Annotated in this window: 87 protein-coding genes and 2 tRNA genes (2 of these 89 cut by a window edge); 31 read left to right on the top strand and 58 right to left on the bottom strand. The window is 36.5% G+C overall.

Going from position 1 to position 115,343, the window contains the following annotated elements; translation table 11 throughout:
* The 4 genes from LPC23_RS03275 to LPC23_RS03260 all read right to left on the bottom strand — a co-directional run.
* Positions 1-600, bottom strand: partial view of a TonB-dependent receptor plug domain-containing protein gene (locus tag LPC23_RS03275; protein WP_229331051.1) — the 5' portion only. 18 nt of this gene lie to the left of the window's left edge; 600 of the gene's 618 nt are visible here — the first part of the coding sequence; the start codon lies at positions 598-600; its stop codon lies beyond the left edge, outside the window.
* A 97-nt stretch (positions 601-697) separates the two neighbouring features.
* Positions 698-3,028 carry a glycoside hydrolase family 3 protein gene (locus tag LPC23_RS03270; RefSeq protein WP_229331050.1) on the bottom strand — a complete coding sequence of 777 codons (2,331 nt, stop codon included), beginning with the start codon at positions 3,026-3,028 and terminating at the stop codon, positions 698-700.
* A 38-nt stretch (positions 3,029-3,066) separates the two neighbouring features.
* Positions 3,067-3,699 carry a hypothetical protein gene (locus LPC23_RS03265; protein WP_229331049.1) on the bottom strand — a complete coding sequence of 211 codons (633 nt, stop codon included), beginning with the start codon at positions 3,697-3,699 and terminating at the stop codon, positions 3,067-3,069.
* Positions 3,700-3,811: 112 nt separating this feature from the next.
* A complete protein-coding gene (locus LPC23_RS03260) occupies positions 3,812-4,219 on the bottom strand; it encodes a GNAT family N-acetyltransferase (RefSeq protein WP_229331048.1) in 408 nt (135 codons plus the stop codon).
* Between the two features lie 100 nt (positions 4,220-4,319).
* Between LPC23_RS03260 and LPC23_RS03255 the strand changes: the two genes are divergently transcribed.
* Positions 4,320-5,741 carry an amidohydrolase gene (locus LPC23_RS03255; protein ID WP_229331047.1) on the top strand — a complete coding sequence of 474 codons (1,422 nt, stop codon included), beginning with the start codon at positions 4,320-4,322 and terminating at the stop codon, positions 5,739-5,741.
* 7 nt (positions 5,742-5,748) lie between these two features.
* Here the strand turns inward: LPC23_RS03255 and LPC23_RS03250 are convergent, their stop codons facing one another.
* From LPC23_RS03250 to LPC23_RS03220, 7 genes are all read right to left on the bottom strand, one after another.
* A complete protein-coding gene (locus LPC23_RS03250; RefSeq protein WP_229331046.1) occupies positions 5,749-6,489 on the bottom strand; it encodes a 3-keto-disaccharide hydrolase in 741 nt (246 codons plus the stop codon).
* Between the two features lie 12 nt (positions 6,490-6,501).
* Positions 6,502-7,215: a hypothetical protein gene (locus LPC23_RS03245; RefSeq protein ID WP_229331045.1), complete on the bottom strand. Its 714-nt coding sequence runs from the start codon at positions 7,213-7,215 to the stop codon at positions 6,502-6,504.
* Between the two features lie 6 nt (positions 7,216-7,221).
* The gene (locus LPC23_RS03240; protein ID WP_229331044.1) at positions 7,222-11,274 is read right to left on the bottom strand and encodes a S8 family serine peptidase; all 4,053 of its coding nucleotides are present in this window, start codon (positions 11,272-11,274) and stop codon (positions 7,222-7,224) included.
* A gap of 134 nt (positions 11,275-11,408) precedes the next feature.
* Positions 11,409-11,777, bottom strand: coding sequence for a hypothetical protein (locus LPC23_RS03235; protein WP_229331043.1), 369 nt, complete (start codon positions 11,775-11,777; stop codon positions 11,409-11,411).
* 346 nt (positions 11,778-12,123) lie between these two features.
* Complete coding sequence (locus tag LPC23_RS03230; protein WP_229331042.1) at positions 12,124-14,049, bottom strand: OmpA family protein; 1,926 nt, start codon at positions 14,047-14,049, stop codon at positions 12,124-12,126.
* Positions 14,050-14,084: 35 nt separating this feature from the next.
* Positions 14,085-14,993, bottom strand: a complete 909-nt coding sequence (locus LPC23_RS03225) for a PorP/SprF family type IX secretion system membrane protein (RefSeq protein ID WP_229331041.1) — start codon at positions 14,991-14,993, stop codon at positions 14,085-14,087.
* 9 nt (positions 14,994-15,002) lie between these two features.
* The gene (locus LPC23_RS03220) at positions 15,003-36,761 is read right to left on the bottom strand and encodes a cadherin-like domain-containing protein (protein WP_229331040.1); all 21,759 of its coding nucleotides are present in this window, start codon (positions 36,759-36,761) and stop codon (positions 15,003-15,005) included.
* A gap of 935 nt (positions 36,762-37,696) precedes the next feature.
* Between LPC23_RS03220 and LPC23_RS03215 the strand changes: the two genes are divergently transcribed.
* Both LPC23_RS03215 and LPC23_RS03210 read left to right on the top strand, forming a co-directional pair.
* Positions 37,697-40,534 carry a ligand-binding sensor domain-containing protein gene (locus LPC23_RS03215; protein ID WP_229331039.1) on the top strand — a complete coding sequence of 946 codons (2,838 nt, stop codon included), beginning with the start codon at positions 37,697-37,699 and terminating at the stop codon, positions 40,532-40,534.
* A gap of 19 nt (positions 40,535-40,553) precedes the next feature.
* Positions 40,554-41,159: a response regulator gene (locus LPC23_RS03210; RefSeq protein ID WP_229331038.1), complete on the top strand. Its 606-nt coding sequence runs from the start codon at positions 40,554-40,556 to the stop codon at positions 41,157-41,159.
* 52 nt (positions 41,160-41,211) lie between these two features.
* Here the strand turns inward: LPC23_RS03210 and LPC23_RS03205 are convergent, their stop codons facing one another.
* From LPC23_RS03205 to LPC23_RS03185, 5 genes are all read right to left on the bottom strand, one after another.
* Positions 41,212-41,775 carry a type 1 periplasmic binding fold superfamily protein gene (locus LPC23_RS03205; RefSeq protein WP_229331037.1) on the bottom strand — a complete coding sequence of 188 codons (564 nt, stop codon included), beginning with the start codon at positions 41,773-41,775 and terminating at the stop codon, positions 41,212-41,214.
* Positions 41,776-41,788: 13 nt separating this feature from the next.
* Positions 41,789-44,170 carry a TonB-dependent receptor gene (locus tag LPC23_RS03200; protein WP_229331036.1) on the bottom strand — a complete coding sequence of 794 codons (2,382 nt, stop codon included), beginning with the start codon at positions 44,168-44,170 and terminating at the stop codon, positions 41,789-41,791.
* Positions 44,171-44,244: 74 nt separating this feature from the next.
* Complete coding sequence (locus tag LPC23_RS03195; RefSeq protein WP_229331035.1) at positions 44,245-44,589, bottom strand: hypothetical protein; 345 nt, start codon at positions 44,587-44,589, stop codon at positions 44,245-44,247.
* A 117-nt stretch (positions 44,590-44,706) separates the two neighbouring features.
* Entirely contained in the window at positions 44,707-44,988 is a 282-nt protein-coding gene (locus LPC23_RS03190; RefSeq protein ID WP_229331034.1) for a hypothetical protein, read from the bottom strand.
* Between the two features lies 1 nt (position 44,989).
* Positions 44,990-45,556 carry a DapH/DapD/GlmU-related protein gene (locus LPC23_RS03185; protein ID WP_229331033.1) on the bottom strand — a complete coding sequence of 189 codons (567 nt, stop codon included), beginning with the start codon at positions 45,554-45,556 and terminating at the stop codon, positions 44,990-44,992.
* 55 nt (positions 45,557-45,611) lie between these two features.
* On the opposite strand from LPC23_RS03185, the gene LPC23_RS03180 reads away from it, so the two are divergent.
* On the top strand, positions 45,612-46,130 hold the full coding sequence (locus LPC23_RS03180) for a GNAT family N-acetyltransferase (RefSeq protein ID WP_229331032.1): 519 nt from the start codon (positions 45,612-45,614) through the stop codon (positions 46,128-46,130).
* Between the two features lie 8 nt (positions 46,131-46,138).
* On the opposite strand, the gene LPC23_RS03175 is transcribed toward LPC23_RS03180, so the two are convergent.
* The 3 genes from LPC23_RS03175 to LPC23_RS03165 form a co-directional block, all read right to left on the bottom strand.
* Positions 46,139-46,381: a hypothetical protein gene (locus LPC23_RS03175; RefSeq protein WP_229326478.1), complete on the bottom strand. Its 243-nt coding sequence runs from the start codon at positions 46,379-46,381 to the stop codon at positions 46,139-46,141.
* A gap of 66 nt (positions 46,382-46,447) precedes the next feature.
* A complete protein-coding gene (locus tag LPC23_RS03170) occupies positions 46,448-47,230 on the bottom strand; it encodes a helix-turn-helix domain-containing protein (protein WP_229331031.1) in 783 nt (260 codons plus the stop codon).
* A 153-nt stretch (positions 47,231-47,383) separates the two neighbouring features.
* On the bottom strand, positions 47,384-47,764 hold the full coding sequence (locus tag LPC23_RS03165; RefSeq protein ID WP_229331030.1) for a helix-turn-helix domain-containing protein: 381 nt from the start codon (positions 47,762-47,764) through the stop codon (positions 47,384-47,386).
* Between the two features lie 309 nt (positions 47,765-48,073).
* Between LPC23_RS03165 and LPC23_RS03160 the strand changes: the two genes are divergently transcribed.
* From LPC23_RS03160 to LPC23_RS03150, 3 genes are all read left to right on the top strand, one after another.
* Entirely contained in the window at positions 48,074-48,916 is an 843-nt protein-coding gene (locus tag LPC23_RS03160) for a M50 family metallopeptidase (RefSeq protein ID WP_229331029.1), read from the top strand.
* Positions 48,917-48,928: 12 nt separating this feature from the next.
* Entirely contained in the window at positions 48,929-49,171 is a 243-nt protein-coding gene (locus LPC23_RS03155; RefSeq protein ID WP_229331028.1) for a hypothetical protein, read from the top strand.
* 166 nt (positions 49,172-49,337) lie between these two features.
* A complete protein-coding gene (locus LPC23_RS03150) occupies positions 49,338-51,425 on the top strand; it encodes a TonB-dependent receptor family protein (protein WP_229331027.1) in 2,088 nt (695 codons plus the stop codon).
* A gap of 20 nt (positions 51,426-51,445) precedes the next feature.
* Here LPC23_RS03150 and LPC23_RS03145 read toward each other — a convergent pair whose 3' ends face one another.
* From LPC23_RS03145 to LPC23_RS03115, 7 genes are all read right to left on the bottom strand, one after another.
* A complete protein-coding gene (locus LPC23_RS03145; protein ID WP_229326474.1) occupies positions 51,446-51,889 on the bottom strand; it encodes a c-type cytochrome in 444 nt (147 codons plus the stop codon).
* 1 nt (position 51,890) lies between these two features.
* Positions 51,891-53,006, bottom strand: coding sequence for a PQQ-dependent sugar dehydrogenase (locus LPC23_RS03140; protein ID WP_229331026.1), 1,116 nt, complete (start codon positions 53,004-53,006; stop codon positions 51,891-51,893).
* A 146-nt stretch (positions 53,007-53,152) separates the two neighbouring features.
* The gene (locus tag LPC23_RS03135) at positions 53,153-53,545 is read right to left on the bottom strand and encodes a putative quinol monooxygenase (protein ID WP_229326470.1); all 393 of its coding nucleotides are present in this window, start codon (positions 53,543-53,545) and stop codon (positions 53,153-53,155) included.
* A 167-nt stretch (positions 53,546-53,712) separates the two neighbouring features.
* Complete coding sequence (locus LPC23_RS03130; RefSeq protein WP_229331025.1) at positions 53,713-53,991, bottom strand: hypothetical protein; 279 nt, start codon at positions 53,989-53,991, stop codon at positions 53,713-53,715.
* Positions 53,992-54,004: 13 nt separating this feature from the next.
* The gene (locus LPC23_RS03125; protein ID WP_229326466.1) at positions 54,005-54,214 is read right to left on the bottom strand and encodes a helix-turn-helix domain-containing protein; all 210 of its coding nucleotides are present in this window, start codon (positions 54,212-54,214) and stop codon (positions 54,005-54,007) included.
* 3 nt (positions 54,215-54,217) lie between these two features.
* Entirely contained in the window at positions 54,218-54,706 is a 489-nt protein-coding gene (locus LPC23_RS03120; RefSeq protein ID WP_229331024.1) for a DUF2975 domain-containing protein, read from the bottom strand.
* 256 nt (positions 54,707-54,962) lie between these two features.
* Positions 54,963-55,778, bottom strand: coding sequence for an SDR family oxidoreductase (locus tag LPC23_RS03115; protein ID WP_229331023.1), 816 nt, complete (start codon positions 55,776-55,778; stop codon positions 54,963-54,965).
* 108 nt (positions 55,779-55,886) lie between these two features.
* On the opposite strand from LPC23_RS03115, the gene LPC23_RS03110 reads away from it, so the two are divergent.
* Entirely contained in the window at positions 55,887-56,249 is a 363-nt protein-coding gene (locus tag LPC23_RS03110) for a MerR family transcriptional regulator (protein ID WP_229331022.1), read from the top strand.
* Positions 56,250-56,375: 126 nt separating this feature from the next.
* On the opposite strand, the gene LPC23_RS03105 is transcribed toward LPC23_RS03110, so the two are convergent.
* The 4 genes from LPC23_RS03105 to rseP form a co-directional block, all read right to left on the bottom strand.
* Complete coding sequence (locus LPC23_RS03105; RefSeq protein WP_229331021.1) at positions 56,376-56,858, bottom strand: cupin domain-containing protein; 483 nt, start codon at positions 56,856-56,858, stop codon at positions 56,376-56,378.
* A 425-nt stretch (positions 56,859-57,283) separates the two neighbouring features.
* Positions 57,284-57,586 carry a GIY-YIG nuclease family protein gene (locus LPC23_RS03100; protein WP_229331020.1) on the bottom strand — a complete coding sequence of 101 codons (303 nt, stop codon included), beginning with the start codon at positions 57,584-57,586 and terminating at the stop codon, positions 57,284-57,286.
* Positions 57,587-57,629: 43 nt separating this feature from the next.
* Positions 57,630-57,703: transfer RNA gene (locus LPC23_RS03095), tRNA-Asn, on the bottom strand.
* A gap of 256 nt (positions 57,704-57,959) precedes the next feature.
* A complete protein-coding gene (gene rseP / locus LPC23_RS03090) occupies positions 57,960-59,303 on the bottom strand; it encodes an RIP metalloprotease RseP (protein ID WP_229331019.1) in 1,344 nt (447 codons plus the stop codon).
* 372 nt (positions 59,304-59,675) lie between these two features.
* Here rseP and LPC23_RS03085 point away from each other — a divergent pair, with 372 nt between their 5' ends.
* The 5 genes from LPC23_RS03085 (at position 59,676) to hflX (ending at position 68,029) form a co-directional block, all read left to right on the top strand.
* Complete coding sequence (locus tag LPC23_RS03085) at positions 59,676-60,719, top strand: Gfo/Idh/MocA family oxidoreductase (protein WP_229331018.1); 1,044 nt, start codon at positions 59,676-59,678, stop codon at positions 60,717-60,719.
* Between the two features lie 315 nt (positions 60,720-61,034).
* Positions 61,035-62,246 (top strand): MFS transporter, encoded by a 1,212-nt coding sequence (locus LPC23_RS03080; protein ID WP_229331017.1) that lies wholly within the window; start codon positions 61,035-61,037, stop codon positions 62,244-62,246.
* 314 nt (positions 62,247-62,560) lie between these two features.
* Positions 62,561-65,398, top strand: a complete 2,838-nt coding sequence (locus LPC23_RS03075) for a TonB-dependent receptor (protein WP_229331016.1) — start codon at positions 62,561-62,563, stop codon at positions 65,396-65,398.
* Between the two features lie 13 nt (positions 65,399-65,411).
* Complete coding sequence (locus LPC23_RS03070) at positions 65,412-66,767, top strand: DUF5689 domain-containing protein (protein ID WP_229331015.1); 1,356 nt, start codon at positions 65,412-65,414, stop codon at positions 66,765-66,767.
* A 35-nt stretch (positions 66,768-66,802) separates the two neighbouring features.
* The gene (hflX, locus tag LPC23_RS03065) at positions 66,803-68,029 is read left to right on the top strand and encodes a GTPase HflX (RefSeq protein WP_229331014.1); all 1,227 of its coding nucleotides are present in this window, start codon (positions 66,803-66,805) and stop codon (positions 68,027-68,029) included.
* Between the two features lie 58 nt (positions 68,030-68,087).
* On the opposite strand, the gene LPC23_RS03060 is transcribed toward hflX, so the two are convergent.
* The 5 genes from LPC23_RS03060 to LPC23_RS03040 form a co-directional block, all read right to left on the bottom strand.
* Complete coding sequence (locus LPC23_RS03060) at positions 68,088-68,594, bottom strand: DUF2480 family protein (RefSeq protein WP_229331013.1); 507 nt, start codon at positions 68,592-68,594, stop codon at positions 68,088-68,090.
* Between the two features lie 61 nt (positions 68,595-68,655).
* Positions 68,656-68,979 (bottom strand): SUF system Fe-S cluster assembly protein, encoded by a 324-nt coding sequence (locus tag LPC23_RS03055; RefSeq protein WP_229318030.1) that lies wholly within the window; start codon positions 68,977-68,979, stop codon positions 68,656-68,658.
* A 5-nt stretch (positions 68,980-68,984) separates the two neighbouring features.
* Positions 68,985-69,404: a SufE family protein gene (locus LPC23_RS03050; protein WP_229331012.1), complete on the bottom strand. Its 420-nt coding sequence runs from the start codon at positions 69,402-69,404 to the stop codon at positions 68,985-68,987.
* 15 nt (positions 69,405-69,419) lie between these two features.
* Positions 69,420-69,842: a hypothetical protein gene (locus LPC23_RS03045; protein ID WP_229331011.1), complete on the bottom strand. Its 423-nt coding sequence runs from the start codon at positions 69,840-69,842 to the stop codon at positions 69,420-69,422.
* Between the two features lies 1 nt (position 69,843).
* Positions 69,844-71,058: an aminotransferase class V-fold PLP-dependent enzyme gene (locus LPC23_RS03040; protein ID WP_229331010.1), complete on the bottom strand. Its 1,215-nt coding sequence runs from the start codon at positions 71,056-71,058 to the stop codon at positions 69,844-69,846.
* 190 nt (positions 71,059-71,248) lie between these two features.
* On the opposite strand from LPC23_RS03040, the gene LPC23_RS03035 reads away from it, so the two are divergent.
* The gene (locus LPC23_RS03035; protein WP_229331009.1) at positions 71,249-72,595 is read left to right on the top strand and encodes a serine hydrolase domain-containing protein; all 1,347 of its coding nucleotides are present in this window, start codon (positions 71,249-71,251) and stop codon (positions 72,593-72,595) included.
* 62 nt (positions 72,596-72,657) lie between these two features.
* Here the strand turns inward: LPC23_RS03035 and sufD are convergent, their stop codons facing one another.
* The 5 genes from sufD to LPC23_RS03010 all read right to left on the bottom strand — a co-directional run bounded on the left by sufD (position 72,658) and on the right by LPC23_RS03010 (position 77,057).
* The gene (sufD, locus tag LPC23_RS03030) at positions 72,658-73,974 is read right to left on the bottom strand and encodes a Fe-S cluster assembly protein SufD (RefSeq protein WP_229331008.1); all 1,317 of its coding nucleotides are present in this window, start codon (positions 73,972-73,974) and stop codon (positions 72,658-72,660) included.
* 82 nt (positions 73,975-74,056) lie between these two features.
* A complete protein-coding gene (sufC, locus tag LPC23_RS03025; protein WP_229331007.1) occupies positions 74,057-74,806 on the bottom strand; it encodes a Fe-S cluster assembly ATPase SufC in 750 nt (249 codons plus the stop codon).
* A gap of 46 nt (positions 74,807-74,852) precedes the next feature.
* Positions 74,853-75,200 carry a four helix bundle protein gene (locus LPC23_RS03020; RefSeq protein ID WP_229331006.1) on the bottom strand — a complete coding sequence of 116 codons (348 nt, stop codon included), beginning with the start codon at positions 75,198-75,200 and terminating at the stop codon, positions 74,853-74,855.
* A gap of 31 nt (positions 75,201-75,231) precedes the next feature.
* Complete coding sequence (gene sufB / locus LPC23_RS03015) at positions 75,232-76,680, bottom strand: Fe-S cluster assembly protein SufB (RefSeq protein ID WP_229326388.1); 1,449 nt, start codon at positions 76,678-76,680, stop codon at positions 75,232-75,234.
* A gap of 47 nt (positions 76,681-76,727) precedes the next feature.
* A complete protein-coding gene (locus tag LPC23_RS03010) occupies positions 76,728-77,057 on the bottom strand; it encodes a HesB/IscA family protein (protein ID WP_229326386.1) in 330 nt (109 codons plus the stop codon).
* A 173-nt stretch (positions 77,058-77,230) separates the two neighbouring features.
* On the opposite strand from LPC23_RS03010, the gene LPC23_RS03005 reads away from it, so the two are divergent.
* From LPC23_RS03005 to trpS, 4 genes are all read left to right on the top strand, one after another.
* Positions 77,231-78,091 carry an MBL fold metallo-hydrolase gene (locus LPC23_RS03005; protein ID WP_229331005.1) on the top strand — a complete coding sequence of 287 codons (861 nt, stop codon included), beginning with the start codon at positions 77,231-77,233 and terminating at the stop codon, positions 78,089-78,091.
* Positions 78,092-78,156: 65 nt separating this feature from the next.
* Positions 78,157-79,737, top strand: a complete 1,581-nt coding sequence (locus LPC23_RS03000; protein ID WP_229331004.1) for a S8 family peptidase — start codon at positions 78,157-78,159, stop codon at positions 79,735-79,737.
* 56 nt (positions 79,738-79,793) lie between these two features.
* Positions 79,794-81,665: a M1 family metallopeptidase gene (locus tag LPC23_RS02995; protein WP_229331003.1), complete on the top strand. Its 1,872-nt coding sequence runs from the start codon at positions 79,794-79,796 to the stop codon at positions 81,663-81,665.
* A 182-nt stretch (positions 81,666-81,847) separates the two neighbouring features.
* Complete coding sequence (trpS, locus tag LPC23_RS02990) at positions 81,848-82,828, top strand: tryptophan--tRNA ligase (RefSeq protein ID WP_229331002.1); 981 nt, start codon at positions 81,848-81,850, stop codon at positions 82,826-82,828.
* A gap of 287 nt (positions 82,829-83,115) precedes the next feature.
* Here trpS and dprA read toward each other — a convergent pair whose 3' ends face one another.
* The gene (gene dprA / locus LPC23_RS02985) at positions 83,116-84,216 is read right to left on the bottom strand and encodes a DNA-processing protein DprA (protein ID WP_229331001.1); all 1,101 of its coding nucleotides are present in this window, start codon (positions 84,214-84,216) and stop codon (positions 83,116-83,118) included.
* A gap of 217 nt (positions 84,217-84,433) precedes the next feature.
* Here dprA and LPC23_RS02980 point away from each other — a divergent pair, with 217 nt between their 5' ends.
* A complete protein-coding gene (locus tag LPC23_RS02980) occupies positions 84,434-85,369 on the top strand; it encodes an HU domain-containing protein (protein ID WP_229330998.1) in 936 nt (311 codons plus the stop codon).
* Between the two features lie 36 nt (positions 85,370-85,405).
* Here LPC23_RS02980 and LPC23_RS02975 read toward each other — a convergent pair whose 3' ends face one another.
* From LPC23_RS02975 to LPC23_RS02950, 6 genes are all read right to left on the bottom strand, one after another.
* Positions 85,406-87,676 (bottom strand): helix-turn-helix domain-containing protein, encoded by a 2,271-nt coding sequence (locus LPC23_RS02975; protein WP_229330996.1) that lies wholly within the window; start codon positions 87,674-87,676, stop codon positions 85,406-85,408.
* A 121-nt stretch (positions 87,677-87,797) separates the two neighbouring features.
* Complete coding sequence (locus LPC23_RS02970; protein WP_229330995.1) at positions 87,798-88,361, bottom strand: OmpH/Skp family outer membrane protein; 564 nt, start codon at positions 88,359-88,361, stop codon at positions 87,798-87,800.
* 245 nt (positions 88,362-88,606) lie between these two features.
* Positions 88,607-89,455 carry a class I SAM-dependent methyltransferase gene (locus tag LPC23_RS02965; protein ID WP_229330993.1) on the bottom strand — a complete coding sequence of 283 codons (849 nt, stop codon included), beginning with the start codon at positions 89,453-89,455 and terminating at the stop codon, positions 88,607-88,609.
* Between the two features lie 70 nt (positions 89,456-89,525).
* Positions 89,526-91,397, bottom strand: coding sequence for a tRNA uridine-5-carboxymethylaminomethyl(34) synthesis enzyme MnmG (gene mnmG / locus LPC23_RS02960; RefSeq protein WP_229330991.1), 1,872 nt, complete (start codon positions 91,395-91,397; stop codon positions 89,526-89,528).
* 96 nt (positions 91,398-91,493) lie between these two features.
* Positions 91,494-91,913, bottom strand: coding sequence for an rRNA maturation RNase YbeY (gene ybeY / locus LPC23_RS02955; protein WP_229326366.1), 420 nt, complete (start codon positions 91,911-91,913; stop codon positions 91,494-91,496).
* Entirely contained in the window at positions 91,910-95,179 is a 3,270-nt protein-coding gene (locus LPC23_RS02950) for a coiled-coil domain-containing protein (RefSeq protein WP_229330989.1), read from the bottom strand. The genes ybeY and LPC23_RS02950 overlap by 4 nt, the downstream gene beginning before the upstream one ends.
* Before the next feature lie 131 nt (positions 95,180-95,310).
* Here LPC23_RS02950 and gltX point away from each other — a divergent pair, with 131 nt between their 5' ends.
* On the top strand, positions 95,311-96,816 hold the full coding sequence (gene gltX, locus LPC23_RS02945) for a glutamate--tRNA ligase (protein WP_229330987.1): 1,506 nt from the start codon (positions 95,311-95,313) through the stop codon (positions 96,814-96,816).
* Between the two features lie 66 nt (positions 96,817-96,882).
* Positions 96,883-97,863, top strand: coding sequence for an SPFH domain-containing protein (locus tag LPC23_RS02940; RefSeq protein WP_229330985.1), 981 nt, complete (start codon positions 96,883-96,885; stop codon positions 97,861-97,863).
* 12 nt (positions 97,864-97,875) lie between these two features.
* Here the strand turns inward: LPC23_RS02940 and LPC23_RS02935 are convergent, their stop codons facing one another.
* The 4 genes from LPC23_RS02935 to LPC23_RS02920 form a co-directional block, all read right to left on the bottom strand.
* Positions 97,876-98,127: a DUF6327 family protein gene (locus tag LPC23_RS02935; RefSeq protein WP_229330983.1), complete on the bottom strand. Its 252-nt coding sequence runs from the start codon at positions 98,125-98,127 to the stop codon at positions 97,876-97,878.
* A gap of 2 nt (positions 98,128-98,129) precedes the next feature.
* Positions 98,130-98,480, bottom strand: a complete 351-nt coding sequence (locus LPC23_RS02930; RefSeq protein WP_229330980.1) for a competence protein — start codon at positions 98,478-98,480, stop codon at positions 98,130-98,132.
* Between the two features lie 21 nt (positions 98,481-98,501).
* The gene (locus LPC23_RS02925; RefSeq protein ID WP_229326354.1) at positions 98,502-98,831 is read right to left on the bottom strand and encodes a YtxH domain-containing protein; all 330 of its coding nucleotides are present in this window, start codon (positions 98,829-98,831) and stop codon (positions 98,502-98,504) included.
* Between the two features lie 304 nt (positions 98,832-99,135).
* A complete protein-coding gene (locus tag LPC23_RS02920) occupies positions 99,136-101,232 on the bottom strand; it encodes a glutamine--tRNA ligase/YqeY domain fusion protein (RefSeq protein ID WP_229330978.1) in 2,097 nt (698 codons plus the stop codon).
* Between the two features lie 149 nt (positions 101,233-101,381).
* Between LPC23_RS02920 and folB the strand changes: the two genes are divergently transcribed.
* Together folB and LPC23_RS02910 are read left to right on the top strand one after the other, a co-directional pair.
* Positions 101,382-101,741: a dihydroneopterin aldolase gene (folB, locus tag LPC23_RS02915; RefSeq protein WP_229330975.1), complete on the top strand. Its 360-nt coding sequence runs from the start codon at positions 101,382-101,384 to the stop codon at positions 101,739-101,741.
* Between the two features lie 93 nt (positions 101,742-101,834).
* Positions 101,835-101,905: transfer RNA gene (locus LPC23_RS02910), tRNA-Cys, on the top strand.
* A gap of 369 nt (positions 101,906-102,274) precedes the next feature.
* Here the strand turns inward: LPC23_RS02910 and LPC23_RS02905 are convergent.
* From LPC23_RS02905 to rnr, 3 genes are read right to left on the bottom strand one after another with little or no spacing between them, the layout of a single operon-like run.
* Positions 102,275-102,955: a LysE family translocator gene (locus LPC23_RS02905; RefSeq protein ID WP_229330974.1), complete on the bottom strand. Its 681-nt coding sequence runs from the start codon at positions 102,953-102,955 to the stop codon at positions 102,275-102,277.
* A gap of 26 nt (positions 102,956-102,981) precedes the next feature.
* The gene (locus tag LPC23_RS02900) at positions 102,982-103,647 is read right to left on the bottom strand and encodes a head GIN domain-containing protein (RefSeq protein WP_229330973.1); all 666 of its coding nucleotides are present in this window, start codon (positions 103,645-103,647) and stop codon (positions 102,982-102,984) included.
* A gap of 22 nt (positions 103,648-103,669) precedes the next feature.
* Positions 103,670-105,850: a ribonuclease R gene (rnr, locus tag LPC23_RS02895; protein WP_229330972.1), complete on the bottom strand. Its 2,181-nt coding sequence runs from the start codon at positions 105,848-105,850 to the stop codon at positions 103,670-103,672.
* An 803-nt stretch (positions 105,851-106,653) separates the two neighbouring features.
* On the opposite strand from rnr, the gene rpiB reads away from it, so the two are divergent.
* Positions 106,654-107,085, top strand: coding sequence for a ribose 5-phosphate isomerase B (rpiB, locus tag LPC23_RS02890; RefSeq protein ID WP_229330971.1), 432 nt, complete (start codon positions 106,654-106,656; stop codon positions 107,083-107,085).
* A 2-nt stretch (positions 107,086-107,087) separates the two neighbouring features.
* On the opposite strand, the gene LPC23_RS02885 is transcribed toward rpiB, so the two are convergent.
* The 3 genes from LPC23_RS02885 to LPC23_RS02875 form a co-directional block, all read right to left on the bottom strand.
* The gene (locus LPC23_RS02885) at positions 107,088-107,360 is read right to left on the bottom strand and encodes a DUF1294 domain-containing protein (RefSeq protein WP_229330970.1); all 273 of its coding nucleotides are present in this window, start codon (positions 107,358-107,360) and stop codon (positions 107,088-107,090) included.
* Positions 107,361-107,426: 66 nt separating this feature from the next.
* Entirely contained in the window at positions 107,427-107,747 is a 321-nt protein-coding gene (locus tag LPC23_RS02880; protein ID WP_229330969.1) for a hypothetical protein, read from the bottom strand.
* A gap of 2 nt (positions 107,748-107,749) precedes the next feature.
* The gene (locus LPC23_RS02875; RefSeq protein WP_229330968.1) at positions 107,750-108,922 is read right to left on the bottom strand and encodes a PDDEXK-like family protein; all 1,173 of its coding nucleotides are present in this window, start codon (positions 108,920-108,922) and stop codon (positions 107,750-107,752) included.
* A gap of 107 nt (positions 108,923-109,029) precedes the next feature.
* Between LPC23_RS02875 and LPC23_RS02870 the strand changes: the two genes are divergently transcribed.
* The 3 genes from LPC23_RS02870 to LPC23_RS02860 are packed head-to-tail and all read left to right on the top strand — an operon-like array spanning position 109,030 to position 111,750.
* Entirely contained in the window at positions 109,030-111,153 is a 2,124-nt protein-coding gene (locus LPC23_RS02870) for a Tex family protein (RefSeq protein ID WP_229330967.1), read from the top strand.
* A gap of 43 nt (positions 111,154-111,196) precedes the next feature.
* Positions 111,197-111,439: a hypothetical protein gene (locus LPC23_RS02865; RefSeq protein ID WP_229330965.1), complete on the top strand. Its 243-nt coding sequence runs from the start codon at positions 111,197-111,199 to the stop codon at positions 111,437-111,439.
* On the top strand, positions 111,427-111,750 hold the full coding sequence (locus LPC23_RS02860; RefSeq protein ID WP_229330963.1) for a hypothetical protein: 324 nt from the start codon (positions 111,427-111,429) through the stop codon (positions 111,748-111,750). The genes LPC23_RS02865 and LPC23_RS02860 overlap by 13 nt, the downstream gene beginning before the upstream one ends.
* A 78-nt stretch (positions 111,751-111,828) precedes the next feature.
* Here LPC23_RS02860 and tatA read toward each other — a convergent pair whose 3' ends face one another.
* A complete protein-coding gene (gene tatA, locus LPC23_RS02855; protein WP_229330961.1) occupies positions 111,829-112,002 on the bottom strand; it encodes a twin-arginine translocase TatA/TatE family subunit in 174 nt (57 codons plus the stop codon).
* A 213-nt stretch (positions 112,003-112,215) separates the two neighbouring features.
* Here tatA and LPC23_RS02850 point away from each other — a divergent pair, with 213 nt between their 5' ends.
* The 4 genes from LPC23_RS02850 to LPC23_RS02835 all read left to right on the top strand — a co-directional run.
* A complete protein-coding gene (locus LPC23_RS02850) occupies positions 112,216-112,704 on the top strand; it encodes a peptidase (protein WP_229330959.1) in 489 nt (162 codons plus the stop codon).
* Between the two features lie 10 nt (positions 112,705-112,714).
* The gene (locus tag LPC23_RS02845) at positions 112,715-114,223 is read left to right on the top strand and encodes a GH3 auxin-responsive promoter family protein (RefSeq protein WP_229330957.1); all 1,509 of its coding nucleotides are present in this window, start codon (positions 112,715-112,717) and stop codon (positions 114,221-114,223) included.
* Positions 114,224-114,332: 109 nt separating this feature from the next.
* Positions 114,333-115,202, top strand: coding sequence for a carboxypeptidase-like regulatory domain-containing protein (locus LPC23_RS02840; protein WP_229330954.1), 870 nt, complete (start codon positions 114,333-114,335; stop codon positions 115,200-115,202).
* 40 nt (positions 115,203-115,242) lie between these two features.
* Positions 115,243-115,343: the beginning of a DUF6909 family protein gene (locus LPC23_RS02835; RefSeq protein WP_229330953.1), read on the top strand. 1,579 nt of this gene lie beyond the right edge of the window; 101 of the gene's 1,680 nt are visible here — the first part of the coding sequence; it begins with the start codon at positions 115,243-115,245; the stop codon falls past the right edge of the window.

Below are 115,343 nucleotides of genomic sequence, written 5' to 3'. Positions count from 1 at the left end.
TACAATAACACCACTCGCTCCTCTTGAACCGTAGATGGATGCTTCTGCATCTTTCAAAACAGTAATGCTTTTTACTTCATTGGGCACAACAAAGTCAATACTTTGGACAAAATTCCCATCGACTATAAATAATGGTTCTGAATTGTTTCTGATAGAATTTATTCCTCTTACAATAATTGTATTGTCTTGTTGCACGACAACGCCGGCAATTCGCCCACGCATCATGTCGTAAATAGTTCGAAATGAAACGGTAGTTTTGTCTTTATCAGGATTTAATCCATTAGGCGGTGTTAAGGATTGGTCGGCTGGAGCCGTATCTAAATACATAAAGTCCATGGTGGATTCTTTGGCGTAAGCACTACTCAACCAACCTAATTTTTTAGAATGTACCTTTATGTTTTTTATACTATCAGGAACAATTAAGCTATATCCTCCCGACTTATTGGTAATCACATTAGTTGCCGTGGAGTCCAAATACAATACTGCGCCTGAAACAGGTTTGTTTTTATGATTCAACACCTTGCCCGAGACCGTTGTTTGTGCATGGCCAAAACTTGTAACTATCAAAAGGGCAAAAATTAAGGTGTTTACTAATCTCATAAGTATTGGTTGTTAGTTACTACTTTTAAAAGTAGTTGATTAATTGATTGAAAAAACAAAAGCCTTTTACATTGTTGTAAATGGCTTTTGAATTCGCTTATTTTTTTACACTGTATTTTTCGGTTCTAGCATCTTTGATTGTTCCTTTCCAGTTCAATCCGAAACCAAAATCATAAACATTCCCATTGGAATCGCGATATGGAATCATATCATGAGGCACGTCTTCCAACTGCTTTTCAACTGTTGTCATATCCATCGGCATTTGTAAAGGTAACAATCCTGAAGGTTCTGTTTTTCCAGAAACAATATCCAATAAAGCTTCCATTTGTACCCCAAATTCCCCTACAATAGCATCAACTTCTTTTTCAAATTCGCCAAAAACCATTGGATTAGAAACGGTAATCGCTACTACTACTGGTTTCCCATTCATCGCTTTTTTAGTATCTAAAATAGTATTCAAATCGGGATATGAATTCGATTTTGAGATCTTATTCAAGTACGAACGATTGGTAATTGTTGGATCAATAACCGGATCTCCAGCCGCTATACTTTGCGCTCTAGCCTCAGTTGCTGTATAATCTTTCAATTGTAAACTAATTGGCACATAGCCATTCCCTCCTGCTTCTCTATCGGCTCTACTATACCCATTACTAACTGGACTTTTGATAAATACCATGGCAAAATCAGCTTTTGTAGGATCGTCTGTTACATTGTAATATTTTTTAATCAATTCTAAATTGACTGGATATTCTGTTTTTTCTGGGGTTGGCATGCCAAAGAAATTCACCCCTGGCGGAGTCGTTCTTTTTGGAACATATACTGTTTTTCCATTAGCAATTGGCAAGGTCTTATTGTGATTTTTAATCAAAACAATCGATTTCAATTGGGCATCATAACCCGCCTTCATAAATTCCGGTTTTCCAACGATGGCTTTAGTTTCTTCAGGATCCAAATAAGCGTTTTCAAACAAACCTACTCTAAAAATATTCAACAACAAACGCACGGCTGATTTCTCAAAACGATTGCGCATAAAGGCTTGTCCGTGTTCTTTTACGCCCATTTGATAGGCTTCCAAAACAGGTTTGATATCGTTGTTGCCCCCAAATTGATCTACGCCCGCCATCATTACTTTATAATGTCTTTCGGCAATAGTCATTTTCTCGGTTCCCCATGATTTTCCAGCAAAAACATCCGGTGTTTTTCCTTCGTCACCGGTTATTAACCAATCCGTACATACTACTCCATCGTATCCGTATTTGTCTCTCAATAAATCAGTAATGATGTATTTGCTAAATCCATTCCCTACATTTTCACCGTACTTTTTGTCTTGGTTGTACGAAATCGTATAATACGGCATCACGGCAGATGCTTTTTTGGTACCACCGTTTAATTTAAACGCCCCATCAAGAAAAGGTTGTAAATGCGTTTCGAAATTATTTCCTGGATAAACGGCAAACTTGCCATAAGCAAAATGCCCGTCACGGCCACCTTCTTCAGGACCACCACTAGGCCAGTGTTTGATCATCGCGTTGACACTTTGGTTACCCCAACCATCATAAGCCGCAATAGCTTTTGGAGACGATTGAAAACCATCCACATAGGCTCTAGACATATCGGTTGCTAATTTTGGGTCTTCGCCAAAAGTCCCCACAAAACGGTTCCACCTTGGCTCTGTAGCCAAATCAATTTGAGGAGATAATGCTGTCGCAATACCTAAAGCACGGTATTCTTTGGCTGCTATCGTTCCAAAATGTTCTGTAATAGCAGGGTCAAAAGTGGCTGCTAAGCCTAATTCTTCAGGCCATTGCGAAATTGCACCGCCCGAACCAGCATTGTATTCAGAATCTTTATTGGCCCCATGACGTGGATCCGAACTGTTATTCGCTGGAATTCCCACACCAATACTTTCTACCAAAGCTTGTACATTGTTATTCCAAAGTGCTGAAACCGTTGGGTTCTCCACCGATGTCATCAAAACGTGACGTAAATTATCGTTGGTTAAAAACGCTTTTTGTTGATCGGATAAATCGTGAGCTTTAGCCCCACTTTCTGGAAATGATTTGCCATTATAGGTTCCGCCAAAGTAACCTCCTGCTTGCGCCGGAACCGATTGATGGCGACTGTACAACATCAATCCAGCAATTTGCTCTACAGTCATTTGACTAGCCAAATCTTTGGCACGTTCGGCAACCGGTAGTCTCCAATCTTCGTAACGGTCTAATTTCCCGTTTTTATTCAAATCCTTGAACGCTAATCCGTCAACGGTCATGATTTTTACACCTGATTTTGGCGAATAGCCTAAGATTTGGCCGCCTGTATTTTCAATGCGATTAAAACTCCCTTTAGGTGTTTCTGACCATTTTTTTTGTGCTTCCACTTGTGTTGCTAGTAGTAGCATCAAAGAAGCGAATGTGATTTGTGTTTTCATTATAGGTGGTTTATCTGGTAGTTAATTGAATTAGCAAGTTACAAATTATATCGCGCTCCTAAGGTCCAGTTAAATTTTCCGTTGGAGATCGTCTTGTTGGCAAAGCCTCTGAAATCGATTTTTTTTGTGACTTTATAGGTTATTGTTTCAGAAACTCCATAAGTACTCTCTAAGTCAAGACCGTATGCTTGGGTTAAAAAACTAAAATTTCCTTCAACCAATGTAGTGCTTAAGGCTAAGAAATTGGTCTTAAAGTCGTTGTTTCTTCCTTCGCCATGCAAATAAAACAAGCCCATAGACCATTTATTTGACAAAGGATAACTCGCAAGAACCTCTTGTGCAAAAAAGGTATCGACATTAAAATTTTGGTCAATTTGTATCGCCGGCAAGTGAATCCCGAAACTTGCTTTTAGTTTTTTATCAATGAATTTGTAACGAGACATAAAAATCACACCACGGGGATTTAAATTTTCCAACCGAATGGTAGACAACAAATGAAATGAAAGTCTTTTCGTATCAGTTGTTCCAGCATTAACAATAATATGTGGATCCTCTGAGGTAAAGGCAGGAATAAAAGAGAATCCGCCTGTACTAGCTTCAAAACTAGCGTATTGTGCTTGTGCCAATGTGATACAAAAAAAGGCTAAAACGGTTAAAAATGTAAGTTTCATGAAGAAAATAATCTTAGTTGATTAGTATACGAATGACAAATATAAATTATTGCGTCAATAATACGCAATGAATATTCAATTATTTTATACCAATCCTTTTTGAACCTCTACTTTATTCTAAGTTCACTTCCATTGTTACATACTGCAATCCATTTTTGAGATACGGATAACCATTGGGTTGCATTCCAAATTTTTGATAATAACTTTGTTTTTCAACACGAGCGCTGCAAGAAACAGTTGTAATTCCGAGTTGTTGGAGGTAGTTAAAACTGTATTGTAGCAATTGGCTACCATATCCTTTATTTTGAAAATCAGGAAGTGTGGCAAATTTTCTGAAAACCGCGTGTTGATTCTCCTCAATAAATAGAGAAATACAAGAAACCCATTGACCTTGGATACAAACCCCCAAATGAATACCGTGATCGTCGTTTGGGGTACGCACAAAGTCAAGGTCTTTATTAGGCCAAAGTACATGTTGACGTAATTGCAACAGGGCATCAATAGGAATTTCTTGAATCATAAATCAGTTTATGGATTCAAACTTAACCAAAAAAGCGGATTCGTAATGGCCGATAGTAAAAAAGTAGTACATTTATATTTCATTAAATAGCATTTCTACTATGAAAATATACTATGCCCTGCCCTTGTTTTTAGGATTTTCAAGTTTTGTTTTGGCTCAAAAAACAGATAAAATTACAGCTAATTTAGAAGCTAAAAAAGAAGTCTATAGTTCAATAGCTCAACAAATTTGGGGCTTTGCCGAAATGGGCTACCAAGAAGAAAAAAGCACCGCATTGTTACAAGAAACTTTACGAAATGAAGACTTCAAAATTACTAAAGGCGTGGCAGGAATTCCAACCGCATTTATAGCGGAATATGGCGAAGGACTGCCTGTAATTGCCATTTTAGGGGAATACGATGCTTTGCCCGGCTTGTCACAAGAAGCGGTTGCAGAGAAAAAGTCGGTTGGAAAAGCCGCAGGACACGCCTGTGGTCATCATTTATTTGGTACCGCTTCTACCGCTGCAGCCATTGAAGTAAAAAACTGGTTGAAAACCAACAAGAAAAAAGGAACCATCCGTTTTTATGGCTGCCCTGCCGAGGAAGGTGGATCGGGAAAAGTATACTTAGTACGCGAAGGATTATTTAAAGACGTTGATATAGCATTGCATTGGCATCCCTCCGACGCAAATGATGCCAACCCTGGTTCGGCTTTGGCTAATAAATCAGCAAAGTTTCGTTTTCACGGAATCGCTTCTCATGCTGGAATGGCTCCAGAAAAAGGACGTTCTGCTTTAGATGGCGTTGAAGCAATGAATATGATGGTTAATATGATGCGCGAACACATACCTTCAGACACCCGCATTCATTATGTGATTACCAATGGTGGGAAGGCGCCTAATGTAGTACCTGATTTTGCGGAAGTCTATTATTATGTGCGTCACGGCAATCGAAAAATGGTGATCGATATTTTTGATCGCATCGCTAAAGCTGCTGAAGGAGCTGCGCTAGGTACTGGAACAAAAATGGAGTACGAACTTATAGGAGGAACACACGAATTGTTGCCAAATATCACGCTCCAAAAGATGATGTATTCGAATCTAGTTAAAGTGGGAGGTGTTACATATACTGAAAAAGAAAAAGAATTTGGAAACCAAATCATTAAATCCTTGGGAATTGAAAATGGTAGTGTAGACAAAGCGGCGGTGATTCAACCTTACAAAACATTAGATCCTAGTTTTGGTTCAACAGATGTAGGCGATGTGAGTTTTGCAGTTCCAACGGCTGGTATGGGAAGTGCTACTTGGGTTCCTGGCACTCCTGCTCATAGTTGGCAAGCTGTTGCCGCTGGCGGAACTGATATAGCAAACAAAGGGATGATGGTGGCTGCCAAAACAATCGCTTTGACCGCAATTGATTTGTTTTTAAATCCGGATCAAATTGTAAAAGCAAAAACAGAATTAGAGGAAAAAAGAGGAAAAGATTTTAAATATATTCCGCTTCTAGGCGATCGTAAACCGGCTTTAGATTACAGAAAATAACTTCCAATTATTTGATTTCTTTGATTTTTATGTTGCGCAAGGCCACCCCTTTTGACCAATCTTGAAAGGCAATCTTACCTTGAATTGCCTTTCCAAAAGAAGGGAAATTACCTAGTTTGCTTCCTGCGATTAATTGTTTCCAACGCTCGGTTTTCATGTCCTCGTGTCCGGTTTCAATTCCGTTTAGCCAAAAAGTAATCACTCCATTTTGTTGCAGAATTCTTGAAGTATTCCACTCTCCAGCAGGTTTCGGCTGAACTTGATTCAATAAAGGTGACAAACTGTACACACAACCCGCCGAGTGCTTACCATCAATCAGATAATCTTTAGGCATGTTGGCATTGTCTAATAGTTGGTATTCAGGACCTGTTGTCCATGCAGTGGGGAATTCAGGAGCTTCTTGTACATTAATAAAAACCCCGCTATTGCCTGCTTCAGAAATTTTCCATTCAAAACTAAAATCATAATTGGTAAAAACCGAATCAGAAATCAAATCACCGCGTTCTACTTTCTCTATAGTTGGATCGCAAACTAATTCGCCATTACGAACTGTCCATGCGGACTTGATATTCCCTTCATTATATAAATGCCAGCCAGAAGTAGATTTCCCATCAAAAAGTAATTGCCAACCCTCGGCTTCTTCTACTGGACTCAAAACATTGTGTTGGAAATTATTTTGAGCAAATCCGTAATTGGATAGAATAAATAGAACGCATAAAAGGCAGAAGAATTGTTTTATATTCATCATGTTTATAGTAAGTTAAGGTGTTTTAAATGTATAGACGATACTAGTGGAAGTATTAAACCCATCACTTGTGATCACTCTCCAATAGTAAACCGTATTGGCATTCACAACAACCTCTTTAGTTTTGGAAGTCAAATTCTTGTTAGCGTCAATTGGCGTTTGTTTCCCGTCTACTGTGTCAAAAAATAAAGTATAGGTTAAAGGACTGGCCTCAACATCGCTAGTTTCCCAACTGAGTGTTACTTTTCCGTTAGTTGGCGTTACCACAGTACCTGACAATGGACTAACTGCTGCCGCGGGGAATGGTGCGTAATTCGTCACGCCAACCCCTGCCAAATAAAATTTCCAAGTATCACTGACTGTGGTTGTGGTCCCTTTGTTTTTTGAAGTTACAGACCAAGAATACGGAATCCCTCGGTTTAATGTTACTGTTGCACTGGCCGATGTAATCCCCGTTTGTGTTACTGTTTCTTGAGTATTCAAATTGATTACTTTTAATTCATAGCTTTCTGTATCGGTAGCAGCATTCCAACTAAACACCACTGAACTTTGTGTAGGGGTAGCATTGGCTCCCGGTTCGCAAGTAGTGCCGCTTGCTGGAGCCACTAAAGATGCTTTTCCAGGTACCTTTATATTCACTACAACGGGAGCTTCATCTTCAGAACTTCCTCCGCAACCAACCAATCCTACTATAAGAAAAAGAGCTGTTATTTTAATTACACTTTTCATCTCCCTTTATTGTTTAATTACTTTTATTGTTTCCTCAAATTGATTGCCTTTAACACGAACTAGATACATGCCTGATGCATATCCACTTAGGTTTAGTTTTGCCTTTCTTGAGGCATCAAGCTTGCACTTTACAACCTCTTTTGTTGTAGCTGATAGACTGATAGTGGTTATGGTAACTTCTTGATCTGTCCCTGGAAAAAATAGCGTAACATAATCGAGAACAGGATTTGGATAAAATACGATTTGGTCTCCTAAAAAGACTGTTTGTTCAAATTTCCCTTGACAATCCATGTCCGTTGCTATAGAAATAACATTTTGGCCTGCCTCCAGATTTAAGGTAATTTCGTTAGAAAAATACTTTTTAGTTTGTCCGTTCAATGTGACATTGTAGCTAGATGACCCACTTAGGTTATAGGTAACTTGCTTAGCTGATGCACTTACTTTATTTGTAAGGGCTAAAATACTTGGTTCTCTTACTATTAAGTTATAACACTGTAAATAGTTAGGTTTTCCTTGAACACTTATACAAATTTCATAGCTCCCAGGTGCTAAGTTTTGAAATTGATTGGTAAAACTATTGGCCGCATTCAATTGGAATCCTGTTTGTCCATTAATCGTGACATTATATATGAAGGTCGTGTTCTTAGCGCTCACACTGATCGATCCATTTTTTTGTCCCACACAAGATGTTGCAGTTACCAAAGCCGAGAAGTTATCCGAAGGTAAAAGGAATATTTCGCATCCTTTAAAATCTACTTTAACTCCAGCAATAGTATTAGGACACTGATCTTCATCATCTCGAACTCCATCGGCATCTAAGTCGGTTACAACAGTAATTGTAAACGTTTTTTCAAATGATAATCCACCGGCATCAGTCACTCTAATTCGAATGGAATGACTTACTTTAGTTTGAGTTGAAAAAACTACTGCTGCTTTTAATTGATTGTTCTCTATTCTAAAGTTACCATTGTCGGTACTTCCTGTACCACTAACTAGTGCATAAGTAAAACTATCGGAGGTGTCGGTATCGGTTGCAGACAGAATGCCAATTGTTGCGCCAACACTATTATTTTGAATTATAAAATTGGAACTTAAACTAATGTTTGTTGGAGCCTTAAATGGATAGGTAAAGGGTAAAGAACTCAGGTTACAGGAGTTGGTTACGACAATTGGGCCGCCATTGTTACTCGATGGAAGTGTTGCAATAATTGTGGTTCTAGTAACCGAACTAATTAAGGCCTGTATTCCTCCAATTGTCAGAGTTGTTCCATTAACAGAAAAATGATCTCCACTGATTGTCATTGTATTACCTGTTGCAATGGTAACGCTAGTAACTTTTGGAACACTTCCAATGGTGATTGTCCCAGTAGCTGTTGCTGTATCACAAGATGAAGCAATTCTTACGCTATAATTAAACACTCCAAAATCAGTTGGTGTACCTGAAATTGTAACCGTATTGGATTGCCAATTAGCAACAACTCCAGCTGGAAGTCCAGTCACAGTTGCGCTAGTTACACCAGTAGTAGTGAATGTAATTGGAGTAATCGCTACAGCATTGCATATCGATTGTATGTTGGAACCTGAACTTGAATTTAAAGTTAGGGTCGGAACCCCTGGAGCTAGTTTGTCATAGACCACAGCTCTAATTCTTAAATTGTTTGTGGAGGTCCAAGATGTTCCATTTGCAGATATATAAGAACGACCAGAATTTGTAGTTTCTCTTCCTAGGGATAAAGTCCCTCCTGAATTAGGAGCTAAAACAACAAAATAATCTGTGGAGGTGGTTAATTGAGCTTCTAAAGAACTCATATCGATAAAATTCCAGGCGTTTTTTGTAATAGAAGAGGGTGATTTAGCTATTGCCCCTATTAGGTTTCCAGGATTTCCATTGGAGTTAGCTCTTAATTCTGCCGAAAAGCTCGTCAAATTGATGGATGTTCCTGTTTTAAAGTAGACTCCACCTAGTATGCCAGAAGAAGTGGTTGTAAATCGAACTGCAACTTGAGCTGAGCCTACATCAACTCCTGTGTTTTGATTTCTAGAATAAGGCTGCTCGTAATTGTAGGTTGTAACTGATAACGGTTGGCAATACGAAAAACTCGAGGCGGCTTTAAAAACATTTATTTTACCATGTCCCCAGGTAGCGTTTACTGTTTGTCCAGTAAAGGAATCTTTGATTGCAGTTGTTGTTATAGCTGTTTTAATTTCTGTAAAAGTAGCGTTAGGTCTCATTTGAAGTAATAAGGCTACACATCCGGCTACAGCAGGTGCAGCCATACTAGATCCTTGTTCTACTCGATACAAGTCATTAACAACATTAAAAGGAGATGAATTGGCTAGTCCTGAGTCTGAAGATAAACAGGATACAACTGCTTGACCAGTTGCCGTAATATCAGGTTTAAGTACATTATCTCTTCTTGGCCCTATTGAACTGAATCCTGATATGTCGTCTTGAACTCCCGCATTATAGCTATATCCTCCAAAGCCAGTAGATGTACCACCATACCAATCCATTTTACCCATAAATGAACCAACTGTTACTGCTTTTGTAGCACAACCTGGAATAGCCACTAGATAATTACTATCACCTCCTACAACAGATGTGTTTGAATAATCATCTCCCTTAGTATCCAACCAGCCATCAATTGTAAGTGTGGAGTTAGTAGCATTAGTAAATCGAATATTCCAAGTACCAGCAACATTAGCCGATGTGCTCGATCTGGTTACATACACTACTATTTTCCTATCACCGCTTCCTGGATCAATAAAATTAGATAAATACACTTTGCCCAAACCGTTCATGACTAAAGTTCCATTATTTGAAAACACACTTACAGCTGTGCCATCAGGAGCGGTAACAACCGCTGCCATTTCAGAGGCATCATTGGCGTATGCCGAAAATTGAAACACATCATCGGATTCGGTTGTTGTAGTGTTTGGAACTATTATATCTACATTACCACTAGAATTAGCAGTAAGAATTAATTGCTTATGAATGTTTTCTCCATTTTCATTTCCAGCAGCAACAACTACAATTCTTCCAGCGGCGCTATTGGTAAAATTATCGATTGCTACTTCTAAAGGATCAGTACCATCATGAGCTCCAGACTGTGAACCCAAACTCATATTAACTACGATAGGTCTTGACAAACTCGTCGCTAAATTTTTTAAATAATCTAAGGCGGCAATCAAATTTGAAGTTGAAAAAGTTCCGTTCCCAGCTTTTACCACCACAATATCCGATTTTGGAGCTAATCCCGAGTAGATAGGACTCAAAGCGGCACCATTTCCCGCGGCAGTACCAGCCACATGCGTTCCATGACCATCGGTGTCTTTTTCTCTAACAAAACCTGCTGGTGATCCGTCAATTTCATTATTTATATGAGCTTGTGTGTATTCCACTCCAAATGTAAATCCTTGAGGTGCGCTTTCACCAGGGCCTGCAGTTATCGTTTGATCCCAAATTCGCAAAATTCGGCTTTTAGTTTGATCTAAAGGGTCTCTAAAATCAGGATGGTCCCAGTCTATACCAGAATCAATTATAGCTACAATAATTCCTTCTCCCTTATATTCTGTGTTATTTAATCTCCCACTATGCAATAAAAATGCTCCTGTTCCAGCCACAGCTATATCATTATTTTTTTTGAAATTTTTTGGCATATCAATAAACTGAACTTCTGGAAAAGCAGCGACTTCGTCAAGTTGTCTTAGACTTAGCCAAGCCGTTGAGAATGTTGGATGAATACTCTCTAAAGCAATTCCTTTAGCCAAAAGCAATTCTGGAGACTTAGTATAAATAATACAATTGAATCCTGTCTCGCTAATCCCAGTTCTGGTATTTCTTCGAGCAGAAAGTGTATTGGAAAAGGGACTGTTTTCAGAAAAATTAGCAGTAGTTGTGCTTTTTTGCATTTCTTTCAAATAGGCAAAAGAAGGTGCTATTTTAGAATTATTTTGAGCCAACAAAGTGGTTGCAAAAAATAGGAGAATCCAACACAACCTATAAGGTTTTCTCATAATCTTGCTTTCTAAATGGTAATTAATAGATAAGAACTTCATTTGCTTATTATTAGGTTAGTAAATGTATTTTTTTTTTGCCTTACAGACAAACAATAGCCATAAAAAAAGCAACTTATAAAAATAAGTTGCTTCTTTAAAAGGGCAATAAATGATTGCTATAGCAATTTACTATTTTAATTTTTGGCAAATACTTGATTTACTATTCTTTTCAACCTATGCCAAAAAGCATTATTCCTTACAATTTTTTCTTCTTCAATTCCAAATTCATTAAAATTAAATTTAAGGTCTACATCTTTCCAATACTCGTAAACAATGCCTGCATATTGACCATTGGAGGAAAACCTAACTAAATATTCTGTATTCTTTTCTATAAATTTAGCATAAAAAAAACGGGGGTCTTTTTTTTCAATTTCTATTGTAAGATGCGCTAATCTTGATTGCAAATAATCAAAAAAACAAGAGTCATCTTTTGTTTTAGGAAGCAAATCGATTAGTCTCGTCTGCTCTTTTGATGGCTTAAAAATAAAGTTGCCTATTTTCATTTTTTAATTTATTCCTTAAAACTAATACCTGAATTCGGATAGAGTTTTTCAAATAATCGTTTCGCATCGAAAGCAGGATGGTGTTTTTTGAATTTCAAGAGCATTTTATAAAAGCTCTTGAGCTCCTTTTCAGACAATTTCGTTTCAGCGCTTTTTATTTGATTATTTTTAAATTTTTTAATCATTTTTTGGAACTCTGTTTCAGTTATAAACTGATAAACATTTTCAAATATAGTTTCTAGTTTACTGATAAACAAAAAAATAACCCTACATGAAGATGTATATTTAATTTTCCTATAAAAAATCCCCTTTTCTTCAAAAGGGGATTTGATAATTTATTATTCTATTATTCTACAATCACAAAAGTACTTCTTCGGTTTTGTTGGTGTTCTTCTTCTGAGCATTGAACTCCGTCGGCACATTGATTCACCAATTGACTCTCGCCATAACCTTTAGCCGTTAATCGCTCTGGTGCAATACCTCGCTTGATCAAATAGGCCATGGTAGCATCGGCTCTTCTCTGTGAGAGTAGCTTGTTGTACTTTCTGTGTTGGCGACTGTCTGTATGTGACCCAATCTCGATTTTGATCTCTGGGTATTCTATCATCGCCTCTACTATTTTCTCTAGCGGTGCTATCGCATCTTTTCTAATGTTTGATTTGTCTAGATCAAAGTAGATTTGTGTGATCTCGAATACATTGGCTAAATCCAAGCCCGTTGCAATCTCATAGACATCTTTCTTCAAGCGGATGTCTTTGCTGATATTGTCTCCATACAATCTGGCTATAACTTCTACCCCTGCCGTTGAATACATTTCTTTAGATCCTTGAATGGTGTACATCGCATTGGATTTGACATTCTCAAAGGTAAAGTTTCCGTTTTCATCGGCTAGTGTTCTTGCCACTTCGTTGTTGTCCTTGTCTAACAACACAAGGGCTGCATATTCTACCGGATTCGAACCATTTAAATCCATTACGCGTCCTTTAATGGTAGTTAGGTATTCAAATACAAATGGAGCTCCTGTGTTTTTAAAGGCGTATAAATCATCGTCTCCTTTGCCTCCTGGTCGGTTACTACTGAGCACGCCTTGGTTGGTGGTGCGATCCCAATTGATTGCAAAATCATCAAAAGGGCTATTAATTGGTTCCCCTAGATGAACCGGCAAGGCATTGGGCGTGTTTAAATCGACCGCATAAATATCATATCCTCCCATTCCTAATCTTCCATCTGAAGCAAATAACAAGATGTTGTCTTGGGTAACAAATGGATAACTCTCCCTGGCTTCGGTGTTGATAGCGCTGCCTAAGTTTACCGGATTGCCAATAGTACCATCGGGATACAGGTCGATTTTATACAAATCGGATTGGCCATAGCCTCCTTTGGCATCTGAGGCAAAATACAAGGTACTTTCATCTGCTGATAAGGCCGGATGGGCCACCCGTATGCTGTCTAAAGCAAAGATGTCTAATACGCCTTGATCAATCCATTTGCCGTTTTCATTAATGGCCTTGTAGATCTTGTTCAGACCGTTGGTGAGTTTTCTTTTGTTGTTTTCTCTGAGCTCATTCTGAGTATAGTAGATCGTCTTGCCGTCCTTAGTGAAAATAGGCGTTGCCTCGTGATAGACTGAGAAGACTTTCTTTGAGAATAGTTGGGGTTCGCTATAGGTATTAGTAGTGTCGTTACTCTTTACGCTATAATACAAGTTAGTAAATACCTGTCCTGTTCTTTGGTAGATTTGATTGGCGATGATTCTGGGTCTCGCACTTGCAAAGAGTAAGGTGTCTGCTTTGAAAGTGCTGCTAAAGTCCGAGTACTTCGAGTTGATGTTCAAATTAGTAATGCTAAAAATATCAGATCCTTTCTTGATACTATTCTGTGCTCTGAGTGTTGGGGTTTGGTTTCTAACTCGTAGTTCTGTGGGTTTTTCCCTGGCATACTCTGCCATTACCTTTTGGGCTTCTTCTTGCTTTCCTGCCGACTTAAGAGATTGGCTATAGCGGTATAAAAAACCTTCTGGAAAAGGCGCATTGAATGCATAGCGTTTCTCATACCATTTTTGAGCCTCAACATAATTGGCATTGAAGTAATTGGCATCGCCTAATTTTTCATAGATCTCAGCAGTTCCTTTGCCTTTCTTGGCTAAATGCTCGTAAATCTTAATAGCTGAGATATAGGATTCTTGCTCAAATTTAGCATCGGCTCTTCGCAAGGGTTGTTGCGCCAAGGCGATTATGGGGAATAACAATACTAGGATTAGCTGCTTTTTCATAATGTTTTGTGTTTTCAGTTTCATGGCGCTACGAATTAAAAGAATCGTGTGGTTTCTACTGTTTGACCATTTCTCAACAAATCAAACTGTAAAAATAGTTCGTGAGATCCTGAATTAAAATTGGACAATCTTGTGGTTTCTCGATCGTAACCATAGCCAATCGATAATCTGTCATTTACTCTAAATCCAACTAAGGCCGATACGGCTGCACTCCATCTATAGGCTAGACCAAATGTCAAGCGCTCATTGTAGAGAAAATTAGTGGTTAAATCTACTTGCAATGGTGCTCCAGCCACTACTTTAGTAACAAAAGCCGGTTTGAATTTTAGATTGTACGTCAAGTTGTAAACTTTCCCTCCAACAAAATAGAAATGTTGCTTGCGCTTTGTGTTTGAAAAAGCGATAGCGTCTACAAACCGGGTTTCCAATAATCTTGGAACGGATAGTCCTAAATAACTATTCTCTTTATAATAATACAAGCCTACTCCAACATTAGGAGAGAATTGATTGATCATATTGAGCTGTAAAAACGGGTCTTCTGGGTTGTAATTGTTTAACTTTTGGTTGTCTATAGCAAAAAGCTCTCCTGCGGCTTTAACCCCAAAAGCCAGGCGGCTTTCATTAGCGAAAACAATCGTGTAGGAAACATCCACTGCGGCAAAAGTAGTATTAGTAGGTCCTATCTGATCATGCAGTAGGTTCACTCCTATTCCTATTCTACTATTCTCAATGGGTTGGTGATATGCTAAATTTAAAGTGCGTGGCGCTCCTTCGAGACCTAGCCATTGGGCTCGGTACATGCTGAAAATAGTTCCATAATCCATCGATCCTGCATAAGCGGGATTAATTACCGTGGGGTTGAACATGTACTGGGTGTATTGAGGCTCTTGTTGGCCCCAAACACTCAGACTCATTAGTACTACTAAACTAAATAGTTTCTTCATTTTTTACTCTTATTTTGTAATGTATAAATAACCCGAACGTTGCTTATCTACCCCTTGCTTGTTTTTATATCGTAATATAAAATAGTAAGTCCCCTTAGGTAATTCTGCGGTTTGTGAGAAGGTATTACGTCCTTGGGAAATACCCGTAAAGTACTTATTGTCCTGACCATAACCCTCTACATTGTATACCTCTACTCCCCAACGGTTATAGATGTATAAGTTATTATCTGGATAGTTCTCAATACCTCTAATTACAAATACATCATTAAGCCCATCACCGTTTGTTGTCATCGAGTTGAATATCTCCAAATCATCCTCGCTCTGACTGTGGTTGTTGAACTCCAAATAATCTGGCGTGCCATTATTATCCACATCCGTTGGTAGCATTGGATTTAATCCCAATTCCTCACCATTGGTTAATCCATCACTGTCACAATCGCCATCTAAAAATAATTGACTCAATGGTACGGTAATGCTAGATGGGACTGAATCGCATGCGTTATTTGGATCTGTACCGTCGATAACCTCCTGCGAATCAATAACTCCGTCGCCGTCGGTGTCGGGATTTAGAGATACGTTAGGTAAATCTCTGTAATCTGGAATGCCATCGCCATCAGAATCTATTGGATTAGTTCCATCGGGGCCTTTTTCGTCTGCATCAGGACTGCCATCGTTATCAGAATCTAAATCTCTATAATCTGGCGTACCATCACCATCCGTGTCAATTGGCGCAGCTCCATTTGGTCCTTTCTCTACTGCGTCAGGAATACCATCGTTATCAGAATCCAAATCTCTGTAATCTGGTGTTCCATCGTTATCAGTATCAACTGGAGTGGCTGATTGGCCTTTCTCGATGTTGTCCGAGATACCGTCGTTATCGCTGTCCAAATCTCTATAATCTGGAGTGCCGTCATTATCAGTATCAACTGGAGTGGCTGTTGGGCCTTTCTCGATGTTGTCCGAGATACCGTCGTTATCGCTGTCCAAATCTCTATAATCTGGAGTGCCGTCATTATCAGTATCAACTGGAGTGGCTGTTGGGCCTTTCTCAATCGCATCTGAAATACCGTCGTTGTCAGAATCCAAATCTCTGTAATCTGGAGTGCCGTCATTATCAGTATCAACTGGAGTGGCTGTTGGGCCTTTCTCTACTGAATCTGGAATGCCGTCGTTATCTGAATCCAAATCTCTGTAATCTGGTGTTCCGTCATTATCAGTATCAACTGGAATAGCGCCGTTTGGTCCTTTCTCTACTGAGTCTGGAATACCATCGTTATCTGAATCTAAATCTCTGTAATCTGGAGTGCCGTCATTATCAGTATCAACTGGAGTGGCTGTTGGGCCTTTCTCAATCGCATCTGAAATACCGTCATTGTCTGAATCCAAATCTCTGTAATCTGGTGTTCCATCGTTATCCGTATCCAATGGAGTACTTCCAGTTCCTTTTTCAGTAGCATCAGGAATGCCGTCGTTATCCGAATCTAAATCTCTGTAATCTAGCGTTCCGTCATTATCAGTATCAACTGGAGTGGCTGTTGGACCTTTCTCAATCGCATCAGAAATACCGTCGTTATCTGAATCTAAATCCAAGTAATCTGGCGTTCCGTCTCCGTCTGTATCTACTGGTGCGTTTGAATTCGCTCCTTTCTCTACTGAATCAGAAATGCCATCATTGTCAGAATCTACATCGTATGGATTGCGTCTTCCATCACCATCAGTATCGGGAGGAGTTGTTCCACCATTGGCAGCAACTGGAACCCCATTTGCGTTAACTGAGCCGTCTATTCTACCATCGCCATTCGCGTCTATACCATTAGATTCCCTTGCATCGGTAATACCATCGTTATCTGAATCTAAATCCAAACTATTGATGATTCCGTCGCCATCCGTATCGCAATTCGAAGCAGTTGGCGTACAAGCTGCATTTTCAACAACATCAGTGATTCCATCATTGTCGTCATCTAAATCTACGGCGTCTGGAATTCCATCATTATCTGAATCAATTCCTGGGCAACCTTTTAATACAACACTGCCAATAGTTAACGGGCAATCGTCTTCAAAATCACCTACTCCATCACCGTCTGAATCTACATCTCTATAATCCGGAGTACCATCTCCGTCAGTATCAACAGGATTATTTCCATTTGGTCCTTTCTCTACTGCATCTGGGATACCATCGTTATCTGAATCCAAATCACGGTAATCAAGTATGCCGTCTCCATCTGTGTCTACTGGAGTAGCTCCATTTGGTCCTTTCTCTACTGCATCAGGAATACCATCGTTATCCGAATCTACATCTCTATAGTCTGGAGTTCCATCACCATCAGTATCTAAAATACTGGTTCCTGTTCCTTTTTCAACTGAGTCTGAAATACCATCGTTATCCGAATCTAAATCCAAATAATCTTGCGTGCCGTCACCATCACTGTCCACCGGTGCATTGCCATTGGTTCCTTTTTCAATAGCGTCTGTAATACCATCGCCATCTGAATCTAGATCGTATGGATTTGGATTAGCATCTCCATCTGTATTTGGAGGTGTTACACCGCCATTAGATGATTGTGGAATACCATTAGCGTCTACATTGCCATCTACTTTGCCGTCGCCATTAGTATCCGTTCCATTTGATTCTCTTGCATCAGAGATACCGTCGTTGTCTGAATCTGGATCCAATCGGTTTGGAATACCATCGCCGTCAGTATCACAATCAACTGATGCTGGACTACAAATTCCATTCTCCACTGTATCTAGGATACCATCGTTATCATCATCCAAATCAATATCATCTATTATTCCGTCACTGTCTGAATCTGGCGGACAACCATTTAAAATAGCTGTTCCTGCCACATACGGACATTGGTCATTTACATCCAAAACGCCATCGTTATCAGAATCAGTATCTCTATAATTAGGAACACCATCTCCATCTGTATCTGTTAATCCTTCCTGATTATCAGGTTTGTTATCTACATCAGAATCTGCATCTCGGTAATCTGGAATATTATCCGAATCTGTATCGACAGGAGTAGCTCCATTTGGTCCTTTCTCTATTGCATCTGAAATACCGTCGTTGTCCGAATCCAAATCTCGGTAATCTGGGGTTCCATCATTATCCGTATCAATTGGATTTGCTCCGTTTGGTCCTTTCTCTACTGAGTCTGGAATACCATCATTATCCGAATCAGTATCAAGATAATCTGGAGTGCCGTCGCCATCTGTATCTACTGGTGTGCTGCCACTTCCTTTTTCTACTGCATCAGGAATCCCATCGTTATCTGAATCTACATCTCTGTAATCTGGGGTGCCATCATTATCTGAATCCAACAGAGTACTTCCGGATCCTTTTTCTACTACATCTGGAAGTCCATCGTTGTCTGAATCTAGATCTCTGTAATCTGGAGTTCCATCATTATCCGTATCCAATGGAGTACTTCCAGTTCCTTTTTCAGTAGCATCAGGAATGCCGTCGTTATCCGAATCCAAATCTCTGTAATCTGGAGTGCCGTCGCCATCAGTGTCTATTGGAGTGAGTCCGTTAGGCCCTTTTTCGATAGCGTCTGTAATACCGTCATTATCCGAATCGGTATCGCGATAATCTGGAGTGCCGTCGCCATCTGTATCTACTGGTGAAGAGCTACTTCCTTTTTCTACTGCATCTGGCATACCATCGTTATCTGAATCTAGATCACGGTAATCTGGAATATTGTCTCCATCGGTATCGATTGGAGTGGCTGTTGTTCCTTTTTCTAAACTGTCTAGAATACCGTCATTGTCTGAATCCAAATCTCTATAATCTGGTGTTCCATCGCCATCTGAATCTAAAATACTTGAGCCGGTTCCTTTTTCAATTGCATCTGGAATACCGTCATTATCCGAATCCAAATCCAAATAATCTGGTGCTCCATCACCATCTGTATCCACTGGACTGGCTCCGTTAGCTCCTTTTTCAATCGCATCCGAAATACCATCTCCGTCTGAATCTAGGTCGTATGGATTCGCTTGCCCGTCACCATCTGTGTTTGGTGGTGTTATGCCTCCATTAGTCGAGCTAGGTACTCCATTAGCATCTACTCCTCCGTCTGCTTTTCCATCGTTGTTAGCGTCTACAACTCCCGCTTCTTTGGTGTCTTTAATACCGTCATTATCTGAATCAGCATCGTATCGATTAGGGATGCCGTCTCCATCAGTATCGCAATCTGGATCAGTTGGTGAACAAGCTGCCGCTTCTACTGAATCCAAGATCCCATCGTTATCATCATCTAAATCAGCTGTATCATCAATTCCATCACCATCAAAATCAGCTGGACAGCCATTCATTTGTGCTGTTCCTACCACTAATGGGCATTGGTCGTTAGTGTCTAAAACACCATCTCCATCCGAATCCAAATCTCTATAATCTGGAATTGTATCGCCATCAGTATCGACTATTCCTTCTTGGTTGTCTGGAATGCCATCGTTATCAGTATCCAAATCTCTATAATCTGGTATGTTATCCCCATCGGTATCCACTGGAGTAGTACTTGGGCCTTTCTCCACTGCATCTGGAATACCATCGTTGTCTGAATCTAGGTCTCTATAATCCGGTAATCCATCACCATCAGTATCTACTGGTGTCGCTCCCGAACCTTTTTCATTAGCGTCAGATATCCCATCATTATCTGAATCGGTATCACGATAATCCGGAATTCCGTCACCATCTGTATCCACTGGTGTCGCTCCCGGACCTTTTTCAATCGCATCCGAAATACCATCACCGTCTGAATCTAGATCTCTATAATCTGGGATGTTATCTCCATCAGTATCAACAGGTGTTGTTCCAGGTCCTTTTTCAATCGCATCTGAAATGCCATCGTTATCAGAATCTAAATCTCGGTAATCTGGTGTTTCGTCACTATCTGTGTCCACTGGAGTTGCGGTTGGCTCTTTTTCAATAGTGTCAGACATTCCATCATTATCGGAATCCGTATCACGGTAATCTGGGGTTCCATCGCCATCGGTATCTACTGGTGTTGTTCCAGGTCCTTTTTCAATTGCATCTGAAATACCATCGTTGTCTGAATCTAGATCTTTGTAATCTGCAATACCGTCGCCATCTGTATCAATTGGGGTAGTTCCATTTGGTCCTTTTTCAATCGCGTCCGAAATGCCATCGCCATCCGAATCTAAATCAAGATAATCTGGAATGTTATCGCCATCAGTATCAACAGGTGCATTTCCATTAGCTCCTTTTTCAATCGTATCTGGAATTCCGTCACCATCAGAATCAATGTCATACGGATTAGTTCCACCGGTTCCGTCTGTATTTGGAGGTGTTAGACCTCCATTCGCAGACGTTGGAACTCCGTCAGCATCAACTCCTCCGTCAACTCTTCCATCATTATCAGAATCCGTTCCTCCTGCTTCCTTCACATCAGAAATGCCATCATTATCAGAATCGGAATCCAAACGATTCGGAATACCGTCACCATCCGTATCACAATTTGGACTGGCCGGCAAACAAGCCGCCGCTTCTACTGTATCTAAAATTCCGTCATTGTCGTCATCTAAATCAACGGTGTCTATTAAACCATCGCCGTCAAAGTCAGGTGGACATCCGTTGGATGCCGCTGTGCCTGCAACTAAAGGACATTGATCAACCGCATCTAAAACACCGTCGTCATCTGAATCCAAGTCTTGGTAGTTAGGAATAGTGTCCCCATCTGTGTCTATATTGCCTTCTTGGGCATCAGGTTTACCGTCACCGTCGGAATCCAAATCACGATAATCTGGTGTACCGTCACTATCTGTATCTACAACTGTGCTGCCACTTCCTTTCTCTACTGAATCCGGAATACCATCATTATCCGAATCCGTATCGCGGTAATCTGGTATTCCATCGGCATCGGTGTCTAATGGTGTATTCCCGCTTCCAGGTCCTTTTTCAATGGCATCTGAAATGCCATCATTATCTGAATCGGTGTCCAGAAAATCTGGAATATTGTCTCCATCGGTATCGATTGGAGTAGCTCCTGGTCCTTTTTCAATGGCATCTAAAATACCATCTGCATCTGAGTCTCTATCTAAGTAATCTGGTATATTATCTCCATCGGTATCGATTGGTGTCGATCCCGGACCTTTTTCTATCGCATCTGAAATGCCATCATTATCAGAGTCGGTATCACGGTAATCAGGAGTTCCATCACTATCTGTATCCACAGGAGTTGCTCCCGAACCTTTCTCTATTGCGTCTGAAATGCCATCTCCATCTGAATCAATTTCTTGGAAATCTGGAGTACCATCTCCATCTGTATCTAAAGGTGTGGATCCTGGTCCTTTTTCAATAGAATCAGAAATACCATCAGCATCTGAATCTAGATCTCTATAATCTGGGATGTTATCTCCATCAGTATCCGTTGGGGTACATGGTGCTGTTCCTGAACATCCTGTGTCTTCAATACTGTCAAGAATCCCATCATTATCTGAATCTAAATCTCTGTAATCTGGTGTTCCATCTCCATCGGTGTCTAATAGCGTATTTCCACTGCCTTTTTCTACTGCATCTGGTATGTTGTCATTATCAGAATCCACATCCAAATAGTTTGGTGTGCCATCCCCATCCGTATCTATAAGACCTTCTGTTCCATTTGGAATTCCGTCACTATCACAATCTGCTGCTTGCCAAACGGCATTTGAAGTATTTGGTATGGCTGCACCTCCCACACATGGGTTTAATGGTTGATTATCTGTTCCATTTGGCGTTCCGTCACCATCACAATCTGCCGCTCTCCAAGCTAGACTTGTATTAGCGCTAATTTGACTAGATGGTAAATAATTACATCCGTCATTTGGATTGGTGTTATCCGATGCTTCGATATTATCTGACACACCGTCTCCATCAGCATCGTTGATGGCAACCGTAATTGTTACCGTAGCTGTAGCGCAAACACTGCCTTGACATACTTCATATATAATTGTTACGGCAGTACCCCCTTCAGCATTGGTTGGCGTATAGGTCATTTGACCGGTAACTGGATTGAAGCTTACGATACCTGTTGCGGTACCACCCACTCTGGTTATTGTGTTTCCGTCATTAGGTAAATAATCGTCATTCGCTAATACATTTACTACAGAAGCAACTCCAACTGAACCATTCGCAGTATCGTTAATCGCTGTTGGGGTCGTTTTACGGGTATCTGTATTGTCAGGGTTTCCATCACCATCGGTATCCGAATTCAATGGATTCGTTCCTCCTGTAATTTCTGAAGCATTCGTAAGACCATCGTTATCACAATCCAATAGAGACCAAGTAGAGTATACTGTACTAGAAGCTGTAGGTGCTGTAGTGAAAGAACAAGCATTGTTATAATTTGTTCCATTGGCATCTTCAAATCCATTGGTTTCACCATCTTGATCACAATCAGCAGCTTGCCATAAAGCATTTGTTCTGTCGGGTTGTGCATTGACTGCGTGAATACAAGGGTCTAATGGCGCGGTGTCTGTTCCATTTCGGGTTCCATCACCATCACAATCAGCTAAATTCCACGCTCCAGTTCGGGTTCCCATTACCGAAGTTAGTTTATAATCACAGAAGTTATTTGGATCTGTACCGTCAGCCGTTTCCTTAAAATCATATACCCCATCACCATCGGTATCTGGAGCAGTAATACTTAATGTTAAGGCAGCTGTTGCTGTTGCTGTTCCATCGCTGACCGTATAGGTCGCTGCTGGTACAGGGCCTAAATAATCTGTCGCCGGTGTAAAGATATAGGTGCCATCAGCATTAATGACCAAGGTTCCAACGCCTGGAATGGTTGCAGTGTCACCTGCGTTAAAAGTCGTAACGACGTTATTTATTGTAAGAACAAATTGTGTTACTGTAAGAGCGCTGCCTTCAATATCTGAGTCATTGTCTACTACATTTCCAGTTGCTGCAGTATTTATAGTAGCTGAAGCCGTATCAGGACGTGCGATTGGTGCATCGTTTACAGGATTTACATTAATTGAAAGAGAACCGTCAGTAGTAAGTGCAGGACTTTGTCCGTCAGATACTGTATATCCAATAACCGGCACTGAACCATTATAATTGGCTACTGGTGTAAATGTGAAGGTTCCATCGGTATTAACTCGGATTGTTCCCACACCATCAATAGTAGCGGTTAGACCTGCGGTATAGGATTGCCCTGCTACTGTAAATCGAGTTATTGTTAATGTATTATTTTCAGGATCGGTATCATTAGCTAAAACATTACCTGTAAGTGGTGAGTCTTCATTAGTACTTAACGATTCATTCACCACAACTGGTGCATCATTTACAGCTGCAACTGTAATATTTAAATCCGCAGTATCTGTTCCTCCATTGTCATCTGATAGAGTATAGGTTATGACTGGAACTGCTCCACTAGTATTAGGAGCTGGTGTAAACGTATAAGTTCCATCAGCATTGAGTATTAATGTCCCTTTGTTCGGAATGGTTACGATCGTTCCTACTTGATAGGTTATTCCGTTAACAGTAAAACTAGTTACCGATTTGGTGTTGCCTTCAACATCAGTATCGTTAGTCACTACATTACCTGTAGCCGCAGTGTTTTCTGGTGTACTTACCGTATCATCAACTGCAACTGGGGCATCATTCACAGGGGTTACTGCTAATTTTAAAGTCGCGGTTCCCGTTCCTCCATCAGCATCTCTAGCAGTATAGGTAACAGTAGGTACTGCACCCGAATAATTGGCTGCCGGTGTAAACGTAAAACTACCGTCTGTATTTACAATTAAAGTTCCTACGCCTGTAATTGTAGCTGATGTTCCAGCAGGATAGTTCGTGCCGTTTATAGTAAATTGCGTAACTGTAATAGCGTTACCTTCTGGATCACTATCATTGGTCAATACATTTCCAGAAATAGGCATGTCTTCTAGGGTAACTTTATTGTCGTCATTGACTGTAATTGGATTGTCGTTGACTGGTGTAATGGTAATGGTTAAGGTACTCGAAACTGTTGCTCCGGTGGCTGCACCACTATTATCATCTGTAATGGTATAGGTAATTACGGGCACTACTCCATTGTAATTGGAGTTTGGTGTAAAAGTGTAAGTACCATCTGCATTAACTACTATCACACCCACTCCAGGTATTGAAGTTGTGGTTCCTGCTGGATAGGTATATACCGTACTGCCAATAGTAAATGAATATTGCGTTACCTTTAATACCGTATTGGCATCCGGATCTGAGTCAGGAGTGCCGTCTGAAAGTACATTTCCTGTAGCTGTTGTATCTTCATTAATTGTTTTGGCATCAGGCCTTGCTATTGGAGCCTGATTGACCGGTGCTACATAAATATCTAAAACAGCCGAATCTGTGCTATTGCCATCAGAAAGTGTATAGGTAATCAATGGCGCCTGTCCTGTAAAAGTGCTTAATGGAACAAAAGTATAGGTTCCATCAGGATTAATAGTAAGGCTACCAACTCCCGGAATCGAAAACGGTGTGCCTATTACTGGTGTACCAGCAACTCCCACAACAGTAAATCCAGTTACTGTTAAGTTATTTCCTTCTAAATCCGAATCATTAGTTCGCACTGAACCGGTTAAAGTAGTTCCTTGTGATCCCGTTACAATATCATCAGCCGCCAAAGGAGCGTCATTAACTGGGGTGATAACAATTGATAATTTAGCGGTATCTGAGCCGCCATTTCCATCAGAAATAGTATAATTTACATCCGGAATAATTCCAATATAATTCAATGCTGGTGTAAAAGTAAACGATCCGTTGGCGTTGACTACAATCGTTCCTACCCCTGGAATTGCAGCCGTATCTCCTGCATTAAAAGTTACTATAACGTTGTTAATTGTGGTGCTAAATGTACTTACCACTAAACTATTCCCTTCAGCGTCGGTATCGTTTGACAATACATCTCCTGTAAACGGAATGTCTTCAGTAACATTTACAAGCTCATCCGTAGCTCCCGGAGGATCATTGGTTGGTGTAATTACAATAGACAGGGTTCCCGAATCGGAGGCCCCAACGGTGTCTGTCGCGGTATATTCGATTGCAGGTACTGTTCCTATATAGTTTAACTGAGGTGTAAATGTAAATGTTCCGTCTGAATTCACTCGAATTGTTCCAACTCCTGCAATTGTTGCAGTATCTCCTGCATTGTAGGTTGTCGCTCCAATTTTAAATCTGTTTACGGTAAGGGCAGTATTTCCTGACCCCTTATCATTGGTCAAAATATTTCCGCTAACTACTGTGTCTTCGGCAGCCGTAACTGCATCGTCAACTATAGAAACAAAGGGAACAATTTCAATTTTAGCAGGGTTGGATACAACAGTACCACACACATAATTGGCTTGGGTAATTACTAATTTATAGCTGTACCCTTTCATGCTCATAGTAATATTTGATACTGTTAAGGTAGTAGTAGTTGCCCCTGAATAAGGCGCTGTATTGGTCACATTGGCCCAAGTTGTTCCCCCATCTGTGCTTAATTGCCATTGGTAAGCTACAGGAGCTGATCCAGCAGTTACTGTAGCGGTAAAGCTTACTGTTGCCCCTGGACTCACACCCGCATCTGCAGGTTGAGCAGTGATTACGCTAGCCGAACCTGCAACTGCTGCATTAGTGTATGTACCACTATAACTGGCCGCTATAACTGAACCATTCGCATTGATTGCTGGTGGATTACCTGTTCCGAAATAACTATTCCCGTCTGTGCCTTGAGCAGTAGCCGAATTGTAATATTCGTTAGCATCAGAACAACCATCGCCGTCAGAATCTAAATCCAAGTGATTTGGAATACCATCTAAATCTGAATCCGGACATCCAATTGCGCTGATTGAAATATCATCAATTGAGAAGTCATTTCCATTTGAATTAATGGATATGTTTTTAAGGTTGAAGGTTACCGTTTGGTTGCTTGCTGATGTAAAATCAATAGAAGCTAATTTCCAACCCAATGAATTTTGCGGGCCGGAATTAGCCGTTGCTATAACCGCATTGCTTGCCGAAAGTACTTCAGCTGCTAATTGGTAATCGTTATTAGCTGAAGCGGCTTGGTGCCAAAACGAAATTCGGTATCTTGCACCTGCCTGCAAGCTGATACTTTCTCTGTAAAATGTACCCACAGTTGTACTACCGTTTACAGCTAAATAAGCGTCTGTAGCAGTTCCTGTGGTACGGCCTGGGTACCTCCAAAATTCAGCAGCTGGGTGGTACGGAGTCCCCTGATTGATTACAGCATATTGAGCAGCCCCACTATTTGTCCCTGAATACACATATCCTCCAGTAACATTAGTATTTGAAGTATTACGCGGGGTTGCTTCAGTACCAAAAGTTCCATTACTTTCGTTAGTATTTAATTGGGTTAACGGACATTCAATACTGTCTAAAATCCCATCATTATCATCATCTAAATCTCTAACATCTGTAATTCCATCACCATCGGTATCGGTACATGCATTGATTGTATTAGACAAGGCAAAACTGGTATAGGTAGAGGTATAATTTATTGTACCTGCTGTACCACCTTCGTAGTTGTTTAACAATCCATTTCGATTGGTGTCGTTCCCCGCTGAAGCAGGAAAATTTGAAGTACTTGTTGCTGTAGTTGAACTTCCAGCTTCTATGGCATCCGCACAACCATCGCCATCAGCATCTAAATCCAAATGGTTTGGAACACCATCTCCATCGATATCTAACAAACAGATACGCTCTGTAAAATAAGCCTCCTGAATCCAACCCGAAACTGTCCCTCGGTTGGATGTACCAAAAATTCGGTATCGGGTATAGGCCGTATAATTTGATGGCATATTGAATTTATACGAATTGTTGGCTGCATTGATTGGCGCTGTTGGTGTGCCAAATGTTTGATCGGCTGTCAAATCTATCCATTCAGTCCCATCCCAAGCTTGTATTCTATATGTTCCTGTGGTACCTAGTGGATTATTGCCTGCTTGGTTTCCAATTTCAATTTGGCTCAAAATTCTTGCCGAAGGCAAATTGAATTGTAATACCGTTTGGTTTAAAAATTCGCTATTCGAGAAAGCAACAATGGCTTCAGCATTGTCCACCATATTGGCTAAAGTGACAGAGCCTCCGTTGAAGCCCCAGGCAACGGTAGAAGAAACCGTAATCCCCGTTTTATTCAACCTGGCAGGCGAACAATTGAATTCTTCTGTGTCTAAAACCCCATCATTATCATCATCTAAATCAACAAGATTACTAATTCCATCACTATCCGTATCTAAACAAGCATTTAAATTATTCTTTAAAGCAAAATTAGTATAAGTAGAAGTGTAATTTATAGTGCCGTCTGTTAACCCTTCGTAATCATTTAATAAACCATTACCATTACTATCTTGCCCAGTAGGATATACAGAAGTACTTACTGCCGTAGTGGAACTTCCTGCTTCTCGAGCATCACTACAACCATCTCCATCACTATCTAAATCCAAGGTGTTTGGAATGCCATCATTATCAGTGTCATAAGCACATAATTTATCTTTGAAATAAATTTCTGTTGCCCATGTTCCTCCAGAAAAGGCATTAATTCCTACTAATCGGTAATATAAATAGGCCGTATTATTATTAAAATTAGCCACATTAGAATTAAACGAAGACAAGCCACCGCTCGTACTAACAGCATTATTATTATATGTAAGTATTCCAGAAACATCTGTCCAAGCAGTTCCGTTGTTACTTCCTTCTACTCTATACGTTGTAGAAGTTGAAAATAATGTTTGGCCTTGATAATGACCAATCTCTATATAATTTAAAATCTTAGCTGTTGGAAATTGGAACCTAAACCACTCTGCGTTTAATGAGCCCGTTGGGCCATATAAAACATAGTTATTATTATCCACACCATCAATTAGATTATTAATTGTTGCTGCGCCATTAAATATATAGTTAATAGTAGAAGGTCTGGAAATAATAAGTCCTGTTTTGCTGGTTGTCACCACGGTACATATAACCTCATCAGTATCTAAAATTCCATCATTATCATCGTCTATATCAATAACATCTGAAGTGCCATCATTATCGGTATCGGTACAGGCATTGATTGTGACATTCGATGCATAATTATACGTATATGTCCCGTTAAAAATCCCATTTTCTGCAGTTGCTTCCAAGCCGTTGGCAAAACCATTTAAGCCGTAAGGGCCTGCTGCTATGGCATTGGCAACATTAGCAGTAGTCGTATTGGTTGTTGCTCCAGGAGGACGGTTAATTACTGATCCTGGGGCTAATGTGCCTCTAACTCCAGCTTCTCTGGCATCGGTACAACCATCTCCATCACTATCTAAATCCAAGCGGTTTGGTATGCCGTCATTGTCAGTATCAATATCGGTACAGTTTTGTTGTACATTAAACGAACTTAAAGAGAAGTCAGTGTATGTACGTGTATCCCAAGCTGAAAAAGCGAGATTATAATCGGAAACTACGCCTTGAAATTGGCGAATAATCACTCCATTGTTTCGTACAATTACCCATCCTGTTTCAGAAATATCCATCTCCACTAAGGTATTGGCGGTATAAGGGACGTTATCAATATCCCATGCAGCGTTAGGTAACTTCCCTCGAATAACAGAAGCATCGTTGTAGACTTTATAAGCACCGTCTGTAAAATTTGTTGGGGTTTTAGTTGCCGCCACAGGCAATAGACCAATCATGGCATAATCTGGTGCAGTATTGGTTCTAAACTCTAAATGAATAGGTAGTTTAAATGCTTGATCAGAGTACCTTGAAGTCCATGATGCACTATTACCTGATAATGTTAAATTAGTACCCGATAAAGTAACTGTTGTGCCACCACCATTATAGGTTAATCCACTTAAATTGTTAACAGGGAAGGTGCAATTAGTAGACTCTGCCCAATCTAACACACCGTCGTTATCATCGTCCAAATCCATGAAATCAACTACACCATCAGTATCAGAATCTAGACAGACAAAGGTTCGTGTTGCTGTATTATTGGTATAATCGCATTCTGGTATTGAAGAGTTTGGAAATGCTGAAGCCAAGTTAAATGGTCTTGCAGTAGTTCCTTCGTCATTTACAACGACAAAAACAGACGAAAGCGATGTAGAAAATGTAAGTGTAATTGGTAAGTTTATCGAAGCGCCGACAGCCACTCTTGTTGGTGTTACTACAGTGGCTAAAACGGAAGCATTAGTAGTTGTGGGGTCAGCATTATAAACTGTAACTTTTGTTCCAGGAGGCAGAAAATAAGATCCGTTATTTGAAATTGTGGTATTGATTGTTATACTAGGACAATTGGCTACAATCGAATTGATTACTATTGAAGCATCTGCAGCAATAACTGAACCGTCAGGCACACCCGCTCCTAGATCCTGTAATTGTAATTGTGCTAAATTATTGTTGTAATTACGCGAACTAGGCGCGTACAATTCTCTGGCTGGTACCGTCAAATTACTATTGATATTCGATATTCTATAATTTCGTTGGTTCCAGTAAGTTGGGGCTGCTTTCCATGGAAATGAGCTTTCAGTTCTCGCAAAAACTTGTAACCTATTATCTCCTGTCACAGCAATTTCAGCCTCGCCATCATTGTCTAAATCTGCAACAATTGGGTATTCTCCCCATGTTGCAGAATTTACAGTGAAAACTGCATTGTTTACTGGTGTATTGGTATTACCATTGATAATTCGCAAAGTAGTTTCATCACGGTACACAATTTCACGGATGCCGTTCCCGTCAAAATCGAATGCCGTAATGCCTGTACTTCCCGACTTATCATTAGTGCTTAGTGACCATACAAATTTATTTCCTGTATTAAAATTTAAGTTGTAAGCGTTCAACGTTCCTGTTGTACTTGTAGCTGCATTGACAATAATTGCTTCCGGGTAATCTTTGGTTTTTCCTCCAGTGGTTATATCATTATATACATTAGCAATTAGTGTCATTCCCCTAACTCCAATATTGAAAGTAACAGGCGCTCTATCAAATAGTACTTGCATTTCATTTGGATCCCACATGTACACTCTTGAAGCTCCATTATAAACAATATCTAAATCCCCATCCAAATCCATATCAGCAACAGCGGTTGGGCCATAATCAGCACTTGCACTTGCATAACCTGATATAGTTGACATGTCCCTAATCAATGTCATTGTGTTGTTTGTCATATTTACTCCATACACACGGGAACCAAATACGATTTCTTTTCCAGGGTTTGAAGGTATGATGTCGACCACAACTACTTCACGAGGCGCACTTGGAAAATTAACGGTGTTACTAGTATAAGTTAATACTGGACCGGCAATTCTTCGAACTAAAGAAGATCCTGCAGCACCAAATGTTCCGTTAATGCTAAACACATCATTACCCATTACAATTTCTGGAGTCCCATCCTCATTAATATCGACCACATAGGGATTTACTTCTTGTAAATATTGTGATGCGGTGGTAGATTTATATAAGAAAGAAGTGGCCGAACCACTGACATTGTTAAATATATGTACAAAACCATTACTATTTACAATTACCTCTGGAGTTCCATCGCCATTTAAATCAGCAATAGCCGGTTGGCTGGCCTTTTCAGATGTTAATGGGATTACATAATTTTTGGTAGCGGTAGCTGCATTAGAACCATCTCCACGGTACACAAAATAACCTGAATAATCAGACGCAGGAACTAAAATTTCTGAAATGCCATCGCCATTTAAATCCGCAGCAGTAGGTGTTCCTCCATTCCAGATTACAGTATTCGACTCAAAGGCTTTTGCTACTCCCCAAGGTGGTGGAATTGGCAAAGTTCTTGGGGCTATGCAAGAAGCCGGTGTTGGTGTATTACAAACATTTGAATCAGTATACAAGGCAAAGCCATAAGTGTATGTCCCGTTATATACTCCGCTTTCGGCAGCCGTTTCTTTAGCATTGACAAAACCATTGGCGCCATAATTAGATGCCGTTGTTCCTGCAACTGGAACTGAAGTGCCAAAAGGATAAACCCCCGACTCAACGGCATCATTACAACCGTCTCCATCAGAGTCTGGGTCTTTAAAATCAGGTATCGTATCACCATCGGTATCAGGACAAATAAACCCTGAAGCGGTTGTAAACGTCCATGTTGCCGTAGGCAAGCTGGTAAAAGGTGCCGTAAAAAATTGGTTCGAATTGTTTATATAAGAACCTCCTGTTGATTGACTTGTCCATGTTCCCGTTGTGGTAAATTCTCCTGCTACAGCACTGGTGTTGTCTATTACGTAGGTATAAATACCATTGGTAATTAACATCGCATCTGCCGAGGCGAATGAACCAGTAGTGCTTGGCGTTGGAGCAATTCTTACCGAAATTCTATTTTGAAGACTTGGAATAATATTAGAAGCTACTAATTTCCAAGTTGATACCCCATCAAACGTTAAATTATTTGGAGCGACTCCTTGTGTGCGCTGATCCAAAGTTACCGTTTGTGTTGCTGTGCCTGAAATGACAACTGGTACATTTTGTACAAAAGTAACATCAGGTCGATTTAAGGTATATACGCTGTAAGGTCTCATTGCAGGGCATTCGGTACCGTCTAATACCCCATCATTGTCATCATCTAAATCGAGAATATCCCTTACGCCGTCGCCATCGGTATCTGTACAGGCATTGATACTATTATTTATAGCAAAATTTGTATAAGTAGAAGCGTAATTTACGGTCCCCGCCGTGGTGCCTTCGTAATTGTTTAATAAACCATTCGCATTGTCATCTGTGCCCGTAGGATAATTAGTTGTATCCGTTGCACTGGTAGAACTACCTCCTTCAATAGCATCAGCACAACCATCACCGTCTGAGTCTAAATCTAAATAGTTGGGTTTGCCATCGTTATCCATATCCGGACAAGTCATGATTTCCGGATTAGCAGGATTGGTTAACCTTACTTCGGTAAATTGCATGGTGGTCAATCCCGAAACGGCGAGTTTATAGTTGGCATTAGCTCCTTGAAAAGCACGTACTTGAACACCATTAATTCTGACCGTAACAAAACCTGTTGCCGAAACATCTATGCTATACTCGTCGGATGGGGTTGTAGCTTGTGTAAAATTCCAAGCCGCACCAAAATAACCATTCACATCTGCTCCAAGGAAATAAAACTTATAGCCTGTATCAGACCAGCTAGTTGGTGTTAGAGTTGCCGTGGTAGGAACTAAACCGATCATCGCCGTATTACCCGATACAGGTCTTTTAAACTTTAATGAAATTGGTAAAGCAAAATTTTCATTCGAATACGAAGAAAGCCAGCTATTGGTGTTGGATGAAGTTATGGTAGAAGCGGTACGTGCGGTAACTGCAGTGCCTGAAAAAGGAACTGTAGTGATGTTTTTACCAGTAAATACACAATCGGCTTGTTCTACGGTATCTAAAATACCATCGTTATCATCATCAATATCAATTACATCTGCAGCACCATCGCTATCGGTATCCAAACAAGCATTAATCACAGGGTTAAGAGCGAAGTTAATATAAGTAGATGGATAAGATGTAAGCCCGCTTTCGGTAGTGGCTTCTAATACATTGGCTAATCCATTTGCACCATAATTACCCGCCGAACCCGCAATAGCATTCGGAGTCGTAGTGGTAGTTGTAACTGCACCATTTGAACCGTTTTTTACAGCGCCAGACAATAAAGTTCCCGGCACTCCTGCTTCTTTGGCGTCTGGACAGCCGTCTCCATCGCTATCTAAATCTTGTCCGTTAGGAATGCCATCATTATCGGCATCACAATTTGGGGCGAGAACAACTCCATAATCTCCGGTTATAAAAGTTTGAGAAACTACTGCTTGACCAATTTGAAAGCTGTTTGGAGCATTAGTGTTTAAAGTAATGTTATTGAAAGATCCGTTACGTAGGCGCATTTCTTCCAAGGCTCCTCCTGATGTTCGGCTTCCAAATACTTTTATCTCGCCAAACTTATCGATGTAAATTCTAATTAATGGCCTCGATTGATTTCCAACGATACTCCAAACTGTTGAATAGGTGGTGCCATCTAAAAATTCAAAAAGCGCATCCGTAGGAACGGAAGGCCAAAACTGAAGCTCTTCTGGATTAGTCAAATGGGTGTCATTGATACGCACATTGAAGGAGTTGTCCAAGGTCCACACATTGATTACCAGTCCATCAGTTGCTGCAGGAAAGGTTTGAGAAGCGGAAGCACCATTGGTAACAGTAAATGTTTGTGGTGCATAATTTAAATTATTGATATTAAATGGAATGCATTCTTCAGAATCTAGGATTCCGTCATTATCATCATCTAAGTCTGCTAAATCACCAACGGTATCACCATCGGTATCAGTACAGCTGTTGATCCCAGCAATTCGAGCATTATAGTAATTGATTGTTCGGTTGTAAATACCATTGTCTGCCACTGTTTCTAAACCGTCTGAAAGTCCATTATTGCCAAAAGGACCAGCCACTGTAGTGGCTGTCAAATTAGTCACAGCGCGTGCCTCGACTGCATCAGGGCAACCGTCATTATCCGAATCCAATTCCAAACGATTCGGTATTCCATCACCATCTATATCTGTGTCCATACAAAATGTTCTTTCTGGATTAGCGGCATTGGTTAAACGGATGTCTTTAAGCGCAACAGTCGTACCACTTGATGAAACTACCAATCTATAGGCCGAATTAACACCTTGAAAAGAGCGAAGCACCACCCCGTTGATACGAACCGTTACAAAACCTGTGGCAGAGATATCAATTCTGTATTCTTCATTTAATTGAGAGGTATGGGTGAAATTCCATGTAGTCCCAAAATAACCATATACGGTAGAACCAACCATATAAAATTTATAGCCATTGTCTGTATAATTAGTTGGAGTTTGATTATTAGCTGCCGGAATTAAACCAAACATGGCTTGTGCAGTAAACGCATCCCGTTTAAATTTCAATGAAAGCGGTAAGGAATAGGTTTCTGTAGAATAGGAAGAAATCCAATCAGCACTTGAAGCTGTTGTATTGGTATTGATGGTGTTGTCATTTTTATTAGCAATCGCAGCCCCTGTCATGCTTACATAGCGCAAATCACGACCCATGGTTTTGCAATTGCTTTGTTCTAAGGCATCGATAACCCCATCGTTATCGTCGTCGATATCAATCCCATCTAAAATAGAATCTGAATCTGAATCTGTTAGATTTTGTTTTACGGCAAAACCAATAACGGCATTGTTTGGTAGTACTCGATTGATTTCCCAAGTGGCATTGACCCCAGTTCCTACTTTAGTCATGGCGGTATAAGTGGCATTGGCGAAATTTCCATCACCATCTGTATCTATTACCAAGTAAACGGTTTCGGCATCAAAACGATCAATATTAGAATACGGCAATGCATTTGGCGAAGTATTGCCAAATGCAGGAACGCTAATTTTGGTAGCGGCAGTAATTCCTGTATTGCTTACTCTCCACTTGCGGAGTAAAGGGTAATAATCTCCCGTAAGCGTTTCTTCGTATAAAATCGGCGCATTATTGTCCCCAAGTATCAAATAGGTATTGTCTGTTGGGATATTATTTCCAACAGTCGCTGCATTGGTAGTGCCTATCACCGAGTTGTTTCCTACGGTAATGAATTTACCTGTAAAACTGGTTGAAAACGATTGGCGTTGGTGTAAACCTTGGCTATCCGAACGGCCAATACCAAATACATTATTATGGTAGGCAATGTTAGCCGTTCTGTTCCAAACAATTGTACCGTCTGGTATTACATAATCATGTCCAACACTAATTCCATATTTAATTCCCAAATAGGTTTCTACAATGTTTTGTTGATTAGTAGTAGCTTGATTTTGGAAAGTGATGATCTCTGCTATAGGGCCTTGCCAAGATCGGGCTTGCCCTGCTTGAAACGAAATGCTTTGTGCACTAATGGGAGCATTGTCTTGCAAAGCAAACGAAGTCATTAAGTTAGGTTTTCCTTGCACTCCAAAATCATAAGTAGAAGCAGCAGAACCTACTGTTCCGTCTTTACGCCAACCCCCTTGAGCAACCGACATACTAGGCGTAAATTGAACCGCACCTGCTAAACCACCATGGAAGTTTGGCGTAGTGACTGCACCATATAAATTGGCATCTCCACCAAAAAGCACGTGGAAATAGGTATTCCCTGCAGCCGTAGCATCTTGTGCCACCCAGTAACTTTGGCGAATATTGGCTAAGTCAGGAATATTTAAAGAAGTGCCTGGATTATTGGTAAAATTAACGGCTGGATTAAAGTTAATTTGATTGGTATTGAAAGTAGGTTGTGCTGATGTGTTGTTTTGATAAGCATGTAAGTTGTTTCCAGAAGTTTCTTCCCAATTGGCCACTTTCGCATTATTAGCGATAGCAATAGGAGTTTTAGTATAGACATCCACACGCAAAGCACGCCAGGTTTCGAAACCCGATGGAATGATACGCACATATCGACAACTAACAGGGGCATCAAAATCAGCAAAACGTAAAGCCGTGTTCAGCTCATTACCCATAAACAAGCCTAAATCAGTATAGGTTATGTTATCATTAGACACGCGCACCACATAATCTTTAACATGATATGCATTAGATCCTGCGCCTAAAGTAGCTACTCCATCTATGGTTTGTACCGAACCTAAATCTAGGGTCAATGCTCCTAATTGATTACTTCCTGTTGGAGCAACTGCTATCCATGCATTGGTTGCGTTGAGTACAGAATTGGAAGCCGCCCAGGTGCTACTCAATTCACTTGAAGCGGTTCTTCTATTTGCAGGTACGTTTAAAAAAGTACGTGTAGCATTGAGCGCGCCATCTGCCTTTAACCAAAAAGAAGGTTTATTGGCTACATTAGCTGGTGTAAGCACCGCCAAGTTAGGCGTGAATATATATTTGATGCCATTGCCTGCTCCTGGATAAAAGGAGGTGTTATTATAGTTAATTGTACTAGAAGGAATATGATTAAAGGTGTAAATTGATTGATATTCGTTAGCACCAAAATTACCTAAACCAACAGAGGCGCTTAGTGTTCCTGATGGCGGTATTGCTCCATATAAATACTCAATAACATTTGTGGTTTCGTACAATTTTACTTGGTAACTAAAACCAGCAGAGGCATTAGTGGTATACGCTACTTTCCACTGTACGGTTAACACGCGGTTAGGAGCTGAACCACTTAAAGCAAAAGTCACTCCACCTCCATTGGCAGCTGCCATGGTTGCGGTAGCATCCCACCAAGCATATAGTTTTGGTGTATTGGTGGTAGAACTGGCATTGTTGGCGCTTTCTGTGGTGACTGCAACTGGTCCTAATTTCAATAATCCGGCTGCATTTACTGAAAAATTCGAATAGGTATTTCCTTGAAAAACAAAATCAAATCCAATAGGCGTTACCGCCGATGCTGCTCCTATTGCCGAGCCACCCGCAACTAAGTTGGTTCCTCCTGAAATTTCAGAATAGGTAATGGGTTCTGTGGCTAACTTAAGATTGGTGATTTGAGCATTTGTACTTGTACTACTTACAAATAGAAATCCTAGCACGACCACAGAAATCATAGCATGATGAAAACTGTTGTATGTTGTTGTTGAACTTGATTTCTGTTTCAATTGAAAAATAGTACTTAAACGCATCATTGTTCGGTATATAAATTGAGTCATAGTAAACCTATATAAAGTAGTCATTATTGAATCTGTCGATTGGGAATGGTTTATTGTAGCTTGCGAAGCAGCGGTAGACTTACACTGTTGCTGGGCGCTAGCTGTTGAATCTGTATTGATTGTTGGATGGGAAACCTGCACTGTTTTGGATAGTGTAGCTTTTCTCTTAACTGGGTGTATTGACATTCGTTGAATGCTTTCTCGCATATTCTTAAATACAATTATTTAATACTAATCGAGATTTGGGAAGATGGTTTTTACACAAGCCAATTGGGGTGGATTGATTTGTATATGGATACGTTGTAAACATTAGGTTTACGGCAGTATACACCAACTTGCAAAATTAGGTTTTCGTAAAAGGGAAGAGAAACATTTTATATCACATAAAGATGTGATTTTTGTGTTAAGATATACGATATACGATATGCGATTTACGACATGCGATATGCGATATGCGAGGTACGATATACTTTGTATAATTTGAAAATGTAGCAATGTGACAATTTGAATATTCTATATGCTAGACGTTCACCATTCAAGAACAATTTACTTTAATGCTCTTCAATTGAGCGAAGCGACTTCCTTATACTCTCTTATATGACTTATATGGTTTAAAATTTACGATGTGCGAAGTACGAAGTACGAATTAAGATTGCAGATTAACGATTTCAGATTTCAAAAGTAATACGCTGAACGTAAGCTAAACGTTCCCCTCTTGAAATCGAAGATTCAACGATTCCAAAAAATAATATTAAAGAGAGTTATAGGGGCTAGGGGTGTGTTTTATTTCAACATTGAACATTCGTTATTCAACATTCAAAATTTAAAACAAGGAATAATTTGCTTTACTACTCTTCAATTGAGCGAACCGACTTCCTTATATTCTCTTATATGAATTATATGTTTTAAAAATTTACGATCCCGAAGCGTCGGGACGATATACAGTTTACGATATACAATTTTTAAACTCATAACCTTTTAAACTCATAACCTTTTAAACCTATAACCCCCATAACCTTTTAAACCCATAAACATATACCCTTTTAAACTTTACCCCTTTGCGCCTTTGCGGCAATAAAAAAAATTTAATTAGTTTTGGCATAATTAATTCATTTCAACACATGAGATTTCTCGCGCATTTACTTCTCTTTTTCACATTATCTTTTGGGGTGCCTATTGCGCGCGGGGCGTCTATAAAAAAAACCACACAAATATTCACTACTGTCAACGGATTGCCAGACAATTCGATTAATGACATTCAAAAAGACCAAGATGGTTATTTATGGATTGCCACAAATAATGGGCTTTCTCGATTTGACGGTAAAAATTTTGTGACGTTTTCTAGTATTAATTGCAAAGGCTTTTTTGAAGACAATAGTGTCAATGAAATTATAATTGATCATAACAAGATATACCTACTATCGAATCAAAAAGGCATCAAAATTTTAGATCGTTTAAAATTAACTATGCAAAATTTTATCCAGGAGGCGGTGCAAAGTATGCAGGTGGAGCAAGGTCGCCATTTGGTTTTATTTGGCTCTGGAAAACTGACTCTTTTTGTCGATTTTAAACCTAAAAAAACTATTTATTTAAAAAATTTCATTCCAAAAAACGCGATTGTATATAACTCTAAAATATATGTATTAACCGACCACAACGGAATCATTCAGCTTGACGCCAATAGTTTAATAAAAGAAGCGGTAATTCCAGCCGACTTTATTTATATGTATGGACGATTATTTGTGTCAAAAAAATTAGGTCTGGTTTATGTAACAGGAAACAAAGTATTTGTACTTAAAAACAATCGATTTGAATTTCACCCTTTACTAGGAGATACTATTGGAATTACCAACTACTTTGAAAGTCAAGATAGCGAGCCTTTTTATATTGCCAGAAGTAAAACTCTTTTTGGCTTAGTCAAAGGAGAATTTGTAAGTCACACGATTAATGGTTTAAAAAATGCTGAAATTAGAAAATTTTTCTATCTCGATGCAAACACCTATTTTTTAGCAACCAATCAAGGCTTAATTCGAGTAACTAACCCTAAGCCCTATGTAAAAGTGATTGATGACAACGCTTTTGTGGAGAATGAAATGATTCGGATACGCAGAAAAATCATCCCTATTGATGCTGAAAGTATGTACCTACTAGGACATCCTCAAATTGCAGTTTGGTCTAAGGGGAAAATCAAAAATATCTCTACTGAAAACTACTCCATGTACGACAGCAGCTTACTGAATGAGAAAATTTACTGCACAACAGATAGTTACGGATTTGTTTCTTTTGATATAGCAACTAAAAAGACAACTCCCATACCATTAGAAAATATTCCTCTTCGAGAATTTTTCTATGTGATAGAAAAAGGAAACAACAACGAGCTTTTTTTAGGAGGTACTAACAAAATTGTGGTCTATTATCCTGAATTGAGAAAGTCCATTACGACTCCTTTACCCGATTTAATTGTGTTTTCTATCGCACAAGACGGTCCACTAATTTGGTTAGGGACCAATAAAGGACTTAGATGTGCTTCTTATAGTGAGGGTCGTTTTAAATGGAAAAGCATCCCTTTTTCTTACTCAAAAACCATTCGTGCTATTGAGCTCGACAAAAAAAATCAAAAAATTTGGCTTGGAACAGAAGAAGATGGTTTGTTTATAGTAAACACGACCAATTTTAGTTTTGAACAAAAAAAAGATAAAGTTTTAAAAACGATAGCTACTCTAATTAATGATCAAAAAGGACGAATGTGGGCGAGCACATTTACTGGTATTGTAGTATTTGAACTTGTCAATAATCGCTCTTTTCAACTCACACAAAAGAATGGATTAAGCAACTTAGAATTCAACTATAAATCAGCTGCTTTACTCCCTGACGGCAAAGTTATTTTTGGCGGCCTAAATAGTTACGATGTCATTGATTTTGAAAGGCTGAAAGAAAATTTGAAAGAAAAAAACACAATTCATATTACGGGAATTCAAAGGAATAGTATTTTAAACCAACAAAAAGCGCAGTTTACAAATTATTCCAATTCCAATACTATTTCTTTTCAAACGGGGGAAGAAGACTTAACATTATTCCTTTCTGATCTGGATGTCTCCACTTCGTATTCGAATTTTTTCACGTATCAAATTGACAACCAAAAACCTGTAACAGCATATAACAATTCGATTCGTATCTCGAACTTGCCTTATGGTATTTATTCCTTATCCATTAAAATGTATGATAATTTTGGAAATCTAATTACCAAAAAAAGTGTTGCTATAAATGCTATGGTTCCTTTCTATTATAAAACAAGCTTTTTTGTGTTTTTATTGGTAATCCTAATTCTTTTTGGGAGCATAACTGTATATAGCGTGTATCATGCTCGAAAAACCGAAGCAGTAGTCAAAGACCGAATCGCCATGGACTTGCATGACGAAGTGGGGACGGTACTCACTCGAATGTTAATGACAACCCACAGTAAAAAAGAGGTGACACAGCAACATACCGAGTTAAAACAAGGAATTACTGAAGCCTTATTTAGTATCCGCACCTCCATCCATGCACTATCAGGTACAAAAACCCATATTGAAGACTTAATTGATGATACGCTAGAATTCTTGAAAAAAGAATTTAGTAATTCTTCCATTAGCTATCAATTTAATTACACTAAAGATATTCCGAATCAGCTCCTCAAGCCAGAATTGTTTAGAGATTGTAAATTAATCCTTTTTGAAGCTACTGCCAATGCTTTAAAATATTCAAATGCATCAAAAGTTACCTTTGATTTTAAATTGGATTCTGAGTTGGTCATCACCATTTCAGACGATGGTATTTTAACCGATGTCAATAGTATTTATAACAAAGGAAACGGAATTGGAAACATCATTAAACGCACCGAACGTAACTCAGGAAAAGCTCGTTTTTATTGTAATTCGCCTCAAGGATTAACTATAGAATTAACCTTTAATTGGACGTAATGTCCCCCCTAATTGAAATATGAAAAATGTAATTATTCTAGAAGATGATTTTCACATGGCGCAATTGATGAAAGAAAAAATTAATGAACTACCTGATTATCAGTGCGATTCAATTTATGCTAATCCTGTTGATTTTTTCGAAAATCCAAATGCGGCAGCTATTTTTCTTTTGGATATTGTTATGCCAAAAATGAACGGTTTGAAAGCCATCAAAAAAATACTCGCCTTATATCCTGATACCAATATCATTATCAATTCTATTAAAGAAGATTCGGATACGATTTTTAATGCGATTCAATTGGGAGCTATTGGCTACATTGACAAACAAAGCTTTCAGATGGATTATCAAGAAGTTTTTGATGCCATTAAAGATGACGGTGCCTATATGACACCAAAAATTGCTCGAAAAGTGATGTCTCACTTTCAAAAAAAGGAAAATGACCTAGAAAAATTAACTAAGCGCGAAATAGATGTGACCAATGGTATATTGGACGGATTAAGTTATAAACTAGTGGCTGATAGGCATAATTTATCCATCGATTCGGTGCGAAGTCACATCAAAAATATCTACAGAAAACTGAATATCAATAGTAAATCAGAACTATTCAATAAGTTCAAAGTATAAAAAAAGGGCTGTTTCAAATGAAATAGCCCTTTTTAATTGGTGTTCTTACAAATTACTTCAAAACAACATTATAAGTAACTGAGGCATCTGTTGCTCCACCTGCGTTAGTCATTGAACCGCCTGCAACTCCTGAAGCGGATTTATTTGGCTCATGTTTCAATACAACCGTTATTGTACCAGTAGTTGGCGAAGCAGCAGTTCTTAATGTAAAGGCTAAGCCAATTGGTCTTCCTTTAGCATCGGTATCAGTGTAGGTAAAAGAACCTATGCTTGGTGCTGCTTGAAAAAATAATTGGTGTTCTTCTCCCTCTTCTTTGATTTCTTTGGTAAGATCAATTGCCGGACTTACTGATTCATTTAAAAATGTAACAGAACCCGTATAAGTCGTGTTGGGAGTTAAATCCACTGAAGGTGTAACTACAGGTGGATTAGGTCCATTCCCATCTAAGTCTTTTGAAGTCAAAGTGATGGTTTGATTTCCTGAGGTAAGCGTTGTAACAACTGTTGTAATTAACTCTTCTTCATTTGCTCCATGGTCATGTGAATGATCATCACTACAAGATGAAAAGACAATTAGTGTTAGTAAAGTAATTCCAATTAATTTAAAATTTTTCATTTTTTTGATTTTTTTAATAATTAAATTTTAGTTGAATTTGAATGTTTCTACCCATTTCGTCAGCAAAAAAGCGCTGTCTGTTGAGGTAGTCACGGTAAGTGGTGTTGAACATATTTTGAACAAAAAAGGCTGCGGTTACCGACGAACTGGTCGTGGTTTTGAACTTCATTTCGGAATAAAAATGCAGCAAATGGTAGCCTTGAGGAGGCGTGCTTATGTCCACCAAAACAGGAACTAAACTGTTATTTTCTATAACATTGGCAACAAAATTATTGTCCGGAAAATGGTTTTGACGAAATACCATTTCGCTCTTCAATTCGGCTTTAAAATGATGCCATGCTTTTTTGGCAAACTGAATGGTATTTCCCAAATTCAATGGCGGAATATCAATTAAAGAAGTGCGATTGGTCAAATCCTTGCCTCTCACATAAGCCAGGTTAAAATCGTATTGCCAATTCGGTTTGATTTTCCAGTGCGATTGAAAGTCTATTCCGGTTAGTCGGGCATTCGTTTGTTGGTATTCCCAAACCGGAAAAGCACCGCGAATAGTCGTCTCAAAAGCTATGGGTCTCAAAAACATAAAGTTTTGGATTTGATTTAAAAAAGGACTGATTTCTATACTCAACTGATCCCATTTTTTAATAAAACTGGTCGCTATTTTTAGCGATTGTTCTTTTTGTAAACCTAAATCTCCTAACTCAATTATTCCTGTCGAATGGTGCAAGCCATCACTAAAAAACTCGGAAGGATTCGGATTTCTATTGGCTAAACTCAGGTTGAAATACCAATCCAAATTTGTTTCAAATGTCTTATGAAAACCCAAACTTGCTGAAAGATTGTGAAAATTAAATTCCGGTTTAGTAAGCCATTGATTGCCTTGCTCTCTCACAATAAAATGGTCAAAAAGAGTTGTAAATCCTCTTTCAATCCAACGCGATTTCGAATAAAATTTTGTCGCTTGCAACTGGTAAAAGTCATAACGCAAACCGGCATCAACGGTAAAAGTATCTGACCAATCATAACTTGCTATACCATAAGCTCCTAATTCAATTTTAGTATAACTAGGAATTAAAGGTTGGACACCCGTTGCCGGATTAGCAAAATTATTCTGAAACGAAGCTGAGCCTCCTGATTTAACAATCCAATCGTGAACTACTTTTTTATAATCCGCGTTAAAGCTGTGCGTAGCCAATTCTAAATCCAAAGCGGGGCGGTTTCTAAAATCGCCTCTACGGAGATCAAACTCCTTTCTTTTATTGAATTGAAAAGCATATTGAAGCGATAACGAAGCCGTCTCATCAAAATAATAATTCAAATGAGTGGTGGCTAAATGATGTTGTACTTCTTGCTTTGGATTACCAATATCGTGAGTAAAATCAGCAACAACTGAAGGCGCTTTATTGGTTATCGAATTAAACAAATCATTCACATTTCCGGTATGAGAAGCTCTTAAAATACCAATAGTGGTCGAATACAAACTATAACTGGTGGTCAGATCGTATTGGGCTCCGGAATATTTAACATCACCAAAGAAATTAAATTCACGGTTTCCTGTATTGGATAAGACGTAATTGGGAGCCTCTCTGTCGCCCATGTATTTGTAAGTGGTTAAGGCATTCCAACTCCATCCTTTGTCGTTTCCTTTATGCAAACTGGAACTGATAGACCCGCCTCTTCCATTCGACGCATAATTCAGAATGGTTTTTCCGTAAAGCGTATCTTTAGTAACAGCTACCGGCGAAATAATGACCAAGCCTCCAACTGCGTCACCGCCGTATTGCAAGCCCGAAGCGCCTTTAATTACCGTAATTTTTCCTGCGGCATTTGTGTCAAAATTAGGAGCGTGTTCTGTTCCCCATTGTTGGTCTTCTAACCGAACAGAATTGTTAATTACCGGCACTCGGCTACCAAACAAACCATTAATAACCGGCTTGACAACAGTACTTCCGGTTTTTAAACTAGAAACACCTGGAATGTTTTTTAAAAGCTCGCCTAAGGTTTGATTGCTATACTTCTCAATGGTTTCTCCTTTAATTTTCTGTTCTAATACAGAGATATTTACGGAATTGGCTTTCTCTTTAATGACCACTTCTTTCAACTCATCCATTTGTGGTTGCAATGCAAAATCAAGCACAACATCTCCCTTGATGGTCAATACGGTATCTATTGACTTATAACCAATGTAGGAAACGTGCACTTTCGTAACACCCGATGGTAATCGCTTGATAAAATAAATTCCCGTATCATTTGAAGACACCGACTTTGTTCCTATGTGGATATGACTCCCGGAAAGCGGTGCTCCATTCTGATTGGTAATTTTCCCTCTAACTGTATTTTGCGAAAAGCCAATAACAGCAAACAAAGAGAAAAAGAAAATGAAGCTGTTTTTTTGCATTTTTTCTTGTTCAAAATAGATCAACCTAATTGCGTTTCCAATTATTGAAAACGACTAATTGTGATACAAACTATTTAAACTAAGGGCGGGCCACGGAGTGAAAATTGACTTCCTTTGAAAAAAGAAATCAATTGCTCTGATGAGAAAAATGATGGATTCGAATAGCTAGGAGTCAAATCTGAGGTAATGGTTGGAAAACCAAAAACAACAAAATGACTTACTTTAAAATCGCAAGTGCCACAAAAATCAAGGTAATAATGCTGGTGGGTTATTTCGCCAGCCGCATTTTTTTTATGGGCACAATGCTTCTCAGGAAGTTGCTGTGCAATATGCTCGTATTTATGCAACGATTGAAACAGCATTGATACCAATACTGCCAACGTAAATACAAAGCTATATCCAGAAATTCCTTTTTTCATTGAGACAAATATAAGAGTTGCAATACTATAAACGAATATAATTTAATGTTAAATACACTATTCAAATTGCATTTTTATGTTTTTTCAACTTTCTAGCTTAGAAGTGAGTCCAAAATACTACAGCATTGAAAGCGCCATTTGGATTTTATCTATTAATTCTCCAACCCCTAAGCTAGACCACAAAATGAAAATTGCCAAAACTGTGAGCCCTAATTTTGGCATACGCCAGCCTAGCTTTTTCTCTATCGCAAATCGAATGGGTGGATAAAATAATAAAGAAGCAAATACAATAAAAATTCCAAATTCAGGATCGTTGCCAACGAAGGAATTAATCAATCCTATTACTGAAAAAACGATGGCAAAAAACCAGCTCAAAAAAGTAATTACTCCTTGCTTCATATTAGTTGATTTTTTTAATTTTTTTGGCCGGTACTCCAGCTACTATAGTATTATCTGCAACGTCTTTATTGACCACTGCACCAGCGGCAACAATGGCATTTTCCCCTACGGTTACGCCTGGCAATATAATGGCACCTGCGCCAATCCAAGCATTCTTTTTAATCACAATTTTAGCTAAGTCCAAGGATTTTCGATTGGTAGGATCTGTAAGATGATTTTCGGTAATTAAACTCACTTTTGGCCCTATCAACACCTCATCTTCAATAGTGATGCCGCCCAAGTCTAAAAACGAACAGCCGTGATTGATGAATACATTTTTTCCAATCGTGGTGTGTTTTCCAAAATTGGTATGAAAAGGCACAAAAACAATGGTACTCGAATCGATAGCGCTGCCTATAATTTTGCTTAATTGGAGTCTAATTTGATTGATATCTGTAGCGCTATTCAAGGCCGAAGACAAAGCGATCGTTTGCGACACCTGTTTCCAAAGTTTCGGCAAGTCCGGATCGTTTTTATCGATAATTCCTCCCGCTAACATTCTGCTAAAAATTCCACTTTCCTGTTTCAAATTTGATACTTTTTGAGTGGATAAATATATACAATTAAATTTTATATTTGCGGCTATGAATTCGTTTGCAATTAAAAAAATAGGCTTGGACCAATTGGTTCCACTACAAGAAATAGGACGCAAAACCTTCTATGATACTTTTTTTGAGTCCGATTCCGAAGACAATATGGCTTTGTATTTAGCTACTAGCTTTTCAGACGAAAAACTGACGGCTGAGTTGGAAAATCCGAACTCTGAATTTTATTTTGCCTCCCTAAACGAATCGGTTATTGGCTATTTAAAAGTCAATTTTGGCCCTGCTCAAACCGAACTTCAAGATGAGAGTTCGCTCGAAATTGAACGCATTTATGTGCTCCAAGACTTCCATGGGAAAAATGTAGGTCAAAGCCTTTTTGAAAAAGCCATTGCTATCGCAAAAGCCAATTCTTGCAGCTATGTATGGTTAGGCGTTTGGGAAGAAAACCATCGCGCGCTTCAGTTCTATACCAAAAATGGTTTCGTCGCTTTTGACCAACATCAATTTATCTTTGGCAATGAAGTTCAAACCGATATCTTAATGAAGTTAGTGTTGTAATGTCTTTATTATTTATCATTCCAACCTATAGCATAGCCAAAAAATGCGGCTGCTACGGCCAGATGAACGAATAAAACGGCTTTCTGCCAAGTGGGTCTGTCATTCCATTTTTGTTCTTGATCAAACGGATCAAAAATCAAACCAATTGCAAAAGAAGATGCGGCTTGCATATAATCTTTTGAAAAGAAGGCTTGGAATAGCCCAACGAGAATAAATCCGATGTAGAGAAATTTGTTAAATGATGTTTTCATAATTATGAATTTAAATTTATACAAAATTAGACTCAAAAAAATATTCAAAATTGTACTTTTAGGACACTATTTTAATTCCCAAACTATCTTATCACCATCCACTTTACTTGTTGCTTTAAAAAAGTCTTTCGGGTTATGATTGGTAAGTTTCCTGAATTCCTTAATGAAATAGGACTGGTCATAGTACCCTTCTTCATAAGTTATATCGGTTAAATTTTTTAATTCAGAACTATTGAGCTTACTGGTTAAAGAATTTCTGAATCTGCATATTCTTCGATACTCAATAGGACTACAACCCATATGTTTATTGAAATGCCTCTGAAAAGTTTTTAGGTTTAGTCCTACTTTGGCAGCGATAGTATCTATTGTCGTTTGTTCGTTCCCTTTTTCTAATAATTTAAGAGACTCTTCGATAGCAATTAAATCTTGATTTTCTGAAAATTGAGAAAGTAAAAACGATTCTAATTTACTTAAGTCATCTTCCCCTGTAAAAAGGTCTTCTCCAAAATGACGCCAAACGCTATTTGTAAATTCTTGAGTGAAATTAGGTGCAATCGATTGGTAATTGTCCTGTATAAATCGATTAATTCCCATTGGCTTAAATACGATAGAAATTTCTCGAATTAATCCATCCAATTGAATTAATAAAGGGTAGGTATACTTGCCTAATATTTCAATTTGAAGACCATTTGTAGTGCTTTCAGTAATTTCTATTCTAGTTTGATTTCTTTTTATGGTTGCGCCTTTAAAAAAAGATAAACCTGTGTTATAATGAGGAAAAGCTACATAAGCGTATCTAGTGTTGGATTTACCCTCATAAATATAAAAACACTCAATGTGCTTTTTCAAAATCGGAGAATTTGGAGTTATAGTTTTTATCACAAAATAAGAAATAGGCAATAAATTTAATCAAAAAAATAAACCTCATCAAAATGCAGAACTAAAGTAGTACTATAAATAAAGCCTTTACATTGCTGTAAAGGCTTATCAAATCTGTGAAATTTATTTTCGGTTCCATCCTTCCATTATCCCTAATTTAATATCATTATAATTTGAATAAAAATAGAGAACAAGCAAGATCAAAAGAATTATTTTCCAATTGTTTCTTACTAATGTTTTTAAATCATTGATAAACTGGTTCATATCTGTGATTTTAAGGTTTAAATTAAATTCATAGGGGTTGGTTTCGGATGTATTAACAAATTCAGACAAGTCGGTTTTAAATACCTCCCCAATTACTTTCAAAGAATGAAGACTAGGTTTTACTTCGTTATTCTCAATACGCTGAATTGTTCTGATTGTTAATCCAGACTGTTCTGAAAGTTCTTTTTGAGAAATAGTTAAACGGATTCTAATTTCTTTTATTCTTGTGCCCAATTCCATGCTACAAATTTAATTTTACTAATGCTACAACCAATAGACATCTTAACGTCATTTATACGTCATATCCTGTTCAAAAATAGAAAACATAAATAAATATAGGACTTAGATTCATTTAAGTTTACATTAAAAAAGCCTTTACAATGCTTAAATGGTATTCAACTTTTGCTTGTTAAGTTTTTATAAAACTAAAAGACCTAGATTATAAATTGTGCAAACTAAAGTACTGTTTTGAAAGGTATTCAGTGTCTTAAAAATACAATTTGAGATGAAATATAAAATCTATTTTTGTAGAAAATTTGATCTTCTACAATGAAAAATAAAACATTAATTGATAGCTTAGTTGGACTTATTTTAGGAATGGCAATAATGCTAGGTGCTTATTATTTAATACCTAAAGAATCAATAAATAGACTGTTCCCAAACACTGCTGTTGAAACTGCTGTTTTCTTAAGTTCTATTATTCTTTGCCCTTTCTTTGCTATTTTCATTCACGAACTAGGTCACTTAACAGCAGGATTAGTTCAAGGATTTAAATTGCAGTTATTCATAGTTGCATTTTTAGGGATAAAAAGAGATGAGGATACGGTTAAATTTTACTTTAACAAAGAATTCCAATTTTTCGGCGGAATTGCAGCAACCTCTCCTAAAAAAATTACACCTTATCTGAAAAAACAATACGCCTATATTTTAATAGCTGGCCCACTATTTTCTCTTTTTTTCGGGATACTATTCATCATTTTATTTAACATCACAGATAGTATATTCAATTCTAGCATAGGAATAACTGGAATTATCTGCATTGGTATGTTTCTAGCCACAACATTGCCCTCAAAATCTGGAATATTTTTTACAGACAGAAAAAGAATGCAACGCCTACTAAACAAAGGAAAAATTGGCGAAATTGAATATGTCTTTCTTAAAACCACAAGCCAATTATTGATTGATGCACATTATAAAAATGTCTCTCTTAAAGATTTAAAAATGATTCAATCAGACGATGAGCCCATTATTCAATTTTGGGGACATTACTATGAATTCATGCATTATGAAGAAATGGGTGAGGAAGAAACTGCATTGAAAATTAAAAACACTTTGTATCTCTACAAAGATTGTATACCCAAAACTATATGGAAAAGTCTTTCGATCAACTAATAACTATTCAATATGAAAACTAATTTTAACAAAATTCTTTATTTAGGTTTTGTACTTCTTGGGGGGATTTATCTATATCGAAAAGATATAGGTCAAACCTTGATATATTTTGGAATTGCGCTAGCATTTGACCCGTTCAATATCGAGCAAAAATGGAATGATAGACCTTTTTGGCAAAAAATCGTATTAATATCACACCTATCAATTGTTTTTGGAATGGTATTTATTGAATTTTTCAATTTGATTCGAGGATAATCAATATTTACAACAGCAAGTAAAAATAGGATTAATCAAAAAAGCCTTTACATTTCTGTAAAGGCTTTTTTGATTTTGTTGAATTAAAATCAGTCGTAAATTCAGTTTTTTCAGATTTAAAAAAAAGCTAACTTAGCGTATTATTTAACCCGATCAAATACAACTAATGCGTAAAAATGCACTTCCTCTTTTACTTTTTTTGCATATTGTGTTGTACTTCAGTCCTGTTTATAGTCAAGTAAAAAAAGACACTACAGCGCTATCTGAAATAATAGTAGATGCTTCCCCTATCAAAAATGTACTTCAAAACACCGCTTCTTCCATTGTTTTAATTAGCAAAGCCGATATCAATAGAACCGATGGAATACTACTCACTCCCGTTTTAAATAAAATACCAGGAGTATTTATGCAGCAAGGTGCATTAAATACAAATAGAATTTCTATTCGAGGTATTGGAGCTCGAGCACAATACGGAACGAATAGGATAAAAGCCTATTTTGATGGAATTCCTATAACTTCTGGAGATGGAGAGACGGTTATTGAAGATATTGATATTGCATCCATCGAAAAGATAGAAATAATTAAAGGGCCCAACTCAACTAGTTTTGGCTCCGGTATGGGAGGTGTAATTCATTTATTTTCAAGAGAAACACCATTGTTGCAATCGTTTGGCAAATCAAACATCAATTTTGGTAGTTTTGGGTTGATACAGCAACAATTGTCTGGAGGTTTCAGTGATACGAAATCAAACTTGATTTCAAGTTATTCCAATATAAACCTTGACGGACCAAGAGAAAATAGTTCCTACAACAGGGAAAATTTCAACTTGTTTGGAAAACAAAAATTAGGAAATAATGGATCTTTATCTTTTATCGGAATTTATACCAAGCTTAATGCTTATATCCCGAGCTCTTTAAGCGAAAAAGACTTCAACAACAACCCCAAAAAAGCAGCGTCAACATGGGCAGCAGCTCAAGGATATGAGTCTTACGACAAGTATTTATTTGGATTAGGTTATGATTATCAAGTCTCCAATAAATGGTCATTAAATTCAAGTGTTTTTTCAAATTATAAAGAGGCTTACGAAACCAGACCTTTTGATATTTTAGATGAAAACACCCGTTCTTTGGGAATTCGTTTAAATATTAATTATAAAGACCGATTATTTTCTTTTCCATTCGAATTTAGTTTTGGTACCGAAATTGCTTCGGAAGAAAACGACTATTCCCTTTATAAAAACCTATACCTATCACAGCCTGGACGAGGCAGCCTACAAGGGAATTTGTTCAGCGCCATTGACGAAGAAAGAAAGTACTCCAACTATTTTATACAAATGGAGTTTTGGCTTTCCAAAGCTATTCATTTAGAAACTGGATTTGCATTAAATTCTACCGCGTATTCATTTAAAGATGTATTCCAACCACTTCAAAATTCAAGCATTCAAAACTATACTTTTGGAACAATTTGTTCGCCAAGGATTGGTCTTTCATATAAGGTAAACAATGGAAAAAACATTTATACCTCTGTTAGTAAAGGATTCTCAGTTCCTACATTTGCCGAAGCCTTAACTCCAGAAGGTAAAATCAATACCAATTTGGAACCAGAAATCGGTTGGAATTACGAAATTGGATTCAAAGGAAATTGGTTGGAAAATAAATTATATACAGAGGTAGCTCTGTTTAGCGCACAAATTGAAAATTTATTAGTAGCACGACGGACAGCCGAAGATCAATATGTTGGATTAAATGCGGGCTCGAGTTCTCACCCAGGAATAGAATTTACAGTGAATTACAATATTGTGAAATCTGATAGTTTTAAAATTACTCCTTATTTTTCAGGCGCAATAAATTATTTTAAATTTAAGGATTTTATTGATTTAAACGTCGATTATTCAGGTAATCAACTTACCGCAGTTCCCCAAAAACAATTGAATTATGGATTAGATATTATTACAAAATCTGGGATTATTATAAATACGTCTTATAGAACCGTAGGAAAAACACCCATAAATGATGCCAATACAAAATATACCGAAGCCTATGCTTTACTTGATCTTAAAACGACCTATGCTTTTAAGATTTTTAAGAAATTAAATGCAGAATTAACTGCCGGCGTCAACAATGCATTGAATGAGAAATATGCAGCCTCTATCGTGCCTAATGCGTTAGGTTTTGGCGCAGCTCCGCCACGATATTATTATCCAGGTAATCCTATAAATTATTATGGAGGGTTCTCCATTTCGTATCTGTTTTGATAAAGTAGTAATGAATTACTTTATTGCTTCACATCTTCAACTTGGCTTAAAGTAATCATTTTGTTATGCTTGTTGCTCCAGGAGTTTCTAATGTAATTCATTACGTCGGCAACTTCTTGATTTGACAATCCCATAGGAGGCATAGCATTATTGAATTTTTTGCCATTTACTACTATTGGGCCTGTTTGTCCAAATTTAACCGCATAAATACTTTGAGTTATTTTATCAGACAACCAATTGGATCCATCCAAAGGAGGAAAATTCTTCAAATCTCCTTTTCCATCTGCCATATGGCATTGGATACAAAAATCAGCATAAATTTCTTTCCCGCTCTCTATGCTTTTTTCCAGAGGTGATTTTTCCTGAACTACTTTCGTAAATGTCGAATGATTTTCCTTTGATGAGAAATTAAAAGAATAGAAAAGCAATGCCGTTAATCCTAATATGTATTTAACTTTTATCATCCTAATTAGGGATTATTTTAAGAATACCTTTCCCTTCAACAGCGATGTAGATAAATCCATCAGGTCCTTGAGCAATGTTTCGTATACGACCAATATCAGTAGCGATTTTTTGACGTCCAATAATTTCATTTCCTTTCAATTTTAACCATTCCAAGTATTGAAATTTTAGTGAGCCAATGAGCAAATGTCCTTTCCATTCTGGATAACGATCACTTGTTACAAAAGTTATTCCGCTAGGAGCTATTGAAGGAACCCAATAATAAACAGGGTTTTCAATACCTGGTTTTTCTGTTTGAGTGCTGATAATAGTTTCATCATAATCAATACCAAACGTAACCAATGGCCATCCGTAATTAGCCGCTTTTTTTATGATGTTGATTTCATCACCTCCTTTAGGTCCGTGTTCATGTTCCCAAATCTCTCCAGTAGTAGGATGTAGTGCCAGTCCTTGAGGATTTCTATGGCCATACGAATAAATGGCTTCTTTGGCATCCTTTTGCCCTACAAAAGGATTGTCTTTAGGAATACTTCCATCGTCATGCAATCGGTATATTTTTCCACTATCACGAGTGATGTCTTGTGGGTTTACAAAATGATTCCCTCTATCTCCAACTGAAAAATAGAGAAACCCCTCTTTGTCAAAAATAATTCGGGAGCCAAAGTGCTGTCCTTTAGTCGTATTTGGGCCTGCTTTGTATAAGGTTTCAATTTGTGTTAAGCCCCCATTTTGCAATTTGGCGCGAATGAGTTGGGTGTTTCCGCCTTCTCCTTCTCCTTCAGAAGAAGCATATGTTATATAAATCCATCCATTTTGGGCATAGTTGGGATGTAAAGCAATATCAAGTAACCCTCCCTGTCCTCTATTGTATACTTTAGGAACGTTTTTAATTTCCGTTTTTACCCCGTTTTCAATTTGATATAAAATACCGCTTTTTTCGGTAACTAACATTGCTCCTCCAGGAAGCCAAGCCATTCCCCAAGGTATTGAAATGCCTGAAGCTACTGTTTCTAAAGCATAGTTTTTTACCTCCTCTTGAATTGGTGGAAGGTTAGTTTTTACTTGTGCTATGGAACTAACGAATAGGAAAAAAAGTAGTAGGGGTGTCAATTTATTCATGCTTTCGGTTTAGTAAAGTTTGTTTTTGTGAATTATTCCTATCGAAGATACTAAAAAGGTTGAATAAAATGGTTTCATAAATACTAAAAACAAAAAAAGCCCTTAGATTGCTGTAAAGGCTTTTTGAAAAATTTATAATGCATCAATTAATACTCTTCTTTTTGTAATCTCGCAACTAATTTGGTATCTATTAGCTCTAAAGACAAAACCATGTCCTTAACCGTTTCTTTGTATTTTTTAAAATGAGGGGTTGCAATATGTGATTGATAGGCTTCAAGGCTCGCATACACTTCAAAAATTGTTATGGAGCTCGCATCTTTTTTATCAGCGACAACCGTATACGATAACACCCCTGGCTCCAATTGTATGGCAGTATTCATTTGCTCATTTAAAGCAACTTGGTAAAGGTCTAGTTGCTTCGCATCGACTTTGATTTTGGCTATTCGATACATCGCCGGGTTTTCTTGTGCGTATGTTGAGAAACACATGTTGTTCAATAAACTCAAAAATAGGATAGTAAGTAGAATTCGCTTCATCATAAAAAAGGTTAGACTACAAAAGTAACCTCTTTTTTTAGATTTCGAAGTGTTCTTTGCTCCGCCAAAGAGCAAAAAATGCAACTTTAACACAATGGTTTAGTAATTGAAAATCAACAAATTAAATATTGAGCTTCGAATAAAATAACAAGAAGGTCAATTAATTGTAACTAATTTCCTGTAAAAGGAGTTCCAAAAATTCCAACCGCTAATTCCGCCCATACTAATAAAAATATTAGTAAAATTGACCCAATCAAAAGAATTCGATAATGCATCGAATTAGTCCTTTTGATGATTTGCTTGATTCCAAAACTTACCAACAAAATAAGCATACCCATAACAATGAAGTCAAAAAAACTCCAATTGACTTCATTGGATACCAATGTTCCTATAAATGGGAAAAGCAACAATAATAAGGGAGAGTAAACACTCCATTTTTTATTCATCATAATTTCTAATTTTTTATACCTGTTTTTTATATTCTAATAGATCTGATGGCTGACAATCTAAAACTTCACACAATGTGGCTAATGTTGAAAAACGGATTGCTTTTGCTTTACCCGTCTTTAATATGGAAAGATTGGACAAAGATATTCCTACTCTCTCTGATAATTCATTCAATGACATTTTCCTTTGTGCCATTACCACGTCAAGATTTACAATAATTTCCATCAATTATATGGTTAATTCGTTTTCGGATTTATATCCAATGGCATTAATTAGAAGTTTCTGTAAAATATAGGTAAAAACACCAACAGAAAATGGCCCCATAATTAAAATGATATTAATTAGTACGACTCCTGGGGCATCATCTTGCTGGGCAACATTGAAAATAAATGGTGAACCCATCAAATACATTAAACTGATTAGAAACGAACACACTTTTATAATTCGTAAAGAATTAACAGATGAATCGGTTAATGATAAATTGGCATCAATATTATTCAATAAGTTATACGCTTGATAAAAAACATATAGAAATGGAATGGTTGAAATAAGAACGCCAATCAATATTGGTTGATAATCCCCTAAAGAATCCGATTGGATAATTTGATACAGCAGGAATCCACAAAGAGTTAGGACTGCTAAACTTAAAACTAAAAGAATTAACTTTAAAAATAAGGTGGAACTTCTTTCGAGCACTTTTACATTTGGAGTAGTCATTATTGTTTCGTGTTAAATTTAATGACAAAAGTAATAAATTTATTGAAAAACAACAAATATTATACGAATAACAATTGATACTGTCTTAAGCATATTTTATTTAAATACAAAAAGGGTTACACCATTCAGGTATAACCCTTTTACTTTGCTATTTGATCCTTTTTTTGACAGAAGAAGCAACTTGAATGCGATAATTTAGCGATTGAAAATCAGTAAATTAAATATTAAACTTTGTGTAAAATTGAATGATGCTTACTTATAAATTGTAACTTTTTCTAACCATCAAAAAGTACAACTTATCCGAAAGCCATTTTCTAAGTACTAATAACATTGGGCCGGGTTTACCAACAGCATACCGCATTTGATTACTATTGTCTGTTGCCGACTTGTAAATCATCTTGGCGACAACTTCAGGGCCTTCAGCGTCTTTCATCACTTTCGCTGCAGCATCATTAAATTTTGCAATAAAAGTATCGTACTCATTGGTATAATCTGGCTTTATGAATTGACGACTTCTTCCATAAAAATCGGTTACAATTGGTCCCGGTTCTATCAACTTCAATTTGATGTTGAATTGTGCTAATTCATAATGCAACGACTCTGTAAAACCTTCCACGGCAAATTTAGTAGCGTGATAAATACTGTATAATGGAAACGTAATTTTACCACCCATACTTGAAATTTGAATGATTGTTCCACCACCAGAGGGACGCATCGCTTTTATTGCTTCTCTTGTCACTCGCATTAATCCAAATACATTGGTGTTAAATTGGTCTTCAATTACTTCATCAGACATTGCTTCAAAAGCTCCATCTACGCCATAACCAGCATTGTTTACAACAACATCAATAGTCCCAAATTCTTCTTTAACTTTCTGAAATACTTTAGTGATACTATCGAGATTTGTTACATCTAAAGGAAAAAGTTTTACATTATTAAAGGTCTTAAAATCAGATTCCTTTTCAGGATTTCTTTGGGTAGCAATTACATTCCATCCCTTTTTTGCAAATTCAATAACGGTTGATTTACCAATCCCGCTTGAGGTTCCTGTAATTAAAATTGTATTTTTCATATAATTGTATTTTTAATTTTGAACAAACGTAGTGGTATAAATTGAAACCCACAACCTTAGAGCGTAGTCTATAGTTGTTATTTTTTTATAATTTTTTATATTTGCTTTATGTTAATCAATGAAATAGCTAAAATTACTGGGATTTCTGCCCATACCATTCGCTTCTATGAGAAGTCTGGACTAATTGAAGGCAAACGCGATGAATCAATTACCTCTAACAATTATTTTCACTATGATGAGGAAACAATTGAAAAATTAGAATTCATTAGCGATGCTAAATCTGTTGGGTTCACGATAAGAGAAATAGGACAACTCATCGATGCTTGGTACAATAATCAATTCAGCAAAGAAGAAAAATTAAGTATTCTCGATGAAAAATTACTTTCCCTTGAACAAAAGATGAAAGAGATTAAAGAAATGAAAAAGCAAATAGATGCGTTCAAAAAAGATGTCCTAAACGATAAGTGTTAATTCCAAAATAAAAAAGCCCTTACATTGCTGTAAAGGCTTTTTGCTTTTTGCTCCCCTTGTTGACAGAAGCTGCAGCTATAATGCGATGATTGAGTATGTAACTGTAAGGAAATTGAAGGGTTGAACTTATTTCTTTTCAGCACTTAATTTTTTCGCAACGCTATCATAATATTCTTGAGTTAATGGTTCAGTCCATACAGTCGGTTTTGAACCATCATATAAAGCTAAATAAGTAATCGGGTTTTCCTTACTGGCTGTGTGCCAGTGCTCGGTGTCTTTACCACATCTTATAACATCTCCTTTTTTTATAATAATGGCATCTTTTCCTCTTTCTTGATAATAACCTTCCCCATCTACAACTATAAGCACTTGTGGTGTTGAATGTTTATGCCAATCAAGGGTGGAATTTTTTCTAAAAGTTGCTTTAGTAATATTGAAATTGAATTCGGCATCACCTTGAAGTACGTTATTTAACCACGCTTCACCAATGTAATGCGTATTTGGTGCTTTTGGTCCCTCAAGCAAATATGAAGATACCGTATAATCAGACTTTTGTGTAAAGCCTAAAAATGGAATTAACAGGAAAAAAAGCAGAGTTGATTTTTTCATTTTTATAATTATTTTAAATCAAATATAGTTTAAAAAATGAAATGTGAAACTATTAAACCCAAGTGGTAATAAAATGTACAAACACAAAATGTTATTAAAATAATTTAGAAATTTTATAGAGCAACTTTTGAAACCTTGTGGGAAGTTAATTTTTAAAATAACCTTTATGTCATATTTTATGATTTCTTATTTATTTGTACCAATCGAGGTTAATTATAAAATCTCTAAAAAATTAAAAGTATAATAACCAATTAGTGCCAGATCACTGCCAAGATATTAGATTGAATAATTATGTTTGCAAAGTTACTTGACATAAAAAAAGCCCTTACATTGCTGTAAAGGCTTTTTGCTTTTTGCTCCCCTTACCAATAGCTATCGTTTAAAACATTGGCTCGAACCAATTCCGTTAGCTATCGGAACTATGATTAACAGTCCGATGTGTCGCTATATTTTTTTAAAAGTTTAATTGTCATTTCGGGATATTTCATCAAATTTTGAACGTAAACTCTACTTTTCATTGCTTTTATATGCTTCTCAATAGACAAGCCTTGCTCCTTTGACTTACATTCAATGGTGAAAATCAAATCCCAATCATCAGCTTTGTAGGTGAATTTTCTTGTTTGGATATCATTTTGATGAAAATCCAAACGCAAATCGAGGTTTTTGGTAAATCCAATGTAGTATTTACCTAATTGTTTTGAATGTAAAATGTAAACAATATTTTCCATAGTATTAAAAACAAAAAAGTCCAGCATTACTGCTGGACTTTTGCTCCCCCTCTTGGGCTCGAACCAAGGACCCTCTGATTAACAGTCAGATGCTCTAACCAACTGAGCTAAGGAGGAATAACCTAAAGGTTACCGTATTTTAAATGAAGTTTATTTTAAAATTTCTTTAATTAAAACTCCAATGTAATCTGTTTTTATTACAAATAAACTTAATTTTCTTAAACCAATCCCGATAGCTATCGGGACTCTGATTAACAGTCAAAAGTGTATTTCAGCAGGGCTAAGAAAAAAGTGTATTTCACTTTTAAAGCGGTGCAAATATAGGGCAAAATTTGATTTTCGCAAATAATTTGCTCTAAATTTTCAATTTTTTTTACTTGCCTACAATGGCTTTATAAATATCATTTCCGTTAGCAAACAATAGCAATGTGATAAGTAAAACAAAACCAACCATTTGAGCATTTTCTAAAAATTTATCGCTTGGTTTCTTCCCGCTGATGATCTCGTATAACAAAAACATCACATGTCCTCCGTCCAAAGCAGGAATAGGTAATAAATTCATGACTCCAAGCATAATCGATAACAGTGCAGTAATGTTCCAAAACACTTCCCAGCTCCAAGTACTTGGAAAAATATTAAAAATAGCCGCAAATCCACCCACTTGTTTGTAGGCTTTGGTTTCTGGGTTAAAAATCATTTTCAATTGTTTGCCATAACCTACTAACTGATCGGCTCCTTTTTGAATACCTACAGAAAATGATTCCAAGAAACCAAACTCTTGTTTACTTACTTTGTAATATCCCAATTTTTCTAAAGAAGCCAAATCTAAAGCTGCTAATTGTACCCCCAACTTCCCATCCCCGTCCACTTGAACTGGAACTTGCATTTCTTTGTCATTTCTTAAAATTCCAGCTACAATCAACTTGTTTTTATTCTTTTCTAAAATCGTTTTTGCCTGGTCAAAATATTTTGCAGGTTCTTCGTTCAAACGCAACACAACATCTTTAGGTTGTAACGTTTGGTTTTTTGATTCTTCAGAGACAGCCCCTACCACAAACGGCATTCGGATTGTTGCCAACGGACCTTTTTCTAATTTTGACAATTGGTCTACAAAATCGACCGGCATTGTTATTGTTTGCTGTACTCCATTTCGCTCAATCAAAACCTGTTTAGCCATTAAAATCTGAGCATTCATTTGATTGTCAAACTTCAACACCTTTTGGCCGTCAATGGCTACAATTTTATCTCCTGTTTGGAAACCTGCTTTTTGCATCACTGGGTTCTCAATCAACAGCCCGTCTTTTAGATCATTAGTAGCGATGAACATGTCGCCGTAAACAAATGTCATCCCAATGTAAATAACAAAGGCTAAAATAAAATTAACCGTTACACCCCCTAGCATAATTATCAAACGTTGCCAAGCCGGTTTTGAACGAAACTCCCAAGGTTGCGCAGGCAAAGCCATTTGCTCCTTGTCCATACTCTCGTCGATCATGCCCGAAATTTTGACATAACCACCCAGTGGCAACCACCCAATTCCGTATTGAGTCTCTCCGATTTTCTTTTTCCAAAGCGAAAATTTAACATCAAAAAACAAGTAGAATTTTTCTACTCGGGTTTTAAATGCTTTAGCAGGTATAAAATGCCCTAGTTCATGTAAAATAATCAATAATGATAAACTCAATAAAAACTGAGAAAGCTTGATAACAATATCCATGGTGTTGTTTTAATTCGTATTTCGATGCACAAAAATAGACTTTTCTTTTCTATTTCAAATAGTATAAAAATGTAGTGGCTGCTAAAAGTTTGTTAATTCAATTTACGAGGTACGATTTACGAGGTGCGAAGTGGGATGCAGATGTGGGAAATTCAGGAAATCTTATATGTTCTTCTATTGAGCGAAGCGACCTTCTTTTGTTTCCTTATATGACTTATATGGTTTTCAATTTACGAAATACGAAATACGATTTACGAGGTTGAACACAGATTGAAGAAATCTTAATAACTAAATCTCTTAATGGTTTAAAATACTTCGCTCCTTTGCGGCAAAAAAATCGTTATTTTGCATACGCATCAAAAACAAAAAATCATGCAAAAAATCAAAACGGCATTACTCTCTTACGGCATGTCTGGAAAAGTGTTTCACGCCCCATTTATAGCGCTTCACCCAGGATTTGAATTGTTGGGTTCTTGGGAAAGAACCAAAAAATTAATCCAAGAAGATTATCCAAGTGTAACTAGTTATCCGAGTTTAGAATCCGTTTTAGAGTCTGATGCTGAACTCATTATAGTGAATACTCCAGTAGGAACACATTTTGAATATGCCAAAAAAGTATTGCTGGCAGGCAAACATGCGGTGGTCGAAAAAGCCTTTACCACCACCCTTGCCGAAGCAAAAGAATTGACTGATTTGGCTAAAGCCAAAGGATTAAAACTAGCCGTGTTTCAAAACAGACGCTGGGATAGTGATTTCAAAACCGTTCAAAAGATACTTGCTGATGATAAGCTGGGCGAAATCGTAGAAGCCGAATTCCATTTTGACCGTTACAACCCTGTTTTAAGTCCAAAAGTTCACAAAGAAACTGCCAATGCTGGTGCTGGAATCTTGAAAGATTTAGGACCTCATTTGATTGATCAGGCCTTGTATCTGTTTGGCATGCCAAAAGGTGTTTTTGCTGATATTCGCATCACGCGTGAACATTCCGTAGTAGATGATTACATTGACATTTTGTTGTATTATTCAGATAAAAGAGTCCGATTGAAAGCGGGATTTTTTGTTCGCGAGGCTAATCCTGCATTTGTGTTACACGGCAAAAAAGGGTCGTTTTTAAAACCCCGTGGCGATGTACAAGAAGACGAATTAAAATTAGGCAAAAAACCCAATCTAACGACTTGGGGAACCGAACCCAAAGACAAAGAAGGCTTGCTGCATACCGAGTTAAACGGAGAAATCGTTCGAGAAAAAATCCCGACACTTCAAGGGAATTATTACGATTATTTTGACGGCGTGTATCAATCTATAACTCAAAACCAACCTGAACCCGTTACCGCTCAAGAAGGCGCGAACGTGATGCAAATTATTGAAGCGGCGATCCAAAGTAATACTGAGCAAAAAGTAATTACAATAAGTTAGATTTACGATATAGGATTTGCGAAAGCTACACGTTCCCCTCTCGAGAGGGGCTAGGGGTGTGTTTTGTATACAATATACTACATAGAACGCAGATTTAAGAAATTCTAAAAATAGTGAAAATAAAAATCTGTTAATCTGTGGTGGAAAAAACAAAGATTGCTTCGTCGTCCCTCCTCGCAATGACGCAATAATCCGTTTAATCCGTGGCAAAAAATTATAAACAATAACGTTGTAATTGAGTGACATTACAGATTTATCACTTTCGAACAATCCGTTTTTGTATTTTTGACACAATGAAATCCTAAAGACAGCATTTTGATAGATTTAAACTTTTTAGGCCGATTCAAAGGCAAGGGAAAATACAAGAAAAGCTACCGCGAAGCCAAAGCATCTTACTTGAATAGAATTCGGTTAGGAGTAGGTTCTTTCTACTTCGGAATGGGGTTGTGTTTTGCGTCATGGGCTAGCCGAATTCCCGATATTAAAACCAGTTTACATCTTAGCGAAGCTACTTTGGGTTCTATCTTGTTTGCTGTTCCTGTAGGCCAATTAGCAATGATGCCGTTTTCGGGAAAGATAGTCACTCGTTTCGGGAGTCACCGTACTTTGGTTTTTGCCATTATCATGTATGCAATTAGTTTAACTAACTTAGGTTTGGCACCCAACCCTTGGTTACTGGCTTTGGGATTGTTCTTTTTTGGTGTTTTTGGCAACTTGTCAAATATTTCTGTAAACACTCAAGGAGTGTATACCGAAGGTTTGTTTAAAAGAACAATTATGTCGTCTTTCCACGGTATGTGGAGTTTGGCGGGTTTCACTGGCGCTTTTGTGGGACTTGGAATGTTGGCATTAGAACTTACGCCTTTCCAACATTTTGTTTGTGTTGGCATTCTCGTTTTATCGTTGATTTCGTTCAACATCAAATACCTCATCAAAGCGGTCGAAAAACCACAACCCAAAAAAGAAAAAGGATTCAGAAAACCCGATAGATTATTGTTGTGGTTAGGCATCATCGGTTTTTGTTGTATGGCAAGCGAAGGGGTGATGTTTGACTGGAGCGGCGTGTATTTCAAAGACGTGGTAAAAGCACCTGGACCTTTAGTAATTTTGGGCTATACTTCCTTTATGATTATGATGGCAAGCGGTCGTTTTTTTGGCGATCGTTTCATTCAAAAATTTGGTCGAAAAAGGGTGATGCAAATCAGTGGCGTGGTGATTTCGAGCGGTCTTTTTACGGCTGTCTTTTTCCCTTATATTATTCCGTGTACCATTGCTTTTATGTTTGTTGGGCTAGGAGTTTCGACCATTATTCCTACTTTGTATAGCATCGCTGGAAAACATCCTGAAATACCAACAGGCGAAGCTTTAACAGCGGTTTCAAGCGTTAGTTTCTTGGGGTTTTTAATGGGTCCACCCATTATTGGCTACATCGCTGAGGCATTCGGATTGCAATTTTCTTTTGCTTTTATCGGGGTTTTTGGCGTTCTTATTTCGTTTATGGTGTCTAAGATTTCTACTGCGGAATAGGTTTTAGAAGGACGATTTACGACATACGAAGGACGATTTGGAACATAGATGTCATAAATTAGAGAAGTCCAAAGATTCTTAATTAACTTAATCGTTAGAAACATTTTGCGCTTTCGAGCCTTCGTGGCAAAAAAAAATTCCAAAAAAAAAATTAAAGCAACAAAAAAAATTACTATTTTTAACCAATGAATAGGTTTAAATGCCACAAAGCCAATTCGTTTTTTCCAAAAACAACCTTTATTATCGTTACTTTTCAAAACAATACACCCATTATTGTTTTGAAAATCCCCCTTTTCATTTTAATCCCAAATTGTATGAAAACCCATTTCCTATGTCTATTATTTCTATGTAATTGCGTCTCGCTTTTTGCTCAAAAAGAAAGCATTCTTTTAGGTAAAATTATTGATAAAAAATCTCAATTTCCATTAAACTCTGTTGCTGTTAGTATCCAAAACACTAACGAAATGCAATTAACCTCTTCTGATGGAAAGTTCCGATTGGTAACTCAACTTCAAAATAATCAATTGATTTTAATTCATTCTAATGGCTATCAAGACAAATTAATCAAAGTCGTTTTGCTGCCTGGCAAGTCGTTTGATCTAGGAATAATCCCTCTTGAGGAAAACGATGAAATCGAAAAAGAAGCTGGCAATATTGCCCTTTTAGACAGCGATTTAAATGATGATAGCGGAGGTAACGAAAGCAGTTCAGGTCTACTTCAAGCTACGCGAGATGCCTACCAACAGGCAGCGGCATTCAATTGGGGAACAAGCCGGTACAGAATTCGTGGCTTGGATAGCAAATATGCTGTTCTAATGATGAACGGTATTAAAATGAACAAATTTTTTGATGGAAGGCCACAATGGAGTAATTGGGGCGGGATCAATGATGTGTTACGAAATCAGGAAATTTCAATTGGAACCAACCCTTCTGATTTTAGTTTTGGCGATCTCTTGGCTACACAAAATATAAGTACGCAAGCTAGCCAATATAGAAAGGGAACAAGAATCTCATTTTCTGGAACCAACACGAACTACCAATGGAGAACTATGGTAACCTACGCCTCTGGAATGAATGAAAACGGATGGGCGTTTGTGATTTCTGCAGGAAAAAGATATGCCGGAGAAGGGTATTTTGAAGGAACTAACTATGACGCAAATTCATTTTTTATAAGTGTTGAAAAGAAACTAAGCGATCGGAACTCCCTGAATTTCACTGCCTTTTACACTCCAAATTCTCGCGGGAAAAATTCACCAAACACAGATGAGGTTACGAACTTAACCTCAACAAGATACAATTCGTATTGGGGTTTCTTTAATGGGCAAAAACGCAATTCCCGAATCAAAAAAGTAGAAGAACCCGTTTTTATATTGAATGATTATTTTAAAATAAATGATAAAACCACCTTAAATCTTGGTGCCTTATTTCAGTTTGGAAAAATAAGTAATACCAATATCGATTTTCAAAAAGCAAACAGCCCCGATCCCTCTTATTATAGAAAAATGCCAAGCTTCTTCAGTTCTTTATATGCCCGAGATGAGGGGGAGTTTTCGGGTGCGTTTACTCCTGACTTAGCGAATGCCGAATTAAATAAACTCGCGTTTTTATCTCAGCAGCAAATCGATTGGGGGGCAATCTACAAAGCCAATCAAAACCCTGTTACCAATTCGAATGGAAAAATAACGGGTTATGAGCCTGGAAAAAGTAAATATATCTTGTTTGAGGATCGAACAGATGATACAACGGTAGCGCTAAACTCTCAGTTGCACTCAAAAATAACCGATCATATTCATTTCAATTCCAATGTATCGTATAATCAGCTGTATTCTCACAACTACCAAAACGTAGTAGACTTACTTGGCGGAAGCTATTTTGAGGATATTGACCCTTTTTATAGAGGAGATCAGGCTCAATCTGATTTAAACCACCCAAATAGACAAATTCGGGTTGGTGATCAGTATGGTTATAATTACTCGTTTCTCGTGAAAGAATTGGAAGGATTCACGCAATTTCAATTTCAATATAAAAAAATTGATTTTTATTTAGCTCACGAATTTTCAACTACCAATTTCCAACGAGAAGGATTTTACAAAAACGGCCTCTACCCCACTACTTCTTTTGGTAAAAGCGCCAACGTCCAATTTGAAAATTATGGGTTTAAAGGAGGTCTCGTAGTAAAAATTTCTGGAAAACAATTAGTGCTACTCAATGGATACTTTGCTACTAAAGCCCCTAATTTAAGGTCTGTTTTTCCTAACTCAAGACTAAATAACAACATTGTAGACCAAATAAGTAATGAAAACAATAACAGTATAGATGCTAGTTATGTGTATCGTTCGCCAAAATTAAAATTGCGATTTTCTAGTTTTTATAATGAAATTACTGGGAGCACCGAAAACTCCTTTTTCTATGCCGAAGGGATTTTTGATAACGGAGCTGGAAACAATAGTACCAATGCGTTTGTGAGCCAAACATTAACACAATTGGATAAAAAAAATTGGGGAACTGAACTGAGTTTTGAATACCAAATTGATCCAACATTAAAAACTACTTTAGCGGCCGGTTTTGGAGAATATATTTATAATAGCAATCCCAATGTAACGATTACAAACGATGCCAAAGCCTCTGCAGAAAACAGGTTGCCAGTTTTTGATTTTGGCACTGCTGCACTCAAAAATTATCGTCAAGCGGGCATGCCACAACAAGCCTATTCTGTGGGTTTAGAATACAGAAATCCTAAATACTGGTGGATTAGTGCTAATGCTAATTATCTGGCAGATCGATATGTTGATATTTCACCTATTGCGCGCACTTCCATTTTTTTTACCAATCCCGTCAGCGGATTTCCGTTTCCAGAAGCCACTTTAGATCGAGGAAAAACCCTTCTCAAACAAGAAGAATTACCCCCAGTAATGCTCCTAAATTTAGTTGGTGGTAAATCCTGGAAAGTGATGAAAAAAAATCTGAATCTATTTTGTAGTATTAATAACGTATTGAATACAACATTTAAAACAGGAGGGTTCGAACAAGCCCGTAATGCTAACTTTAGGCAGCGAGATCAGGATGTTTCCAACGGAACACCCAACTTTGGCAACAGGTATTTTTATGGCTACGGAAGAACCTACTTCGTTAGCTTAGCTTTCAATTTATAAATCCCAAATTAGTATGAAATCATTTGACTTAAATCGTATTGTTTTAGTATTCCTTTTCTTTTCAGCAACAAGTTGTGTAAAAGATGAAATAGCCCTTCCTTCAATAGAATGTAACCAGCCCGATTTGGTGGTGAATAAGCGCGTAGAAGACATTCGAAATACCGCTAGCGGTTTGGTTACTCAATACAAATTCAACGATGTAATTGAAGCCTACGTGGTTTCAACTGATGAATTTGGAAATTTTTTCAAGACCATTTCTTTTCAAACTTTAGCCACGGCCACACAACCAGCTATTGGATTTAGTGTGCCCATCGATGTTAATAATACTTACATCGATTTTAGACTAGGGAGCAAAGTCTATGTCAAGCTTCAAGATCAATATACCGATCTGTTTTATGGTGGGTTACGAATTGGAACTCTTTTTGTAAACTCATTTAATGAAGGGGGTGTAGGTCGCCTTTCTCAAAATGATTATAAAAAAGTACTTCATGTCTCGTGCACTACTTTGAAAGAATCCGAATTAACTCGTACAATTTCATTAACCGAAATAGAAAACGACTTATTATTAAATACTTTAGTAGAAGTCTCCGATGTGCAATTTACACAAGAGGCTATCGGTAGAAATTTTTATGAAAGCACCAATGATGTTGGTGGCGCTACAAATTGGCTTCTAGAAGATCGATTTGGAAATAAATTGGTTTTCAGAACTAGTAGTTTTGCCAATTTTTCTGCCAACAAAGTTCCATCGGGAAGCGGAAAAGTAAAGGGAATCCTAACTAAATTTGGTTCTACTTATCAATTACTACCAAGATCAGACAAAGACATTTCAATGTCGGGCAAAAGGAACGTTCCTTTTTTTTCTGAAAATTTCGAAAGCGTTACAGACAATGTAAATGTAAATCTACCAGGTTGGGCAAACATCGTTCAAAACGGAAGTCTGTTTTGGAAAGGATCTGTTTTTTCGGGGAATGGTTGTGCCGAATATGCGATTAGTGGAACTAGAGTGGCACTCAATGTGGGCTGGTTAATCTCCCCAAAAATTGATATGGACATTCATACCAATGAAATTTTAACCTTTAGAGCCGCACAACACAACCTAGATTTAGATTCACCTTTAAATTCACTGGAAGTTTTTGTGTCCTCAAATTTTAACGGAACGAATGTTGCGTCAGCTACCTGGATTCCGATCAAAGCAAAACTACCAACCCAATCAACGCCTTGGTACCAATTTGTGGGATCGGGAGGAATTGATTTGTCTTCATTTAAAGGAAAAATAAATATTGGTTTTCGTTATAGGGGCGAAGGAAGAAATTTGGCTTTAGATGGAGCATTCCAAATTGACGATGTTCAGATTTATGGGGAGAAGTAAAAGCAATTGCCTAAATTTGTAGCTTATTCAATATTATGCTAGAAAAAGAAGTATTAAATTTCGAAAAAACCGCTATAGTTGGAATAGTTACTCAAAATCAATCCGAAGAAAAGTTAAGAGAATATTTGGATGAATTAGAATTTCTAACTTTTACAGCAGGAGGCCAAGTGGTAAAGCGTTTTTGGCAAAAAATGGACAAACCCAATCCAAAAACTTTTTTAGGCACTGGAAAAATAGACGAAATCAATTTGTATGTCAAAGAAAACGAAATTTCAACCGTTATTTTTGACGACGAATTAACGCCTTCACAACAAAAAAATATTTCTAAGATTATTGATTGCAAAATTCTAGATCGAACCAATTTAATCTTAGACATTTTTGCTCAAAGAGCCGAAACTTCTTATGCCAGAACTCAAGTAGAATTGGCGCAATGTATTTATTTACTGCCTCGTTTGTCGGGACTTTGGACACACTTGGAACGTCAAAAAGGAGGTATCGGAATGCGTGGGCCTGGAGAGACCGAAATTGAAACGGATCGACGTATTGTTCGTGACCGAATTTCCCTTTTGAAAGACAAAATCAAAACCATTGACAAACAAATGGGCGTTCAACGAAGTAATCGTGGCGCTATGGTGCGTGTGGCTTTGGTAGGATATACCAATGTGGGGAAATCCACTTTGATGAATGCTGTTGGAAAAAGTGAAGTTTTTGTAGAAAATAAATTGTTTGCCACTTTGGACACCACCGTTCGTAAAGTAGTAATCAAAAATTTACCTTTCTTGCTTTCGGATACGGTAGGATTTATTCGAAAATTGCCTACGCAATTGGTAGATTCGTTCAAGAGTACGCTTGATGAGGTACGTGAGGCAGATTTATTGTTGCATATTGTGGATATTTCCCATCCCGATTTTGAGGATCATATTGAAGCCGTAAACCAAATTTTGCAAGACATCAAAGCCAATGACAAACCGGTGATTATGGTGTTCAACAAAATTGATTCGTACCAACATTTGACCATTGACGAAGACGATTTAATCACTGAAAAAACAACACGCCATTATACTTTAGAGGAATGGAAATCAACCTGGATGAGTCGTTTAGGCGACCAGAATGCTTTGTTTATTTCGGCTACACAAAAAGAAAACTTCGAAGAATTTAGAGAACGAGTGTATGAAGCGGTTAGACAAATACACATTACGCGTTTTCCGTACAATAAATTCTTGTATCCCGATTACAAAGACGCAATCGAAAAAGAAGAATAAAAAACAAAGCCCTTTTGAAAAATCAAAAGGGCTTTTGGGTATTATAAAACACAGCTGTTTATTTTTTTGCTTTATAGAGCGGTACTGCTGAACAAGCTTCGCCAAACATAACGCTTTTAGCAACTTTAATTAATTTTTGAATTGCCAAGGTATATACTTGATTGGGAACTGCTTTTTTGGAACAGCCTTTTAAAATAACAGGATTTTGAAAATAATCAGTGTAGTCGAGTTTGTTTAAAATGTCTTGATACCATTCAATAATAGCTAATTCTTTGGTTCCGTGAATGATTTTTAAAGCAAATGGAGTTAAATGAACCGATACTAAAGCAAATGCCCAAGCAGGCAAAATAGCGTCAGTCGAACAGTATAAAGCTACATATTTATCTTCAAATGGAGACCAATCGTACTCTTTTAATTGCGTTCTAAAATCGGTTTCTCTCAGGATAAACCCTTCGGCTAACCATTGCGAGACATCTAAATCAACCACATGATCATCTGGATAGTAATCTTCTAAATCGAATACCATCAAAGAACTCTGGGCTACTTTGTTTACTATTTCTTCCATGATGAATTTATTGTTTAGTATTTAACTGAACACTAAAAACTGATTACAGAACACTCATTTACTAAAGCATTCCCAGCTCTAGTTTTGCTTCTTCGCTCATCAAGTCTTTGCTCCATGGGGGATCAAATGTAATCTCTACATCCGCCGATTTAACGTTTTCAATTGACTTCACTTTTTCTTCAACTTCCCTTGGTAAACTTTCGGCTACAGGACAGTTAGGAGAGGTTAAGGTCATTAAGATTTTCACTTCGTAATCGGTATTTACCATTACATCATAAATCAATCCAAGTTCGTAAATATCAACTGGAATTTCAGGATCGTAAATCGTCTTTAATTTTTTTACAATCGCTTCTCCTAATTCGTTAGTGTCTATTTCTTGTGTCATACTATTTAGTTTTTTGAGTTGAATGCCAAGGCATACATTTTTATATTTTTTATCATTGAAACGAGTCCGTTAGCGCGAGTAGGTGACAAATGCTCTTTTAATCCAATGGCGTCTATAAAATCCATATTGGCTTCCAAAATATCCGCTGGCTTTTGATTTGAAAAAACCCGAATCAAAATGGCAATAATGCCCTTGGTTAATATAGCGTCGCTGTCTGCTGTAAAAGCAATAAGGTCTCCCTGTTGTTCGCCTTGTAGCCACACTTTAGACTGGCAGCCTTTGATGATATTCTCTTCCGTTTTGAATTCTTCTTTGATTAACGGTAAGTTTTTACCTAGCTCAATGATGTATTCGTAACGCTGCATCCAGTCGTCAAACATCGAGAACTCGTCTACTATCTCGTCTTGTATTTCTTTAATTGTCATATTAATCTTTGCTTTTTACTTCACAAAAGAAAGCATTTTATTTACTACTTTTTCTATTTCTACTGGCGGATAACCGTGATCAAAACTTTGAGATTCAAATGTTTTCCCTTGTTTTGTTATTTTCAAACTAGCAATCGCTGCACCATCAAACAATCGCTTTTCGGTTGGGGCTTTCCAATTATGGAGCAATGCCTCATCCAATTCTTGAACCATCAATTGTAAACTTTTCCAATTCGTATTCGAAAGTCGAAATGCAACTGGTTTGTCTTCTCTACTTTTGGTTACAAAAACCATTTGGTTTTCTATTGTTATCAACTGATAAAACCCTCTTGAATAGGCTTTGTATTCTATTTTAATTTCGTTTTGGGCGGTTCTTTTTTGTCCTGCACATCCTGCAAAAACTAAAATACTCAACAACAAAACAATACTCTTTTTCATTTTAAAATAGCATCATTTTAGCTTTCTTCACCGCCTCAACCATCACGTCAATCTCTTCTTTAGTGTTATAAAACGCAAACGAAGCACGAATGGTCCCTGGAATCTCAAAGAAATTCATAATCGGTTGTGCGCAATGGTGTCCTGTGCGAACCGCAATGCCTAATTTATCCACGATCGTTCCAATATCATACGGATGAATGCCATCAATATTAAATGAAATCACCGAGGTTTTCGCGTCAGCTGTTCCATATATTTTCAATCCTTCAATAGCTAAAAGTTGTTCCGTTGCGTAATTTAGTAATTCTGTTTCTTGTTTTTGAATGTTCTCAAACCCAACTGAATTCATATAATCAACCGCGGTTCCTAACACAATTCCACCGGCAATATTAGGCGTTCCAGCTTCAAATTTATGCGGCAATTCGGCATAAGTTGTTTTCTCAAAAGTCACTTCCTTAATCATTTCGCCACCACCTTGATAGGGCGGCAATTTATTCAACCACGCTTCTTTTCCGTACAAAATTCCGGTTCCTGTTGGTCCACACAATTTATGTCCTGAAAAAGCATAAAAATCACAATCCAATTCTTGCACATTGGGTTTCAAATGCGGAACGGCTTGTGCGCCATCAATGAAAACGGCAGCGCCAAATTGATGCGCTTTGTCAATCATATATTTGATTGGGTTAATCGTTCCCAAGGCATTCGAAATATGATTTACCGTTACAATTTTCGTTTTATCCGAAAGCAATTGGTCGAACTTCTCCATCACTAATTCGCCTTTTTCATTCATCGGAATGACTTTCAAAACAGCGCCGGTTCTTTCGCACAACATTTGCCAAGGCACAATATTACTATGGTGTTCCAAAGCCGAAACCAGCACCTCATCACCTGCTTTCAAAAGCGAAGCAAATCCATTGGCAACCAAATTCACACTATGCGTCGTTCCTGAAGTGAAAAGTACTTCGTGAGCAAATTGGGCGTTGATGTGGTTTTGAATTTTAGTTCGAGACGCTTCGTAGGCATCCGTGGCTAACTGACTCAACGTATGCACACCACGATGAATATTCGCATTGATTTCCTGATAATAAGTCGCAATCGCATCAATCACCACTTGCGGTTTTTGAGTAGTCGCCCCGTTGTCAAAATACACCAAAGGTTTCCCATTCACTTGTCTTGAAAGTATCGGGAAATCGGCTCTTATTTTTTGAATGTCAAACATTTATTTAGAATTTTTCTAAATACAAAAGTAATAAAATTGAAGTGGATTTTTACCAAACAGATGTTAATAAAATTAAAGTTTTGCTCAACACAAATCACTAAATTATCACAGTTATGATTTTGAAATTGTTTCAATACGTAAAATCTGTGTTTATTATTTACTAAATTGCATCAATTTCAAATCACTACAAATGAAAAAATTACTTCAATTGATTGGTATTGCAGCAGTTATTGGGCTGTTGTATTTTGGGTTTACCACCTATCCAAAACTCGATTTAATCTCTGGTTTTTCGGCAAAAAGCATTGCCTCTGGACATTTTATCGACCATCGTTCGCAACAAATGATTGAACAAGGCGACAACGATATTGACCTCATCGATTTGGCCCAAAATACAATCGACGAAGCTGGGCTTTTTGCAACAGCCTCTGTTAAAGGCTTGAAAGAACGCAAAGCCATCTATCGTGAAGGTTTGGGTGCTACACTAATCAACGATGATTTTGATACTTCAAAACCGTTTTTGGTACCGAAAAGAGATCAATCAAAAGCCAACTTAGTTTATCCTTATGGCGATACCGAACAAAAAGACACCCTGTTTTCTAACATTGATTACGACCAATTGAACCGCACAGTTATCAATGCTTTTGATAAAAAGGGTCAAAAAAACAAACGAACCCGTTCTGTAATTGTGATTTACAAAGACAAAATTATTGCCGAGAAATACGATACAGGATTTACAAAAAACAGTAAAATATTAGGTTGGTCCATGACCAAAAGTATTACCGCAACCTTATTTGGAATCCTCGAAAAACAAAGGAGTTTTAACATCTTTCAACCCGCTCCTATTGCAGAATGGGCTAATGATGAGCGCAAAAAAATCACTACCAACGATTTATTACACATGAACTCGGGTTTAGAATGGGAAGAAGATTATGGAGCTATATCCGATGTGACTAAAATGCTTTTTCAGGCCGTAGACATGACACGTTCGCAACTCGAAAAACCATTGGCTTTCCAACCCAATACGCATTGGAACTATTCGTCAGGAACGACTAATTTGCTTTCGGGAATTTTGAGAAAACAATTCAAAACCCATCAAGAATACCTTGATTTTTGGTATGCAGCTTTGATTGATAAAATTGGGATGCACTCGATGTTGGTGGAAACCGATATGGCAGGCAATTATGTGGGTTCGTCTTATGGATGGGCAACCACGCGCGATTGGGCGAAGTTTGGATTGTTGTATTTACATCGAGGAAATTGGAACGGAGAGCAGCTTTTTAAGCCGAGTTGGGCAAAATATGTTGCCACACCAACCAACACTTCAAACGGACGTTATGGAGGTCAATTTTGGCTCAATGCTAGCGGACGTTTTCCTGATGCGCCAAAAGATTTGTATTTCGCCAGCGGTTTTCAAGGCCAAATGGTGGCAATTTTCCCTAGTCACGACTTAGTTATCGTTCGAATGGGACTTAAAGAAGATCCGGAATTTGATTTTAATGGTTTGCTGGGAGGAATTGTTCGCAGTATCAAAAAATAAAAACAAAAGAGCGCAAAGTATAAAACCTTGCGCTCTTTTTATATTCTTTAATTTATCATTTTCTACAAATCAAACCCCAACTTCACCCCTAATTTAGTAGCAATAATAGTCGTAATTCGGTTTTTTAATTCCGGGATTTTAATGCTTTCAATAACCGCATTTGAAAATGCATACATCAATAAGGCTTTCGCTTCTTTCTTTGGAATACCGCGTTGTTGCATATAAAACAAAGCCGTTTCGTCTAATTGCCCTACCGTACATCCGTGAGAACATTTTACATCATCTGCAAAAATCTCCAATTGTGGTTTGGCATTGATCGTGGCTTTATCGCTTAACAAAATGTTGTTGCTTTTTTGGAACGCATTCGTTTTTTGCGCCTCTTTTTCCACATATACTTTTCCGTTGAACACTCCTGTAGAACGATCAGAAAAGATCCCTTTGTAATCTTGGAAGCTTTCACAGTTCGGTTGCGCGTGGTGTACTAAGGTATAATGATCTACGTGTTGCTTATCACCAATAATCGTAATTCCGTTCAACGTACTTGTCAAACGTTCGCCGAATTGATAGAAATTCAAGTTGTTTCTGGTCAAATTTCCTCCAAAAGAAAAGGTCTGAACGGAAACGTGACTTTCTTGTTTTTGAGACACATAGGTGTTGTCAATCAAGTTGGCTTCCAACTCATCATTTTGGATTTTATAATAATCCACGATGGCGCGTTTTTGAGCAAAAATTTCAGTAACCGAATTGGTCAAAACCGCATTTTCATTCAAACATTGGTGTCTTTCGATAATTTGAACATGAGAATTTTCGCCTACAACAATTAGATTTCTTGGTTGTGCCAAAAGCGCTGTTTCTGAGCCAGTAGAAAAATACATGATCTCAATTGGTTTATCGGCTACTTTGCTTTTCGGGATGTTAATGTAAGCTCCTTCATTGGCGAAAGCCGTATTCAAAGAAGTCAAACTTTCATCCTTGCTGGCAATTTGATTGAAATAGGAGTCAATTACCATTTTATATTTTGGTTTGGTCAATGCCGAAGACATCAAACAAACATCAATTCCCTCGTGAGTGGTAGAAGACAAATTAGAGGCAAAAACACCATCTATAAAAACCAATTTGTAGGTGTCAATTTCATGTAAAAAATATTTTTTTACGTCCTTGAACTCAATAGTAGATTCGTTTTTTGGGAATACAGTAAAATCTTTTTTAAGAATTGCATTCAAAGAAGTGTATTTCCAAGCTTCGTCTTTCTTAGTTGGAAAACCTTTATGTTCAAAGTTTTTTATAGCCAAAGTACGCAAGTCGTGTAGTTCGGTTTGAACATCCACGCGCTCTTCAAAAGCCATAAAAGACGATAGTAATTTTTCTTTTAATTCCATTTTCATTATTGTTTAAAGTTTAAGGTTTAAAAGTTTAAAGTTGTTTAGTAGGCAACTTGAAACTTTAAACCTGAAACAAATTTTAAACCAACTCTTCCTTAATCCAATCGTATCCTTTTTCTTCTAGTTCCAAAGCCAGAGCTGCAGTACCAGATTTTACGATTTTTCCATCCATTAATACGTGAACAAAATCAGGAACAATATAGTCTAACAAACGTTGGTAGTGCGTAATTACTAAAACCGCGTTGTTTTCGTTTTTCAATTTATTTACACCATTGGCAACAATTCGTAATGCGTCAATATCCAAACCAGAGTCCGTTTCGTCCAAAATAGCGATTTTAGGCTCTAACATCGCCATTTGAAAAATCTCGTTACGTTTCTTTTCTCCACCCGAAAAACCTTCGTTTAAAGATCGCGACAAGAACTTTCTGTCCATTTCTAATAATTCCGATTTTTCACGAATCAATTTCAGCATTTCGTTAGCTGGCATTTCCTCTTGACCGTTGGCTTTGCGCTTTTCGTTAATAGCTGTTTTGATGAAATTAGTCACCGAAACACCTGGAATTTCTACTGGATATTGAAATGACAAGAAAACGCCTTGGTGCGCTCTTTCTTCGGGAGCTAAGTCGGCTAAGTCTTCGCCATCCAAAAAGATTTCTCCATCTGTAACTTCATAATTTTCGTTTCCAGCAATGATAGAAGAAAGGGTACTTTTACCAGCACCATTTGGCCCCATAATCGCGTGTACTTCTCCTGCTTTTACTTCAAGATTGATTCCTTTTAGTATTTCTTTATCGCCAATTGAAGCGTGTAAGTTTTTTATTTGTAACATAATTAATTTGGAAATTAGTTAATTTGGAAATTTGGAAATTCCTAAATTACTTTTGTTTAGACGTAATTATTATTTTATTTACTATTCTTGATATATTATTAACTTGTTCTATTAAATCGTCCACATTGGGATAATTATTTGAAAATTTACAGAGTTCTAACCAGTAAATTGTTTCTTCTATTTCTTTGGCTGCAATTTTAAATTTATGAATAAAATCAGCTTTACTTTCTGCATTTTGAGCTTCTCTAATATTGGCTCCAATCGACGTGCCTGATTTTAGAAGTTGATTTGCAATTACAAACTTTTTACCTTCCTGAAGCCCTTCAGAATATTTTATTATATCTAATGCAAACTGAAAGGTTAGTTTAATAATTACGTTTTCTTTAACTTCCATTTTCAAATTTTCAAATTAGCCCATTTTCAAATTAGCCCACGCTTCCTTCAAGCGAAATTTCTAGTAATTTTTGTGCTTCAACAGCAAATTCCATTGGCAACTTGTTCAATACATCTTTGCTAAATCCGTTTACGATTAAGGCAATAGCTTTCTCGGTTGGAATGCCACGCTGATTACAATAAAACACTTGGTCTTCACCAATTTTACTCGTTGTGGCTTCGTGTTCTATTTTAGCTGTTGGGTTTTTGCTTTCGATATACGGAAACGTATGAGCGCCACAACTATTTCCCATCAATAACGAATCGCATTGAGAAAAGTTACGAGCGTTATCTGCTCGCGGACTAATTTGAACTAATCCTCGGTAACTATTTTGTGATTTTCCAGCCGAAATTCCTTTCGAAATAATAGTCGATTTGGTGTTTTTACCCAAGTGAATCATTTTCGTTCCAGTATCGGCTTGTTGGAAATTATTGGTAACGGCAATCGAATAAAACTCGCCTACTGAGTTGTCGCCTTTCAACACTACTGAAGGATATTTCCAGGTAATTGCTGAACCAGTTTCTACTTGAGTCCAAGAAATTTTAGCGTTTTTCTCGCACAAACCTCTTTTGGTTACGAAGTTATAAACCCCACCTTTTCCTTCTTTGTTTCCAGGATACCAGTTTTGAACCGTAGAATATTTGATTTCGGCATCTTCCATGGCGATTAATTCCACTACGGCAGCGTGCAATTGGTTTTCGTCACGGCTTGGCGCTGTACAACCTTCTAAATACGAAACATAACTGCCTTCGTCGGCAATCAAAAGTGTTCTTTCAAATTGACCTGTTCCTGCTTGATTGATTCGGAAATAAGTCGATAATTCCATTGGACATTTGACACCTTTTGGAATATAACAAAACGAACCATCGGAGAATACCGCTGAATTCAAAGCGGCATAAAAATTATCTTTTTGTGGAACTACAGTTCCTAAATGTTTTTGAACTAATTCAGGATATTCCCGAATGGCTTCAGAAATACTCATAAAAATGATGCCTTTTTCGGCCAATGTTTTCTTGAAAGTCGTGGCTACTGAAACAGAATCTACCACAATATCCATCGCTACATTGTTCATCATTTTTTGCTCATCAACAGAAATACCTAGCTTTTTGTACATCTCTAAAAGTTCAGGATCTACATCGTCTAGCGTTTTGTTAGGATCCGCTTTTTTTGGCGCCGAATAATACGAAATCGCTTGAAAATCGGGTTTTTCGTAGTGAACATTTGCCCATTCTGGTTCTACCATTTGTTCCCAAGCACGAAACGCCTCAATTCGCCAATCGGTCATCCATTGTGGCTCCTCTTTTTTCTTAGAAATAGCGCGAACAATATCCTCATTTAACCCAATCGGAAAGGTCTCCGAATCAAGTTCAGTATAAAATCCGTACTCGTACTCTTTATTTTCGAGTTCAATTTTTAAATCGTCTTCAGTATATTTACTCATAATTTTTATCGTTTAACCCTTAGAAGGGTTGGAACCATTGAATGGTTTTATAAAGAAAAAGATTCCCCGCAACCACAAGTTCTGCTTGCGTTGGGATTGTTAAACACAAATCCTTTTCCATTTAATCCCCCTGAAAATTCTAAAATCGTTCCTGCTAAATACAAAAATGATTTTTTTTCAACAGCAATTTTCACCTTGTTATCTTCAAAAACTTTATCGTTTTCTGTCAGCTCTTTGTCAAATTTTAATTCATAAGACAAGCCTGAACATCCTCCGCTTTTAACTCCTACACGAACATAATCTTGAGAAGCATCAAAGCCTTCTTCTTCCATCATATTGATGATTTTTTTGCTAGCAGTGTCTGAAACTTTTATCATATTCAAAAAATTTGTTATTTTTATTTTTTCTAAATAAACGCCAAAGATACTACCTTTTAAAAGAATTGAAATAAAAATTAAGATTTTTATAACTAATATTGAAATAGAAAAAATCGATTAAAATAATCAATAGCGGAAGAGTTGCTAAATTACAAAATAAACAATCTATAATTATGAAATTATACCCAATAGAAAGCGGAAATTTTAAACTCGATGGCGGTGCTATGTTTGGTGTGGTGCCAAAAACCATTTGGAACAAAACCAATCCTGCCGACGACAATAATTTAATTGATATTGCAGCACGTTGTCTGTTAATTGAAGACGGAAACCGTTTGATTTTAATCGATACCGGAATGGGAAACAAACAGTCAGAAAAGTTTTATGGCTATTATTCGCTTTGGGGAAACCATTCGATAGACAAATCTTTGGCAAAATACGGTTTTCATCGCGATGATATTACCGATGTGTTTATGACGCATTTGCATTTTGACCATTGTGGAGGAAGCATTCAATGGAATAAAGATAAAACGGGCTATGAACCTGCTTTTAAAAACGCGACTTTTTGGAGCAATGAAAACCATTGGCAATGGGCAACTGAACCCAATGTGAGAGAAAAAGCCTCGTTCTTGAAAGAGAACATTATACCCATGCAAGAAAGCGGACAACTGCGTTTTATTCAAAGACCGGAAAGCGATTTCTTATCGAAATCGGACCTGGGCTTTGGAATTTTATTTGTGGATGGGCACACCGAAAAGCAAATGATCCCGCACATCCAATACCAAGACAAAACGATTGTTTTTTGTGCCGATTTATTGGCTACGGCTGGCCATATTCCAATTCCTTATGTAATGGGTTACGACACCCGACCACTATTAACCATGCCGGAAAAAACAAAATTCATGAACATGGCGGCAGAGAACAATTTCTATTTGTTTTTAGAACATGATGCGCACAACGAAATCATCACCGTAGAAAAAACCGAAAAAGGGGTGCGTTTAAAAGATGTGTTTTCTGCTGAAGAATTGTTAAAATAAATTTAAGCATTGCATTACTATCTAATAATTAAAAGTATTTTTGAATAATTAATAAAATTTACACCATGAAAAAACATACTATTTCTTTTTTATCACTTGTTGTGATGGCAGGTTTATCGCTTTCGACAACTGCACAAACTTTAACTAAAAAAGCGAAACTAACAGAAGTCGAAATGAATCGATGGAGTCATTTGGATCTAGCCAAAGACACTATTCCTGGAATGAGCGTTGACAAAGCGTATGCCGAATTATTAAAAGGAAAAAAAGGAGTTCCTGTAATTGTAGGAATTGTTGATTCTGGAGTTGACATTGAGCATGATGATTTAAAATCAGTGGTTTGGACCAATAAAAAAGAGATTCCTGGCAACGGAATTGACGATGACAAAAACGGATACATCGACGATATTCACGGATGGAATTTTTTAGGGGACATTACCAAAGAAAATGTCGAATACGAACGTATAATCAAATACAAATCGTTAGTTGATGAAAAAACATATTTGGCTGCCAAAGCAATGAATGACAAAAAAGTAGCTGAAGCGGCTCAAGGTAAAACCCGTTTAGAGCAAATGTTAGTAACCCTTGCTGAAAGTCAGGTTACAATTAGTAAAGTATTAGGAAAAACAACTTATACCGTCGAGGAAGTTAATGCTATAACATCAGAAGATCCGGCTATTTTAAAAAGTAAATCAGACATGCAACGTATTCTTTCTTACGGAATGTCAATGACAGAATTGAAAGATGTTGTGCAAAAACAATTAGATGGTTTCTTGGCTTTGTTAAACGGAGACAATCTTAAAACAGATTACCGAAAAGTACTAGGAGATAATCCAAACGATATTACCAAAACTAAATACGGAAACAACAATGTTATTGGGCCAGACAAAGAGGAAGCGCGTCACGGAACTCACGTTGCGGGAATAGTAGCTCAAGTACGTAACAACAATTTAGGGGGTGATGGAATTGCTAATAATGTTCAAATTTTAACTGTTCGTGCCGTTCCAGACGGAGACGAATATGACAAAGATATTGCGTTGGGAATTCGTTATGCGGTAGATAATGGCGCAAAAGTAATTAATGGAAGTTTCGGAAAAGCATTTTCTCCTCAAAAACAATGGGTGTACGATGCTATTAAATATGCAGAGAAAAAAGACGTTTTAATTGTTCACGCTGCTGGAAATGATGCCAAAGACATCGATTATAACGATAATTTCCCTAACGATTCAGACGATAAGCTAACTGAGTTTGCTGATAATTTTATTACCGTTGGTGCATTGAATTTTGAAACTGGAGACAAAGTAGTTGCTCGTTTTTCTAATATTGGAAAAATAAATGTGGACGTTTTTGCTCCAGGGGTTAAAATTTATGCTACTACTCCAAAAAACACCTACAGTTTTTTACAAGGCACTTCGATGGCGGCTCCAAATGTAGCTGGTGTTGCTGCTTTGATTCGTTCTCATTATCCTAAATTAACTGCTAAGCAAGTGAAACACATTTTAATGGATTCAGGGGTGGCTTTAGATAATAATGTAATCGTAGGAGGAAAAGCTTCTGATACGCGTCCGTTTTCTGCGCTTTCTAAATCAGGGAAGATTGTAAATGCTTTTAATGCGTTACAAATGGCTGAAAAAATGTCAAAAAAATAATCGAAAAATAATACTAACTTGGAAGGGCTTTTGCCCTTCCTTTTTTATTTTAAACCATGAAGAACCTCTTTTTAATCGCTACTTTTTCTTTTGGATTAGCTGGAATAGCGCAAAACGCTTCCTATTGGCAACAACACGTTGATTATAAAATGGACGTGAAAATGGATGTGAAATCCTATCAATACAAAGGAAAACAAGAATTGGTATATACCAATAATTCGCCAGACACTTTACGAAAAGTGTATTATCATTTGTTCAATAATGCCTTTCAGCCTGGAAGCGAAATGGATGCGCGTATCCAAAGTATTAAAGATCCAGACGGTAGAATGGTTCATAAAATAAAAGTGGGCGATACAGAAGTTAAAGAAAGCCGAATCAAAAATTTGAAACCAAATGAAATTGGCTATTTACACGTTTCTAATTTCAAACAAGATGGGCAAACAGCTTTTACAAAAGAAGTGGGAACAATATTAGAAGTGACTTTGGCAAAACCTATTTTACCAAATTCAAAAACTACTTTCAGCCTTAATTTTGACGGTCAAGTTCCGGTTCAAATTCGTCGTTCTGGAAGAAATAATGCCGAAGGCGTTGAATTATCTATGGCGCAATGGTATCCTAAATTAGCCGAATTTGATTTTGAAGGTTGGCACGCCAATCCTTACATCGCTAGAGAATTTCACGGTGTTTGGGGGGATTTTGATGTAAAAATCAGCATTGATTCCAACTATATTTTAGGAGGTTCGGGCTATTTGCAAAACAAAAACGAAATTGGTCACGGTTACCAAGATGCCGGAATTACGGTGGTTCATCCAAAGAAAAACAAAACACTTACTTGGCACTTTATTGCGCCAATGGTACACGATTTTACTTGGGCTGCAGACAAAGATTATATTCACGATGTAGTGAAAGGACCTAATGATGTAGACCTACACTTTTTGTACAAAAACAATCCAAAATACATTCAAAACTGGAAAAATCTTCAGCCAAAAACAGTTCAGTTGATGGAAGTGTACAACAAAACCGTTGGGAATTATCCGTACAAACAATATTCTGTGATTCAAGGGGGCGATGGCGGAATGGAATATGCTATGTGTACGTTGATTTTAGGTCAAGGAGATTGGGATGGTTTACTTGGTGTAACCGCTCACGAAATGGCACATTCTTGGTTCCAACACGTTCTAGCGTCTAACGAATCGAAACACGGTTGGATGGACGAAGGATTTACTTCTTTCTTAGAAGATTATGGATTGAATGAAATTGCAGAAACAAAAGTAGAAAACCCTTTTAGTGGAGCTTATAAAGGGTATTTTTGGATGGCCAATTCCGGAAAAGAATTACCTCAAAGCACCCACGCTGATCGTTTTGACGAAAACCGCGTATACAGCATCACTTCGTATAGCAAAGGTGAATTGTTCTTAACACAATTGATGTATTTGATTGGAAAAGAAAATTTGCTAAAAACTTTGAAAAAATACTATGCTGATTTCAAATTCAAACACCCTACACCTAACGACATAAAACGCACTGCTGAAAGAGTTACAGGCGCTAATTTAGATTGGTATTTAACGGATTGGACAGCAACAACCAATACGATTGATTACGGTATTAAAGAGGTAAAAGAAAATGCTGCAACAACTTTGATAACTATAGAGCGAATTGGAAGAATGCCAATGCCAATGGACGTGTTAGTTGAATATACTGACGGAACTTCAGAAAGCTTTTACATACCGTTGCGTATGATGAGTTTTGAAAAAGAAAACCCAACACCTGCTGTTAAAAGAACGGTGTTAAACGATTGGGCTTGGGCCTACCCTACTTATGAATTGAACATTGCGAAACCGAAATCGAGCATCAAAAAAATCTCCCTTGACCCAAGTGGTTTAATGGCAGATGTGAAACCGGAAAATAATAGTTATGTAGCAAAATAGTTCATTCGCACTACTATCAAAAAGGTCTAAGCAATTAGGCCTTTTTTTGTGGGTTAAAATCGAATCTGAGGTGGTTTCGAGTAAATCAGTTTTAAATTAATTTTCATTAATTTAAAAAAAGAACCGAAAGCTTATGAAAATGCCGCAAACTTTGCGAAATTTGCGTACAAGAAAAAACAACAATGGCAAAAATACTTACCGGGGTTCAAAGTACAGGAACTCCCCATTTAGGAAACTTATTAGGCGCAATTATTCCTGCAATTGAATTGTCTAACAATCCAGCAAATGAATCGTTTCTCTTCATTGCTGATTTGCATTCGGTTACCCAAATCAAAAACGGCGAAACCTTACGTGCTAATACCTATAGCACGGCGGCAGCTTGGTTAGCTTGTGGATTAAATGTGGACAAGGTGGTGTTTTATAGACAGTCGGATGTGCCTCAAACAGCTGAATTGTCTTGGTATTTGAGTTGTTTTTTTCCGTTCCAACGCTTGACTTTGGCACACTCTTTCAAAGACAAATCGGATCGTTTAGACGATGTGAACGCAGGATTGTTTTCGTATCCTATGTTAATGGCTGCTGATATTTTGTTGTATGATGCTGAGTTTGTACCTGTGGGAAAAGATCAATTGCAACATTTGGAAATAACTCGCGATGTGGCTTCTCGTTTCAACCACCAAATGGGGGAAACCTTTGTTATTCCTGAAGCCAAAATCCAAGAAGACAGTATGCTTATTCCGGGTACCAATGGTGGAAAAATGAGTAAATCAGCCAATAATGTCATCAATATTTTCTTAGACGACAAAGCTTTGCGAAAGCAAATTATGAGTATAGAAACCGACAGCACACCGCTAGAAGATCCTAAAAATCCAGATACTTGCAACGCCTTTGCTATATACAAACTCTTAGCTTCTGAAAGTGAAATCGAAACCATGAAAGCCAATTATTTAGGCGGAAACTACGGTTACGGTCACGCTAAACAAGCTTTGTTTGAATTGATTGTTGAAAAATTCAAAACCGAAAGAGCACAATACAATTACTACATGAACACCCTTCCTGAAGTAGACGAATTACTTCGAAAAGGCGCACAAAAAGCAAGTAATGTAGCTAATGGTGTTTTGGCAAAAGTAAGAGCAAAATTAGGCTTCGAAAAAATGGAATAACACCAATTCCACAGATTACCACAAATTTTCACCATTTAGTTTTCAAGTTAATTAAGTAGTTGTTAACCCGACAAATGATGACTATTTTCACCACATAGATACATAGAAAGAATAGTTTTGAAAGACTGAGATAGACGTTTTACTTTTCACATAGCTCTATGTGAAAAATAGCGTTGTTTCTATCCCTTCTTTTTATTTGCATTTTCAATCTATGTTTCTATGTGGTTAAATTTTTTGAATCTACGTTGCATATAGTAAATCGTATATCTAATATCGTAAATCGTACCTCATATTGCCTCAAACAACTTCCCAGGCAAAGGTCGAATCACGCCTTTCAATTCCATATTTAATAAGATTCCCGAAATTTTATAAATAGGAAAATCACAATGCAACGCGATAACATCAAGCAATTCTTTGCCTGTTTTTAAAAGATAATCATAGATTTTTTGTTCGTCTTCATCCAAGGCTACAAAGAGTTGTTTTTGAACCGATTTAGCTTCCTTTTTTATATCCCAATTCAAAATATAAATCAAATCGGCTGCGCTGGTTAGCACATTTGCTTTTTGGGTTTTAATCAACGTATTGCATCCTTGACTGTACTTATCGGTCACTCTTCCGGGAACAGCAAATACATCTCGGTTATACTCATTGGCCATATTCGCCGTAATTAAGGACCCTCCGCGCTCTGCCGATTCGATCACAATTGTAGCCTCGGTCATTCCTGCTACAATTCGATTTCTTCTCACAAAATTCTCTTTATCTGGATTGGACGAACTCCAAAACTCAGTCATAAAACCCCCATTTTCTTCCATTTTGGCTACATATTTTTTATGGGCTTTCGGATAAATTTGGTTCAAACCGTGTGCTACGACGCCAATGGTTTGTAAGTTGTTTTCCATAGCCAATTGGTGCGCAACAATATCGACTCCATAAGCAAAACCGCTAACAATAACAGGGTTCAAGGGCGCTAACTCTTCAATGAATTTACGGCAAAATTCCGATCCATACGAAGTAATTTGACGCGTACCCACAATGCTAATCATTTTCTGGTTTTTTAAATCGATGTTTCCTGAACTAAACAAGACGAGCGGACTATCAAAACAATGTTTCAGCCGCTCCGGATAATCGGGATCTTGAAAGGTGTTGACGGTAATGGAATTGGTAGCGATAAATTGCATTTCGCGTTCCGCTTTTGCAAAAACAGATTGGTCTTTAATGTTTTTCAAAAGGACATTTCCTATTCCGTCAATAGAAGCTAATTGAGATGACTTGGCTTTGAAAACTGCTTCAGAATTACCAAAATAGGTTAGCAATTTTTTGGCTACAATATCGCCTACACCTTCAACGCGTTGTGGGGCTAGCAAGTAAAATAATTCTTGATCGTTCATTTGGGGGCAAATTTGGAATCTAAATGTAGGAATAATGTCTGAAATGCACTTGTTTCACAATAAAAATTAATGCTAAAAATTCATTTTCTCAATTTTTCAATCAATCCGAATCTTATTAACTAATTGAAAAAGAAATAAGTGTAAAAATAATTCCAATTGTTAATAAAAATTGTGAATAAAATTTTGATAACTATTTTCGTTGCCTAACTTTGTTACTATGAAAATCGAAAATTACATCGCGCAACTTTTGTACCGTTACCAATGTGTAACTGTACCTGGTTTTGGTGCCTTTTTAACCGAAATCCAATCCGCTCAACTAGTGGAAAGTTCCCATTCGTTTTTTCCCCCTAAAAAATTGATCTCTTTTAATTCGTATTTAAAAAATAATGATGGCTTATTAGCTAATCATATTGCACAGACAGAGAAAACCTCTTATGAATACGCAGTAAGCGCTATTCAATATGAAGTGTTTAATTGGAAAAAAACCTTGCAAGAAACAGGTGTTTTTTCTATTAAAAACGTAGGTGATTTTTGCTTAAATGCCGATAGAAATTTAATTTTCACTCCCTATGACCAAACCAATTACTTAAGTAGTTCATTTGGTTTGAGTCCGTTTGTTTCTCCTCTTGTAAAAAGAGAAATTTTCGAAAAACAACTGGAAGATTTAGAAGAGACAGAAGCAATTCAATTGGTTCCAGAACACAAAAACAGATATGCATTCTTGAAGTATGCTGCGATTTTCGTGTTAGGATTGGGGTTAACTGCTACTGTGGCTTATCCTATAGTACAAAATGAAATCGAAACTCAAAAAATCATTGTTGAATCGGCTGTTCAAAGACAGGTTCAAAATAAAATACAAGAAGCTACTTTCTTCATCGAAAGCCCAATTCCGGCTGTTACACTTACTGTAAAAGAAGGAAAATTGCCTTATCATATTATGGCAGGAGCTTTTAGAGATGAGAAAAATGCCCAACGTGTTTTTGAAGACTTAAGCGAAAAAGGATACAAAGCCAAACGAATTGAGCGCAACAAACACGGTTTATATCCGGTGCTTTACGGAAGCTTTACAACCTACACCGAAGCGGAAAAATTGAAAAACGAAATCAGAGAAAAAGAAAATCCTCAAGCGTGGATTTTAATTGAATCATTATAAAACAAAAACCGTCTCGAAAGACGGTTTTTTTATATGTTATATATTCAAACTGGCTTTGAACATTCTGGCTTCTTCCCAACTGAATTTATCTCCGTGTTTTTCCATTAACGCATTCAAAGATTCTTCTTTGTAGTCTTTAAACGCAGCCGCAAGTTCGTCTAATTTATCCGAAGGAATAATGTCTTCAATCGCTACTTTTTCCGACTGAATTAATTTGACAAAATGACCGTAAATGGTTTGTTTAGTCAACACCCTTATGGAGGCAATTTCGGCTATCGAATTGTTTTGTTTCCACAAATCGTAGGTTTCTTCCACCGTGGTTTTCTTGGTTGGTGATTTTGTTTTCTTTTTTGGAAGATAGCGTTCTTCGTCTAAGTCGTCGTCAATTAAGTTGGCATTTACCTTTTTAAAGGTTGCTTGAATCGCAGTAACTTTTCTGCTGACGTACAATTTTATATCTGGCGAAGTCAGTTTTTCTTTCGAAATGGTTTCTCCCGCCACAACCGTTTCAATTAAGAGTTTGGCTTTCATTAAGCGCAAGACGGCTTTGGTTTGAAGTTCTTCTAAAAGCACTAACTCGTCAAAATAGGCCTTTGCTTTTTTAAGTCGCTTTACTTCTTCTAGTTTCCACAAAATCTCAAAAACCAACTCGTCCATTGGATTGAAAAAATAAGTGTAAGCTGCTTGCATTCGATCTGAAATGTGATTCAAATCAACCGTTTCTTGACTAAAAAGCACGTTCAATTGCTGAATAAACTTTTTTGCGGGATCGACCACTTTTTCAATTCGTTCAGTTTGTTCTTTGGCCCAATACGAATATTTGGCTTTGGACGACACCTCCGATTTTTCATTATAACTAAACTGATGATTGCGCCATTCTTGAGCTAAATCAGCCCAATCAAAGGTTTGGACCAAATACTGATGAATGAAATTTTTGGTTTCAAAATGTAATGCGTTTTCCAAATGCGTTTCTGAAGCTTTGTTCAACGAATAGTCCATCACGTCCTGGTAGTTTGAAATACCATTCATTTGCAGCGGAGAAAGCAAAATAAGCCCATTTAACGAACGTAAACGTGATAATGCTACGTAGGCTTGTCCGGGCAGAAAAACTTGCGATACGTCCAGCGCTGCTTTGTCAAAAGTCAAGCCTTGACTCTTATGAACGGTTATCGCCCAAGCCAACTTAATTGGATAATGCACAAACGTGCCTAAAACCTCCTCTTCGATTTCTTTAGTCGTGTCGTTTACTTTGTAGCGAATGTTTTGCCATTCGTATTTTTCAACTTCTATCGTTTTGTTTTCTTCCGGAAAATGGACTAAAATTTCTTTGGCGGAAAGCGATTTGACGACTCCCATTTTTCCGTTAAAGTATTTTTTGTCGAAAGACAAATCGTTTTTAACAAACATAATTTGCGCACCTTCTTTCAAACGCAAAATTTCATCTAATGGGAAAATCTTGTCTGGAAAATCACCGGTTATTTCGGGTGAATACTTCCATTCTTTTCCTTCTAAGGCTTCCAAAGCTTCTGTATTCATTGAGTCAGCTTTGGCATTATGAGTAGTTAAAGTGATGTAGCCTTTATTGGCTTTCAAATCAAAATCAGGTTGGACGTATTGATTTAAAGCCGCAATATCTTCTTTTGAAATTTGGTTGTTGCGCAGGTTATTCAAAACAGAAATAAACGCATCATCTGTCTGACGGAAGATTTTATCCAGCTCAATATAAAGCGGAGGATTTTGTTGCACTACAAGCGAATGAAAAAAGAATTTTCCTTTGTAATATTTCTTTAAAGTATACCACTCATCATCTCGAATTACAGGTGGTAATTGCAATAAATCCCCAATAAACAACACTTGAACGCCGCCAAAAGGTTGGTTTCTTTTGCGCACTGTTTGCATCATAAAATCCATCGCGTCTAGCAAATCAGCACGTAGCATACTTACCTCGTCAATAATCAACAATTCCATATTGCGAATTACTGATTTCTTTAAACCACTCATTTTGAAGTGTCTGCGTAAAGTCGCTTTGGTTTCAAACTTGGTGCTTTCTGAAAAATCAGGTGCCGAATTATCGGGAATAAATCCGCCGAAAGGCAATTGAAACATCGAATGAATCGTAACTCCACCTGCATTCAAAGCGGCAATTCCGGTAGGCGCAACGACAACAGTATTTTTATGCGTGGTTTGAATAATTTCACGAAGAAGCGTTGTTTTTCCTGTCCCGGCTTTACCAGTAAGAAAAACAGAGCGTTGTGTTTGATTGATAAATCGGAGAGTGTAAGAAGCGGCTTCAGAAATAGTTTGCATTGGGCGTGTAGATTTGAGATTGCTAAAATATTGAAAATAAAGTTTCCTTAGTAAAATTGGCTCAAAAAAAATGCCTTCGATCTAGTTCAAGATGAAGGCATTTTTGTAGTAATAAATTTAATTATTTTTTAGCTGGAGCTTTTTCTTCTTTAGCTCCACTAGCTTTGTATTTTTCATTTAGCGCTGCAATTAATTCTTTGGTAATGTCGTATTTGTCTTCAGCATATAAAACTGAAGCTACGTCACCCGTTCCAAAGATATAAGAGTATCCTTTTTCTTTTCCGTACGATTTGATGAATTTTTTCACACCCGATACCAACGAATCCATTTCTTTACCGCTTTCTTGTTGCAATTGTTGAGACAATTGTTGTTGAGCGTAACCCAATTGTTGTTCTCTTTTTTGTAATTCAGCACCCCTTTGTTGTGCCCAAGCTTGACCATTGGCTTGTGCTTGCGCTTGAAAATTTCCTGCATCTTGTTTGAAACGATTAATTTCAGCTTCTAACAATCTTCCTTTCTCTTCTGCCTGTGCTTTGTATTTTGCTTCTAAGTCTTTTGCCTCTGTATATTCGCTCATTAATTTAGAAGTGTCAACATAAGCGGTTTTAACTTCTTTAACCTCTGCTTTTTTGTCACAAGCAATAACTGAAATTGAAAGTGCAATAATTACTAATACTTTTTTCATTTTGTGATTTTGTAAATTTTAAGTGTATGAGACAAAAATATAAAAAATTAGGTAGCTCTAACAAAAACTTAGAAAAATGCTACATTTTTTACTGTATCAGTTTTTGTTATGTTGTTCGCATGAGCTATAAGTCAAAGCTATTAAAAGTGACTTCGTGTTTTTTATTTTAAAGCAAGTTCTTGAAAAAGGCAACACAAATCCTTTTCAAAAGAAAAAAAGCGCCTTAAAAGCGCTTTAAATGATTTTTACCAGTTTTTTATGATGTAAATGTGTGAAGAATACTCTAAATCGGATTGTGCTTTAATATTAGACCATAATCCGATGAAAAATGCTTTTATAAAATTCATTCTACCAGTTTTGTATTTTTCAGAAAGCAAACTGACATAAAATGAATCGAATTTCATTGGCAGAATTTTGACTAATTCCATTTGTTCTCTTTGAAACAATTTTTGAATAGCTGTTTTTGAGAAATGCCAAAAATGAATGGGCACATCATAGGCCGCCCAAAACTTCCCATAATGTTGAGCGTCGAAAGATTTGAAATTAGGGACTGCAATAATTAAAGAACCTGTTGGTTTTAATAAACGCTTCAATTCTTTTAGCTGGTGATTCAAATCAGGTACGTGTTCCAATACGTGCCACATCGTAATGACATCAAAAGAATAATCTTCTAATTGGGCAATAGTTTCAACAAAAGAAACCCCTTTATTTATTGCGATTTGTTTGGCTTTATCGCTTGGTTCTACTCCAATAGTTTCCCAACCATTTTGTTGTGCTACTGAAAGAAACTCTCCGGTTCCAGCTCCAATGTCAAGAATTTTTCCTTTATTGGGTTGCAACGAATTAATTAAATTCAGTTTGTTTTTTAAAGCGATGCCTTTTACAAAATGATAGGCTTTTTCAAACAAAGAACGTTTACTGTCGGTATGCGAAATATAATCGGCACTTTCATAATACTTCCCTAATACATCCAAAGAGGGTTGTGGATGCGTAATCAACATATCCAATTCTTCGTCTTGATACAGTTCAAAAACTTCTTTAGAAACAGAATAATCTGTTACGGTAAGAAAATGCTTTTTGTTTGAAATATTCATTTTAATTATTTTCTTTTATATACATCCTTTTAAAAACAAGCCTTCACGACGTAGTTTCACGTGGAACAATTTATCTACCCATATAAATCAACAGCACCGAAACATCACTCGGTGACACTCCGCTTATTCGAGAAGCCTGAGCAATAGTTGCAGGTTTAATCTTGCTTAACTTTTGTTTCGCTTCGATTGACATTGATTTGATTTTATTATAATCAAAGTCTTCCGGAATTTTAACTTCTTCTAAACGTGTTAATTTATCTGCATTGTTTCTTTCTTTTTCGATATAACCCGAATACTTTACTTGAATTTCGGCTTGTTCCAAAATCTCTTGATCTAGATTGTTTTCTTCAATATATGTTTTGACTTTATCAAATTGTAACATGTCCTCTAAGTCAATTTGAGGGCGTGAAAATATCTTAAACATCTTATCACCTTGCGAAATAGGCGCCGTCTCTTTTGCTTCTAAAATCGGATTTGTTTCGGCAACAGAAACGCTGGTTTCTTTGAAAAAATTCACCATTTTTTCTGACTCGTTTAACTTAAACTCCATTCGGCGTAAACGTGCTTCAGAAGCCAAACCTATTTCATACGACATAGGCGTCAGTCTAAAATCGGCATTATCTTGGCGTAATAAGGTTCTATATTCGGCACGTGAAGTAAACATTCGATACGGTTCTTCGGTTCCTTTGGTAATCAAATCATCAATTAAAACTCCTATATACGCTTCGTCTCGTTTTAAAATTAAAGGCGCTTTATCGTGTACTTTTAAATGCGCATTAATACCCGCCATCAATCCTTGGGAAGCCGCTTCTTCATATCCTGTAGTTCCATTAATTTGTCCAGCAAAATACAAGCCTTCTACCAACTTCGTTTCTAAAGTGTGTTTCAATTGTGTTGGAGGAAAATAATCGTATTCAATAGCATATCCTGGGCGCAAAAACTTTACTTTCTCAAATCCAGCAACCGAACTCAGCGCTTTAAACTGAATGTCTTCTGGTAAAGAAGTGGAGAATCCGTTTACGTATACTTCGCAGGTTTTCCAACCCTCTGGTTCAACAAACAATTGGTGTCTTTCTTTATCGGCAAAACGATTAATTTTATCCTCAATAGAAGGACAATATCGCGGTCCTAAACTCTTGATTCGGCCATTAAACATTGGCGAACGATCAAAGCCTTCTCTTAAGATGTCGTGCACATCTAAAGAAGTATAGGTCATATGACAAGATCTTTGATGAATCAATGGAGCTGTTATGTCTGAATATGAAAACTTATCCGGTTTTGCATCCCCTTTTTCTTCATTCATTTTTGAATAGTCCAACGAACGTCCGTCCACACGCGGAGGAGTTCCTGTTTTCATTCTTCCTGCTTGAAAACCTGCCTTAACTAAATCCTCTGTAATTCCAAAAGAAGCACTCTCTCCCGCTCTCCCTCCTCCAAATTGTTTTTCTCCAATATGAATTAATCCGTTTAAAAAAGTTCCATTGGTTAAGACCACAGATTTGGATTTAATCTCTATTCCAAGAGATGTTCTAACACCTAAAATTTTACCGTTTTCGATAATCAATCCGCTCACCATTTCTTGGTAAAAATCGAGATTGGGAGTTGCTTCCAACATTATTCTCCATTCTTCCGAAAAACGCATTCTATCACTCTGCACTCGCGGAGACCACATCGCCGGACCTTTAGACTTATTTAGCATTTTAAACTGTATCGCCGTTCTGTCGGAAACAATTCCAGAATACCCACCTAGTGCATCAATCTCCCGAACAATCTGCCCTTTAGCAATTCCACCCATAGCAGGATTGCAAGACATTTGCGCTATGTTCTGCAAACTCATTGTAACCAAAAGGGTTGTCGAACCTAGATTTGCAGCGGCAGCGGCAGCTTCACATCCTGCGTGGCCCGCACCCACAACAATTACATCATACTCGTTTAAAAACATTTTCTTATTGATTTAACCCTTATAATAGGATTGTGAATTGAATATATTTGTAGATGTTCCACGTGAAACATCTTGATTGTGATTTAAAAAAATTAATTATTGTTCCACGTGAAACATTGCTAATTTTTCGTCTTCTTTAGACCGCATTAATTGCTCGTCGGCTTCTGTTTTGTCTTTATATCCACAGTAGTGTAACACTCCGTGAACCAATACGCGTTTTAACTCTTCTTCAAACGAAACCTTGAAATCATTTGCGTTGTCTTGAACTCTTTCGACCGAAACAAAAATATCGCCGTTTAACTCATTCCCCATCGAATAATCAAAGCTAATGATGTCGGTTAATGTGTCATGATTGAGATATTCTAAATTGATTTTTAAAAGATACTCATCATCACAAAAGATATAATTAATCTCTCCTTCCTTCTTGTTTTCTGAAACAATCACTTGAGACAACCAAGAGGAAATAGCCTCTTCATTCTCTAAAGTAAAGTTGGTTTCGTAATTGAAATCGATCATTTATAATTAAAATAATTTTGAACCTTTTCATTAAAATTCGAGCGCAAAGGTAAGGATTGTCTATTTAATATTTCAATGCTGTTCAAATATTCTAGCAAAGGCTTAGGCAAGCCTTTAGCGGAGTTTGAGAATTGCTTTTTATTCGTTTCTGATTCGCGCTTATTATCTTCTCCTTGTTGTTGTAGTGCTGATTTTAACTTTAATAATTCTTGTTGAATATTCGTTGCTTTTTGAATGGTTTCGTTCTTAAAGCCTTTGTTTAACAATTGCTTTTCTAGTTGCTTCATTTGCTCTAAAGCCGACTGCCCTTTACTGCCCAATCCTTGTTTTTCTAACTCGCTTTCAAGCGCGTCTCTAAGCTTGCGTTGCTCTTTGTAAATTCGCATAATAGTTTCTGCATCATCTTCACCTTGTTCGCCATTTTGACCGTTTTTTTGTGGTTTGCCTGACTTACCTTCTTGTCCGTTTTCTTTCATCCCTTGCTTCATTTGTTCGCCTAGACCTTGTTGTTTTTTGATGATGTCTGGCAATTGCATTCCTTGTCCTTGTCCCGGTTTTGGTTTTCCACTGCTCATTCCAGATAACGACAATTGCATATTGAACAACTCATCGCTCAAACGATCTGCAAGAATATTAGCACTTGAAACTGCAAATTGTTGGTGTGAAACACCCTTGGCAAAACGAGAATTTGTTAGTGATTCAACAGCATTGTTAATGTTATATTCAACATTACCCACTTGCTTAGTAACATCTTCGGCAAATTTAGGATTGCGCAAAGACATCGCAAATAAACTATCATCAATATGTTTGAATTGCTGTTTTAAATTTTGTTGGGTTTTTAAGTTTTTATTGAATGAAGGAGAAGTTGATTTTGTGGATTTAAATTGTTTCATTACCGCTTCTTGGGCATTAGAAAATGCTAAAAGATTATCTGTGATTTGGCGTAACATTTTTACATCTTCCTGCAATTGTTCCATCTCGGATGACTCCATACTCTCTTTCATTTCTTGAGACATTTCTTTCATTTTTTTTGCTGCAGCTTTTTGCTTGGATTGCGCTTTTGGAGTGTTGTTTTGTTGTAATTCGTTTAGGGCTTTTTTCAAATCCTCATCAATGCTTTTTTCTTTAGCCTCTTCATTTGGCAAGTCCAATGGTGATTTTAATTCTTTATTGTCTTTTTGAAGCTCCTTCAATTCTTTTTGAATTTTATCAAAGGCCAAATTAATATCCTCCTGCTTGTCAGATTTGTTATCTTTCCCTTTATTGGATAACTGCTCTTGTTGGTTAGAAAGTTGGTCTAATTTATTGGCCAGTTGTTCCGCTTTCTTCTCTACATAAAATCGCTTAGTAAGCTCTACCAATTGCGCTAAATTTTTAGTTTGGTTTTTGCTTTGCTGTTTGTAATTGTCTAGTTTTTGAAGCAACTCCTCTGCTCCTATTTTGTCGTTTAACTTTTGAAGTTCGTCCAACAACTTTTTGTTTTGATCGGATTCTTGAGCTGCCTTTTCTAAACGTTTTACTAAATCTTCTTTTAAAGGATCTTTCTGTTCCGACTTAAAATTTTCTAAGTTGTCTTTCATCTTTTCAGCAAATTCCCGCATCATTTGTTCTTGCCTTTTTTGACGCTTTAAGAAATCAGCTACTTGTTGTTGTTCTTTGAATTCAAACTCGTTTTTTTCTTTGCCTAATTTTTTTAATTTATCCAATTCGGACAATTGCTTTTCTTGAGACTTGAGTGACTTCTCTAGTCTATTCGTGTTTTCATTTTGTTGTTGTAAGGATTGCTCTTCTTTCTCTTCTGTTGTAGCTAAACGAGAAGAAAAAACAGAGGTCTTGGTACTCTTAAATTGATGTAATGCATCGTTATCAAAAACCTCAAAATAATACTCATACACAATTCCTGATTGAATTGGTAAATTACTAGGAAAAGAAAAAATAAATTGGTCAAAAGCAGCAGACTTAATTGCGATGGTTCCACGTTTAGCATTAGTGGGTTTGTCTTTTGGATAATACACTATCTGTAGCTTTGACAAACCGTAATCGTCTGCAATTTGACCTACATAATAATTTGTCCCTAACTTCAAGCTATCTGGAGCAGGGTTTACTTGAATGGTAGGAAACTGATCTTTCACAACCGCTAATTGATAATTCAGCTTTTCGTGCTGTTTTACAGTAGAATTAGAACTACTAATCTGATAATCTGTATTTTGAAGAATGTTTTTAGATAAAACAAATTGATTTCCTTGCTTAGTAAAAGAATTCTCAGTTACCGCCCTTTTCCAAATCATTTTTTGTGTAGCCTTGGCAGTTATTTTCCAAATTACTTGGGTGCCTTCGGGAATAATCGCATTACCCGTTCCTTGAATAATTTCAGTTTTCTTTTTTAAATAAGACGGGTAACGCAGCTGCATTTCAAAATTAGTGATTGAAGGCAATGCAACAACTTTTAATTGATGCTCGTTGGAACTAACTTCATTCGCTTCTAAATGAAAATTCAAGTCTTGTGTGGGATTGGTTATTTTAAATTCAAACTCCCCCGGTCGAACGGACTCCATATAATAACTTTCGTTATTGAAAAAAATCATTGTTTTCTCGGGAACCACCTTTCCTTCGGTTCTCACCCGAATGGTGAAATCTTTATTCTCTTCGGTGGTTAAAGAAGTATTCAGGATTTTAAATTGAAATGGTGCTTGCGGCGCAAACGGCAAAGTATAATGTACTACTCTGTCAAGGCTTTGAGAAAGAAGGGTTCCGTTGCCCGTTGCGTAAAACGTCAAAATACAAACCAATGGCACCATTGCCCACGGCAAATACTTTTTATTAGCTTTAAAATTAACAGCCTTGGTAAACGGAATAGGTTGTAACTCGATTGATTTTTGTTGGATGGACGCCAATAACAATTCCGATTGCTCTTTGTTTTGTGCCAACTGAAGAAAGTTAGTCAGCTTATCTCCTACTTCGTTAAAATGGTTACCAATGATCTCAGATGCTTGTTGATAATCGATTCCCTTTTGTAGTTTAACCAACTTAAAGGTCGGCAACAGGATGAAGCGAATTAATAAAACTAATTCAACCAAAACAAACAAACAAAACAAAAAAGTGCGTCCTGTTGGCTGCAGCCAAAGAAAGAATTCAATACTTAAAGTGAAAATAAAATACAGTAATCCCAAACCGAAAAAGAAGATTGTTCCCTTTATCAATTCATTGGTGTAAAACTTCCTGATGAAAGCTTCTAATTTCTGATATATAATTCCTTCTGTTGACAAATACGAGCGGTTTGTTTTTAACCAATAAAAGTAACAATTTATAAGAATACAACGCTGTTAAAAATTCAATCAAAATATCAAGTAATTTGAAGCTATATTTGCAGAAGAATAAAAAGATAAAAAAAGCTATTATGTCAAAGCCAATTCGTGTGCGTTTTGCACCAAGTCCAACAGGACCTTTACATATCGGTGGGGTTCGTACCGCCTTATTTAATTATTTGTTTGCCAAGAAAAATAACGGAACTTTCTTCTTACGAATTGAAGATACCGATCAAAATCGCTTTGTTCCAGGAGCCGAAGAATATATTTTGGAAGCACTTAATTGGTTAGGAATAGCTCCAGATGAAACTGTTGGAAAGAATGAAAAATTTGGTCCTTATCGCCAAAGCGAAAGAAAAGAATTATACCAACACTATGCAGATCAATTGATTAATTCTGGAAATGCCTATTATGCATTTGATACGGCAGAAGCTTTGGACGCACATAGAAAACAACACGAAGAACAAGGAAAAACATTTATCTACAATCATCACAATAGAGAAAAATTAGATACTTCGTTAGTGCTTTCTGAAGAAGCAACCGAAAAAAGAATCGCTGCAGGAGAAGATTATGTTATTCGTTTTAAAACTCCGGTAAATGAAACTTTGCATCTAAAAGACATCATTCGTGGAGACGTAAAATTTGAAACGAATTTGTTAGACGATAAAGTATTGTTTAAAAGTGACGGAATGCCAACGTATCACTTAGCAAATATTGTAGACGATCATTTGATGGAAACCTCACATGTTATTCGTGGTGAGGAATGGTTGCCTTCTATGCCGTTACACGTTTTGTTGTACCGCGCCTTTGGTTGGGATGCGCCAGAATTTGCGCATTTGCCTTTGATTCTAAAACCCATTGGAAACGGAAAATTATCTAAAAGAGATGGCGATAAAATGGGCTTCCCTGTATTTCCTTTGGAATGGACAACCGAAGAAGGTGTTTCGTCAGGTTATAGAGAAAAAGGGTTTTTCCCAGAAGCTGTGGTTAACTTTTTAGCACTATTGGGATGGAACGACGGAACTGAAAAAGAATTATTTTCTTTGGAAGAATTAGTGCAAAATTTTGATTTGAATCGAGTGCATAAAGCGGGAGCTAAATTTGATCCTGAAAAAAATAAATGGTTCAATCACCAGTATTTGATGCAACAGTCTGACGCTGATTTGGCGAAAGCCTTCTCTCCTATTTTGAAAGAAAAAGGAATTACAATTGAAGAAAATAAATTAATTAACATTGTTTCTTTAATAAAAGAACGTGCGCATTTTGTGTCGGAATTTTGGGAATTGAGTGACTACTTTTTTGAAGCGCCAAGTTCGTATGATGAAAAAGCATCCAAAAACTGGAAAGAGGAAACGCCTGCTTTAATGCAAAATTTAATTGCTGTTTTAGACGGGATTCAAGACTTTACTACTTCAACTATAGAAACCGTTGTAAAAGAATGGATGGCGGCAAACGAAATTGGAATGGGAAAAATAATGCAACCTTTCCGTTTGAGTTTAGTCGGTGCTTTGAAAGGGCCTCACCTATTTGACATTGCTGAATTGATTGGAAAACAAGAAACGATTCAACGAATTCAAAAAGCAATAGCAACATTATAAATTCAAAGCCTCTTTTATAGAGGCTTTTTTTGTATATTTAATCATTATTAACCCAATCTTTATATTATGAATGCATTTTTAATCATTTTTGGCTTTATAGCCATCATTATTTTGTTTTCTTCTTTTTTTACTGTGAAACAACAAACCGCAGTAATTATTGAACGTTTTGGAAAATTCTTAAGTATTAGACAGTCTGGTCTTCAACTAAAAATTCCTTTGATTGACCGGATAGCAGGCAGAGTCAACCTTAAGATTCAACAATTGGATGTTATTATCGAAACCAAAACCAAGGACAATGTTTTTGTTAAGCTTAAAGTTTCTGTTCAGTTTATGGTAGTGAAAGAAACCGTTTATGATGCATTTTATAAATTAGAATATCCGCACGATCAAATTACTTCCTATGTTTTCGACGTGGTTCGTGCTGAAGTTCCCAAACTAAAACTAGACGATGTATTTGAAAGAAAAGACGATATTGCAATCGCTGTAAAAAGGGAACTTAATGAAGCGATGACAACCTATGGTTATACCATTATTAATACTTTAGTAACCGACATTGATCCAGACATTCAAGTTAAAAATGCAATGAATCGAATCAATGCGGCAGATAGAGAAAAAACTGTTGCCGAATTTGAAGCAGAAGCGTCAAGAATTAGAATTGTGGCAAAAGCACAAGCCGAAGCCGAAAGTAAAAAACTACAAGGACAAGGTATTGCTGATCAAAGAAGAGAGATTGCTCGAGGTTTGGTTGAAAGTGTAGATGTACTAAACAAAGTCGGCATAAATTCACAAGAAGCTTCAGCACTAATCGTTGTTACACAGCATTACGACACGCTTCAGGCTATTGGGGCTGACACTAATTCTAATTTAATTCTATTACCTAATTCTCCTCAAGCCGGTAGCGATATGCTAAATAATATGATTGCCAGCTTTAGTGCAAGTAACCAGGTGGGTGAAGTTATGAAAAGTAGAAATAAAAAGAAAAAAGACACGCCTGTTATTCAAGAAATAATTAGTGAAGAAGAAACCGCTACTGAAGACGAAGAATAAATAAAAAGAGGCTTAATCGCCTCTTTTTTTATTGATAAGCCAATTGATTAGATACGGAATAGCGATTTGTAAAATCATCCCGTAAGAATTAGACAACTTTAATTTTAAAGATGCTAAAGCTTCCTGAAACAAATTTTCAGGCTGAAGCGATTCTTTGGTTTTATCTATGTTCAACAAAATATGCTGCAAATGGATTTCTTTCTCCAGCTTTAGCATTTCTAAATCGGCATTGATTTGATCGTAAGAGGAATATTTTTTATCCATGGTTATTCATTAAAAAAGATGGTAGAAAATTTCTCTAAAATAGGTCCTTCAACAATCTTATCTTTTACTAAAAACAATAATAAAGATAGGATTAAATAAAACCCTCCAACGGATAAAAATCCTAAAACAATATTATCTAAATAAGCGCCAATTGCGAATGCTGCAGCAATAGAACCAAACAAAATTACCATACTCAAACATATTCCTATTAAAAGGAATTTAACAATCATAGTAGTCGATTGCATTAAAACTTTAAAACCACGAAGCTTGTAATACTCCATATTGATTTCAAGATACCCTTTTGCGTGTTCTTGAATTTGTTCGGTTTGATTTTTTATTTCTTCAAAAGCCATAATCTGAGATTTGAGGTACAATTATTTTTGAAACTTAGCATTTTGTTCTTTCAGTTCGGCTAATTTTTGTTCCAAAAAAGAAATAAGATCTTCGGTTTTATGACTAACATTAGAAACCATATCTTCAAAGGAATCTTCTAAATTATCTTTTGAATGCGTCAGCTTACTTTTTAACTGTTCTGAAACTTCGTCTAATTTATGTTTCAAATCGTCTTTAGCATCCTGAAAACCATCTTTGATTTTTTCTCTTGTTTTTGTTCCTTTATCCGGAGCATACAAAATTCCGATTCCAGCTCCAATTAATGCACCCGTTAAAAGTGCTAATAAAGAATTTCCTGAAGTATTTGACATAATTTCTATTTTTTATTGGTTCCTACTTTAAAGATACAACAATTTTATTCTTTTGTGGGTTAAGAACTCGTTAAAGTGCTTTTTTTACAAGACAAAACGCTTTTAAAGGTTAATAACGGCTTTTGTTTTACAAAATGACGTGATAGGTTGTAAAAAAGAAAAAAACGCTTTAAAACCGGTTTATTTAAGTCGTTTTTAATTAGTTAAATCAATAGAAAAAGATAAAACAATAAAAACTAATTATAATAATAAAAACCCACTATGCAGCGGGTTTTTAATTTATAAAATCTATGAATGTGATTTTTTATATTTGGTTCAAAAGAGATAAAACAGTTTCGTTTTTTTCTGATGCTTTTAATTCAAATAAAATCGATTTGAAGCTATCCAAATGAATCGGGTCGTGAATCAAGTTTTGTAAAACGGCAATTCGAACTAAAGCCAATTGACTTTTTAAAGACATTGTATATAATTTTGATAAAGCTTCAGAATCAATATCAGCTGGATTTACTTTGTCTGAATGTTCCAAAATTAAATTCGCAAACAATAATGAATTGTTATCATTTTTGATGTTTTTTACAATCGTTTGATTGACTAGACTGAAATTATCAATGGTTTTAATGTTTTCGACAATCGTCTTCAATAGTAATTCAGCAGCTGAAGCCTCTTTTTCTTTAACGTATTTGTTGATTTCTTTTTGCGTATTCATCAATACGTTTTCTTCCTTCTTGCCTTTTTCTTCCCAAGCATCTTTCAATCCTACGGTTTTATTGAAAACTAACTTTTCAACCGTTGAATCCTTATCAACGTTGAAATAACCCAAACGTTGAAACTGGAATTTATCTCCCGCTTGAACGGTTTTCAAACTTGGCTCAACAAATCCGGTGCTAATTTGCAACGAATTAGGATTCATAAATTCTAAGAAATTCTTCTCTTTGTGGCTGTCTGGTGCTTCGTCAATAAACAAACGATCGTACAAACGCACTTCAGCTTCTATGGCGTGAGCAATTGACACCCAGTGTAAGGTTCCAGATACTTTTCGTTGACTGGCTTCACTTCCACTTCCGCTTCGGCTATCTTCGTCATAAGACACATGAATTTCGGTAATATTTCCAGTAGCATCCTTCACAACCGACTCTCCTTTAATGATATAGGCATTTTTTAAACGCACTTCTTTACCTAAACTCAAACGGAAAAACTTAGCATGCGCTTCTTCTAAAAAATCTTCTCTTTCAATGTATAATTCTCTAGAAAATGGCACTTTTCTAAAACCTGCACTTTCGTCTTCTTGATTGTTCTCAGCGTCCAACCACTCCTCTTTTCCTTCTGGATAATTCGTAATTACTACTTTTACAGGGTCTAAAACCGCCATCACACGAGGCGCAGTTTTATTCAAATCTTCGCGTAAGCAAAATTCTAAAAGCGAATAATCAATTACATTTTCTCTTTTGGCTACGCCAATAATATCACAGAATTTACGAATTGAATTCGGAGTATAACCTCTTCTTCTCAAACCTGAAATGGTAGGCATTCTTGGATCGTCCCATCCATCTACAAAGTTTTCTTGAACCAATTGCAAGAGTTTTCTTTTACTCATTACAGTGTAATTCAAATTCAACCGAGCAAATTCGTATTGATTTGGTCGCACTTTATTGGCATCATAAATTTGATCTAAAAACCAATTGTATAATTCGCGGTGCATCACAAATTCTAAGGTGCAAATAGAATGTGAAATTTGTTCTAAATAATCACTCTCCCCGTGTGCATAATCGTACATTGGGTAGATCTTCCATTCGTTGGCGGTTCTATGATGATGGCGGTGTAAAATACGGTACATCAACGGGTCGCGCATCAACATATTAGTCGATGCCATATCAATTTTAGCACGCAAAACGTGAGTTCCTTCTGGAAAATCTCCGTTTTTCATCGCTTCAAATAAGGTTAAATTTTCTTCAACAGAACGGTTTCTATACGGTCCGTCAACTCCTGGTTGAGTTGGAGTTCCTTTTTGAGCAGCCATTTCTTCTGAAGTTTGGCTATCAACATAGGCTTTCCCGTTTTTAATCATTAGTACCGCCCAATCGTATAATTGTTGGAAATAATCAGAGGAATACAATTCTTCGGTCCAATTGAATCCCAACCATTTCAAATCTTCTTTAATAGCATCTACATATTCCTGCTCTTCTTTAGCTGGATTAGTGTCGTCAAAACGTAAATTAACAGGCGCATTGTACTTTAAACCCAAACCAAAATTCAAACAAATCGACTTCGCGTGACCAATGTGTAAATACCCATTTGGCTCTGGTGGAAAACGGAAACGCAATTGATCCTGTGGGAAACCAGAGGCTAAACTGTCTTCTATAATTTGTTCGATGAAATGCAATGATTTTTCTTCTGATGCCATTTTAAAAATTTTGAAAAGCAAAGTTATCAAAATTGTTGGTGATTCGTCGATGTATAAGGTGGTTAATTGAGCTTTAAAACTAAAAAAACAAAACATTTTGTACTTTTATCCCATCAAAGCGATAAAAATTTATCCAGAAAATAACAAAAATGGGGACCATAAAACTAAAAAATATTCGCACTTTTTCGTATCACGGCTGTTTGGTTGAAGAAAGTAAAATTGGGTCAGATTACAGAGTGGATTTAGAAATAAAAACAGATTTACGTAAATCGTGTATTTCAGACCAATTAGCTGATACGGTGGATTATGTTCTTTTAAACCAAATTGTAGTAGAAGAAATGGCTATTCGTTCTGAATTATTAGAACATGTAGCACACCGAATTATTGTTCGGGTTTTTGCTGAAGCTCCTGCTGTTTCCCGAATTAAAATTGGCGTTTCTAAAATCAATCCGCCTATTGGTGGTGATGTTGAAGCAGTTACCATTGAATTGGAAGAGTATAGAAATTAATAGCTAAGTGATATAGTCATTAACGATAAAGTTTTTACCATAAGCCTTTTAAACTTTAAAGTTTTTGCTATATTTGCAACCCAATAAACAATTGGCGTCGTGGCCGAGCGGCTAGGCTGGGCTCTGCAAAAGCTCCTACTCCGGTTCGAATCCGGACGATGCCTCTGAAAGAGATACAGCAATGTGTCTCTTTTTTTTGTTTTATTGCGAGGCACGAAGCAATCTTAAAATTAGATAAAGTTAAGCTCCTACTCCTTTTATCCCGAAGTGTCGGGACGGGCGATGCCTCTGAATTAACCTCTCTTTTTGAGAGTTTTTTTTATGATTAATTTTTAGGAAAAATTAAGTAAAGTTATAGTTCGAATCCGGACGATACCTCTAGAAGAGATACAGAAATGTGTCTCTTTTTTTTGTTTTATTGCGAGGCACGAAGCAATCTTAAAATTAGATAAATTATTGCTCCTACTCTGGTTCTCCCGAAGCGTCGGTACAAAAAACCGGCTAAAACATTAGGTGTGTTTAGAAGTTTATATTTATCTATCCTCTATTTTCTCCCAAGCATTTTTAACCATTTCTTTTTCTTTAGGGAACCAACCCTGAGCCATTAATGCTAATCCAAAAACGATTAAAACAATACTAATTGCTTTTTTAATTTTAAGGATATTAGTGGGTGTTAACTTTGATTTTAACTGCTTGGCTAGAACCATTTTTAAGCAATCAATAAGTAAATAAGTAACAATAACAGAGGTAAAAAAAGTCATCATTCTGGAGGTTTGCATTTCTAATTTAGGTCCTACAGAAATAATAATAGCTAACCAAAAACCCAATACCCCAATATTAATAATATTTAGAAAAAATCCTTTGATAAAAAGGCTTCCGTAATTCTTTTTAATGATTTCATCATCAATCGATTCGTACTGAATTTTAGCTTGTTTTTTTAATTTAATAAATGAAATAATACCGTAAGCAACCATTAGAATTCCTCCAAAAATAAATAAAGCAGGTTTGTCTTTTAAACTAGCAATTAGACGGTAACTCCCTAAATAAGCAACTCCAATAAAGAAAATATCACCTAATACTACTCCTAAATCAAAAGTTAAAGCAGCTCTAAAACCTTTAGTAATACTAGTTTCTATTAAAATAAAAAAAACCGGACCTATCATAAAACTGAGAAAAATTCCCCAAGGAATTCCGGTTAGAATATCATTTATCATTAGTCTTGGGTTTAGGATTAAATTACTTATTTTACAATTTTAATACGGCCGCCTGCAAAAGTTTTTTTGTTGACTTGACTTGGGTTTCCGTAAATCATAATTTCACCTCCAGCTCTTGTTTTTGCGTCAGCTAATTCTGTTGCAAAAATTGTTGCTTCTCCACCAGCGTTGATACTAATTACGGTTTGTTCGGTGGTTAATTCTTTAGCTTCATAAATAGCACCTGCTGAAATCACTACATCTTGATTTTTAGCTGTTCCTGCTGTTTTTACTATACCGCCACTTGTGATTTTTACATTTAAATTAGACACTTCTAAATTAATATCAATTACAGACCCTTCTTTTGCAATAATTTCAAATCCAATTGCTTTTATACTTGAATCAGATGAAATTTGAGAACCTTCATTCGCTTCAATAGCAGTTAAATCAGTATAATAAACCTTTGCGTTAACTTGATTTCCTTTTAATAAATTAGTTAATGGCATTCTAAGTTTAAGTTCACCATTTTTATTTACAACTTCAACTACATCTGAATTAGTTCCTGAAAGCACAACTTTGTTTTCCTCTGATGCAATTAACTCCACTGTTATTTGATCAAAAGCAGTTACTTTATTAAAATCACCTACTTTTTTATCTGTTTGAGCATAGGTTAATGAACTGATTAATAATAAAATAAATAGTAATTTTTTCATAATACTGTTTTTAAAAATAAGCTTATTCGTTTCTTCTTACAAAGTGAAAATCCAATTGTTTTTTAACTAAATCGGCATTTTTTACTTTTACATAAATCTCATCTCCTAGTTGTAATAAACCGTGAGAAGTGGCGCCAACTAACGCGTATTGTTTTTCGTCAAAAGTATAATAATCCTCTTTAATATCTCTAATTCGAACCATACCTTCGCATTTATTTTCGATAATTTCGACATAAATACCCCATTCAGTTACCCCTGAAATCACCCCTAAAAACTCTTGATCTTGGTGATTCTGCATGTATTTTACCTGCATATATTTGATAGAATCACGTTCCGCATTAGTAGCTAAACTTTCCATTGACGAAGAATGTAAACATTTAGTTTCGTAAGTTTCTTCATCTGCTGATTTTCCACCATCTAAATAATACTGCAACAAACGATGTACCATCACATCAGGATATCTTCGAATAGGTGACGTAAAATGGGAATAATAATCAAAAGCTAAGCCGTAATGTCCAATATTATCCGTAGAGTATTTCGCTTTACTCATACTACGAATAGCCAACGTATCTATTAAATTTTGTTCTTTAGTACCAATAACTTCGGTCAATAAATTATTTAATGATTTAGAGATATCACCTTTGTTTCTAAAGTCGATTTTATAACCAAACTTCGCAATAACAGTTTGCATTGCAATCAGTTTATCTTCATTAGGTTCGTCGTGAATACGATAAATAAAGGTTTTCTTTTGTTTACCAATAAATTCCGCTACTTTTCTATTCGCTAAAAGCATAAATTCTTCAATCAAATGATTAGCATCTTTTGAAATTTTAAAATACACTCCAGCAGGTTCTCCTTCTTGATCTAAGTTGAATTTTACTTCTACTTTATCAAATGAAATAGCACCTTCGTTCATTCTATTTCTGCGTAAAATTTTAGCTAATTCATCTAGTTTTAAAGTAGCATCAACAATTGCTGCTGAAACTTGATACGGCGCACCTGTAATAGAAATTTCTTGCGGAATTGTATCATCTTTCGTTTCTATAATATATTGCGCTTCTTCGTAAGCAAAACGTTGATCAGAGAAAATTACTGTTCTTCCAAACCATTGGTTCACCACTTGTGCTTTTTCATTGATTTCGAATACCGCTGAGAAAGTATATTTTTCTTCTTGAGGTCGTAATGAACAGGCAAAATTAGACAACACTTCAGGTAACATAGGCACTACTCGATCCACTAAATATACCGAAGTGGCTCTTTGATAAGCTTCATCATCTAAAATAGTTCCTTCTTCTAAATAAAAAGAAACATCGGCAATATGAATTCCTATTTCGTAATTTCCATTCTCTAATTGTTTGAAAGACAGCGCATCATCAAAATCTTTTGCATCTTTTGGATCGATAGTAAAAGTCAAAGTATCACGCATATCGCGACGTTTCGCAATTTCAGAAGCTTGAATACTAGTATCTATTTGTTGAGCATAGGTTTCTACTTCAATAGGAAATTCAGCAGGTAAACCATATTCAGCTAAAATAGCATGAATTTCTGTATCGTGTTCGCCTGGTTTTCCAAGTACTTTGATCACTTTTCCAAAAGGACTATCGGCTCTTTTAGGCCAATCTTCGATATGAACTAAAACTACATCACCTTGCTCCGCCTCTCCTATTTTATCTTTTGGAATAAAAATATCGGTATACATTTTTGGATTTGCAGTAGCAACAAAAGAAAAGTTTTTTTGAATATCAATAACCCCAACAAAATCAGTTTTATTTCGTTCAACAACTTCAATTACTTCACCTTCTGGTCGACGTCCTTTTCTTCGGTTATAAACATAGACTTTAACTGTGTCTTTATCTAAAGCGCGATTTAAATTATTAGATGGTATAAAAACATCTTCTTCTAGATCTGGACAAACAAAATAAGCTGTTTTACGACCTGTCATATCAATTTTACCTTCGTAATAATCTTGACTAACGGCTTTAATTAGATATTTTCCTGGTTCTGATTCGATAATTGTTTTTTGCGCAGCTAAAATTTTTAAATCTTTTATAATTTGATTTCTACTTTGTGTATCGTCTAGATCTAATTTGGCTGCTATTTGTTTGTAATTGAATACTTTATTAGCACTTTGAGATAGTATTTTTACAATTTTTTCAGAGTAAGTCTTCTCTTTTTTGAGCGGTTTTCTTAAACGCTTTCCCATATTTCTTTTCTTAAAAGTCTAAAATTACAAATAAGAAATCAGAATACCTTTTTAAAGACTCAGATTTATTAAAAATATAACTTTTATAAAAAGGATAATTATTCTTAAAAAATATTTTTTTAAAACTTCAAAGTTGTCAACATCTATTTAAAACAATAAAAAGAAAAGGAAATTTAAAATTATTTTTTAATGGTTATTATAGTGTGTTAATAGTTAGTATAAATTTTTTAAAAAAGGATTTGAAATGAAGTTACAACTAGTTATTTTTAGTTATTAACATGGTTTTTTATAGGTAAAGATTTAAAAACAAACACTTTCTTGATTTTAATTAACAGCTGTTTATAACCTAAAACTTATTCTTTTTGTAGATAAGTAAATTTTCAAAATCTGTTAATAAACGTCTTTTTTCTATTCATAACTTTTCTAAAAATTCAACAAACTAAATTAGGATTTTTAAACTGGGTTTTGGATTACATTTTTTTCTTTTACCACCATAAAAAACTTCTTATTTTCTATCTTGAGTTATGAACACAGTATGTTAATTTAATGTTATCTGAAAATCAACCAATTGCGTTTTGCTATTAACAATTCAAAATTTTAACATTTATAGTATAAAAAAGCAGTTGATTTTTAAATAATTAAAAACTATTTTTCAGGTACTAACTTGATTTATTGCTATTTGTAACGCTTTTTAAAAGCGTTTATTTTTTGGTTAATAAACAAACAAAGAAACCAATCTATTTATGAATTCTAACTCAAAATCTTTCCTTAATTTTGAACACGAACTTAACACACTACTAACAATGAATATTTCTATTGGAAACGACCACGCAGGTCCAGAATATAAAAAAGCAATTGTGGCTATGCTTGAAGCAAAAGGCCACCAAATCACTAATTACGGAACCGATTCTTTTGATGCGGTAGATTATCCAGATTTAGCGCATCCTGTAGCTAAAGATGTAGAAGAAGGAAAAGCAGATTTTGGAATTGTGATTTGCGGTAGTGGTAATGGAATTGCCATGACAGTGAATAAACATCAAAAAGCGCGTGCGGCTTTATGTTGGATGAAAGAAATCGCAGCTTTAGCTCGTTTACATAATGATGCGAATGTGATTAGTATTCCAGCTCGTTATACTTCTGTTCCGCAAGCGGTAGAAATGGTAGAAACCTTTTTAAACACAGAATTTGAAGGTGGAAGACATCAAAACCGCGTGAATAAAATTGCTTGTCAATAAATTCATATAGTGTCAGTAAAATAGAGCGCTAGCACTACTAAAAACTGAAATAACACAATACTCCAAAACTTCCAAAGGAAACTTCTTTTGGAAGTTTTGTGTTTAAATACCCACATCCCGAAACCAGTTCCTATACTTCCTCCAAATAAAGCCCATAGTAATAAAGTGTTTTCTAAGATTCTTCTTTTTTTATTTCGAGCTAAATACTTGTCGTAACCCATCATAAAGAAGCTCAAAAAGGAAATGGCTAAAAAATAAAAATATAAAAGTGGCATAGGAGAGGTGTTTTTTAAACTTTACCTTTTAAATAACCAAAAAAAGCAAAATAAGTGAACATAAATTTAATTTTTTAAAGTTTCAGTTTTTATTCTAGTTTCTAGTTTTTTACAATTCTTGCATTCATAGTAAATTCTAAATGTTTTAGTGGTAGCTGGAACCATAACTTCTCTAGATCGTATTATTTTGCCTTTAATATCTTTCGTATTAATTGTTTCTTTTATTTTACTTGCCTTTTGGCTTATTAATTCTTTGTCTGTTTTTTGAAGAACACCCAATTTACCACAAAAATTACATTTCCTATCTAATAAATAATAAACTAAATAACCAATTACACAAACAATAACAGATAAGCCTATCCAATTTTTCATAAAAATCTCTTCCATTTTCAACTAATTTTATTAATTATTTCTTTTCTAAACTTTTCTCTAATTTCTAACTCTTCATCTTTTATTTTAGAAACAAATTCATTGAAATATTTTTCATCGCGGTATAATTTTATTAATTCTACCTTGTCTAAATGTTCAATTTTTTCGTGTCTTTTAAAACCCACAGGATTGTACCAAGCAAAAGTATGATTTCCAGTTGCTACATTTTTATCCCCCCGGATCTCTTTAAATGATTTAAAAAACACACCGTTTTTATGAATAATGCTTTTATTTTCACTTCCTTCAAAATATTTATATCCTATATAAACCCCGTCTCCATCTTGGTTTATAACAATGTCAATATATTTATTTTCATTCAATTCAATTTTTGGATTACCAATTAATTTAAATATTTTTTGTTTTAATTCTTCAACAATATTGTTTAATTCTTGATTGATAATAGGAATTAAATTTACATTTTCAACCGTTATTAAATCTCTTATTTCTTCGCTCATTTTGTTATTATTTGATTGGTTGGTAAGTTGTTGAATTAAAATTAAATATTGATTTAGTGTTTCTCTAATAAAAGGTTTGTTTGTCATTTCCTTTATACATTTTTCAAGCCATTCCTTGATGTCGATTTGATAAGAACAACATATGAAATCTTGGTTCAAAATTAAACCACCTTTTGAGCCACCGGTAGGCTCCTTTCCTTCTAATGTTAAATAAATAATAGGTTGGTTTCTGTAGTAATTATTGTATCTAAGCAATTGTTGGTCTTGGTCACCAGCATAAATTTTATTTTCAATTATAATATTTTCCTGTTCTGATGTTATAACAATATCTACTCGACCACCTTCTACTGTTTCAAAGTTAACACCACCAAGATGAATTTCTTTTTTAGCTGTTGAGTTTGAAGTATTAAATTTTTTAAAATAATCGTAATAAGAATGTGGTTCTTCTTTAAAGCGATTATTTATTTGTTCTAAAAATAATTTTAAAAACACATCTTTTTGACCGTGTTTTCCTTTTGCATCTAGCAAATTTGTTAGAATTGACGAATGACTCAGTTCATTTGAACAAACACCTAGTATATCAAATATATTATAGTTTTCGCCAGAATATTCAGCTAAATCATTATATTTATTTTGAATGATTGTTGCGTTTTGCAAAAGAGTTTTTAATGTTTCCATTTTTTTATTTAAGACAAAAATCCTAATAATTTTCTTATAAAAAGTTGTGATTTTGCAAGTATTCGATAAATTTATTTTTTCTTTCTTTGCACTTCAAATTACCTACAATGACCAACATTCAGTTCATCGCAAAATCGGTACCAACTGCCGCAATCAACATTCAAAAAACAGTTCAATTATTAAACGAAGATTGTACCATTCCATTTATTTCTCGATATCGAAAAGACCAAACTGGAAATCTAGACGAAGTAGTGATTGAGCAAATTGCTAAATTGAATAAACAATACGATGAGATTGTAAAACGCAAGGAAAGCTTTCTCAAAACCATCGAGGAGCAAGGTCAACTTTCGCCTGAATTAGCCAAAAAAATCCAAGACAGTTTTGATTTACAAGAGTTGGAAGATTTGTATTTGCCTTTCAAAAAGAAGAAAAAAACTAAGGCCGATGTGGCGCGAGAAAATGGTTTGGAGCCATTAGCAAAAATCATTTTTGCACAAAACAATGACAATATTGACTTTATTTCGACTCAATATGTCAATGAAAATGTAATCAATGAAGAGGCTGCTTTGCAAGGCGCACGAGATATTATCGCCGAATGGATTAATGAAAACATTCACGTTCGACAACAATTACGACGCTTGTTCCAGCGAAAAGCAACCATTACTACCAAGGTGGTGAAAACCAAAAAAGAAGACGAAGCGGCTCAAAAATTTTCCCAGTATTTTGATTGGTCGGAATTATTAAGCAAAACACCGCCTCATCGATTAATGGCGATGTTGCGTGCCGAAAATGAAGGTTTTGTAAAACTAAAAATCGAAGTGGATATTGACGAGGCGTATGATATTATTGACGAAATTATTTTGAAACGTCAAAACGATACTACACCGCACATTCAACTAGCCATTGAAGACAGTTACAAACGATTGTTGCAACCTGCTATTGCTAATGAAACATTACAAGAAGCTAAGGCTAAAGCCGACGCGAATTCCATTCAGGTTTTTGCAACTAATTTAGGGCAGCTTTTATTGGCGCCACCATTGGGAGAAAAACGAATTTTAGCGATTGATCCAGGGTATCGTTCGGGTTGTAAAATAGTCTGTTTGGACGAAAAAGGCGATTTGTTGTACAACGAAACGATTTACCCGCACGCACCTCAAAATGAAGAGGCTATGGCCATGAAAAAAATCCGTTCGATGGTCAATTCCTATAAAATTGATGCGATTGCCATTGGAAACGGAACCGCTTCGCGCGAAACGGAATTTTTTGTCAAAAAAATTGCTTTTGACAAGGAAGTTCAGGTTTTTGTGGTGTCAGAAGCTGGCGCTTCGGTTTATTCGGCATCGAAAATTGCCCGTGAAGAATTCCCTAATTACGATGTCACTGTTCGAGGTTCGGTTTCTATTGGGCGACGATTGAGCGATCCATTGGCGGAGTTGGTTAAAATTGATCCAAAAGCCATTGGCGTAGGCCAATACCAACACGATGTAGATCAAAATAAATTGAAAGAAGAGTTGGATGCCACGGTGATTCGTTGTGTGAACTCAGTAGGAATTAACATCAATACGGCAAGCAAGCATTTGTTGAGTTATGTGAGTGGAATAGTAGAGAAGCTGGCTGAAAATATTGTGCAATACCGTTCCGAAAACGGTCCTTTCGACGATCGAAAACAACTGAAAAAAGTGCCTCGTTTGGGAGACAAAGCGTTCCAACAAGGCGCGGCTTTTATCCGAATTAAAGAAGGAAAAAACCCATTAGACAATTCGGCGGTGCATCCAGAAGCGTATCCGATTGTAGAAAAAATGGCAAAAGATTTGAAACTTTCGGTACACGATTTAATTGGCAACAAAGACAAAACCGCCTTAATCAAACCTGAAAATTATACCACGCCCGAAATAGGTTTGTTGACTTTAAAAGATATTATCAAAGAATTGGAGAAACCAGGTTTGGATCCAAGAAAATCAGCTAAAATATTTGAGTTTGACCCGAATGTCAAATCCATAAAAGACCTAAAATCAGGAATGATTTTACCGGGAATTGTAAATAACATTACCAACTTTGGATGTTTTGTGGATATTGGAATTAAAGAAAGCGGTTTGGTTCACATTTCCCAACTCAAAGCGGGTTTTGTGAGCGATGTGAATGAGGTAGTCAAACTACACCAACACGTTGAGGTTAAAGTAACTGAAGTGGACGAAGACCGCAAACGAATTCAGTTGACAATGGTGTTGTAAATAGAAATATTTTGTAAGTTTGTTTATTAAAAATCAGATACTAATGACGGCAATTACAATCACTCCTAGAAACAAAAAAGAACTTCTGGCTCTGAAACAGTTTATCAAAGTGAATGATTTAACTTTCGAAGAATCTGTTTCTGAAGTGAATGAACAAAGCTCATCGAAAAGTTCCATTTCAAAAATGCCAAAAGATTTTGAAAAAGAAATGAAAAATGCCATCACAATTGATGAGTTTTCTAGTAAGACTACTTGTTTTTTAGAGGGCTTATCATGGAGCAAATAAGAATTTTTTTCAAAAAAGAAGTACTAGAATCTTTTAATGACTTGGTTTTTGAATTGTACTCCAAAGATTATTTTGCATCATTAGATTATGCCATTGATTATAAAGACAAATTAGTTTCATTCATTAATAATTCTATTGCCAGTTTTCCTCATAAAACCACCCCAAAGAAATTAAAGCATTTTGGAGAACAGTATATTTTTTATAATTCCAATCATAGAACCACTTGGTATGTTTTTTTTAAAAAACACGAACAAATTTATATTATTACAGCAATTCTAAATAACCATTCACATCACGCTAAACATTTATAAAAAAATAAATACATAAGATCATAAAAACAAAAAACCCAAGTTAATTAACCTGGGTTTTTTATTAGAATATGTAAAGAATTACTCTTTAGTATCTTCTTTCTTAACTGCAGACGAATCGTCTTTAGCTGCGTTTTTAAATTCTTTAATTCCACTTCCTAAACCTTTCATTAGTTCTGGAATCTTTTTTCCTCCAAAAAGCAATAATACAACTGCTAAAACGATAAGGATTTCTGGTAAACCTATTCTTCCCATGATTTATTATTTTTATGCCGAAGCAAATTTGTTTAATAATGAAGTACAAATGTATATAGAATTAGCGAATAGCAATTCTTTTTTGATCATTTATTTAGTTTCAAAAGCGTTAAATTTGTATTAAAACGTGATTTAGTAGTCTTTGTACTTCTAAAATCAAGTCATAACATCAAAGACAATAATTGTTTATATTTGTTCAATAAACCACAAGCAATGTCTAAAAAGGGATTAAAAAGACAGCAATTAAAAGAAAATTTATTCAATAAAAGGCGTTTAATCATTTTAAATGAAGACACTTTTGAAGAAACCTTCTCTTTAAAACTAACCCTGATGAATGTTTTTGTAGTATTGGGTTTAGGCGCTATTTTCATCATTTTTGTCACTACATTTATTATTGCTTTTACTCCTTTACGCGAGTTTATTCCGGGATATTCTTCTTCTAAATTAAAACGAGACGCTACAGAATTAGCTTTAAAATCAGATTCTCTTTCGCGCGCATTGGAACAAAACGAAGCCTACATTAAATCACTTAAAAAAGTGTTGACAGGCGAGTTAGAGTTCGCTAAATTCAATAAAGATTCTATTTTATCATCTGTAGATGAAGCTCCAGTAGAGGGAAGTTTATCAGCGTCAAAAGAAGAATTAGATCTTCGAAAAACAGTAAACAAAGAAGAGCAAAAAGCTTCCAAAAAGAAAAAATAAAACCAACAGCATGTCTATAAAATCTATTGCGGCTCGATTATTTGCACGTCAAGTGGTAAAAAAAACACAAGCTTGGGCCAGTAACCCTGTAGCAACCCAAAACAAGGTGTTCCAAGAATTAATTCGTCAAGCGAAAGACACGCAGTTTGGGAAAGATCATCATTTTGCCCAAATTCAATCTCCAGCTGATTTTGCCCAACAAGTTCCTATTCGCGATTATGAAGAACTAAAACCCTATGTTGATCGAGTGGTAAAAGGGGAGGAGAACGTGCTTTGGAAAGGAAAACCACTTTATTTTGCTAAAACTTCAGGAACCACTTCGGGGGCAAAATACATTCCGTTGACCAAGGAATCCATGCCGTACCATATCGAAGCGGCTCGTAATGCCATTTTGCATTACATTCACGAAACAGGCAATTCCGATTTTGTGGATGGTAAAATGATTTTTCTACAAGGAAGCCCTATTTTAGAAGAAAAAAATGGAATAAAATTAGGGCGTTTGTCTGGAATTGTCGCGCATTTTGTTCCCAAATATTTACAAAAAAACCGCATGCCTTCCTGGCAAACCAATTGTATTGAAGATTGGGAAACCAAAGTCAACGCCATTGTTGAGGAAACTTTCAATGAAAACATGTCGGTGATTTCAGGAATTCCGTCTTGGGTTCAAATGTATTTTGAAAAACTGCAGCAAAAAGGAGGCAAGCCTGTTGGCGAAATCTTCAAAAACTTCAATTTGTTCATTTATGGCGGAGTCAATTACGAACCCTATCGTGCTAAATTTGAAAATTTAATCGGTCGAAAAGTCGATTCAATTGAGCTTTTCCCGGCTTCGGAAGGTTTTTTTGCTTACCAAGACTCCCAAAAAGAAAAAGGCATGTTACTGTTGTTGAACTCTGGAATTTTCTACGAATTCATTAAGAGTGACGAATTTTCGAGTCCCAATCCTAAGCGCTATACCATTGGCGAAGTAGAATTGGGTGTGAATTATGTTTTAATTTTGTCTACCAATGCAGGACTTTGGGCATACAATATTGGCGATACTGTTCAGTTTACAAGTTTACAACCGTATCGTGTGATAGTTTCAGGTCGTATTAAACATTACATTTCTGCTTTTGGAGAACACGTGATTGGTAAAGAAGTAGAAAGCGCTTTACAAGAGGCAATGCAAGGAACAACAATTCGCGTGAATGAGTTTACGGTTGCTCCACAAATCAATCCAGCCGAAGGATTACCGTACCACGAATGGTTGATCGAATTTGATGCTGAAGCCTCTGGAGAACCCGATAATTTAGAAGCATTTGCTCTACAAATAGACAACGCCATGCGCAAACAAAACGTATATTATGACGATCTAATTGTGGGTAACGTTTTACGACAATTAGTGATTACTAAAGTCCCTAAAAACGGCTTCCAAGATTATATGAAATCCATAGGAAAATTGGGAGGCCAGAATAAAATTCCGCGACTGTCTAACGACAGAAAAATAGCAGATTTTTTCAGTAACGCTAAATATTTCTAATGTCATTCTGAATTTATTTTTAGAATCCAAATAAAAATTGAAATCGAAGATTCAACGAAGTTAACCATCCCGACACTTCGAGACAGTTTGACACACTTAATATCCAATTATGAATAAGTTTTATTTTTTAGTGTTGGCTTCTCTTTCACTTTCCGCCCAAATCAAAGGTGTGGTCAAAGACAGTATTTCGGGCCAACCGATACCGTATGTTAATATTTGGGTAGAGAATGAATCAGTTGGCACCACTTCAGGGACCGATGGCAGCTTTTCATTAGATATAAAAGAAGAAAAAGTTTTGGTTTTTTCGGTTTTGGGTTTTGAAATAAAGAGAGCCTCCTCAAAAAGCGAGATAATTTTTTTGACACCCAAAGTTTTCGAATTAAAAGAGGTGGTTATTGAACGACCAAAATTTCAAAGAGAAATAGAAATTGGGCAAAAACTTCAAAAAAAAGCAATTCGAATTTCTGATAAAATAGGTAATTTGAAAGCGCTTTATTTTCCCTTCCATGAAAGTTACGCCGAGTCAAGATTTTTCAAAAAAGTAAAAGTTTTTACACAATCTCAAATTGCTAACGCTAAATTTAAATTGCGAGTTTTAAGCCTAAATAGCAAAGGGTTTCCAGATGCAGATTTAATTGAAGAAGAAATTATTGTAACGGTTAAAAAAGGAAGAAATGAAAACATAATCAATTTTGAAAAATACAATCTTGTATTTCCAGACAATGGTGTTTTTATAGTTTTTGAAACACTCTTTTTAGACACGAATAAAAGTTATACACGTTTTGCAAATCAAAAATCAAAAGCAATAACATATGAACCTGGTTTGTCATATAATCTTGTTGAAGAAGAGAATAGTTTTGTTTTTACCTCAAAAGGATGGTATAAATTCCCAAGACAACCAAGAAGTCAAAAGGGTGATTTTAAAATATACGACAATAAGGTTTTTGAACCAGCCATCAATCTAATTCTAACCAACTAAAAATAAAATTGTACTTTTGCAGGTTAAAAAATATATAAAGATGATAGAAATCAAAAACATTTCGCGCTCTAGAGCGCAAGAGTCGTCAGCAGCTATTGAACGACTGTACATTACCATGAGGCATTTATTTAACCGCGGTTT

Source organism: Flavobacterium ammonificans (assembly GCF_020885975.1).
In the GTDB taxonomy this organism is placed as follows: domain Bacteria; phylum Bacteroidota; class Bacteroidia; order Flavobacteriales; family Flavobacteriaceae; genus Flavobacterium; species Flavobacterium ammonificans.
This window is presented reverse-complemented; position numbering and strand designations above follow the sequence as displayed.

Bases quoted from the DNA above. Each gene is read 5' to 3' on its own strand.
- LPC23_RS03270 (WP_229331050.1), bottom strand. From the start codon at position 3,028: ATGAAAACACAAATCACATTCGCTTCTTTGATGCTACTACTAGCAACA.
- LPC23_RS03265 (WP_229331049.1), bottom strand. From the start codon at position 3,699: ATGAAACTTACATTTTTAACCGTTTTAGCCTTTTTTTGTATCACATTG.
- LPC23_RS03260 (WP_229331048.1), bottom strand. From the start codon at position 4,219: ATGATTCAAGAAATTCCTATTGATGCCCTGTTGCAATTACGTCAACAT.
- LPC23_RS03255 (WP_229331047.1), top strand. From the start codon at position 4,320: ATGAAAATATACTATGCCCTGCCCTTGTTTTTAGGATTTTCAAGTTTT.
- LPC23_RS03250 (WP_229331046.1), bottom strand. From the start codon at position 6,489: ATGATGAATATAAAACAATTCTTCTGCCTTTTATGCGTTCTATTTATT.
- LPC23_RS03245 (WP_229331045.1), bottom strand. From the start codon at position 7,215: ATGAAAAGTGTAATTAAAATAACAGCTCTTTTTCTTATAGTAGGATTG.
- LPC23_RS03240 (WP_229331044.1), bottom strand. From the start codon at position 11,274: ATGAAGTTCTTATCTATTAATTACCATTTAGAAAGCAAGATTATGAGA.
- LPC23_RS03235 (WP_229331043.1), bottom strand. From the start codon at position 11,777: ATGAAAATAGGCAACTTTATTTTTAAGCCATCAAAAGAGCAGACGAGA.
- LPC23_RS03230 (WP_229331042.1), bottom strand. From the start codon at position 14,049: ATGAAAAAGCAGCTAATCCTAGTATTGTTATTCCCCATAATCGCCTTG.
- LPC23_RS03225 (WP_229331041.1), bottom strand. From the start codon at position 14,993: ATGAAGAAACTATTTAGTTTAGTAGTACTAATGAGTCTGAGTGTTTGG.
- LPC23_RS03220 (WP_229331040.1), bottom strand. From the start codon at position 36,761: ATGTCAATACACCCAGTTAAGAGAAAAGCTACACTATCCAAAACAGTG.
- LPC23_RS03215 (WP_229331039.1), top strand. From the start codon at position 37,697: ATGAGATTTCTCGCGCATTTACTTCTCTTTTTCACATTATCTTTTGGG.
- LPC23_RS03210 (WP_229331038.1), top strand. From the start codon at position 40,554: ATGAAAAATGTAATTATTCTAGAAGATGATTTTCACATGGCGCAATTG.
- LPC23_RS03205 (WP_229331037.1), bottom strand. From the start codon at position 41,775: ATGAAAAATTTTAAATTAATTGGAATTACTTTACTAACACTAATTGTC.
- LPC23_RS03200 (WP_229331036.1), bottom strand. From the start codon at position 44,170: ATGCAAAAAAACAGCTTCATTTTCTTTTTCTCTTTGTTTGCTGTTATT.
- LPC23_RS03195 (WP_229331035.1), bottom strand. From the start codon at position 44,589: ATGAAAAAAGGAATTTCTGGATATAGCTTTGTATTTACGTTGGCAGTA.
- LPC23_RS03190 (WP_229331034.1), bottom strand. From the start codon at position 44,988: ATGAAGCAAGGAGTAATTACTTTTTTGAGCTGGTTTTTTGCCATCGTT.
- LPC23_RS03180 (WP_229331032.1), top strand. From the start codon at position 45,612: ATGAATTCGTTTGCAATTAAAAAAATAGGCTTGGACCAATTGGTTCCA.
- LPC23_RS03175 (WP_229326478.1), bottom strand. From the start codon at position 46,381: ATGAAAACATCATTTAACAAATTTCTCTACATCGGATTTATTCTCGTT.
- LPC23_RS03165 (WP_229331030.1), bottom strand. From the start codon at position 47,764: ATGGAATTGGGCACAAGAATAAAAGAAATTAGAATCCGTTTAACTATT.
- LPC23_RS03160 (WP_229331029.1), top strand. From the start codon at position 48,074: ATGAAAAATAAAACATTAATTGATAGCTTAGTTGGACTTATTTTAGGA.
- LPC23_RS03155 (WP_229331028.1), top strand. From the start codon at position 48,929: ATGAAAACTAATTTTAACAAAATTCTTTATTTAGGTTTTGTACTTCTT.
- LPC23_RS03150 (WP_229331027.1), top strand. From the start codon at position 49,338: ATGCGTAAAAATGCACTTCCTCTTTTACTTTTTTTGCATATTGTGTTG.
- LPC23_RS03145 (WP_229326474.1), bottom strand. From the start codon at position 51,889: ATGATAAAAGTTAAATACATATTAGGATTAACGGCATTGCTTTTCTAT.
- LPC23_RS03140 (WP_229331026.1), bottom strand. From the start codon at position 53,006: ATGAATAAATTGACACCCCTACTACTTTTTTTCCTATTCGTTAGTTCC.
- LPC23_RS03135 (WP_229326470.1), bottom strand. From the start codon at position 53,545: ATGATGAAGCGAATTCTACTTACTATCCTATTTTTGAGTTTATTGAAC.
- LPC23_RS03130 (WP_229331025.1), bottom strand. From the start codon at position 53,991: ATGATGAATAAAAAATGGAGTGTTTACTCTCCCTTATTATTGTTGCTT.
- LPC23_RS03125 (WP_229326466.1), bottom strand. From the start codon at position 54,214: ATGGAAATTATTGTAAATCTTGACGTGGTAATGGCACAAAGGAAAATG.
- LPC23_RS03120 (WP_229331024.1), bottom strand. From the start codon at position 54,706: ATGACTACTCCAAATGTAAAAGTGCTCGAAAGAAGTTCCACCTTATTT.
- LPC23_RS03115 (WP_229331023.1), bottom strand. From the start codon at position 55,778: ATGAAAAATACAATTTTAATTACAGGAACCTCAAGCGGGATTGGTAAA.
- LPC23_RS03110 (WP_229331022.1), top strand. From the start codon at position 55,887: ATGTTAATCAATGAAATAGCTAAAATTACTGGGATTTCTGCCCATACC.
- LPC23_RS03105 (WP_229331021.1), bottom strand. From the start codon at position 56,858: ATGAAAAAATCAACTCTGCTTTTTTTCCTGTTAATTCCATTTTTAGGC.
- LPC23_RS03100 (WP_229331020.1), bottom strand. From the start codon at position 57,586: ATGGAAAATATTGTTTACATTTTACATTCAAAACAATTAGGTAAATAC.
- rseP (WP_229331019.1), bottom strand. From the start codon at position 59,303: ATGGATATTGTTATCAAGCTTTCTCAGTTTTTATTGAGTTTATCATTA.
- LPC23_RS03085 (WP_229331018.1), top strand. From the start codon at position 59,676: ATGCAAAAAATCAAAACGGCATTACTCTCTTACGGCATGTCTGGAAAA.
- LPC23_RS03075 (WP_229331016.1), top strand. From the start codon at position 62,561: ATGAAAACCCATTTCCTATGTCTATTATTTCTATGTAATTGCGTCTCG.
- LPC23_RS03070 (WP_229331015.1), top strand. From the start codon at position 65,412: ATGAAATCATTTGACTTAAATCGTATTGTTTTAGTATTCCTTTTCTTT.
- hflX (WP_229331014.1), top strand. From the start codon at position 66,803: ATGCTAGAAAAAGAAGTATTAAATTTCGAAAAAACCGCTATAGTTGGA.
- LPC23_RS03060 (WP_229331013.1), bottom strand. From the start codon at position 68,594: ATGGAAGAAATAGTAAACAAAGTAGCCCAGAGTTCTTTGATGGTATTC.
- LPC23_RS03055 (WP_229318030.1), bottom strand. From the start codon at position 68,979: ATGACACAAGAAATAGACACTAACGAATTAGGAGAAGCGATTGTAAAA.
- LPC23_RS03050 (WP_229331012.1), bottom strand. From the start codon at position 69,404: ATGACAATTAAAGAAATACAAGACGAGATAGTAGACGAGTTCTCGATG.
- LPC23_RS03045 (WP_229331011.1), bottom strand. From the start codon at position 69,842: ATGAAAAAGAGTATTGTTTTGTTGTTGAGTATTTTAGTTTTTGCAGGA.
- LPC23_RS03040 (WP_229331010.1), bottom strand. From the start codon at position 71,058: ATGTTTGACATTCAAAAAATAAGAGCCGATTTCCCGATACTTTCAAGA.
- LPC23_RS03035 (WP_229331009.1), top strand. From the start codon at position 71,249: ATGAAAAAATTACTTCAATTGATTGGTATTGCAGCAGTTATTGGGCTG.
- sufD (WP_229331008.1), bottom strand. From the start codon at position 73,974: ATGGAATTAAAAGAAAAATTACTATCGTCTTTTATGGCTTTTGAAGAG.
- sufC (WP_229331007.1), bottom strand. From the start codon at position 74,806: ATGTTACAAATAAAAAACTTACACGCTTCAATTGGCGATAAAGAAATA.
- LPC23_RS03020 (WP_229331006.1), bottom strand. From the start codon at position 75,200: ATGGAAGTTAAAGAAAACGTAATTATTAAACTAACCTTTCAGTTTGCA.
- sufB (WP_229326388.1), bottom strand. From the start codon at position 76,680: ATGAGTAAATATACTGAAGACGATTTAAAAATTGAACTCGAAAATAAA.
- LPC23_RS03010 (WP_229326386.1), bottom strand. From the start codon at position 77,057: ATGATAAAAGTTTCAGACACTGCTAGCAAAAAAATCATCAATATGATG.
- LPC23_RS03005 (WP_229331005.1), top strand. From the start codon at position 77,231: ATGAAATTATACCCAATAGAAAGCGGAAATTTTAAACTCGATGGCGGT.
- LPC23_RS03000 (WP_229331004.1), top strand. From the start codon at position 78,157: ATGAAAAAACATACTATTTCTTTTTTATCACTTGTTGTGATGGCAGGT.
- LPC23_RS02995 (WP_229331003.1), top strand. From the start codon at position 79,794: ATGAAGAACCTCTTTTTAATCGCTACTTTTTCTTTTGGATTAGCTGGA.
- trpS (WP_229331002.1), top strand. From the start codon at position 81,848: ATGGCAAAAATACTTACCGGGGTTCAAAGTACAGGAACTCCCCATTTA.
- dprA (WP_229331001.1), bottom strand. From the start codon at position 84,216: ATGAACGATCAAGAATTATTTTACTTGCTAGCCCCACAACGCGTTGAA.
- LPC23_RS02980 (WP_229330998.1), top strand. From the start codon at position 84,434: ATGAAAATCGAAAATTACATCGCGCAACTTTTGTACCGTTACCAATGT.
- LPC23_RS02975 (WP_229330996.1), bottom strand. From the start codon at position 87,676: ATGCAAACTATTTCTGAAGCCGCTTCTTACACTCTCCGATTTATCAAT.
- LPC23_RS02970 (WP_229330995.1), bottom strand. From the start codon at position 88,361: ATGAAAAAAGTATTAGTAATTATTGCACTTTCAATTTCAGTTATTGCT.
- LPC23_RS02965 (WP_229330993.1), bottom strand. From the start codon at position 89,455: ATGAATATTTCAAACAAAAAGCATTTTCTTACCGTAACAGATTATTCT.
- mnmG (WP_229330991.1), bottom strand. From the start codon at position 91,397: ATGTTTTTAAACGAGTATGATGTAATTGTTGTGGGTGCGGGCCACGCA.
- ybeY (WP_229326366.1), bottom strand. From the start codon at position 91,913: ATGATCGATTTCAATTACGAAACCAACTTTACTTTAGAGAATGAAGAG.
- gltX (WP_229330987.1), top strand. From the start codon at position 95,311: ATGTCAAAGCCAATTCGTGTGCGTTTTGCACCAAGTCCAACAGGACCT.
- LPC23_RS02940 (WP_229330985.1), top strand. From the start codon at position 96,883: ATGAATGCATTTTTAATCATTTTTGGCTTTATAGCCATCATTATTTTG.
- LPC23_RS02935 (WP_229330983.1), bottom strand. From the start codon at position 98,127: ATGGATAAAAAATATTCCTCTTACGATCAAATCAATGCCGATTTAGAA.
- LPC23_RS02930 (WP_229330980.1), bottom strand. From the start codon at position 98,480: ATGGCTTTTGAAGAAATAAAAAATCAAACCGAACAAATTCAAGAACAC.
- LPC23_RS02925 (WP_229326354.1), bottom strand. From the start codon at position 98,831: ATGTCAAATACTTCAGGAAATTCTTTATTAGCACTTTTAACGGGTGCA.
- LPC23_RS02920 (WP_229330978.1), bottom strand. From the start codon at position 101,232: ATGGCATCAGAAGAAAAATCATTGCATTTCATCGAACAAATTATAGAA.
- folB (WP_229330975.1), top strand. From the start codon at position 101,382: ATGGGGACCATAAAACTAAAAAATATTCGCACTTTTTCGTATCACGGC.
- LPC23_RS02905 (WP_229330974.1), bottom strand. From the start codon at position 102,955: ATGATAAATGATATTCTAACCGGAATTCCTTGGGGAATTTTTCTCAGT.
- LPC23_RS02900 (WP_229330973.1), bottom strand. From the start codon at position 103,647: ATGAAAAAATTACTATTTATTTTATTATTAATCAGTTCATTAACCTAT.
- rnr (WP_229330972.1), bottom strand. From the start codon at position 105,850: ATGGGAAAGCGTTTAAGAAAACCGCTCAAAAAAGAGAAGACTTACTCT.
- rpiB (WP_229330971.1), top strand. From the start codon at position 106,654: ATGAATATTTCTATTGGAAACGACCACGCAGGTCCAGAATATAAAAAA.
- LPC23_RS02885 (WP_229330970.1), bottom strand. From the start codon at position 107,360: ATGCCACTTTTATATTTTTATTTTTTAGCCATTTCCTTTTTGAGCTTC.
- LPC23_RS02880 (WP_229330969.1), bottom strand. From the start codon at position 107,747: ATGGAAGAGATTTTTATGAAAAATTGGATAGGCTTATCTGTTATTGTT.
- LPC23_RS02875 (WP_229330968.1), bottom strand. From the start codon at position 108,922: ATGGAAACATTAAAAACTCTTTTGCAAAACGCAACAATCATTCAAAAT.
- LPC23_RS02870 (WP_229330967.1), top strand. From the start codon at position 109,030: ATGACCAACATTCAGTTCATCGCAAAATCGGTACCAACTGCCGCAATC.
- LPC23_RS02865 (WP_229330965.1), top strand. From the start codon at position 111,197: ATGACGGCAATTACAATCACTCCTAGAAACAAAAAAGAACTTCTGGCT.
- LPC23_RS02860 (WP_229330963.1), top strand. From the start codon at position 111,427: ATGGAGCAAATAAGAATTTTTTTCAAAAAAGAAGTACTAGAATCTTTT.
- tatA (WP_229330961.1), bottom strand. From the start codon at position 112,002: ATGGGAAGAATAGGTTTACCAGAAATCCTTATCGTTTTAGCAGTTGTA.
- LPC23_RS02850 (WP_229330959.1), top strand. From the start codon at position 112,216: ATGTCTAAAAAGGGATTAAAAAGACAGCAATTAAAAGAAAATTTATTC.
- LPC23_RS02845 (WP_229330957.1), top strand. From the start codon at position 112,715: ATGTCTATAAAATCTATTGCGGCTCGATTATTTGCACGTCAAGTGGTA.
- LPC23_RS02840 (WP_229330954.1), top strand. From the start codon at position 114,333: ATGAATAAGTTTTATTTTTTAGTGTTGGCTTCTCTTTCACTTTCCGCC.